The organism is Ruegeria sp. BF8 (genome assembly GCF_056538625.1).
Window position 1 is genome coordinate 278,739 of the sequence record NZ_JBQFTL010000002.1, and the last position, 111,140, is coordinate 389,878.

Sequence of the window (111,140 nt, forward strand, 5' to 3'; positions counted from 1 at the left end):
CGGATGTTTTCGCGCGCCGAGGCCGCAAAGATCACCGGATCCTGCGGAACCAGCGCCATGTGCTGCCGGAAATCCGAGCGGCGCATGTCGCCCAGATCGATCCCGTCTAGGCTGACCTGACCGGCCTCGGGGTCGTAGAACCGCTGGATCAACTGGATCACGGTCGTCTTGCCCGCGCCCGAGGGTCCGACGAAGGCCACCGTCTCGCCCGGGTTCACTGTCAGCGACAGGTCGTCCAGTGCCAGAACGTCTGGCCGGGCCGGGTAGCGGAAGGTGACGTTGTCAAAGGTGATCTGTCCCTTGACCGGCTGCGGCAGCGCCTTGGGTTGTGTCGGGTCGTTGACCGTATCTTCGGCGTTCAGCAACTCGACCAGCCGCTCGGTGGCGCCTGCGGCACGCTGCAGCTCGCTCCAGATTTCGGAAAGCGCGGCCACGGACCCGGCCATGATGATCGAATAGATCACGAACTGGATCAGCACGCCCTCGGTCATCACGCCATTGCGCACATCGTTCGCCCCCATCCACAAAACGCCGACGATCCCCGAAAACACCAGAAAGATCACGATCACGGTCAGAACCGCCCGGGTCTGAATACGGCGCAGGGACACATGGTACGAGGTCTCGGTCATGTCACCGAACTGGCGGCGGCTGGCGTCCTCATGGGTGAACGCTTGTACGGTCTGAACGGCGCCCAGCGCTTCGCCTGCATTGCCCGACGAGGCGGCGATCCAATCCTGGTTTTCGCGGCTGATGACCCTCAGCCGACGCCCGAGAACCAGGATCGGCACCACCACCACCGGGATCAGCAGCAAAACCAGCCCGGTCAGCTTGGCCGAGGTCAGCAACATCAGCACAAGCCCGCCGATGAACATCAGGAAATTCCGCAATGCGATCGACACCGACGACCCCAGAACGGATTGGATCAGCGTGGTGTCGGTGGTGATACGGCTCAGGACCTCACCGGTCATGATGCGTTCGTAGAAGGCGGGGCTCATGCCGATGACGCGGTCAAAGACTGCCTTGCGGATGTCAGCCACGACCCGCTCGCCCAACCTGGTCACCAGCATGTACCGGATACCCGTTCCCACCGCCAGAACCGCCGCGATGCCCAGAGCCGCCAGGAAATACCAATCGAGCAGTTCACCGTCTTCGATGCGGAAGTTGTCGACCACGCGCCGCACCGCCAAAGGCAAGGTCAGGGTCATGCTGGCCGTCAGAACCAGCGCCAGCGTCGCCCCAAGCATCAGCAGCCGATAAGGTTTCATGAACGGCCACAAAGAGGCCAGCACGCCCAGCTTCCGGGATCCGGGTCGATCTTCATGAGCACCGGGCGCCTGCACGTTTGCTTGGTTGGCGGAGCGTGTTCTTGCCATGCCTGACCCTTTTTACCTTCTGGGACTCGCGATATGGCTTCTTGGCGGCGCAGGCGCGCCGGGTCAAGGAGACTGCGCGCAATAGCACCCCGACAAGGGCTTTTTGACGCAACTTATTCCGGAGAGGTTGGAGCGGGTAGACGGAATCGAACCGACATAGCCTGCTTGGAAGGCAGGGGCTTTACCATTAAGCTATACCCGCTTGGTGAAGGGCTGAGTAGTCCATGCCCGGGCCGTCGTCAAGAACCGAAATCCACCTACGCATCGCTTTTGCGACTGCCTGCTTGCGGTCAACCATTGCGGACTGCGCGGCCAACCGCCCATCGCTCTGAATTGCACTTGTTTTGGGGTCGCGCACTGGCGCAGCATACGATTTCAGTGCTTGCCGTTCGCGAAAACCTGCCTAGCGTTTGTACCGCCCCAAACTGTTAATGGGGTTGTTAAGTACCTGTAACAATCAGTTCCTAAATCCGTTTCACAAATTCATTCCGACAGCGAGGAAACATCCAATGAAAGACGTTGATCCAGCCACCCTTTCCGCCGACGATTGGGACGAACTGCATTTTCCCCGACCCGACGAAAACGACTTTGACCGCGTCGTCGAAAGCGCCCTGTCGCGACGCGGCTTTCTGGGCGGAGTGTTGGCCTTCGGGTCGGGCGCTGCGGCCATGGGCAGCGGTCTGCTGGGGTCGACCTCAGCCTACGCACAGACCGCTTCTCGTTTTGCGTTCACTCCGATCGCGGCCCAGACCGATGGCACCGTGCATGTACCCGAGGGGTATGAATGGAAAGTCCTCATGCGCTGGGGCGATCCGCTGTTCTCCGAGGCTGACGGGTATGACATCACCGATGGTGGACCGGTCGAAAACTCGGACAAGGTTTTTGGCGAAAACACTGATGGTATGGAAACCTTCTCGTTCCAAGGGCACCAGTTGATCGCCATCAATCACGAGTATCCCAATCGCAAAATCAACCTGCCCGCAGCGCAGGAAGGTGTGCCCGCAAACGCGGATGACGTTCGAAAGTTGCAGAACCTGCAGGGTGTGACGGTGATGGAAATTGCCGAAACCCCGGATGGCTGGACCGTGGTCAAGGACAGCCCTTTCAATCGCCGAATTCACCACAACACCCCCATGAAGATCGTGGGGCCGGCAGCTGGCCACGACCTGCTGAAGACCGAGGCCGATCCGACCGGCACAACGTCGCTGGGCACGATGAACAATTGCGGCTCGGGCAAGACACCTTGGGGCACCTACCTGACCTGCGAAGAGAACTTCAACGGCTACTTCGGCTCCAGCAACGAAAGCGCGACATATACTCCAAAGGTCGCGGATGGCTTCAAGCGATACGGCATCAAGGCCGAAAGCTGGAACGGGTACGAATTGTTCGATCCGCGGTTTGACACCTCGAAGAACCCCAACGAACCACATCGCGTCGGCTGGGTGGTCGAAATCGACCCGACCGATCCCAACAGCACCCCGGTCAAGCATACCGGACTTGGGCGGTTCAAACATGAAAACGCCGCGGTCGAGTTGGCCAAGGATGGTCGCATTGTCGTCTATATGGGCGATGATGAGCGGGGCGAATACCTGTACAAATTCGTCTCGAACGGCGTCTACACCCCCGGCGGGGATACCGAAGGTCTGCTGGATGACGGCACGCTGTATGTTGCCAGATTCAACGACGACATGTCCGGTGAATGGGTGCCGCTGACACCGGAAACCACCGGCATGGACGAAGCCGAGATTCTGATCTTTGCCCGCATCGCGGCGTCTGAGGCCGGTGGAACCACGATGGACCGACCGGAATGGGTTGCAACCAGCCCGGTTCTTGCCGAGGCCTATTGCTGCCTGACCAACAACAAGAACCGTGGCGTCAAACCCAACGCGGGTGGCGATGATACTTCGGTCAATGGCCCCAACCCTCGGGAAACCAACAAATTCGGGCAGATTGTTCGCTGGCGGCCAGCCAACCAGGATCATGCAGAAACGGCGTTTCAGTGGGATCTGTACGTCATGGCCGGCAATCCGACAGTGCATTCCGATGCGTATGCCGGGTCCGAGAACGTAAACGAAGGCAACCTGTTCAACTCGCCCGACGGGATGATGATCGACAGCACCGGCGTGGTCTGGATCCAGACCGACGGGAACGACGACAACGAAGGCGATTTTGCAGGCCATGGCAACAACCAAATGCTGGCTGGCGACTCGATCACGGGTGAAATCGTTCGATTCATGACCGGCCCGAACGGCTGCGAGGTGACCGGTCTGACATGGTCGGCCGACCGCCGGACCATGTTTGTAGGCATCCAGCACCCCGGTGGATCCTGGCCAGATGGGGGCACGCCGCGTTCCTCGATCATCGCGATCAAACGCAAGGACAACGGACAGGTCGGCTGAACCGTCTTACCTCAGCGATCACCCCCGGCGAAGCGTCGGGGGTGACAGTGCTGTTCAGAGATCTTGGCCCGGCATCGCCAAAGGCCCACCATCGGCTGCAAGGTGACGCTCGGGCAGCCACGGGTTCAGTTCCAGCGCCTCTGCCAGAGCAACGCGGGCTTCTTCCATTCTCTGCAGACCCATGAGGGTCAGCGCACGACCACTCATCGCTGCGATATGGTTCGGCGACAGTTCCAGTGCGCGGTCCAGATCGGTCAGGGCCGATTCAAAATCCTGACGCAGGAAATTCACGAATGCGCGCTGGTTGTAGCCCTCGGCATACTCGGGGCAATACGCAATCAAACGATCGAAATCCTGAAGCGCGCCCAACAGATCCCAGGCATTCCGTCTGGACATGCCCTGATCCAATACGGTCTGCGCGGCCTCGTCAGGTGCGTCGGCCCACAGCTCCCACATCTGGTTCGAGATCTCGCGCGCGGCCATCTCGGTCTCGGCCTGCTGGATCTGACCGATAAGTTCACCCAGCCGGGCGGCGTGATCGGGCGCAGGCGGGCAGGTCTCAGCAATTGCCGGGATCCCAACGCCCGCGCTCAGAACTGCGGAAAGAATAAGGTGTCTCATAGTTCAATGGTGACGCGGATCGCCCTTTCGTCAACCCGCGCCATCGATGGCATCGGCCAGCCCGGTCTCTTTCACCGCCTCCATCGCCACGAAGGTTGACGTGCTGGCCACATGCGGCAGCGACGAGATCTTTTCGGCCAGAACCGCGCGATATTCCGTCATCGACCCTGTCCGCACCTTCAGCAGATAGTCGAAATTCGACGCGATCATATGCGCCTGTTCGATCTCGGGCACTTTGCGGACGGCCGCGTTGAACTCGGCCAGCGCCTTTTCCCGTGTGTCGGTCAGGCGCACCTCGACAAAGGCCACATGGTCCAGGCCCAGGCGGATCGGGTCCAGCATGGCCCGGTAGCCGGTGATGATCCCCTCGGACTCGAGCCGTTTCAGCCGCGCCTGTGTCGGCGATTTCGACAGCCCGATCCGCCGGGCCAGATCAGCCACCGAGATCCGGCCGTCCTCGGCCACGATGGACAGAATCGCGCGGTCAAACCGGTCCAAACCCGGAAAGTCGTTTCGCATCGCATTTGATCCAAAATTCAGGACATCCGGTGCCAGATATTTTATTTTCGGTCCGTTGTCCCGCAAAATCGCAAGTATACTGCGTGAAAGACCGGAGGACACATGACTCACAGCCTGCGCCACACCATCGACTCCATGACCTACGCGGACCAGACCGCGTTGCTGAAATCCCTGACCGATCAGGCCGCCCTGACCCAAGCGGACCGCACCGCCATCTGCGCGGCGGCCGCGCAATTGGTGCGCGACATCCGCTCCAGCACCGCGCCGGGGCTGATGGAGGTGTTTCTTGCGGAATACGGCCTGTCCACCGATGAAGGCATCGCCCTGATGTGCCTAGCCGAGGCGCTGTTGCGCGTGCCCGACGCCGACACGATCGACGCGCTGATCGAAGACAAGATCGCGCCGTCGGACTGGGGCAAGCACCTGGGCCACTCGTCGTCGTCGCTGGTAAACGCCTCGACCTGGGCACTTATGCTGACGGGCAAGGTTCTGGACGAGGGCAAGGCCTCGCCGGTCAGTGCCCTGCGCGGCGCCATCAAGCGGCTGGGCGAGCCGGTGATCCGCACCGCGGTGGGCCGCGCGATGAAGGAAATGGGCCGGCAGTTCGTTCTGGGCGAAACCATCAAGTCCGCCATGAAGCGGGCGCAGGGGATGGAGGCCAAGGGCTATACCTATTCCTACGACATGCTGGGCGAGGCCGCGCGCACCGAGGCAGACGCCGCGCGCTATCACCTTTCATATTCCCGTGCCATCGCGGCGATTGCCGATGCCTGCACGCAGGACGACATCCGCGCCAACCCCGGCATCTCGGTTAAACTTTCGGCGCTGCATCCGCGCTACGAAGTAGCCCAGGAACAGCGCGTGATGCACGAACTGGTGCCGCGCCTGCAGGCGCTGGCGCTGCTGGCCAAGGCCGCCGGAATGGGCCTGAACGTCGACGCCGAAGAGGCTGACCGCCTGTCGCTGTCGCTGCAGGTGATCGAGGCGGTTCTGTCCGAGCCAGCGCTGGCCGGATGGGATGGGTTCGGCGTGGTGGTACAGGCCTATGGACCGCGTGCCGGGCTGGTGCTCGACACGCTTTATGAGATGGCCGAGCGGTATGACCGCAAGCTGATGGTGCGTCTGGTCAAAGGCGCCTACTGGGACACCGAGATCAAGCGCGCGCAGGTCGAGGGCGTCGACGGCTTCCCGGTCTTCACCAACAAGGCGGCAACCGACATCTCTTACATCGCCAATGCCTGCAAGCTCTTGGGCATGACCGACCGGATCTATCCTCAGTTCGCGACCCACAACGCCCACACGGTCAGTGCGATCCTGCACATGGCCGAGGGTCAACCCTTCGAGTTCCAGCGCCTGCACGGCATGGGCGAGACCCTGCACCAGATCGTCAAGGACCAACGCGATACCCGCTGCCGCATCTACGCGCCAGTTGGCGCGCATCGCGACCTGCTGGCCTATCTGGTGCGGCGGCTGCTGGAAAACGGCGCCAACAGCTCGTTCGTCAACCAGATCGTGGACGAAAACGTGGCCCCCGAAGTGGTGGCAGCCGATCCGTTCGAGGTCGTGCGGAAACCTGCACGCCACATCCCAACCGGCCCCGAACTGTTTCAACCTGAAAGACCAAACTCGCAGGGTTTCGACCTGCATCACACGCTGACTTTGGACCGGATTGATGCCGGCCGCGACGCCTTTCGCGCACATCACTGGTTCGCGCAGCCCCTGCTGGCCGGTGACGCAGCGCCCGAGGCCGAGAAACCTGTCATCAACCCCGCCCTGCCCGAGGACCGGCCCGGCGCGGTCGCCCCGGCCAGCGCCGCGGATGTGGAGCTGGCGCTGGCCGCAGCTGCTCCGTGGCAGGTCCCGGAGGCCGAGCGCAGCCGCATCCTGAATGCCGCCGCCGACCTCTACGAGGAGCAGTATGGCGAGCTCTTCGCCCTTCTGGCGCGTGAGGCCGGCAAATCGCTGCCCGATGCGGTAGCCGAACTGCGCGAGGCGGTGGACTTCCTGCGCTACTACGCCGCCAACATCCCCGAGGGCGAGCCTGTGGGCACCTTCACCTGCATCAGCCCGTGGAACTTCCCTCTGGCGATTTTCACCGGGCAGATCTCGGCTGCGCTCGCCGTAGGCAATGCGGTTCTGGCCAAGCCCGCGCCGCAGACTCCGTTGATCGCCCACCGCGCCGTGCAGCTGCTGCACCAGGCCGGAGTACCGCGCGACGCGCTGCAATTGCTGCCGGGCGGGCCATCGGTGGGCGCCGCGCTGACCTCGGACCCGCGGGTTTCCGGCGTGGCCTTCACCGGCTCGACCGCGACGGCGTTGAAAATCCGCGCCGCGATGGCCCAGAACCTCAAACCCGGAACGCCGCTGATCGCCGAAACCGGCGGGCTGAACGCGATGATCGTGGACAGCACCGCCCTGCCCGAACAGGCCGTGCAGTCGATCATCGAAAGCGCCTTCCAGTCGGCGGGGCAGCGGTGCTCGGCCCTGCGTTGTCTGTATCTGCAGGACGACATCGCCGATGACGTGCTGACCATGCTCAAGGGCGCGATGGACGCCCTGTCGGTGGGCGACCCGTGGCTGCTCTCGACCGATTGCGGCCCGGTGATCGACGAACAGGCCCGACAGGGCATCGCCGACCACGTCGCCAAGGCCCGCACTGAGGGTCGTGTTCTGAAGGAACTGGCGCTGCCGCCCGAGGGGATCTTCGTGGCGCCCACGCTGATCGAGGTCCCCGGCATCAATGCGCTGGAACGCGAGATCTTCGGCCCCGTCCTGCATGTCGCCCGGTTCAAGTCACACGAGATCGACCAGGTGATTGCCGACATCAACGCCACCGGCTACGGCCTGACCTTCGGCCTGCACACCCGCATCGACGACCGGGTGCAGCACGTCACCGAGGCGATCCACGCCGGAAATATTTACGTGAACCGTAACCAGATCGGCGCGATCGTCGGCTCGCAGCCTTTCGGCGGCGAAGGCCTGTCCGGCACCGGCCCCAAGGCGGGTGGCCCGAACTATCTGGCTCGTTTTTGCGCCCCGGACCGACAGGTCGTGGCCGCGGAATGGTCCGCCCCAGCCGACCTGCCGGCGCCGACCGGGCAGCCTGCCGCGCCGACGACCCGTTCGATGCCCGGACCGACCGGCGAATCGAACCGGCTGACCGAGTTTCCCCGCGCGCCGTTCCTGTGCCTGGGCCCCGGCCCCGAGGCGTCCAAGGCACAGGCAGACGCCATTCTCGCGCTTGGCGGCACCGCGATTCAGACCGAGGGCGCGCTTGACCTGCACCGGCTTGAGAACCTGCCGGGAATATCGGGGGTTCTGTGGTGGGGCGATGCGGACACCGCGCGTCAGATCGAGCGTCATCTGGCTCGGCGAGGCGGCCCCATCCTGCCGCTGATCCCCGGCTTGCCCGACCGGTCGCGGGTGATGGCCGAGCGCCATGTCTGCGTCGACACCACGGCCGCCGGAGGGAACGCCGCACTTCTGGGCGGTTCGGCATAAGCTGACTTGACGCTGGGCCGTGAAAAGCCCAGCGTCCCCCCATGTTTCCAATTCGAGACCACAACCCCTCGGGCCGCACACCCTATGTCGTCTATGCGCTGATCGCGGCGAATGTCCTGGTTTTCCTCAGCTATGTCGGAATCATGGACGATGCCCGGCTGATCAACCGGTTCTATTTCGACTATGCGATCATCCCCGCCCGCATCAGCGACGGCGTGGCGCTCGAGACGTTGGTGACGTCGATGTTCCTGCATGGCGGCTGGATGCATCTGATCGGCAACATGCTGTTCCTGTGGATCTTCGGCGACAACATGGAAGACGAGATGGGCCACCTGCCCTTCCTGCTGTTCTACATGGTCGCGGGTATCGGCGCCGGGCTGGTCCATATCGTTACGGCTCCCGGGTCGCTGGTACCCACCATCGGCGCGTCCGGCGCAATTGCCGCAGTGATGGGTGGGTACCTGCTGATGTTCCCAAAGGCGCGCGTCGATATCCTGCTGATTCTGATCATCTACTTCCGGGTCTTCACCATCCCGGCCTTCGTGATGCTGGGCGTTTGGCTGGGCATGCAGTTCCTTGGCAGCGTGTCCAGCAACCCTGACGCCGGCGGTGTGGCCTATTGGGCGCATACGGGCGGCTTCGTGATCGGTTTGATTTTGTGCATCCCGCTGTGGCTGAAACGCGGCGGGCCGGCCTATTGGAACCGTACGCATGGGCATCCGCCACATCCCGAACACCGCTACAAGTTCAGCCAGTCCCGTATACCAAGAGTGCCACGCCGATGAGCCAAATGACCGCCACCTGCCATTGCGGCGCCGTGAAGATCGAGGCCGAGCTCCCCGGTGGCCTGTCCACGGCTGCCCGATGCGATTGTTCCTTCTGCATCCGCCGTGGGGCCGCCGCCGTGACCGCCGTCACCGAAAGCCTGCGCATTCTTGAAGGCGCCGAAAACCTAAGCCTCTACACGTGGGGCACGCACACGGCGAAACACTATTTCTGCAAGACTTGCGGGATTTACGTTTATCACCAGAGACGCTCGGATCCGGGGGAGTGCGGCGTCAACCTTGGCTGCATCGAGGGCGCAAACCCCAGAACCCACGGGTCGATTCCCTGGAACGACGGGGTCAATCACCCCTCTGATCGGCCTGACTGATCCGGACTTTGACCACCGCTCAACCGCGTGATCTCTTGCGCAGCCTGAACGACGTGGGCGGCAAGCTCGGGTGCCCGGTCCGGATTGAATCGCGCGGTCGGCCCCGAGACAGAGATTCCGGCACAAGGCTCCTGCTTGTCGTTGAAGATTGCGGCTCCGATGCAGGACATGCCCGAGTGGCGCTCCTCTCGATCATAAGACCATCCGCGCAGCCGCGTTTCGGTCAGATCCGCGCGCAAGGTATCCAATGTGGCGCAAGTATTGGGCGTATATGGCACAAGCTGGGTGTCGGCCAACACCTTGGCCCGGGATGCCTCGGTCATGGCCGCCAGGATCGCTTTGCCCGTACCCGAGGCATACATCGGCGTACGAGCGCCCGGCGGAAAGAACGCCCGGATCGGGTTCGATGTCTCGACTTGCCCGACAAACACCACTTCCGACCCGTCGGGAACTGCAAGGTTCGCCGTTTCTCCGCTGTCCTGCATAAGGCGCCGAAGAACTGACCGGCCGATCTCGACAACGCTGTTGTGCCGCAGAAACGAAGCGCCTGTGCGATAGGCTTCGACTCCGATCATCCATTCCTGACGTTCTTCGCTGAAGCTGACGAACCCATGCTTTTGCAAGGTCGTCAGGATGCGATGCGTGGTTGCAGTAGGCACGTCGATCTCACGCGCGAGGTCGCTGAGCGCGGTGCGTTCAAGCCGTGCGACTGTGGTCAGAACCCCCAGCGCACGGTCCAACGCCTGCATGGTTCCGGCCGAGCTTTCCTTGAACAACGACTTGGGCCGTCCGCGCGGCCGCTTCTGGGCTGACATTGTGATTCTCCCTCATTTTGGCCGAACGGCCGTCTGGCTTTCTCAGCTGATCACAAACACTCAGCGAAATGATAAAGTGAATATCCTGCATTTATGGCAGGTTACGCATTTTAACAAAATAATGAAAATATTTTTCAAGAAAATTGCATTACCGCCGACGCGGAGACAGACTTGGGGCAAAGCGGAGGACATGATGATGTCAAAACAGAACCCGGTCTTCATTCCCGGCCCGACGAATATCCCGGATCGCCTCCTGCGCGCGATGCAGGTCCAGACCATTGACCACCGCGCGCCGGATTTCGTTCAGGCCTTTGCGCCGGTACTCGAGGGCCTCAAGCAGGTCTTCCGGTCGACCACGGGTCAGATTGTGACCTTTCCATCCAGCGGCACAGGTGGGTGGGAAGCTGCGATCAGCAACACACTGAGCCCGGGCGACAAGGTTCTTGTGGCCCGCCATGGCGTATTCAGCCATCGCTGGATCGACCTTTGCCAACGGCATGAGCTGGATGTGCAAGTCATCGATTGCCATTGGGGCAGCGGAGCACCTGCCGAACGGTTTCAGTCGATCCTCGCCGACGACCGGAACCACGACATTCGGGCGGTTCTGGTGACGCACAATGAAACGGCCACCGGCGTGCGATCCGATATCCAGTCGATCCGATCGGCGATGGATGCCTCGGCGCACCCTGCCCTGCTGATGGTCGATTGCGTCAGTTCGCTGGCCTCGATGCCGTTCGAATTCGATGGCTGGGGCGTCGATATTGCGGTTTCGGGGTCGCAAAAGGGGTTCATGCTGGCCGCTGGAATGGCAATCCTGTGCGTCAGCCCCAAAGCGCTGGCAGCGATGGATGGTGCGCGGCTGCCCCGCACCTATTTCGACTTTCGGGACATGTTGGACGCCAATGCCTCGGGCGGGTTTCCTTACACGCCGCCGCTGCAACTGATCTGCGGGCTGCAGGAAAGCCTGTCCATTCTGTTCGATGAAGGCCTGGACAACGTCTATGCCCGTCACTTCCGTCTGGCTGAAGGCGTGCGTCGGGCCGTCGACGCGTGGGGATTGAACCTGGTCGCTCAATCACCGGACCTCTACTCGGACACTGTCAGCGCAGTCTATGTGCCCGATGGGTTCGACAGCAATGTCCTGACTAACCATACCTATGACACCTATGGAGTGTCCTTCGGGATCGGCCTGGGCCAATTGAACGGCAAGGCGTTTCGCATCGGTCACCTGGGCAGCCTGACGGACGTCATGGTTCTGTCCGGCCTCGCCACGATCGAGATGGCGATGGCCGATCTGAACTACCCGATACAACTGGGCAGCGGCGTGGCGGCAGCGCAGGAATACTTCCGTGCAAACGGCACCAACCGCTCGCGCGCTGCGGCATGAGGAGATCGGTATGTTGGACACGCTTTCGGCTGCAGATCTGACGATCGACGACATGCGCGCAGCGCATGAACGGATCAAACCACATATCCGGCGTACACCCGTCCTGTCGTCGGAGTATCTGAACGCACAAACCGGCGCACGGCTCTTTTTTAAGTGCGAGAACCTGCAAGAGGCCGGAGCCTTCAAGGTCCGCGGCGCCTGCAATGCGGTATTTGGATTGCCCGACGAGATCGCCGGCAAGGGCGTCTGCACCCACTCCAGTGGGAATCACGCACTGTCCCTGTCATATGCGGCCGGTCGGCGCGGCATTCCCTGCAACGTCGTCATGCCGCGCACCGCGCCTCAGGCCAAAAAGGACGCGGTCCGCAGGTTTGGCGGCACGATCACCGAATGTGAGCCTTCGACATCATCGCGCGAAGCGACCTTTGCCCAGGTGCAGGCCAAAACGGGTGGCGAATTCGTGCACCCCTACAACGATCCGCGTGTCATTGCAGGACAGGCCACATGCTCGGCCGAGATGCTGGAACAAACAGGCGGGCTTGATGCTGTTATCGCTCCGATCGGCGGCGGCGGTATGGTGTCGGGCACGTGCCTGACAGTATCAAATCTGGCCCCTGACACCGCGATCTATGCCGCGGAACCTCAGCAGGCTGATGACGCATACCGATCTTTCAAAGCCGGTCGGATCATCGCCGACGACGCACCCAAGACGGTGGCCGATGGCCTTCTGGTTCCGCTCAAGGAAAACACCTGGCACTTCGTGTCGCGGAACGTTGCCGACATCTTCACGGCCTCCGAAGACGAAATCGTGGCGGCCATGAAACTGGCCTGGAAACACCTGCGACTGGTGATTGAGCCATCTTCGGCCGTTCCGTTGGCAACCATTCTCAACAACCCCGAGGTTTTTCGAGGCAGACGCGTCGGCGTGATCCTGACCGGCGGCAATGTGGATTTGGACAAGCTGCCCTGGCTGGCCGGGCAAGGAGGAGAAGGATGAACAGACCCGTGAACATCGATCAATTGGACGTCGGCTTCGACATCCCCGCAGCAATCGGCATGGATGAAAGCGAAATCCAGACTCCTTGCCTGATACTGGACCTCGACGCGCTTGAGCGGAACATCCGCAAGATGGGCGACTACTCCAAAGCGCATGGTATGCGCCATCGGGTGCATGGCAAGATGCACAAGTCTGTGGACGTCGCGCGCCTGCAGGAAAAACTGGGCGGCGCAGTTGGCGTGTGCTGTCAAAAGGTCTCGGAGGCCGAGGTTTTTGCGCGTGGCGGGATCAAGGACATCCTTGTGTCAAACCAGGTGCGCGATCCGGCCAAAATTGACCGCTTGGCTCGGCTGCCGAAGCTGGGCGCGCGAACGCTGGTCTGCGTTGACGACATCGAGAATGTGCCCGAGCTGTCCTCTGCGGCGCAGACCCACGGAACGCAGCTGGAGATCCTGGTCGAGATCGATTGCGGCGCGGGGCGCTGTGGGGTGACCAGTACGGCTGACGTCATTGCCATCGCCCACGCGGTCGAGGCGGCACCAAACCTGAAGTTCACCGGCCTCCAAGCCTATCAGGGCGCGATGCAACATCTCGACAGCTATGACGCGCGAAAGGAAAAACTGGATGCAGCAATCGCCATGGTGCGGGACGCTGTCGACGGGTTGAAGGCGGACGGGATTGAGTGCGAACTGGTCTCGGGCGGCGGGACGGGATCCTATTATTTCGAAAGCAATTCGGGCGTCTACAACGAGTTGCAGTGCGGATCCTACGCGTTCATGGATGCCGATTATGGGCGGATTCTGGACCGGAATGGCCAAAGGATCGACCGGGGCGAATGGGAAAACGCTTTGTTCATTCTGACCAGCGTCATGAGCCACGCCAAACGGGACAAGGCGATCTGTGACGCTGGGCTCAAGGCACAGTCGATCGACAGCGGTTTGCCGGTGATTTTTGGCCGCGATGATGTCGAATACCTGAAATGTTCGGACGAACACGGTGTGATCGGCGACCCCAATGGCGTGTTGCGGGTGAACGACAAGTTGCGTTTGGTCCCCGGGCACTGCGATCCGACCTGCAACGTGCACGACTGGTATGTCGGCGTGCGCAACGGAAGGGTCGAGACCCTGTGGCCGGTCTCTGCTCGCGGCAAGGCGTTTTGATCATGAGGGACGAGATGAACGCTGAAACCAATCTGATACAGATCGTTGGCGAAGACCTATGCAAGCAGCTGGTCAACCGCAAGCTGGCGTTTGACGCAATCCAAGACGTGTTCTCAGCGATGGCACGCGGCGGAGCGCGCAACTTCCCCGTCATCCGCGAAGGGCTGGGTCATGCCGGCGCCGTATATGGGTTCAAATCCGGCTTTGACGCCGAAGGCTTGGTTCTGGGTGTCAAATCTGGTGGCTATTGGCCGGGAAACACCAATCGCGGACTGACCAACCACCAATCCACCGTCATCCTGTTCGATCCCGATACCGGACAGCCTTCCGCGTTGGTCGGTGGAAACTATCTTACGGCTATCCGCACGGCTGCGTCCTCGGCAGTGTCGATCGCGCACCTGGCCCGTACGGACGCCAAGGTGCTTGGCATGGTCGGCGCGGGCCATCAATCGGTCTTTCAGTTGCGCGCGGCCGCCGAGCAACGCGAATTCGAAAAGGTGGTGGCATGGAATCCCCATCCCGAAATGCTTCCGAAACTGGCCGCCGTCGCGCAGGACATCGGACTGGATTTCGAATCCGTCTCGCAGCGGGAACTGGGGGCACAGGCCGACGTTATCATCACGATCACATCGGCGTTCGAACCGTTGTTGATGCGCGATTGGATCAAGCCCGGAACGCATCTGGCCTGCATGGGCACCGACACGAAGGGCAAGATGGAAGTCGACCCCGAACTGGTTGCTTCCGCTCAGGTCTTCACCGACGAGGTTGCCCAGTCCGTCACCATAGGTGAGGCGCAACACGCCGTGGCTTCGGGCGCGCTGGATCCTGACGCCATCACGCCGATTGGAGCAGTCATTAATGGCGATCATCCCGGCCGAACAAAGGCTGACCAGATCACCTTGTTCGATGGGACCGGTGTTGGGTTACAGGACCTGGCCGTGGCATCCGTGGCCGCGCGGCTGGCCTCCGAGGCAGGTCTGGCAAGTACTGTACGGCTTTGAAACAAAACGCGCGGCCCATTCGGCCGCGCGAACTTAGAAATTGGTTCTGGTCGTTTCCAGCCGCCGTAAAGGCGGATCAGCCGCGGATCACCTTGGCGAACTGGTCGAAAATCGGTTCGTTGGCGCAGATCACTTCCCCGTCAGACAGAATGCTGCCTTCGGGGTTCAACGGTTGAACGAACCCACCCGCTTCTTTCACGATGATGATGCCGGCGGCCAGATCCCAGGCGTTCAGGCGACGCTCCCAGAAGCCTTCGTAGCGGCCAGCGGCAACATAGGCCATATCCAGCGCAGCTGCACCCCAGCGGCGCACACCCGCGCAGGCGGGCATCAGACGGGCCAGGTCCTGCAACGTGGCCGGCAGGTCCGAGCGGCCACCAAACGGCAAACCGGTCGAGAAGATCGATTCGATCATCCGGCTGCGGCTCGACACGCGGATACGCATGTCGTTCATCCAGGCACCCTCGCCCTTTTCGGCAAAGAACATCTCGTCCTTCGCGGGATCGTAGATGACGCCCGCGACGATCTTGCCCTTGTGTTCAAGTGCGATCGAAACCGCCCAATGTGGCAGGCCGTGCAGGAAATTGGTCGTCCCGTCCAAAGGATCAACGATCCAACGCCGGGTCGGGTCTTCGCCCTCGATCACACCACCTTCTTCAGCCAGCCAACCGTAGGTGGGTCGCGCGCCCAGCAGTTCTTCTTTCAGAATGTTCTCGGCTGCAATGTCGGCCTTCGAGACGAAATCGCCCGCGCCCTTCATCGACACCTGCAGGTTCTCGACTTCGCGAAAGTCTTTTACCAGCGATCGGCCCGCTTTGCGCGCGGCCTTGATCATGATGTTGAGATTTGCACTGCCAACCATAGTTCCGAGGCTCCTGTCCGGTCAAACCGCGCGTATACTGGCGCAACGCCCCCTTGCCAAGAGGAATGATGCGCATAGCAGCATGCCGTTTCCCGCGTGGCCAAAACCTTATTGCTGCTGCAGCTTGCGCGCCTCTAGGCTGGCCAGCTTGACCAATTCCTGCACAAAGGGTTTTTCCATGTCCTCAGTACGCACCGCGGCATACAGCCGACGCGTGATGCCATCCTTGGTCAGCGGGCGGGTCACATAGTCCGAGTTGTACTTGACCTCGCGCACCACCCAGTCGGGCAGAACGGATATTCCACGGTTTGACGCCACAAGCAGCAGGATCACGGCGGTCAACTCAACTTGCCGGATCGCAGCAGGCTCAACGCGGGCCGGGATGAGAAGCTGGCTGAAGATATCAAGCCTCGTGCGTTCGACCGGATAGGTGATGAGCGTTTGACCGCGAAAATCCTCGGCCTCGATATACGCTTTCCCGGCCAGAGGATGGGTCGAGGCGGCGACAAAGACAGGATTGTAGTCGAACAGTTCGATGAACTCGACGCCCGGCAGGTCTTCGGGGTCCGAGGAGACGACCAGATCGACCTCTTCCTTCTGCAGCGCGGGCAGCGCGTCAAAGGCCAGACCCGGCCGGATATCGACATCCACATCCGGCCAAGACTTGCGGAAGGCCTCGAGCACCGGGAACAGCCATTCAAAACAGGCGTGGCATTCGATCGCGATGTGCATCCGCCCCGTGCGCCCGTCGCGCAGCGAGGAAAACTCCTCCTGCATCGCTTCAACCTGCGGCAGAATCTGCTCGGCCAGACGCAGAAGGCGCAGCCCAGCGGCCGACAACTTCATCGGTTTCGACCGGCGCAGGAACAGCTCGACGCCGGCCTGATCCTCCAGCCCTTTGATCTGATGGCTGAGCGCAGACTGCGTGATGTTCAGTTGATCCGCCGCACGGGCCAACCCACCACATTCATGGATGGCTTTGATCGTGCGCAGGTGTCGAAATTCGATATGCATCTTTCGCGTCGTTCATGTTGTTGTTGAATAATATGAGTTTGTCTCACAAAGAACTCCATGGCACAAGAGCCGCAACACAACCTGCGAGACTGCCATGACCCAGCCCGAGATTTCCTTCGAATTCTTTCCGCCTCAGACGCTCGAAGCGTCGTTTCGCCTGTGGGATACGGTCCAGACACTGGCGCCACTGGCACCCCGTTTTGTCTCGGTCACATATGGTGCGGGGGGCACCACCCGCGAATTGACCCGCGATGCGGTGGCGACGTTGCACAAATCCTCGGGATTGAAAGTCGCGGCCCATCTGACATGTGTCGACGCTTCACGCAGCGAGACCTTGGCCATTGCCGACAGCTTTGCCGCGGCCGGCGTCACTGACATCGTTGCGTTGCGCGGCGACCCACCCAAGGGGCAGGAACGGTTCGTCCCGCATCCCGATGGGTTCGCCCACTCGGTCGAATTGATCGCAGCACTGGCGGAAACCGGCAGTTTCACCATCCGCGTCGGTGCCTATCCCGACATTCACCCGGAAGCGCCACACGCACAGGCTGACATCGACTGGTTGAAAGCCAAGTTGGACGCCGGCGCAGACGAGGCTTTGACGCAATTCTTCTTCGAGGCCGAAACCTTTTTGCGCTTTCGCGATGCCTGCGCCAAGGCCGGGATCGACAAGCCGATCGTGCCGGGCATCCTGCCAATCGAGAACTGGGCCGGTGCGAAGAAATTTGCCAAACGCTGTGGCGCCCAGGTGCCGGACTGGGTCGATCAGGCCTTTGACAAAGCGATCCGTGACAACCGGCACGACCTGTTGGCCACCGCGCTGTGCACCGAACTGTGTTCGGACCTGATCGATGAAGGCGTGGACAAGCTGCATTTTTATACGCTGAACCGCCCCGAACTGACCCGCGATGTGTGTTTTGCCCTTGGGATCACGCCCAAAGCCGATCTGCAAAACGTCGCCTGACTGTTCCTTGCATTTGCACAGGCCAAAGGGGGATTGCCCCCTGCGGCCCGCTGCAAGGTGCGAACAATTCCCCCTGCAACGGCGCACTGTCCTCGCCAAGCCCACCAATTCACAGGATAATTTGACAGAAACTCAAGGCTCCGGACAATAGGTGCCAGTTGTTTTATCGAGTGATTTTGGTATGGAGCCAGTCGAGAAAATTCAGGCTCGCGTAGAAGCACTGCACGTCTTGGGCCTTGATCAGACCGCCACCGCATCGGACATCCGGAATGCGTGGCGTGACATCGCCTTTCATGCACATCCCGACCATACAGGCGGCGACTGCAATCAGTTTGCGCAGGCGAAGTCGGCCTATGACTATCTGCGCAAAAACGGGTTGGCAGGAAAAGGCGCCGGGCCGGCCCAACCGCGACGCCCGAAACTCAGAAAGCGTATCATCGAGCTGGACGAGAAGGATATTTCCGCCTGCCTGAAGCTGCTCGATCCAAGTCGCGCCCTATCCTTTGGCGAGACCAGCGCGGAAGATTGCCCGCTATCGACGCGCAATTCGGACCATGTACCAGAGGCGATCGGATGCTATGGCCGCGACCTGACCTATTTCGTTGCGACGCCGGTTTGCGAAGGTGAAAACCGCGTTGCCCTACCGACATCCGTTCTGGCCGGCTTTCGGACGGTCGAAACCGAAATACTGTCCTTCCAGGCCAAGAATGGCGGAGCGGGCGAGGTCGTTGTTCCCGACACCATTCGAGAACGCAAGTTTCCCGGCGCGCGCAGCGTCAAGATCCGGTTCGAGGCGGATCAGGCCACTCGGGAACAGTTCTGGCAGGCTTGTTGAAGACCCAAAATTGAAAAAGGCCCGGCGGGTCTGCCGGGCCTGCAACGCGCGTCACGTCAGTTCGCGATCGGGCCTTCGGACGTGAATTTCGGGATCACGTTGGTCGAGGCGTCATTGCCTTCGAGCCCCGGCCAGTTCCCCTCAGCCAGGTTGATGTTGCCCGGGACGTCTTCTTCCCAAAAACCGACCACGACATCGGTGATGTTCAGATACAGCTTGTCGTCAACGATCCGCCACAGGTTGGGGTTGCCGGGAACCTTGCCACCCTTGGACACGCCATAGGCGCAATGGCCATCATATTGCGGCGCATAGAACGCGGGGTTTTCAAGGAACTTCGCGCGGTTTTCTTCGGTCGCAAAAGCCCAGGTCGCCCCATTGTAATCCGCAGTGATATCCGACCGTCCGCGCACGCCTTCTGGCTGGGATTGTCCAATCGGCGACTGTGCAAGCCCACGGTAGGCCACCACATCATATCCGGACACGGCGAAGCCGGTCCCATCGACATATTGCGGGCCGGCAAAGGCGGGCACGGCCAACGCCATTGCAGCAGCAAAGGTCAGAGCAAATCTGTTCATGTTTCATGTCCTCGTGTCTTGACGGGTTGCAGGGCCAGAGTGGCTGTCTGCAGAGACAATAAGCAATTCCCTTCGTCGGCGAAGACCCGTTAACGCCGCTGTGACCATTGACGAGCAAACGTGAGCAGTCTTGCCGCAATTGTTACAGAACAGCCGCCACGTCGGGGGTTGGCGTTCTTGTTCTGCAACACTAACTCTTGTCGGGCCGGGCGCGGCTCGGCTCTGGGACGAAAGGCAGAAGATGAGCGACACCACCACATACACCCCACCAAAAGTCTGGACATGGGATAGTGAAAGCGGAGGGCGTTTCGCGAATATCAACCGCCCCATCGCAGGGGCGACCCATGACAAGGAATTGCCCGTCGGCAAACATCCCTTGCAGTTGTATTCGCTTGCAACGCCCAACGGGGTGAAAGTGACGGTCATGCTGGAAGAGCTTTTGGCCCTGGGTCACGCGGGCGCGGAATATGATGCATGGCTGATCAATATCGGTGACGGCGATCAGTTCGGCTCGGATTTTGTCGCGATCAACCCGAACTCGAAAATCCCCGCTCTGATGGACCGATCGGGCGAAACGCCGATGCGGGTGTTCGAAAGCGGCTCCATCCTTGTACATCTGGCCGAAAAATTCGGTGCATTCCTGCCCGAAGCCGGTCCCGAGCGCACCGAAGTGATGAACTGGCTTTTCTGGCAGATGGGCAGCGCGCCTTATCTGGGTGGTGGGTTCGGGCATTTCTACGCTTATGCGCCAGAGAAATGGGAATACCCGATCAACCGCTTTGCGATGGAAACCAAACGCCAGCTGGATGTTCTGGACCGCGAGCTTGCCGACAAAACCTTTATCGCCGGCGAAGACTACTCGATCGCTGATATGGCAATCTGGCCGTGGTATGGGCAACTGGTTCTGGGTCGTTTGTACGACGCGGCCGAGTTCCTTGATGTGACGTCCTACAAGAACGTCATGCGATGGGCTCAAGAGATTGACGCGCGGCCAGCCGTGAAGCGGGGCCGCATGGTCAACCGCGCATTCGGAGAGTTGCACACCCAACTGCGCGAACGGCATGACGCAAGCGACTTCGAAACCCGTACGCAGGACAAGCTGGAAACAGCGGCCGAATAACTCTGTTCATTTGGCGCAGGGAGCAAATCATCCCTGCGCCGAAGCCTCGATTTCACTTCAAGATCGGGGGACTGTCCGGGTCGCTTCCGGGCGCTGGTCGGAACCCAGAGGCGCGCACAGGCTCGGGGATATCAAATCGCAGGCCCACTTTCGCCAATGCTGCGGCGGCCGGATCGCTGGCCGCGAAAAAACCGACATCCAAGGCGCCAGCCTCAATCCCCGAAAATGTCAGAGCTTCGGACACCGCCTTGGCCAAGGCCGTCTGGGCACCGGGTACCGCGTCGACGAAACCAAGAAGATGACCCTGCCCGCCGCCCTCGGCGCGGGTTCCGGCGAGATATGCGGCGGAGGCCAGACCTGAAGCTGTGGCCAGTTTGGTGTCCAGCGCCGTCAGCAAAATGTCGGGCAACCCCGCGGGCGGAAGGAACTCCGTCAGACGGGATTGCACTTCTTGCGGGGCATGGCTGAGGGTTTCCGCAAGCCAGGCCAACGCTTCGGCAGGGATGAGCATCGACGACGGCGCCACCTCGAGGTTCAGCCCCAACCCGATGCCCTGCCCTGCAAGCATTCCCGCCAGAACACGTCCGGACAGAGCGGCATATGGGGCAGGACGGCCCGCAAACTGCGCCAGTCTGTCTTCGCGGTCAAAGGCCAGCACAAACCGACCATCAGCCACGTCAAACAACTCGGGCGAGATGTTTTCGTCTCGCGCCTCTTCGGTCAGCAACAGAAACAGCTCGTTGTCCGCGAGCCGTTCGAAAAACCTCAGCCGCGCGGCATCGTTCTGAGGGTCGGCCTCCATCTGGGCATGCGCAGTGTCCAACGCAGTCGTGTCAGTCATCCATCACCTCTTTGACCCGGGCACGCAGCACCGGCAACAGGTCCGTTTCGAACCAGGGATTTTTCTTCAGCCATGCCGTATTGCGCCATGACGGATGAGGCAAGGCAAATACCCGCGGCGCATGCTGTTGCCAATTGCGCACCGTATCGGTCACCGAAGCTTGTGCGCCCAGATGGAATTTATGCGCGTGGCCACCGACAAGGATGGTCAACGGAACATCGCCAAGTTCACGCATCACCCTGTGATGCCAGGTCTTCTTGCAGATCGCCGGCGGCGGCAAGTCCGCCTTTCGCGCATCGTACCCCGGAAAACAAAACGCCATCGGAACGATCGAAACCCGCGCCTGATCGTAGAATTGTTCTTCCTCCAACCCCAGCCAATCCCGCAGCCGGTCGCCTGAGGGGTCGGTGAACGGTCGGCCGCTCTCATGGACCCGTGCCCCGGGTGCCTGCCCTGCAATCAGGATGCGCGCACCGGGGCGGAACCACACCACCGGGCGCGGCTGATGCGCGGTTGCAGTCGCAGCAAAGCGGTCGGCGCACAACCGGCACGATCTGATTTCCTCAGCAAGTTGCTTCACCTGATCTCCAGCCCTTTGGCGCTTTCTGCAATCCTAGGATGGATCATAGTCGTTCCCGCAAACCGATCCAGTTGTCGGCTCTGTGCGCCACAATTGTGGTCAGGCGTATCGAACGCGCATTGAACATTTGTTTCATATTTCGACATAATGTGGCCAACATGGAGCGGTAGAACACCCGGCCGTCAGACAGCCACCGGTGGCCGCACCCAAAGCAAAAACATGAGCAGGCAGTGAATGCTTGAGTTCGAGAATGTCAGCAAGTCCTTTTGGACCGGGACTCGCCGCAAGGTGATCCTGGACAGGGTCTCGTTCCGGGTCGAGCTGGGAAAATCACTTGGCGTTCTGGCCCCGAACGGCACCGGAAAAACCACGCTTATCAACATGATGGCCGGCCTCGAAAAGCCCGACGAAGGCGTGATCCGCCGAGAGTGCCGGGTGTCTTTCCCCATGGGCTTTGCCGGCGGCGTTTCCAAGAAGATGTCCGCGCTCGAGAATGCCCGTTACATCGCCAAGATTTATGGAATGGACCCCGACTATGTCGAGGCTTACTGCAGTTGGATGTGCGACTTGGGCGAGTATTTCAACCAACCCTTGGCGACATACTCAGCCGGCATGCGCGCCCGTTTCACCTTTTCGTTGATGCTGGCCCTGGATTTCGACATGTACCTGATCGACGAAGGTATGCCTGCCACCACCGATGTCGAATTCAACAAAAAAGCAGGTTCAATCCTGCAGGAACGCTTGCGAACCACGACTTTGGTGATTGTGTCACACAATCCCAAAACCCTCGAAAAATTCGCCCGCCAGGCCGCCGTGCTTGTGGATGGGCAGCTTCATATGTTTGACTCCTTGGAAGAGGCGACGCAGCTATATGACTACCAAACCCAAGGTTAAAAAATACGACCCGAACCATGCCTCGCAGGCCGAAGGCACGGTCGAGGCGCGTGCCGAGGCGATTTCGCGCATCCGAAAAGCAACTCAACCGGCCGAGGAAGCCCCGGCCGGAACTGAACTGGATGCCATCAAGAAAGAAGGGTTGACCGGTCGTCAACTGCGCATAGCCCGACGCATGGCGCAGAAACACGGTCTGGCTGCGACGTCGGACTACGATGCCGTGCGTCTGCTACGAAAAAAGGGGATCGATCCGTTTCCGCGCTCCAACCTTCTGGATTTTGCGGCGGGTTCTTCCGATACCGCGGATGCGGAAGACCAGCCAAAAGACAAGGTCACGATCCAACTGCCGCAAACGGTGAAAGAAAAGCAACAGACCCTTCCCGGCCCCGAATGGAGCCCGGCACAGCGGCGCGAATTCGAAATCGGCCAGATTCAGAAGGATATCGCCCGTCGGCGCAGACGAAAGCTGTTTGGTCTGTTTGCCCGTCTATTCGCCTTTGTTCTGCTGCCCACGATTATTGTCGGCTATTACTTCTATCGCATAGCCACTCCGATGTACGCCAGCGAGTCCGCGTTTTCCATTCTACAGGCAGATGGTGGCGCTGGTGAGATCGGCGGGCTTTTGGCCGGGACGCAATACGCCACCACGCAGGACTCGGTCGCGACCCAGGAGTTCCTTGAATCCAAGGATGCGCTCAACCGTCTGGAACGGGACACTGGTTTTGCCGAGATTTTCAAGCAGGACTGGATAGATCCGATTCAAAGACTGCCTCAGGACGCCACGCTGGAAGAGGCGTTCAAACTGTACAAGCGAATGGTCACAATCGGCTATGATCCCAGCGACGGTATCATCCGGATGGAGGTTGTGGCACCCGACCCGGACACTGCCGTCGACCTGTCAAATCTGCTGATCTCCTACGCCGAAGAAAAGATCAACGGCCTCACCGAACTGAAGCGCGAAGATCAGATGCGGGACGCTCTGCAGTCCTTCGAGGACGCTCAGGAAGAACGGCGCAAAGCCCAGGAAGCGCTGATCGAACTGCAGTTGCAGGGTGCCGTTCTGGACCCCGAAAACGTGATTGCCGGGCTGCGCGCCCGCATCAACGAGATCGAGATACAGCTTCAAGACAAGGAATTGGAACTGGCAGCGTTGCTGGACAACCTTCGGCCGAACAAAGCCAAGGTCGACGGCGTCCAAGCCGACATCAACCGGCTTGAGGCCGTGCTCGAAGAGCTCAATGCCGAGATGCTGGACGCCTCCGCCGGCGAAAACTCGCTGGCGCGGTTGAGCGTTCGGATCCAGATGGCACAGGCCGATCTGGCCGCACGGGACATGATGCTGCAATCGGCCATGCAGCAAATGGAAACCGCCCGGACCGAGGCCAACCGCAAGGTTCGATACCTCACCGTTTCCGTGAACCCGGTCGCCAGTCAGGAGCCCACCTATCCGCGAAAGTTCGAAAATACGATTTTGGCTTTCCTGTTGTTTGCTGGTATCTACCTGATGATTTCGCTGACTACGTCAGTCCTTCGTGAACAGGTATCCTCGTAGAGCTCATGAAACATGTAAAAATAGCCAACGTCACCGTTGGCAACGACCTTCCGCTGACCATCATCGCGGGCCCTTGCCAGCTTGAAACGGCGGATCACGCACAGATGATCGCGGGAAGGATGAAAGAAGCCTGTGAAGCCGCGGGGGCACAGTATGTGTTCAAGGCCTCATATGACAAAGCCAACCGTACGTCCCTGTCCGGGAAACGCGGCATGGGGATCGAGGCCGGGCTGAAGGTGCTGGATGACATTCGCAAAACGATGGGTATTCCGGTCCTGACGGATGTCCACACTGAAGCGCAATGTGCCATCGCGGCCGAAGCAGTGGATATCCTGCAAATCCCGGCCTTCCTGTGCCGCCAGACAGACATGCTGCTGGCAGCCGGAGAAACAGGCAAGGCCGTCAACGTCAAGAAGGGTCAGTTCCTGGCCCCCTGGGAAATGCCAAACATCGTCGAAAAGATCGAAAGCACGGGCAACCACAACATCCTGCTGACCGAGCGCGGAACCTCGTTTGGCTACAATACGCTTGTCGCCGACATGCGATCCCTGCCGCAAATGGCGCAAACCGGGTATCCGGTTGTCATGGATGCAACCCATTCCGTTCAACAGCCCGGTGGCCGAGGCGGCTCGTCCGGCGGGCAGCGGGAATTTGCACCGGTAATGGCCCGCGCGGCCGTGGCCCTGGGCGTCGGTGCCGTATTCATTGAAACGCATCAGGATCCGGACACGGCGCCGTCTGATGGGCCGAATATGATCCCGTTGGACCAAATGGGCCAACTGATTGACACATTGATGCGTTTCGATGCCCTGGCCAAGGCCAACCCAGTTCAGATTTAACGATCGAGATTTTCCATGACCAAACCAATCCCCGAGGTGACCCCGAACACCTGGAGCTTTCTGCGCGATGCGATGATCAAACCCACCGGGTTTCGTGAATACGATGCCCGCTGGAAATACCCGGACGAGATCAACCTGCCGGGGATGACGGCTCTTGGTCTTGGTTTGGGAACTCAGATGCACAAGCGTGGGATCGAGCCGGTGATCGCGGTCGGCAACGACTACCGCGACTATTCTCTGGCGATCAAGAATGCGTTGATTCTGGGCCTCATGCAGGCCGGCATCCAGGTCAAGGATATTGGCCCGGCGCTCAGCCCGATGGCGTATTTCGCCCAATTCCACCTGGATGTTCCTGCAGTCGCCATGGTGACGGCCAGCCACAACCCCAACGGCTGGACCGGGGTGAAGATGGGCTTTGACCGCCCTCTGACCCACGGCCCTGACGAAATGGCCGAGCTGCGCGACATCGTGCTGAACGGCGAAGGCGTGGCACGCCCCGGCGGGTCCTATGAATTCGTGGACGGCGTGAAAGAGGCCTATATCGACGATCTGGTCGGTGATTTCAAAATGTCGCGCCCCCTCAAAGTGGTGTGCGCGACAGGGAACGGCACCGCATCTGCCTTTGCCCCCGAGATCTTTGAGCGGATCGGCGTCGAGGTCGTACCCAGCCACAACCGGTTGGATTACACCTTCCCCAACTACAACCCGAACCCCGAAGCGATGGAGATGTTGCACGACATGGCAGACGCCGTCAAAGCCAGCGGGGCGGACCTCGCGCTTGGGTTTGACGGAGACGGCGATCGCTGCGGTGTGGTCGATGACGAGGGCGAGGAGATCTTTGCCGACAAGGTCGGTGTCATCATGGCCCGCGATTTGGCCAAGCTGCATCCCGGCGCGACCTTCGTGGCCGACGTTAAATCGACCGGCCTGTTTGCAAGCGATCCCGAACTGCAGGCCCATGGCGTCAAGGCGGATTACTGGAAAACCGGCCACAGCCACATGAAACGGCGCGTGAAGGAAATCGGCGCGTTGGCCGGGTTCGAAAAGTCGGGCCATTACTTTCTGGCCGAGCCAATCGGGCGTGGATACGACTGCGGAATGCGGGTCGCGGTGGAAATCTGCAAACTGATGGACCGCAATCCGGGACAGAGCATGTCCGATCTGCGTCGCGCCCTGCCCAAGACATGGTCGACCCCGACCATGTCGCCCTATGCTGCCGATACCGAAAAATATGACATTCTCGCCCGCTTGGTGGACAAGCTCGTTGCCAAGGCAGAGGCGGGTGAAACATTGGCCGGTCGGCCGATCAAGGAAGTCGTGACCGTCAATGGTGCCCGCGTCATCCTCGACAATGGCAGTTGGGGCCTGGTCCGGGCGTCTTCGAACACGCCCAACCTGGTGGTGGTCTGCGAAAGCAGCGAGAGCGAAGATGAGATGCGGGCAATTTTCGCCGATATCGATGCCGTGATCCGCACCGAGCCGGGTGTGGGCGACTACGACCAGACGATCTGAGCAAATAAGGGGCGCTGCAGCGCCCCTTTCTCAATCCCGTCCGAGCAGTTTCAGCAAACTCTTCTTGGCCTCATCTTCAAGCTTCTGCTTCAGCGCGTCTTCGACCTGTTCCCTGTCGGAAATGGTTGTATTCAACTCCTCTCCCACCTTCTTCAGCGCCTTGTCCTTCGCGTCCTGCTCCAGTTCTTTGAGCTTCTCTTCCGTCGCAGCTTCGATCACCTTGCTCAGGTCGGGCTTGATCGACGGATCACTCCACGGCCCCTTGATCCGCACGGGCACGGCAATGCCATTACCCCCGTTCGCCCGCAGCGCAACCGGCGTGAACACATAGTCGATATCGCGCGCGCCCAGCCCGACGCGGCCCGCACCGTCGGCCCGGAAATTGTCAAGCTGCATCAGAAGATCGTTGTTCGTCAGGTTGCCGTCCTGAATCGTGTAGGTGGCAGTCAGGCTGTTAAAGACGGTGGTTCCTCCACTGCCTTCGCCGCGCCCCATCAAACGATCCAGATCAAACCCGGCGATCACCCCCTTGCCGACGTCCAGGCTGCCCTTGCCGCTGAGTGAGCGCATGATTTGGGCTTCGGTTTGCCCCACCCCCAGAAATTGCAACGTTCCGGACGCAGTACCGGACAGACGTTCGATACCGCCCAAGGTGGTCAAAGCCTGCTTGAGGTCGATACCGGTGGCGGTCAGGTTGCCCCCGACCGACAGTCCGTTTCTGTTGTTGGCCACGACTTCTCCGGTCAGCTTTCCGGAAAACAGCGTGGCCGGTTCCATTTTCAGAACCGCACGCGACCGATCCAGACTAAGGCTCAGATCGCTGGGGCCAAAGGTCATATCCGGAATAGCGATCGAATTGGCTTTCAACCGGATCGTTCCATTTGCCAACGAAAGGGGTGACGCGTCGATCGGCGCCTGGGACCAGCCTTCGGCCGCTTGTTTGCCTCCTCCGCCCGTGCCGCCGCTGTTGGGCGCGCTGCCGGCCGTTGCCTGCGTCAGGTCAAGGTCACCAGTACTCAGCCGCGCAGTAATCTTCGGTGGGCTCGCGATAACGATATCTGCGGCACCGTCAAAACTGTTCTGATCCAGAACTGCCCGCATATCCCGCAAGGAAATGCGCCCATCCTTGGTGTAGGTCATCTGGCCGGACACATCCGCGACCCGTCCAAGTCCCATGGGGACTGACACCCCACCCTGACCAAAAGCGGCTAGCATCGCGTCGGTGTTTGTAGTCCGGACATGAGTTTTGCCGTCCATTTCACCGGCCAGGTTGACGCGTCCGTCAAAGCTGATCTCTCCGCCCGGCGCTGTCAGGCCAAGAACCAATGGCGTCACCGCGCCACTGGAGAAGGCAGGTAAATCAGGAATTTCCAGATCAACCTCAACCGCGCCACCGGGCACCGGCATTGAAGCGCTCATCTTCATCGGCGCAGTGACATCGGGCCAACTGGCCTTCAGATCGACCCCGGAAAAGTCCATCTGAGGGACACCGTTTTCCACATAAACAAGACGCGCGTTGCTGAGCTCCAATCGGTCCAGGGTCACGGTTCCGGTCTCGGCTGGTGCCGCAGAATTGGGTGCGGGCGCATCTGCATTGCCAGAGCCCGTGTTTGACGCTCCGGTTTGCGGCGCCGACATTTCCCAGTTGCCCCGCCCTTGTGACAGCTCCAGCCGCAAGACCGGATCTTCGGCCACGACGCGCCGGATACGCACATCCCCCGCCAGCAGCGCTGAGGCATCCACGCCAACTGCCAGGCTTTGCGCGCTCAGCATCGGTTCTGAGCTGGCCCAAGGCGCGTTCCCAAACGTAACCGGCCCGGTTTCCATTCCCAGAACCGGCCAAAAGGACAGGCGGACATCACCGGACAATGTCAGTTCACGTCCGGTCTGCGCCTTGACCTGTTCGGCGAGGATTTTGCCCAGCTTGTCGCCGGGCATCAAAAGCAACGCCCCGATCACCAGCCCCGCGACCGCAACCAGAATGAATAGAATGCGTATCAGCCACTTCATGATTTGCTCTCTGCCTTGCCGGCTTTTTGCCTCAGCTTCGATGTTCCTCGCGTGCGAAGGATTTGCAAGGGGAAGATTTCCCCACTATATGCCGCGCAATGAGCACCAACCCGCCAAACCTACGCCCCGATCTGGCACCCGCAGCCCGGATCACCGACGCACCGCGCAGCGGCCAACCCACCATCGGAATGGTGTCCTTGGGATGTCCCAAGGCACTGGTCGACAGCGAGCGCATCCTGACGCGCCTGCGCGCCGAAGGATACGGGATCTCGCCCAACTATTCAGGTGCGGATGCCGTGATCGTGAACACCTGCGGGTTTCTGGACAGCGCCAAGGCCGAAAGCCTCGAAGCAATCGGCGAGGCGCTGGTGGAAAATGGCAAGGTCATCGTGACCGGGTGCTTGGGCGCGGAACCTGACTACATCCGCGAACATCACCCCCGGATCCTGGCCGTGACCGGGCCGCACCAGTATGAACAGGTGCTGGATGCCGTTCACGCCGCCGTTCCGCCTGATCCCAATCCGTATGTGGATCTGTTGCCGGCTTCGGGCGTGAAGCTGACCCCGCGCCACTACAGCTATCTCAAGATTTCCGAGGGCTGTAATCACAAGTGCAAATTCTGCATCATCCCGGATATGCGCGGAAAACTGGCCAGCCGACCGGCCCACGCGGTTTTGCGCGAGGCTGAAAAACTGGTCGACAGCGGTGTGCGCGAATTGCTGGTGATCAGCCAGGACACCTCGGCCTTTGGCCTGGATCGAAAATACGACGTGAACCCCTGGAAAGACCGGGAGGTGCGCAGCCACATTACCGATCTGGCCCGTGAACTGGGCCAACTGGATGCGTGGATACGACTGCACTACGTCTACCCCTATCCACATGTGCGCGAGTTGATCCCGCTGATGGCGGATGCAGGCAGCAACCTTTTGCCCTACTTGGACATCCCGTTCCAACACGCGCATCCGGACGTTCTGAAACGAATGGCGCGCCCCGCTGCCGGCGCCAAGACACTGGACGAGATCGCCGCCTGGCGCGCGATTTGCCCCGACATCACGCTGCGATCGACCTTCATTGTCGGCTACCCGGGGGAGACCGAGGCCGAGTTCCAGACCCTGCTGGATTGGATGGACGAGGCGCAGTTGGATCGCGTCGGGTGCTTCCAATACGAAAACGTTGAAGGGGCCCGCTCGAACGACTTGCCGGATCACGTCCCGGATGAGATCAAGCAAGAGCGCTGGGAGCGCTTCATGCAAAAGGCCCAGGCGATTTCCGAAGCGAAACTGGCGTCGAAAGTGGGCCAGAGGATCCAAGTGATCGTGGATGAGGTGGATGCCGAAGCCGCCACCTGCCGCACCAAGTCAGACGCGCCCGAGATCGACGGCAACCTATTCATCGACGACGGTCACGAAAACCTGAAACCCGGTGACATCGTCCTTGTTCAGGTCGACGAGGCTGGTGAATACGATCTGTGGGGGAAGCTGGTGCGCTGAACCGCCATCCGGCGGACGAAGGCAGACGGCCCCCAAATCGGGACCGTCTGCAAAAAGCTTATTGAGTGACCGGGTTACACACGGTCTGGCCGGCCTCGGTGGTGGCCAGTTCATAGCCTGCCGAACAGCTGGGCGAGCCATATTTGTCATAGCTTGGCTGAACGTAAACCGGGGTGGGCTCTTCCTGCTGCGAGCAAGCAGTCAGGATCAAAACAAAGGCGCCGGCGGCAGCGAATTTCAGTTTCATGTCCATCAATCCTTTAATACTTTTCTGATATTGCCCAACTTTTCGGGGCCAGGCTAAGGATACGGGCAGTTCGGCTTTCTGGCAACAGATACGGTCACATCCGTGTGATCAGAGGCGAATCCACGCTTGCACCGCGACGTGCCACCGCCGGACCGGGACGCGCGAACTACACATTTCTCTGCGTTGGGCTAAGCTCTCGGATGTCCCTTTCAACAGCCGGAGCGCCAGAATGCCAAAAGGATCTCAAATCGCCCAGAAATCGCCCTACCCCATCGAGGTGACTGAAGGCAAAAGCTACTTCTGGTGCGCTTGCGGACGCTCCAAACGTCAGCCATTCTGCGACGGTTCGCACAAGGAAACCGGGATCGAGCCGGTAAAATATGTAGCAGAATCAAGCAAGAAGGTCTTCTTCTGCGGATGCAAGCAAACCGCTAATCCGCCGCTGTGCGACGGAAGCCATTCCAAGCTTTAGGCCAATCAGGTCAGCGCATTCAAAGCCTTGGCATTCGCGCAAAATTCCGGGGCGGCGGTCGCCCGGCTCTGTTGGCACGCAAGCCAGACGGCACATCTTTCGCTGCAGTCAGCGGCTCGACAACGGGTCACCATTTCGCTGTATCCCTGCGCGGTCAGCCGCCCTTCGGCGATGGCTTCGGACAGCGAGATTTCCATGCAGCGCGCAACCGACCGCGTCAGCCAGAAGTGTTTTTCTATGTCTCCGAGTCGCACAAGTTTCATTGTTTTTCCTGATTCTGCAGCGTCTTAAGTTTGGCGAATCGGTTCCTGTTCGGACATGTCTCCGGGGCCTCAACCCTGTCACCTCGGTGCGTCTGCCAGTCGCTACAGTCGCAAGCCCACTCGCAGCCCCGGCACCGTCCCACCATGCGCGCCCATTCGTCGGGACTGAGCCGACCCGTGAGATGGGCATCTACAAGGTCAACGCCGGTCGCCTGCCCCATCCGCAGAACAAGGCGTACATGCTTCATGGTCTGGCCAAGGACGTTCATGGTTCTGCCCGTCCGCGCTAGGGTGCAAGCCTGGCCAGCAAATCCTGGTTTCGGCAATACTCCGGTGGCCGTCCGTCGCTGTTTTGAAGCGCCAACGCGCGGTCGCAGTGATAGGGGTTTGTACAGCCTGTACAGCGCAGCACCGCGTCGGTGATTTCGTCGATGGAAACCGAACCGCCGATTGCGGCCTCCTGCAGGTCAACGCCCAGTTTCAGGGCCATTCGATCCACCAAAGCGGCGTGGCGGCGCAATTCTTCGCGTCTGGACATCCGAGTTCCTTTCGCTGTCTCGCTGAAAAGAACCCTAGCGCCATAACCCCACGGTGCCCTTGATTCAGGTCAAGAGACAACCCCCAGGTGGTCAAGGTAGGCCCGTGTGGCGTCCTGGACCCGCCTGAAACGATCTCCGCCCAGCTTTTTGCCGCCATACCATCGGGTCACAATGACCACGTGATCCTGCACACCGGCGCGTTCCAACATGCGCAATATGACCATCCCCGCACCGGTTTCGCCATCATCTGCCTTGAGAGCGCCGGTCGGCAAAATCGCGGCCCACGTGTTATGGGTCGCCTTGGCATATGCCTTGTCCGATTTAATGTCGCGCAATACCGCATCGACCTCATCCCGCGACCTGACGGGAGCACCGCTCACCGCGTATTTCGAGCCTCGATCCGTCAGAACAACCCCCATCCGCTGGATCTGGGTCATTGGGTCAGGCCGAGCTGGGCGGCTGTTTCCAGAACAACTTCGATGCGCTTGGCATTGGGCGGATGAGACGCCAGAAAGCGGTCACCCGGATCTGGAATCCGACCGAAATAGGCCATGCCGACCAGCGGATTGTACCCAGCCGAATAGGTGATCAAAGTTCCCATCCGGTCCGCTTCCAGCTCGAATTCTTTCGTGTAGCTCTGAACTCCGACTTCAGCACCCAGCTTCTGAGCACGTTCAATTCCTGCCGCGTCCTCGCCTTGCGCCTCAGCCAGTTCTCCGAAAATTCGAGCCCCTTCCTTGGCGTTTCTTACCTGCCGGGCTATATGGCCCAGGATGTGATGCGCCGCCTCGTGCCCCATCACGAACGCCATCTCGTCAGCGTTCTGCGTCGACTTGACCATTTCCTGCGTGAAAATGATGAACGGGCGCCCATCCTTGTCCAACGTCTGGAACGCATTTGGCTCGGCAAACGGATCCGTGTCGATCAGAATGCCGAAATCGCAGTTTTGCCCCCGTGTCTCGCGCTGACAGACTTTTTGCGCGGCTGCCCCGACCGACCTGCTGACCTGCTGAAACGTCAGTGCCGAGTCGCGTAGTTCGGGCGAGGATGGTGACCAATCATCAACAGCAATGAACCCGCCCGCAGTGCATGCGGACACAACCAAGACCAGCAAAAACCTGAGGCGGTGCATTCCGGATCCTTTCTGTTCGTGCCGGCAGGAAAGCTTAGCGCGATGTGGCCCCCCTGACCACAGCCCGAAACCCAATCAGCGGGTTGCATTGCGATCGCAGGCTGGGCAGTCTGGGAACATGTTTTCGATTGAGCATGAATTCGACTCGACAGTCATTACCCTGGTGGACGAAGGCCCGGAGCCTTTGCAAGAAGACGTGGTGATCAACAGTTTCGCCGAGTGCGTAACGATCGAGCAGTTGGACCCCCGAACGGACCAGATGCAGAAAATCACCCTTTCGCCCGAACAGGTGCGCGATCTTGCCGCCGCTCTGGATCTGCCCGAAGGGGTGTATCAAATCAGGGAGACACCAGCCTAGGGATCGTAGACAAACACCTTGTCGCGCCCTGTATGGCCTTTTTTCAGCGTCAAAGCTGACGGTGAAGCACCCATGGCCCGGGCCAGCAGCTTGACCACGGCCTGGTTCGCCTTTCCATCCTCGGGCACAGCGGTGACAGCGATGTGTACTGTCGTCCCGCCGAAAGAAATCCGGTCCTGCGCAGCTTTGGGAGTCACCCGCACGGGAATCGATTGCCCGGGTCGCGCCAGATGCGCAAGGTCCGGCAGGTTTCGCAGTTTCGGTTTTGCCATCACGTTCTCTTCCGCATTTGGACGGTGCCGGGTGGCACAATATGCAACAGTTTTACATCTTGCCCTTGAAACCGGCGCGTGTCTGCCCGAGATACGACAGAACCATGTAAAGGAATTTAACATATGACGCTGAAAAACCCGGCTGCGTTCGAGTTCCTGCAGTCGCGCAGGTCGCGGCCCGCCAAGACGTTGATGGCCCCGGCGCCGACCCGCGACGAATTGATCCCGTTGCTGACCGCAGCCGCTCGCAGCCCCGATCATGGCAAGTTGGAACCTTGGCGGTTCATCGTCATCGAGAAGGGCGCAATGCCGCGATTGGCCGATCTGACCGAGGAACGAGGCGTTACGCTGGGGAAAAGCCCCGAAGACATTGCCAAGGCCCGCAGTCAGTTCGATATGGGTCATCTCGCTGTTGCCGTCATCGAAGTGCAGAAACCATCGCCGAAAATCCCTGGAATCGAACAAACCTACTCGGCCGGGGCGGTCTGCCTTGCACTGCTCAACGCAGCCCTTGCTGCGGGTTGGGGTGCCAACTGGCTTTCAGGTTGGCAGTCGCACGACCGCGAATTCTGCGAACGCGGTTTGGGCCTGGCCGACAATGAACGCATTGCCGGACTGATTCACATCGCAACCGAAGGGGCCACTCCGCCCGAAAGGCCCCGCCCGGACGTGGCCGCGATCACCGAGTGGGTGACGGAATGATTATCCTCAACGCGTTCTTCGCGGCCTTGGGGCAGCTCGGCGATTCTCGTTTCAGATCGGTGCTACTGCGCGGTGTCGGCCTGACGATAGTGCTGCTTGTTGTTGCCTGTGCGGCGGCGATTTGGGGCATCAACGCCCTTGCTGGTCAGGAGATCGCGCTGCCATTTGTCGGCGACGTCCCGTGGTTGAACGACGTTCTGAACTATTCAGGGATCTTTCTGGTTCTGATCCTGCCGGTCTTTCTGATGGTGCCGGTGGCCTCAGCCATCACATCGATGTTTCTGGATGAGGTCGCACAGGCCGTTGAAGACCGGCATTACCCGAACCTACCCCCTGTTCCGTCCGTCCCGATCTGGGATGCGGTGCTGGACTCGCTGGGATTCTTGGGCGTGTTGATTGTGGCCAACGTATTGGCGTTGGTCCTTTACGCGCTGTTCACACCCCTCGCTCCGTTCATCTTTTGGGGAATGAACGGGTTTTTGCTGGGTCGGGAGTATTTCACGCTGGCGGCCATGCGCCGGATCGGGCGCGACGGTGCGCGGGCGTTGCGGGCACGCCATGCCGGGACGATCTGGGTCGCTGGAACCTTGATGGCCATCCCCCTGTCGGTCCCGCTGGTGAACCTTTTCATTCCGATCATCGGAGCCGCAACGTTCACGCATATCTTTCATGGGCTGTCGCGACAGGCCGAGCGCTGATTACTCGCGCGGTTCCATCTGGTTCAACCAGTCGAAATCACGAACTGAAATCACGCCAGATACAATGATCCCTGCGATCACCGCCCACAACACGATAGAAATACCGGTGGTGATCCAGATCTTTTTCTTCATGTGGTGAACTTCCGGAGCGCCCGCATGGGTCCCCGGCACGATGTCGCCCAGGTCGCCTTGCGTCTTGATGCGGACCGGCAGCACGACCAACAAGGTCATGAACCAGATCACGGCGAACAAAACCAACGCAGCAGTGATTGTCATTTCGACGCCTCCTCAGCCCGGCTCAGACTTGCTCCAGCTCCACAAGGCACCCGTTGAAGTCCTTGGGGTGCAGAAACAGCACGGGCTTGCCGTGCGCGCCGATTTTGGGTTCTCCGGTTCCGAGAACGCGGGCACCGGTCGCCTTCAGGTGATCCCGTGCGGCGATGATGTCTTCGACCTCATAACAGACATGGTGGATGCCACCCGCCGGGTTCTTTTCCAGGAAGCCGTTGATCGGGCTGTCGTCGCCCAGCGGGTACAGTAGCTCGATCTTGGTATTGGGCAGTTCGATGAAGACCACCGTAACGCCATGGTCCGGTTCATCCTGAGGTTCACCAACCTTGGCGCCCAGCGCGTTGCGGTATTGGGCGGATGCGGCCTCGAGGTCGGGCACGGCGATGGCGACATGGTTTAGGCGGCCAATCATGGCGGTCTCCTCTGTTCTGCGTTGCAGCGTTTATGGGGGCTGCCCTGTCAAAGGGCAAGTGCGCCAAAACGCGCGTTAACCCTGTGTTAGCCAGGAGTTCCTAGCGTGAGGCATCTGCTGAAAGGAGTTCTGCCATGGACGATTCGGTGCCGTTCGCCCCATCCACCGTCGCCCCCAGCGCCACCCGGCCTTTGCTGGGTCAGACCATTCTGGTTGTCGAGGACAGTCGTTATGCCTGTGATGCAATGCGACTGATGTGCCTGCACAGCGGCGCCCGCATCCGCCGGGCCGATTGCCTGAGGTCGGCGCGCAGGCACCTTCAGATCTATCGCCCGTCGGTGATCGTGGTTGATATGGGTCTGCCGGACGGCTCTGGCGCAGACCTGATCGCGGAACTGAACGCGGTTTCCCCACGTATCAGCGTCATCCTTGGTATGTCCGGCGACAACTGCGCCGAAACGCTTGCCTTGCAAGCCGGAGCCGATGGTTTTCTAGCGAAACCGTTGAATTCGCTGATCAGCTTCCAAAGGGCCATCTTGGAGAACCTCCCCGAAGACCGCCGTCCGGGTTCGCTCCAATCCGTCAAAGACGAACAGATCTGCCCCGATCCGCTGGCTTATCAGGATGACATGGCGCATATCGCAGATGTTCTGACCGGGCCTGCGGATTCACGCACGCTGGACTATGCCGCGCAATTCCTGCGCGGTGTTGCCCGAGATGCCGAGGACACGGTTCTGGAACAAGCAGCCCATGACCTCGCATCCTCGCGCGCCAAGGGCGCTCCGGTAACAGCTTTGGCTGCGCGCGTTGCCGGTCTTGTCCAAAGCCGTCTTGAAAGACGAAAGGCGATCTGAATGACACTGGCCTATTTCGTGACAACAGCCATGCTCTGCGCTTGGTGGTATTGGCACACCCGCAGATCCGCACGGACCATTCGCGCCAACCGCGAAAAACAGCCGAACTGGCTGGACTGATTTCAAGTTCAAGGGATTTTAGCCACTTGGAAAACGCGGGCACCGATAAGCACTGAAGTGCTTGGCGGAAAATTCGCTTCGCGCCACCGCAGTAGTTTTGACCGCACCCAAAGGTTTTTCACACTCTGTGTACGGTCCTTGGCTCATTCCTGAGGGATGACCCGCAGGCCCAGTTCCATCAGCTGATCCGAAGTCGGGTCCGACGGCGCTTGCATCATCAGATCTTCGGCGCGCTGGTTCATCGGGAACATCATGACCTCGCGGATGTTGGCCTCGTCCGCAAGCAGCATCACGATCCGGTCGATACCGGCGGCGCAACCCCCGTGCGGCGGAGCGCCATAGTGGAACGCGTTGAACAGCGCGCCAAAGCGACTTTTGACCTCGTCCTCGCCATAACCGGCCAGCTCGAAGGCCTTGAGCATGATCTCGGGCTTGTGGTTCCGGATCGCACCCGACACCAGCTCGTAACCGTTGCAGGCCAGGTCGTACTGATAGCCCTTGACCTCAAGCGGGTCGCCCTGCAGCGCCTCCATGCCACCCTGCGGCATCGAGAACGGGTTGTGTTCGAAATCGATCTCGCCGGTTTCCTCGTCCTTCTCGTAGATCGGGAAATCCACGATCCAGGCAAAGGCGAACCGGTCTTTGTCGGTCAGGCCCAGTTCCTCGCCGATAACATCGCGCGCCTTGCCGGCGACTTTTTCAAAGGCTTTGGGCTTACCACCCAAGAAGAACGCCGCGTCACCAACCCCAAGGCCCAGCTGCTGGCGAATTGCCTCTGTGCGTTCGGGGCCGATGTTCTTGGCCAGCGGGCCGGCCGCTTCCATCCCCTCACCCTGATCACGCCAGAAGATATAGCCCATGCCGGGCAGACCTTCTTTCTGTGCAAAGGCGTTCATTCGGTCGCAGAACTTGCGGCTGCCGCCACCCGGCGCGGGGATCGCGCGGATCTCGGTGCCTTCCTGTTCCAGCAGCTTGGCGAAGATCGCGAAACCGGACCCGCGGAAGTGTTCCGACACCACCTGCATCTTGATCGGGTTGCGCAGATCGGGCTTGTCGGTGCCATACCACAGCGCCGCGTCTTTGTAGGAAATCTGCGGCCATTCCTGATCAACCTTCCGGCCACCGCCGAATTCTTCGAAGATTCCCGTCAGAACTGGCTGGATCGTGTCGAACACGTCCTGCTGGGTTACGAAGGACATCTCGAGGTCGAGCTGGTAGAAATCCGTGGGCGACCGGTCGGCGCGCGGGTCCTCGTCACGGAAGCAGGGCGCGATCTGGAAATACTTGTCGAAGCCCGACACCATGATCAGCTGCTTGAACTGCTGCGGCGCCTGCGGCAACGCATAGAACTTGCCCGGATGCAGGCGCGAGGGCACCAGGAAGTCGCGCGCGCCCTCGGGGCTGGACGCGGTGATGATCGGCGTCTGATATTCGCGGAAGCCCTGATCCCACATGCGGCGGCGCATGCTGGCCACCACGTCCGAGCGCAGTGCCATGTTGCGCTGCATCGCCTCGCGACGCAGGTCCAGGTAGCGATAGCGCAGGCGGGTTTCCTCGGGGTATTCCTGATCGCCGAACACCATCAGCGGCAGCTCCTCGGCCGCGCCCAGCACTTCCAGTTCGCGGACATAGACCTCGATCTCGCCGGTGGGCAGCTTGGGGTTCACCAACTCGGCATCGCGCGCCTTGACCGTGCCGTCGATGCGGATGCACCATTCCGAGCGCACTTTCTCCAACGCGCTGAACGCAGCACTGTCGCCGTCGCACAGAACCTGGGTCACGCCATAGTGGTCGCGCAGGTCGATGAACAGCACGCCGCCGTGATCTCGCACCCGATGAACCCAACCCGACAGGCGGACGGTTTCACCGACATTTGCGGCGGTCAGATCGGCGCAGGTGTGGCTGCGATAGGCGTGCATGGATGATATCCCTTCGGGCGCTGAATTCGTCGCGCCGATACACCGCGATCGGGTCGGGAAGTCAAGGGTTGGAGCACGATGCGCCTCCATCGGAGCCCGGAATGCAGACAAATTCGAAAAAATCGCTATCTTTTGGACAGGTGAACTCGAATAGTTTTCCCGGCACGCGGGAGCCAGGCCCCTTGAGCAAGGAGATGTTCGGCCGATGTGGCAAGCTGTTTTGGATCGCGTATTGCGGGGTTTCATCACCCGCGGAACTCTGCGGATCACCTATCCTGACGGGACGGCGCGCACCTATGGCGACGCCACGCAGCCCGAGGCGCATATCACCCTGCATGACCCCGCATTGATGGCGCGCTTGGTGCGCAATCCCGAGATGGCATTTGGCGAGGGCTACATGGACGGTACCCTGACCGTCGACGAAGGCGGCCTGGAAAGCGCCATGCGGATCGCGATTCGATGCGCGGCCAGCGGGTCGTTGCCCCTGCTGCAGCAGATCCAGGACTGGGCCGGGTATCTGCTGCGACCAATCCTGCAGCGCAACTCGGTCCGCTCGGCGCGGCGCAACGTGGCGCATCACTATGACCTGTCAGACGACTTCTACCGGCTGATGCTGGATCCTGACATGCAGTACAGCTGCGCTTATTTCCAGCAGCCCTGGATGACTTTGGAACAGGCGCAAGCCGCCAAAAAGGCGCATATCGCGCGCAAGCTGTGCCTGGAGCCCGGCATGCGGGTGCTGGACATCGGCTGTGGCTGGGGCGGGCTGGCCCTGACGCTGGCGCGTGACCACGGCGTGCAGGTGACCGGGCTGACCCTGTCGCAGAACCAGCACCGCACCGCGACCGCGCGGGTGCAGCAGGCCGGGCTGACCGACCGCATCGAAATTCGGCTGATGGACTACCGGCAGATGCAGGATCAGTTCGACCGGATCGTCTCGGTCGGGATGCTGGAGCATGTGGGCGCGCCACAGCTGCGCACCTATTTCGACCGGGTCGCAGCCCTGTTGAAGCCCGACGGCGTGGCGTTGATCCATTCCATCGGCCGCAACGGGCCGCCCACCGGCCAGTCGCCCTGGCTGAACAAGTACATCTTCCCGGGCGGCTATGTCCCGTCGCTCGAAGAAATCGTCAAGCCCGTGGCGCGCACCGGCTTGTGGTTTCTGGATGTCGAAAGCCTGCGGCTGCATTATGCCCTGACCCTGCGCGCCTGGCGCGACCGGTTCGAAAGCAATCTGGACCAGGTGCGCGCGATGTATGATGACCGGTTCATCCGCATGTGGAGGTTCTATCTGACCGCCTGCATCCTGGTGTTCGAAGAGCGCGACCAAACCGTGTTCCAACTGCAGCTGGGCCATCGCCGCGACGCGGTGCCGTTGACGCGCGACTATCTGTATCAGCCCGATCAGGACATGCGCGACGCCGCCGAGTAGCGCCGTTAGAACGGGCGCTGCACGTTGCCGGAATAGAAGAACACGCCCAGCCCGGCAGCAAAGATGATGTTCCCTGCGATCGCGTGCAGCAGCACCGCATAGAAGAACGACCCGCGCTTGCGGTAGGCCCATGAAAATAGCAGCCCGCCCGCGAATGTCATCACGGTGACGATCCAGCTCCAGTACATCAGGTGGGCAAAGGCGAACAGCCCGGAGTTCAGCAACGGCAAGGCCGCGCCGTTAGGCAGGATCGCGTGATAGCGGCGATAGAACAGCGTGCGGAACAGCAGTTCTTGCGGCAGCGCCGACAGCAACGGGTAGCCCAGCCAGATCACGGCCAGAAATTCGGGCCGGTTCAGCAGCAGAAAAAAGGCCGCATCGGGGCGCGTGGCCATCACCAGGGCCGAACAGATCGCCGCCATTGCCAATGAAAACCCGATCACCTCGGCCCAGCGCCAGTTGCGCCACCCATAGCGCAGCTCGGCCCAGGAAAAGCCCGGGGTGCGGTGCAGCAGGGCGATCCCGACAGCGGTGAAGAAGAATAGGGCCGGGAACATCCAGTCGGGTGGAAACAGAACCGCGATCAGCAAGGGGACGGCGACATAGAACGCCACGAATTCAGCCTTCAGGCGCAGGTTCGATACCGGCAATCCACGCGCGGAACTGCGGTCGCTCATGGCAATATCACCCGGGCCGGGATCAAACCGCGCAGGGAATTGCCCATCCAGATCCGGTGCGCGGCGGCCAGGTCATGCAGGGTCAAAACCGCCTCGGCCGCGCGTCCGGTTTCGAGCAACTCCTCGCGCAGGATCCCCGGAAGCAGGCCCGCCGCAACCGGCGGTGTCAGCAGACGCCCGTCTTCCGTTTCGACGAACAGGTTGGTGATGGTGCCCTCGCACAGTTCATCCCGTTCGTTCAGGAACAACATCTCATCCACGCCGTCGGGCAATTCCGCCCGCGCCTGATTATAGATCGCGCGGCGGGTGGTCTTGTGGCGCAGCCAGAAATCCGAGGACGTCAACCGCGGCGTGGCGATGCCCACCGACCAGCCCGGCGGGTTGTCTGCCAGAGGCCCCGTGGTGACCTCGGGCTTGCCGGTCACGTCCAGAGTCAACCGGCACCGCAGCGGGTCCGCGCCGGACAGGCCGGCCACCACCTCGCCCACGCGCCGCAGGTCGAACTGAACACCCAGCCAGTCCGCTGTCCGCGCCATGCGCCGCAGGTGGCGCTCCAGCCGCACGACCCCCTGCCCGGGCCGAAACGCAAAGGTTTCGATCAGGCGGAAATCAGGCTCAGTTGGTGCGCGAACCGGGCTTTCCATAGCGCTTCCTCATATTCCGACGCGGCGGTGCTGTCCCAGACGACGCCTCCGCCGACGTTCAACGTGGCCCGATTGCCCTCGACCATCAAGGTCCGGATCGCGACGTTGAACTCCGACCGCCCGTCCGGGGCGGCCCAGCCGATGGTGCCGCAGTAGATGTCGCGCGGCCATGGCTCCAGATCCGACAGGATCTCCATCGCACGGATCTTGGGGGCGCCGGTAATCGATCCACAGGGAAACAGCGCCGACAGGATGTCGGACAGTCCGGCCCCCACCTGCAGCCGCGCCTGCACCAGCGACACCATCTGATGCACGGTGGCGTAGGTCTCGACCTTGAACAGCTCGGGCACCTGAACGGTTCCCGGCAGCGCCACGCGACTGATGTCATTGCGCAGCAGGTCCACGATCATCAGGTTCTCGGCCCGGTTCTTTTCGTCCGAGGACAGGAAATCGCGCCGCCGCGCGTCCTCGGCCAGATCGGCGCTGCGCGGCTGGGTACCCTTCATCGGCCGGGTCTCGATCATCCCGGCGGCATCGGTGCGGAAGAACAGCTCGGGCGAGCGGCTGAGCAGATCGGGCAGCCCGTCCTGCTGGACCAATGCGCCATGGCCGACCGGCTGTCCGGCGGTCAGCGCGGCATAGAGCGCGGCGCTTTCGCCCTCGGTTTCCAGGTCGATGGGAAAGGTCAGGTTGGCCTGATAGATGTCGCCGGCCCCGATCGCATCATGCACGGTGCGGAAGGCTTCGGCATAGCGCGCCTCGCTCCAACGCGGCTGGAACGCAGTCAGCCCGGCCGCACCGGACGGCAGATCCTGCACGCTCGGGCCATCGAAAACCCCGAAACACAACAGCGGCAATCGACGGGTCGCGGGCAGCCTTGCGGCCAGTTTGGGCTCAAGCGCATAGCCCAGCTCGTAGCTGGCATATCCGGCCAGCCAGCCGCCCTGCGCGCGCGCGTCATCCAGCGCCGCCAATGCCTGGGGCACCTGCTCCGCCCGGTCGGCGCGGATCACCTGGGCAGGCCGGTCGAAACCGGTGCCCGGACCGGCGGGTCCATGATCGAAACGAATGCGCAATTGCTTCCTCATCTGTCGTGCAGCGGCATATAGAGAATACGGTGCCAAGGGAAAGGGGGGAAAGCGGCAATTTCGCTTCCGTTTCCGATCCCCCTTGCACCTTTTGCCCGGGTCCCTATAACGCACGACAATTTGGGCGCATGGGCGGCGCCCGCGACTCGTGCAAAATCGAAGGGGCCAGGCCATGCCGAAGAGAACCGACATCCAGTCGATCATGATCATCGGGGCGGGGCCCATTGTCATTGGGCAAGCTTGCGAATTCGACTATTCCGGCGCCCAGGCCTGCAAGGCGCTGCGCGAGGAAGGGTATCGGGTCATCCTGGTGAACTCGAACCCTGCCACGATCATGACCGACCCGGAACTGGCCGACGCCACCTATATCGAACCGATCACGCCCGAGGTCGTCGCCAAGATCATCGAAAAGGAACGCCCCGACGCCCTGCTGCCTACGATGGGCGGGCAGACCGGCCTGAACACCTCCTTGGCGCTGGAGGAGATGGGCGTGCTGGAAAAATTCGGCGTCGAGATGATCGGGGCCAAGCGCGAGGCCATCGAGATGGCCGAGGACCGCAAGCTGTTCCGCGAAGCGATGGACCGCCTGGGCCTTGAAAACCCAAAGGCCACCATCATCACCGCTCCCAAAAAGGCCGACGGCTCTGCCGATCTGGATGCCGGCGTGCAGATGGCCCTGGACGAGTTGGAAAACATCGGCTTGCCCGCGATCATCCGCCCGGCCTTCACTCTGGGCGGCACCGGCGGCGGTGTGGCTTACAACCGTGAGGATTACATCCACTTTTGCCGCTCGGGCATGGATGCCTCGCCGGTGAACCAGATCCTCGTCGACGAAAGCCTTCTGGGCTGGAAAGAATATGAAATGGAGGTGGTGCGCGACACCGCCGACAACGCGATCATCGTCTGCTCGATCGAGAACGTCGATCCGATGGGCGTGCATACCGGTGACTCGATCACCGTGGCCCCTGCGCTGACGCTGACCGACAAGGAATACCAGATCATGCGCAACGGCTCGATCGCCGTTCTGCGCGAGATCGGGGTCGAAACGGGCGGGTCGAACGTGCAATGGGCGATCAACCCGGCAGACGGCCGCATGGTCGTGATCGAGATGAACCCGCGTGTGTCGCGCTCGTCGGCGCTGGCATCGAAGGCGACAGGCTTCCCGATCGCCAAGATCGCCGCCAAGCTGGCGGTGGGCTACACGCTGGACGAGTTGGACAATGACATCACCAAGGTCACGCCTGCGTCTTTCGAACCGACCATCGACTATGTCGTCACCAAGATCCCGAAATTCGCCTTCGAGAAATTCCCCGGATCCGAGCCTTACCTGACCACCGCAATGAAATCGGTGGGTGAAGCCATGTCCATCGGTCGTACCATCCACGAATCGATGCAAAAGGCGCTGGCTTCGATGGAGTCGGGCCTGACCGGGTTTGACGAAGTTGAAATTCCGGGCCTCAGCATCGGCCCATGGGATGCGGTCGAAAGCAGCGACGACAAGGCACATGTCATCAAGGCCATCAGCCAGCAGACACCCGACCGTCTGCGCACCATCGCGCAGGCGATGCGCCACGGTCTGACCGACGACGAAATCTTTGCCGTCACCAAGTTCGACCCGTGGTTCCTGGCCCGTATCCGCGAGATCATCGACGCGGAGCGCACCGTTCGCAAGGACGGCCTGCCGATGACCGAGGACGGCCTGCGCCGGCTCAAGATGCTGGGCTTTACCGACGCGCGTCTGGGCAATCTGGCCGGCCGCGACGAGGCCAACGTGCGCCGCGCCCGCCACAATCTGGGCGTCACCGCCGTGTTCAAGCGGATCGACACATGCGCCGCCGAGTTCGAGGCGCAGACGCCCTACATGTATTCGACCTACGAGGCCCCCACGATGGGCGAAGTCGAATGCGAGGCGCGCCCCAGCGACCGCAAGAAGGTCGTCATTCTGGGCGGCGGCCCCAACCGGATCGGCCAGGGGATCGAGTTCGACTATTGCTGCTGCCACGCCTGTTTCGCGCTGACGGATGCCGGGTATGAGACCATCATGGTCAACTGCAACCCCGAGACGGTGTCGACCGACTACGACACTTCGGACCGCCTGTATTTCGAGCCGCTGACCTTCGAGCATGTGATGGAGATCCTGCGGACCGAGCAGCAGAACGGCACCCTGCACGGCGTGATCGTTCAGTTCGGTGGTCAGACCCCGCTGAAGCTGGCCAATGCGCTCGAGGCCGAAGGTATTCCGATCCTGGGCACCACGCCCGACGCGATCGACCTGGCCGAAGACCGCGAACGGTTCCAGGCACTGGTCAACGATCTGGGCCTGAAACAACCCAAGAACGGCATCGCTTCGACCGACGCGCAAGCGCTTGAGATTGCAGAAGAGATCGGGTTCCCACTGGTGATCCGCCCGTCCTACGTGCTGGGCGGCCGCGCGATGGAGATCGTGCGCGACATGGATCAGCTGAAGCGCTACATCAATGAGGCCGTGGTGGTCTCGGGAGACAGCCCAGTGCTGCTGGACAGCTATTTGGCCGGCGCGGTCGAACTGGACGTGGACGCGCTGTGCGACGGCAAGGATGTCCATGTGGCCGGCATCATGCAGCATATCGAAGAGGCCGGTGTGCACTCGGGCGACTCGGCCTGTTCTCTGCCGCCATATTCGCTGTCGAAAGAGATCATCGCCGAGATCAAGGACCAGACCTACAAGCTGGCCAAGGCGCTGAACGTCGTGGGCCTGATGAACGTGCAGTTCGCGATCAAGGATGACGAGGTCTACCTGATCGAGGTCAACCCGCGCGCCAGCCGCACCGTGCCCTTCGTGGCCAAGGCGACCGACAGCGCCATTGCCTCGATCGCCGCGCGGGTGATGGCGGGCGAGCCGCTGTCGAACTTCCCGCAACGCCCGCCCTACAAGGAAGGCCAGGACACCAAGATCGCCGACCAGATGACCCTGGCCGACCCGGACATGCCCTGGTTCTCGGTGAAAGAGGCGGTGCTGCCCTTTGCCCGCTTCCCCGGTGTCGATACCATCCTGGGTCCTGAGATGCGCTCGACCGGCGAGGTCATGGGCTGGGACCGCGATTTCCCGCGGGCCTTCCTCAAGGCGCAGATGGGTGCGGGCATGGTGCTGCCGTCCAAGGGACGGGCTTTCATCTCGATCAAGGATGCCGACAAGGGTCCGGCGATGATCGAGGCTGCGCAGGTTCTGGTCGAGCAGGGATTCTCGCTGGTGGCCACCCGCGGAACACAGACATGGCTGGAGTCCAAGGGCGTGCCCTGTGACGTGGTCAACAAGGTGTACGAGGGCCGCCCCGATGTGGTGGACATGCTGAAGGACGGTCAGGTCCAGTTGGTCATGAACACCACCGAAGGCGCGCAGGCAGTTGAGGACAGCAAGGCCATCCGCTCGATCGCGCTTTATGACAAGATCCCCTACTACACCACGGCCGCGGCCAGCCATGCCGCCGCGCTGGCCATCAAGGCGCAGGCTGAAGGGGATGTGGAGGTCAAATCGCTACAGGGTTGAAGCCCGCAGCGGACAAGCAAAAAGCCCCTGCCGTTCGCCGGGGCTTTTTTGTGGGATCATACAGTCTGCGCTGCCAGCCTGCGCTGTTCTTCCCGAGAGAAGAACAGCATGTAGAACACCGGCGCAGCAACCATGGTCAGGATCGTCGCGAAAGCCAGACCACCCATGATCGTCACTGCCATCGACACGAAGAACGCGTCGGTCAGCAGCGGCGCCATCCCCAGGATCGTGGTGATCGCCGCCAGCATGACCGGGCGCAGACGCGAGACCGAGGCTTCGATGATCGCTTCGCGCAGAGGCTTGCCCGTGGCGCGGACAAGGTCGATCTCTTCGACCAGAACAATACCGTTCTTGATCAGCATCCCCGACAGGCTGAGAAGCCCGAGAAGCGCGGTGAAGGTAAATGGCAGGCCCGTGCCCAGCAGCCCGATCACCACGCCGTTCACCGACATCGGCACCAGCAGCCAGATGATGACCGGTTGCCGGATCGCGTTGAACAGCAGCACCGAGATCAGAACCATGATCAAAAGGCTCAGCGGCAACTGCTTGCCCAGGCTGGCTTGCGCTTTGCCGGAATCCTCGAACTCGCCGCCCCATTCCAGTTTGTAGCCCAGCGGCAGCTCCATGTCCTCGATCGCATCGCGAACCTCGGAATGAACCTGTGCAGCGGTCAGGCCGGCCGGGATGTCTGCGCCCACCGTGACGGTCAGAACGCGATCGCGCCGATGCACCAGTGTATTGAGCGCTTTGTACTGGAACCCGTCCACCATCTGCTCGATCGGCACGAATTTCTGTGACTGGTCTGAATACACCACTTGATCCACGATCGAGTATTCTCCGTCCGCCGGTCGACGCAGGATGATCGGGATCAGACGGTCGCGTTCCCGGAACACGCCGCCGGTGATGCCGTCTGTCGAGAATTGCAGGGTGGCGGCGATGTCTTCGCGGGTGACACCGGCCGTCTGCGCACGCTCGGTGGCATAGATCGGCTGGACCGCCAATTCCATTTCGCGCCAGTCGTGATGCACGTCCAGCGCATTTGGCGATGCCGCCGACATGCGCCGCACCGCCTCGTCGGCCAGTTGCCGCAGAACGACCGGATCGCTGCCCGAGAACCGCGCCTCGATCGGGGTACCGCCGCCGGGGCCGAAGACCAGACGCTTGGTCCGGAATTCACCTTCTGGGAATTGGGTTTCACCAAAGGCCTCCAGATCAGCACGCAGGACGGGAATGTCCTCGAGTGTTTCGGTCCGGATGATCATATGCCCATAGCTTGGGTTGGGCTTCTCGGCCGAATAGGTCAACATGAACCGCGTCGCACCCTGCCCCACGAAGGTGGTGACCGAGGCGACATCATCCCGCTGGGCCAGCCAGTCCTCGAAGACTTGCATATCGGCACTCGTCCGCGCGATCGGAGTCCCCTGCGGCAGCTTGTAATGGACGAAGAACAGCGGCGTGTTGGAGTCCGGAAAAAACTGCTGTTTCACCATCGCGAAGCCGGCATAACAGACTACGGTGACCCCGACCAAACCGGCCACCACCAGCCAACGGAACCGCAATGCCCAGCGCAGGATCGCCCCGTAGGTACGGAACAGGATGCCGCTATAGGCGTCGACATCCACGTCCTTGCCCTGTTTGAAGAAATAATGCCCCAATAACGGTGTCGCCGTGATGGCCAGCACCCAGCTCAGCAGCAAAGAGATCGCGATCACCGCAAACAACGAGAACAGGAATTCGCCCGTCGCATCCGGGCTGAGCCCAATCCCGGCAAAGGCCATGATTCCGATGACCGTGGCCCCCAGAAGGGGGATCTGGGTCTTGGACGCGGCCTCGTCGGCAGCATCGCGCGAATTTTTTCCCTTGAGCATGGAGATCTGCATCCCCTCGGCCACCACGATGGCATTGTCGACCAGCATCCCCATCGCAATGATCAGCGCGCCCAGCGAAATGCGCTCCATCTCGATGGAAAACAGCGCCATGAACAGCAGGGTCCCGACAACGGTCAACAAAAGGGTCGAGCCCACAACGACCGCCGCGCGCCAACCCATGAATATTCCAAGCACCGCCACCACGATGGCAACCGACATGGCCAGGTTCACCAGAAAATCGTTCGAAGCCTGCTCGACCACGACGTGCTGCTGGTAGATCGGCAATACATCGACGCCCGCGGGAATTTCCACATCCAGTTCGGCCAGCTTGGCGTCGACGCGCTTTCCGACCTCCACGATGTTTTCCGTCGACAGGCCGGCAATACCCAGGGTGAAGGCTTCGACGCCGTTGAACCGGATCATGATGTCAGGATCGGTCTGGCGGGCCCGGTAGACATCGGCCATGTCAAAGAGGTTGATTACTTGCCCCTGAGAGCCAACCGACAGCCCGGCGATCTCGGACACGCTGTCCGACCCGTCCGCCGTCAGGATCGTGGTGCGATCGTCGTCTGACCGAAGCGTCCCTGACGACTGGACCGAATTGGCGTTGGCGATCGCTTCATTGATCGACTGCAACGGCACATTCTGGTTGACCGAAATGGCCAGGTCCGGCTCGATGAAAATGGCTTCGTCTGGCAAGCCCTGCACTTCAACGTCCGCAACGCCCTCAACGGTCAGCAACTCGCGCCGCAAGAAGGTCGACAATTCGTGCTTTTCGGCGTCGCTGAACCCTTCCGCGGTGACCGCATAGAAAAGACCGAACACGTCACCGAACCCGTCATTCACATAGGGCTGGCTGACACCGGACGGCAATCCACGGGCCGCATCCCGGACCTTGGCGCGGAGTCGGGTCCAGATATCCGGCAATTCGCTGCCATCGTAGGTGGACTTGATCTCGACTTCGATCAGCGATTGACCGGGACGGTTGACCGAGGTGATGACATCGACCTCGCCCATCTGCTGGATGGCAGATTCCAAAGGCTCCGAGACCTCCTCGGCCACCTGTTCAGCCGTCGCACCGGGATACGTGGTCAACACTACGGCGTTCTTGATGGTAAAGGCCGGATCTTCGAGCCGCCCGAGCGACGAAAATCCCCAGATCCCACCCAGCAAGGCGATCAGGATCACCAGCCACGTATAGATCGGCCTGTCGATCGAAGCGCGTGCGATATTCATCATCGCCCCCTTCAGTTCGCAAAGCCGGCAAAGCGGCGCACGGTCTGCCCATCGGTCAGAACGGACCCGCCGGCCACCACGATTTCGTCGCCGTCCGACAATCCGGTCAGAACCCGGACGTCACCTGTCTGGGTAGGTTCGATGGTCACGGGAACACGCCGCACGGCGCCAACATCTGCACCGACCGGCGAAAAGACCATAACACCCAGATTGCCCTCGGCGTCGGCGACAATCGCGGTCGGGGGAACGATGATGCCAATGCGTTTGTCATCGACCTGAACATTGACGGTTACCGACGAGCCGGGCAGCACCCGCAAGTCTTCCGGCGGCGTGAGGCCGAACTGAATCCGGAACGTCTGGCCGACGCTCGAAGTTTCAGCGTCGAATTCGCGGATTTCCAACGGGAAGACCTCGTCACTTGCGGGGAATTTTGCCGTGATCGAAATGCCATCTTCCTGGCTGGTCCTTTGGAACAGGATTTCGGGCACATCGACCTCGATCCTCAATTCGGACAGATCGTGGATCCGGACGATCGGCGTTCCGGCGGCCACGGTGGTGAAGTTCTCGACCTCACGCCGCGATACCAGCGCATCGAACGGCGCGGTCAGAGTCGTGTGCTCGAGGTTGTACTCGGCGTCACGCACCGCGATTGCAGCCAGTTGGGCGGCGGTTTCAGCGTCATCGACAGCGACCTGGCTTGCAGTCGTCCCCCGCAGGCGCGACAGGCGGGCCACGGTGCGGTCAGCTTGATCCTTCTGAAGACGCGCACGTTCCAGTGCCAGTTCGAACGGCTCTTGGTCCAGCTTTGCAATCAGGCTGCCCTTGGGCACCTGGAACCCTTCGTTGACGGGCAGTTCCACGATCTGTCCGGCGACCTGAAACGCCAGATCGACAGTCTGCCGCGCGGCCACGCGCCCGAAGAACTGGCGTGAAAATCCGGGAGCGGTCTCATGCACCACCATAAGTTTCACAGGCTTGGTGTCGTCTTGCGCCGCAAGCGGTGCGGCCAGTACGGCAAGGGCAAGGCCCAGCGAAGTCAGCAGCTTCATTTCGTCAATCCCTCGGGTATTCCCGTTTTCAGAATGTTGTCCCGGATCTTGCGGGCAAGCCGGGCAAATTGAGCGGTTTCCTCGTCATCCAACCCGGAGGCACGGTGAAATAGCTCTCCGGCGGTGGTAACCAGCATGTTGCGGGCTTCGGCACCTTTGTCGGTCAGCACCAGCAACCACGCACGGCGATCATCGGGATCCTGCTGACGGGTCAGATAACCGGCCGCCTCAAGCGCATCGGCGGTGGCCGTAATGGTCGACGGCACGGTCAGCATGTCGGCCGCCAACACTCCCATCCGCTTGGGCTGATCTAACTTGATCAACATGTGGCATTCCTGATGGCTGAGATCGGTATCAATGCAGCCGAAACTCTCTTCCAGTTTCCAGTACAGCGCATAGACGCCCATCATCGCCTGGATCTCAGGGGTCAGTCGGGCCAGCCGTTCACTGATGTCTTTGGTCATGGATGCTCTCCGCGCGAGTCGAGCGGTGATATACTTCGGATTTCGAACTATTCAAGATGTGAAGTTGAATTTGCGCAAACCTATGCCGTTCCCTTGGGTCAACATCTCTTGATCTGGGGGCGCTGTGACTGCATTTTGGGCGAATCCGAAACATTCAGGACCCGACATGTACACGCCCGCAATCACCGGTACCGGGGTTTTCACGCCCGAAAACGTCATCACCAATGCCGAGCTGGTCAAAGCCTTCAACGCCTATGCCGACAAGATGAATGCTGCCAACGCCGATGCCATCGCCGCGGGCGAGATGGAGCCGATGCAGCACTCCTCGGAAGAGTTCATCGTCAAGGCCTCGGGCATCGAGAACCGCTACGTCATGGACAAGACCGGCGTGCTGGACCCGGACGTGATGCATCCCCTGCTGCGCCAGCGCAGCGATGACGAGCCGGGCATCATGACCGAAATGGCGCTGGACGCCTGCAACAAGGCGCTAGCGCAGGCCGGGCGGACGGCGGCGGATGTCGATCTGGTGATCTGTGCCGCGTCGAACCATGAACGCGCCTATCCCGCCATTGCGGTCGAAATCCAGAACGCGTTGGGCATCGCTGGTTTTGGGTTCGATATGAACGTGGCCTGTTCTTCGGCGACGTTCGGCATTCAGGCCGCGGCCGACATGATCCGGTCGGGGTCCGTACGGGCGGCGCTGGTGGTCAACCCCGAGATCTGCTCGGGACACTTGGAATGGCGCGACCGGGATTGCCACTTTATCTTCGGTGACGTGGCCACCGCCACGCTGATCGAGCGGATCGAGGATGCAAAGGGCCCGCATTTCGAAATCCTGTCGACCCGCTGCGCAACCGAGTTTTCGAACAACATCCGCAACAATAACGGTTTTCTGCGGCGCACCCGGCCCGACGGATTGAAGGACCGCCGCGACATGCAGTTCATGCAGAACGGCCGCAAGGTGTTCAAGGAAGTGCTGCCGATGGTCAGCAAACACATCAGCGACCACATGGATTCCGAAGGGATCGAAAGCGGCGATCTCAAGCGGCTGTGGCTGCACCAGGCCAACAAGACGATGAATGATTTCATCGGCAAAAAGGTCTTGGGCCGAGAGCCGGAGCCGGGCGAACAGCCCAACATCCTGCAGGACTATGCCAATACATCGTCCGCCGGGTCGATCATCGCCTTTTCCAAATATTCAGACGATCTTCAGGATGGCGATGTCGGCCTGATCTGCTCGTTCGGTGCAGGATATTCGGTGGGGTCCGTCATCGTCAAACGCCACGCCTGACACGCCGGCGCCGCCGGTCCACGTCCGGCGCAACAAGCGATAACCTCGAAAATTTCGCCCGCGCAGGCGGACTGTTTTTGTATTCCTGAAAACTTCTTCAGAATTGATACAGCGCAACTTAACCCGCGGCCTCCATCTGGAAGGCCATGCAATTCCGCATGTCAGGTGACGCTAGGTTAAGAAAGGTGCGCCATGTTCAAGAGTTCTAAGTCAGGAATGGCGGCCTGGGTTGTCGCCCCGTTTTTGGGGGTTGCTGCAGCCAGCGCGGCCATAGCCGAGCCCCAGGTCTGCAACGCCAACACAGCACGGATCGCAGCCAACAATGGTGACTATGCGGCCCTTTGCGGCTGTTCGCAGGTTACGCCCAGTTTCCTCTCGCATCTGCAACAACGGGCAGATTTCGGGTCGGTTCTTGCCAATACCTCGCAGCAATGTCCGGGGCTGGCCAATCTGCTGAGCGATTTGCCGACCGGATCGATTTCCAACGCCAACAGCTTTGACGGCCGCGAAAACGACCCCAGCGGATTTCAACCCGCATCGAGCACCGGCCCATCCGCCGGCGGCGGATCCGGGTCGGGCGGCGGAAACAGCGGCCCCGGCAATGGCGGGGGGAACGATGACCCCGGTGATGGCGGATCCGACGATCCGGGCAACGGCGGCGGGAATGATGCTCCCGGCAACGGCGGCGGCAAGCCCGGCAAGGGCGGCGGCAAGCCCGGCCATGGTGACGGCAAGCCCGGCAAGGGTGGCGGTCACGGCGGCGGTAAAGGAAACAACGGCGACGGGAAAGGCGGCGGCAAGGGCAACAATGGCGACGGGAAAGGCGGCGGCAAGGGCAACAATGGCGGCGGCAAAGGCAACAACGGGGGCGGAAATGGGCCCGAGGGCTCAAGCCCCGGACGCGGGAACAATGCCAACAACGACGAAAACTGACTAAGGCTAAGAGCTACTTCAGCTCAGCTTGAGGAAGGCGATGCGCACATCGCCTTTTTCACCGCCCCATGGCGGCTTTTCGGAAACTAGGTCAGCTGACGCTTTCCTCTTCGAGGTGCAATTTCATCTCGATCAGAACCTGTTGCAGCAACGAAGTTTCTTTCAGCAGACGCTTGGCTTCGTTGACGGTAATGATGCCATCCTCGATCGCGGCCTGGTATTCGGTCATCAGCATCGCAAACCGCTGGCTCAGTGCGATCACGTCCGAATTGACGCCCCCGGTGCGCGTACGGGTCGAATTGCGCTCATCATAGGACAAGGTGATGTTCTTCAGGTCCGCCAGGGCCGAGGTCACATGCGGGTAGCTGGCCGCGTTTTCCAGACGTGCGACCGCATCCACCGGCATGAACCGGTCGCTGTGCTCGGGATTGTCGGAGTAATACCGGCCCAATGTGGCCTTGGATTTCCCTGTGATCTCGCATGCTGCCTCGATCCCCACGTCCTTGACCAAAGCTTCGGTGTGCTTTTTCAGATAGGCCCCGATATCTGCCATTTTTGTACCTTTGTTCGCTGCGCCCTCTTGCCCGGCTGTCCGCACCGGGGAAAGGGAGGGGAAATTTCCCATACTCGAGTCATAATTGAAATGTCATATGTTGGCTATCCCTCAGATATGCGGGGGTTTTGTGAGTGAGTGGCGGCAGTTAATGCCGGTAAAGAGTGTTTGCGGGGCAGTATTTCAGGCCCTGCGCTGTTTCGGCCATTTCGTGGCCGGCGGTGTCGCTGTTGCGGAAGCGGGGTTATCCATCCCCAAGAGCATCTGCTCGGCCTCTGCGACTGCAATGGCGGCGTCGATTTCTTTCAGGACATTGACGACTTGCTCGCGCTGCGTGAGCCGATTAGACCCAGCCCATGGCCAAGCTGTACTTTAACTACTCAACCATGAACGCAGGCAAGTCCACGGTGCTGCTTCAGGCGTCGCACAACTATCGCGAGCGCGGCATGGACACCTATCTGATGACCGCAGCCATTGACGGGCGCGCGGGCCAGGGGCGCATCGCATCGCGGATCGGAATCTCGGAACAGGCCGATACGTTCAATCCCCACGACAATGTGTTCGCGATGATCCAAGATCGTCTTGATCAGGGGAAAGTGGCCTGTGTTTTTGTGGACGAGGCGCAGTTCCTGACCGAAGAACAGGTCTGGCAATTGGCTCGTGCGGTGGATGACCTGAAAGTACCGGTTCTGGCCTACGGGTTGCGGGTGGATTTTCAGGGCAAGCTGTTCCCAGGATCAGCGGCTCTGCTGGCCCTGGCCGATGAAATGCGCGAGGTCCGCACCATCTGCAGATGCGGGCGAAAGGCCACGATGGTGATCCGTCAGGACGAAAACGGCAAAACTATCACTCAAGGTGCGCAGGTGCAGATCGGCGGAAATGAGACCTATGTTTCGCTCTGCCGTAAACACTGGCGCGAGGCCGTGGGCAGTTAGACCAGATTTGGCAGCGGTCGCCCGGCGACAAAAGCCGCCACATTGTCCAATGCCATGTGCCCCATATCCGTGCGCACTTGCTCGGTCGCAGTGCCCAGATGCGGCAGCAGGGTTACATTCTCCATCTCGCGCAGCGCCTGCGGCACGGCGGGTTCAAACTCGTAGACATCCAGCCCGGCCCCGGCGATCTGGCCGTTATTCAGTGCATGGATCAGTGCAGCTTCGTCCACGACTTCTCCGCGAGCGATGTTGACCAGAATGGCCGACGGCCGCATAGCTGAAAGAACCGAAGCCTCTATGAGGTGGAAGGTGTCAACGCCACCGGGGACGGCGACGACCAGAAAATCGACCACAGCAGCCAGGGTCGCCAAGTCGGGAACGAACTCGGCAGGGAAATCCAGATCCTTGGGCGTGCGGGACTGATAGCTGACCTGCATCCCGAATCCGAAATGACATCGCCGGGCAATGGCTTGCCCGATCCGTCCCATTCCGATGATTCCGACCCGTTTTCCGGTGACGTGCTGTCCCAGCATCTGGGTCGGGTGCCAGCCCTGCCAATTGCCGGACCGGACCAGCCGTTCACCCTCGCCCGCGCGGCGGGCCGTTGCCAGCAGCAGAGTCATGGCAATGTCCGCCGTTGCATCCGTGACCGCCCCCGGTGTGTTGGTCACGCGAACACCAGCAGCCTGCGCGGCCGCCACATCAATGTGATTGAAACCCACTCCAAAATTGGCCAACAGTCGGCACCGCGGAGCCGTGACCACTTCAAAGACACTGGCCGAAAAGACATCACCCAAAGTCGGAACGACCACGTCATAGTCCCGCAACGCGCGCTCCATCTCGTCAATGCTGAGCGGTGCGTTGCTATCTCGGATATCGACGTCGAACTCATCCCGCGCGCGGGCCGTGACCGCGGGGGTCATCGGTCGGGTGATCAACAGCTTCATCAGTGCATCCGCCCGCCCACGGGAACTTTGCCATCAGGACCGATCAAAACAATCTCGCCCGATTCGTCCGGCAGACCCAGAACAAGAACCTCGGACATGAACCGCCCGATCTGACGCGGCGGGAAATTGACCACGGCCAGCACATGTTTGCCGACAAGGGATTCGGGCGTGTAATGCGCGGTAACCTGCGCCGAGGTCTTGCGCTCGCCGATCTCGTCGCCGAAGTCGATCCACATTTTGATCGCGGGCTTGCGGGCCTCGGGATAGGGTTCGGCCCGGATGACCTCTCCTACGCGAATGTCGACCTTGAGGAAGTCGTCGAAGGAAATTTCACTCACCGGACAGCTCCTTGGATCGATCGGTTGCCGCCTTTACGGCACGGTGCAACAGGTTTGGAAACCCATCCTGTTCATGCATCAGGACTTCCAGTGCTGCCTGCGTCGTGCCGTTGGGTGACGTGACATTGATGCGCAATTGCGAAGGATCTTCCTCGGACGCCATGGCCAGAGCCCCTGCCCCGGCGACGGTCGCCTTGGCCAAGCGCATGGCCAAATCATGCGGAAGGCCTTGCGCCTCACCGGCGGCGGCCAGCGTCTCAATCAAATGAAAGACATAGGCCGGGCCCGAGCCGCTGAGACCGGTGACCGCGTCCATCTGCGCCTCATCCTGCAGGCGCACGGTATCACCGATGGCCGAAAGCAGATCTTCGGCCAGGGTCATGTCAGAGCCCGACGTGCTGGCATTTCCAATCAGCGCGGTGATGCCCTGCCGGATCGCCGCAGGCGTGTTCGGCATGGCCCGAATGATCGGAGTACCAGCACCCAGAACACGCTCGAACGTGGCGATGGAAGTTCCGGCGGCGACCGAGATGAACAGGGTTCCGCCGCCCCCCAACGCCTGAATTGCCGGCAATGCCTCGCCCATCATCTGAGGTTTGACGGCAACCAACACGACGGCAGGTCTTTCAGGAAGTGGGGTGTTGATATTGACCCCTTGCGCCCTGAGCCAGTCGGAAGGGTTGGGGTCGATCACCCATACTGATGCGGTTGGCAGGCCATGTTCCAGCCAGCCGGCCAACATGGCCGACCCCATCTTTCCGCATCCCAGAAGAACCAGCCCCTGATCCGCGACGCGTGACATGTCCATGATTGCCCCTCCCCTGCTTTTGCGGTTTGGGGCAAAGCTTTACGCGCGGCCGTAAGCCTCTGCAATGGCGACTTGCATCGCATCCTCGGGCGTACGGTTGCCCCAGGTTACCAACTGGATCGCAGGATAGTAACGCTCGGCGCTCAGGACCGCGGCGGTGATCATCGTGTCGATCTGTTCGGGGCTGGCCGATTGCCCGCCGCTGAGCACCAGGCCGTAGCGGTAGACCATCAGCTTCTGATTGCCCCAGTAGGTGAAGGCGCCGGCCCAGCATTGGTCGTTCATGCGGTTCAGCAGTTCATAGAGATCAGAAACCCGGTCCTCGGGCGGCTCCATCTCGAACGAGCAGACCATCCGCAGAGTCTCGTCATAGTTGGACCAGGCCAGCGTGATCGAGTAGGTGCGCCACTGTCCTTCGACCGCCATGGCGATCTGGTCGTCTCCGATCCGGTCGAAATCCCAATCGTGGTGTTCAGCCAGATGTTCGACAATATCAATCGGATGAATGTCTTCTTCGAAATACTGCTCGGAAAGTGCCATGGTGCCACCTCACTTAATACCTAGCATTTCGGGGCTGGCAGCGCCCCAGCGCTAGTTGCCTGCTCTACAAGCCGGGCTTCCCCCATAGGCCTGTACTAAATATGGTGCGCTGTGGCTGGGACTCTGGCAACCCCCATTCTTGGGGATAACAGCAATAAGTTGTGGACAGCTGGCAACGGCCACCAAAATATTGGCGCACCCTGCAGCTTTGCCTTGATTTATTTTTACAATGCGGCGAGACTCCCCACACTGCGAAACCCAGCGCGGGTTGAGCGGTGTAGGGTCTTGCCAAAAATTCTGAAATGCCGATCTGCGGCTGGGCTTATTTGTCCAGCTTGGTTTCAAGCGCGGCGATCCGCGCTTCCAGCGCCGCGTTTTCTTCGCGCGCTTTCTGGGCCATCGCGCGGACGGCATCGAACTCTTCTCGCGTTACAAAGTCGCGATCCGCCAGCCAGCGGTCGACCAAGGACTTCATCGCCGTTTCAGCCTCTTCCCGCGCACCCTGCGCCACGCCCATTGCGTTGGTCATCAACTGGGACATATCGTCCAGAAACTTGTTGCGGGTTTGCATGTGTCTACTCCGGAATCGCGAATGCCTTCTATATGGGGGATAGAGAGCCCAGTCTCAAGGTTGACTTGGTCAGCCAACCCCGGGCAATGAGACGCACATGCTAGCTGTTTTGAATTTCCCCGATCTGTCACCCGAGCTGTTCTCGATTTCCGCCTTCGGGATCGAGTTCGCGCTGCGGTGGTATGCGCTGGCCTATATCGCGGGCATCCTGATCGCGTGGCGCATGGCGGTGATGGCGGTGCGCCGTCCCGCTTTGTGGCCGGATCAATCCCCGCCCCTGAGACCGGACCAGTTAGAGGACCTGATCACCTGGATCATCCTTGGGGTCATCATCGGCGGGCGATTGGGCTTTGTTCTGTTCTATCAACCCGAATACTACCTGTCCCACCCGCTTGAGATCCTTAAGGTCTGGCAGGGTGGCATGTCCTTTCACGGCGGCCTTCTGGGTGTGGTGATCGCATCGCTGGTCTTCGCGCGACGCCATTCGGCCCCCTTGCTTTCGCTGGCCGACCTGATCGCCCATACGGTCCCCCCCGGCCTGTTGCTTGGCCGTTTGGCCAATTTCGTCAATGCCGAGCTGTGGGGCCGACCCAGCGAACTGCCCTGGGCGGTGATCTTTCCCGGCGCGGCAGCTCAGGATTGCGCAAATGTCGCTGCCGGACTTTGCGCCCGCCACCCGTCGCAGTTGTACGAGGCTGCACTGGAAGGCGTGCTGTTGGGCCTGCTTTTGTTGTGGCTGGTGTATAGGCGCGGCGCATTTCATTGGCCCGGCCGCATCATGGGCGTATTTCTGGCGGGCTATGGCGCTTCGCGCTTCATCGTCGAGTTCTTTCGTCAACCCGATGCGCAATTCGTTTCGGCCGGAAACCCGCTTGGACTTGCGTGGCAAGTGGGCGGGTACGGCCTGACGATGGGCCAGATCCTATCTGTACCGATGATCGCCGTCGGCTTGTGGTTCGCCCTACGGGCACGGCGGGCGGCATGAGCCTGCTTGGCCACCTGACCGACCGCATCCGGCAAGACGGGCCGATGAGCGTGGCGGACTACATGGCCGAATGTCTTCTGCATCCAACGCACGGCTACTACACCACTCGCGACCCATTGGGCACACATGGAGACTTTGTCACCGCTCCGGAAATCAGCCAGATGTTCGGCGAAGTGATTGGTCTTTGTCTCGCGCAGGGCTGGATTGATCAAGGCAGACCCGGCCGGTTTGCGCTCGCCGAGCTAGGCCCAGGGCGCGGAACACTCATGGCCGATATTCTGCGGGCTACCCGGGGCGTGCCCGGGTTTCACGACGCCGCGCAGGTGGTATTGCTCGAAGCCTCGCCCGTTCTGCGCGGACTTCAGGCCGAGGCCCTGGATGCGCACGCACCGAACTGGATCGTTTCGGTGGGCGATCTCCCAGAGCTTCCGCTATTTCTTGTGGCCAATGAATTTTTCGACGCTTTGCCCATCCGCCAGTTTCTGCGCGACGGCGACGGCTGGTGCGAACGTCTTGTGGGCCTGCAGGGCGATCAGCTGGCATTCGGCCTTGGCCCGAGGGCGACGCAAGCGGCCTTGGCGACGCGCCTCGAGGATACACGGGACGGTGATCTGGTCGAGCTGTGCGCGGCGGCGGTTCCCATCGTGACCGAAACGGCCCGCATCATCCGTAGCCACGGTGGTATGGCTCTCGTCATCGACTATGGCGACTGGCGTTCGCTGGGCGACACGTTGCAGGCCGTCAAGGGGCACGAATACGTCGACCCGCTCGCCACACCGGGTCAGGCCGACCTGACTGCACATGTGGATTTCGAAACGCTGGCATTGGCGGCGGGCGCGACGGGCTGCGCCCATACGCGGCTGACGCCTCAGGGTGTGTTTCTTGAGCGTCTGGGCATCACCCAACGCGCACAATCTCTGGCCGGCGCGTTGACCGGATCAAAACTGGAAACGCTGGTTCGGGCACATCGGCGGTTGACGCACCCAGAGGAAATGGGAAACCTGTTCAAGGTGCTGGGCCTCTACCCGAAAACTGCGATGCCACCATCGGGACTTGGGACATGACTCTGGAAATTCTGACCTCGGATTTGCTGTCACCGATTCGACACGGGTTCTTCAGTCGCAAGGGCGGCGCCTCGTCCGGTATCTTCAGCGGGCTGAATTGTGGCACGGGCTCGTCCGACCTGAGCGAGGCGGTCGCGCTGAACCGAAGCAGAGTGGCCGAGGCCATGGGCGTCAAACTGGATGCATTGGTCGGCGTGCATCAGGTACATTCCCCACACGTGATCACCGTCGACAAGCCGATTGCAGGCGAGAAGCCAAGGGCCGATGCAATCGTTACCGCAACGCCGGGCCTCGCGCTGACGATCCTGACGGCAGACTGCCAGCCGGTACTGTTTGCGGATCCTCAAGCTAAAGTGATCGGGGCGGCACATGCGGGATGGCGCGGTGCTCTGGACGGTGTCCTTGAGGCGACGCTGGACGCCATGGAGGCGCTGGGTGCGCACCGCAAAAACATCATCGCCGTCATCGGCCCGACGATCTCGCAGCGCGCCTACGAGGTTGGCCCGGAGTTTCTGGAAGACTTCCTTTTGGAAAGCCAGGACAACGCGCGTTTCTTTGCAAATGGGCAAGGCGACCGGATGCATTTCGACCTGCCGGCCTTTGGCCTTCACAAGCTGCGTCAGGCCGGCGTCGGGCAGGCAGAATGGACGCGGCATTGCACCTATTCGGATCCCGACAAGTTCTATTCCTACCGGCGCGCGACCCACGCCGGCGAGGCGGACTACGGCCGCCTGATTTCCGCCATACGATTGTAAAGATCGACCGAATTAAGGCGAAAGCGCCACTTTTCCGCCACATTTATTGTGTCTATCTGTCATCAGAATCGTTGTTAATTTTTGCCAGTGCTCAGATGGTTATCCGTTCTCCGAACGTCTGATTTCTGGCATCCGAACTCAGGGGGTGCCGCAAGACTTCATCATTGTCCTCAATTGATCCCGGAACAGCCACATCGCTGCCGCAAAGACGCGTCACATTGGCTTTACAAAGGGAAAAGGGCTTAGGCCCGAACTTCGAGCAGGACATGAATATGAAGTTGAAATCTCGCTTTCTTCGCGCCGTTGTCGCGGCCACCAGGGACCAACAACCGGAAATGCCCTGGAAGCGGGTTTCCAGTCACTCTGCAAGGGTCGTGCGCCGGTTGGCCGCGCGACGCTGATACGAAATCCCTCTGGGGCCAGCTGCCGGCCTCAACAGGGCAAGACGCGCACCGGAAGCTGCTCTGGGCCGGTGCGTGAACCGAGGCTGGTATTCGCAGCCGACGTTTTTCAGGGCGTTTGTGTGCGGACAATTACGTTCGCAGTGTACGAGTTTGTCTGGGGGGTCATTGTGTTGACCAAACGAATGCGAAATCCATTCGCCATGCGCGGCCATGTCGGTACCCGCATGGAGGTGGCGCACTTTTTTCAAGACAAAGAATCAAGCTGTCAGGCGGGCCTCCACGGGGATGTTTCCCGCCTGTTCGGCGTATTGGAAGGAACGGAATAATATGACTATTCCAAATTCACTGGCACGTGCCGCGCAGAATGCCCTCGACACTTCGGCATTGCTGCGCGAAGCACCGCGTCCAGGCACCAAACAGAAGGCGCAACTGCGTCGATACGAGGTGAGTGCGCTGCTGAAAAACGGGGAAGTTTCGCAGACACGCCACATCGCACCGGCGCTGCCCGTTTTCGAAGACGCGTTCTGCGCCTTTACACGTGGGTCTCTGGTCGAGACGGAACACGGCCCGGTCGCCATCGAGGACTTGATGCCGGGCGACACGGTCCTGACCCAGACCGGCGCATCCGAAAAGGTGCTGTGGAAAGGCTCGGTCACTTTGGTACCTGGCCGCGAAGACTCGCGCGGGCGGACACGCCCTTTGACCCGCATCATGGCAGACACGTTCGGCATGCAAAAACCATTGTCCGGCGTCATTGCCGGCCCCGCGGCCCGCTTGCTGGCGACGCCGGCGCATCTGCGGCATCTTGGAGGTGGCCAGCCGATGCTGACACCCGTCGCCGAATTTCAGGACGGCATGTCCGTGATCGAAACGCAGCCGCCCACTCCGGTCGAGCTGTTCCACATCTGCCTGGAGCGCCACGCGGTCATCAATGTCGATGGGCTGCAGTTCGAAACCTATCATCCCGGCGTGAACGCGGTCCGGATGATGAGCCACTCGCTGCGCTCGATCTACCTGAACCTGTTCGCGCATATCCATTCGCTGCACGATTTCGGTCCGCTGCTCATGGCGCGCGCCGGGGAGGGCGAGATCGACGCCATCACGGCGTGACAGCTTTAACCATCACCACTGCATTTTGGGGTGCAACATGCAGATTTTACTGAGTTGGGCCATTTCTCTGGCCATCGTGGCGGTGCTCCCGCCATGCGCATCGCAAACCAGACGCGCCGGCATTACGCCGTCCGGTTCATCCGTTCTTCCAATACGTCGAACGGCACGCCGGGTTCGTCTTTTGCACCGCGGATGACAAGCGAAGTCTTGACGCTGGCCACGTTCGGCGTGGTCAGCAACTCACCCGTCAGGAACTGTTGAAAACTGCTGAGGTCGGGGGCCACGCATTTCAGGATGAAGTCGACCTCGCCGTTCAGCATGTGGCATTCCCGGACCAGCGGCCAGTCTCGGCAGCGGTCTTCGAACGCCCGCAGTTCCGCCTCGGCCTGGCTTTCAAGGCCAACCATCGCAAAGACCTGAACTTCGAACCCCAGTTCACGGGCGTTGACCTCGGCGTGGTATCCTCGGATAAAACCAGCCTCCTCCAACGTGCGCACGCGCCGCAGGCAGGGTGGGGCCGAGATTCCGACACGTTTTGCGAGCTCGACATTGGTCATTCGTCCGTCTGCCTGCAGTTCTGCAAGGATCTTTCGGTCGATCTCGTCCAGCCGTGTCGTGACCATGCGGTGCTCCTGAAATTTTCGGTTCTTATATCAGCGCAGGTGCCATGCGCAATATTCTTTCGCACCAGCGCAATAATCTTTGTCTGTCGATCAGGCAAGCCGGCACCTTGGAACCACATGACGGACGCGTGAGACGAAGGGGCTTTAAGCCGATCGATGCTGTCGCTATATCGAAGCCCGGCGCCCACGACGGCGCTCAGGCAATAATCGAGTGGGGGTTCCATGGCCGAGACACGACACACCAAGGTTCTGATCATCGGATCGGGGCCTGCCGGATACACTGCGGGCGTCTATGCCAGCCGCGCGATGTTGAACCCGATTCTGGTGCAGGGCATCGAACCGGGCGGCCAGCTGACCACCACCACCGAGGTCGAAAACTGGCCTGGCGACACCGAAGTTCAAGGCCCCGACCTGATGGTGCGCATGCAGGATCACGCCAAGGCCATGGGTTGCGAGGTGATCGGCGACATCATCAACGACCTGGACCTGTCCAAACGTCCCTTCACCGCCAAGGGCGACAGCGGCACCGTCTACACTGCGGACGCGGTCATCCTCGCGACCGGCGCACGCGCCAAATGGCTGGGGTTGCCGTCGGAAGAAAAATTCAAGGGCTTCGGTGTTTCGGCCTGCGCCACCTGTGACGGGTTCTTCTATCGCGGACAGGAGATCGTGGTGATCGGCGGCGGCAACACCGCCGTGGAAGAAGCGCTGTTCCTGACCAATTTCGCCAGCAAGGTCACGCTGATCCACCGCCGGGACGAACTGCGGGCCGAGAAGATCCTTCAGGACCGCCTGTTCAAGAACGACAAGATCGAGCCGTTGTGGTTCCACCAGCTGGAGGAAGTGATTGGCACCGATAACCCGCTGGGCGTCGAAGGCGTGCGGGTGAAGAACGTCAAGACGGGCGAAATCACCGAGATCCCCTGCAAGGGCGTGTTCGTCGCCATCGGCCACGCCCCGGCCAACGAACTGGTCAAGGACGTGCTGGAAACCCATATGGGCGGCTATGTCAAAACCAAGCCGGGCACCACGCAGACCTCGATCCCCGGCGTGTTCGCGGCGGGCGACTTGACCGACCATGTGTACCGGCAGGCCGTGACCTCGGCCGGAATGGGCTGCATGGCGGCGTTGGATGCCGAACGGTTCCTTGCCGAACAGGAATGACCGCGACGCGCAGCGCCTTCGGCGCTGCGTCCCGCCCTCCTCTGGCACCTTGACCCGCACTGCGCGGCAACGCAGACTTGCCCCGAGCGCGGCAGATTTCAGGTGATCTTTTGAACACCCCCCTTTGGCAGGGCAGTTGGGCGACCCGTCTCAGGATCATCAGTGGTCTTGTGCTGTTTGCCTTTGCTTTCTTCCACTTCATCAATATCGGGCTGGGGCTGTTTCACACCGACTACCTGCATGACATGCAGGACTCTCGGAAAACGGTCACGCGCCATTCGATTGGCAGCGCTGTCCTGTATCTTGCCCTGATCGTACATGCAGGTCTGGCATTGGTGTCGATCGCCCAGCGCCGAACCCTGCGAATGCCTTTTCATACGGGCCTGCAGATCGTTCTTGGCCTTCTCATTCCGCTGCAACTGATCTCGCACATCGTCCAAACACGCTATGCGCATCAGGTTTTCGACGTGAACGACGAGATGGGGTACATCATCATTCTGATGTGGCCAAACTCGGCCATCTGGATGCAAAGCCTGCTGATGCTGATCGTCTGGATACACGGGTGCATCGGACTGCATATCTGGCTGCGACTGACCTCGTGGTGGCGCCAAACCGTACCCTATCTGATCGGAGTTGCCGTCTTCATCCCAAGCTTTGCCCTGGCCGGTTTGCTGACCGAAGGGCGGCGCATCTGGATGGATTTTGCGGATCCGGATCTACGCGAACAGTATATCGAGCATTACAACTGGCCCGGCCCCGAAGAGTTCCAGGTTTTGTTCAGCGTCAAGGACAACGCCTTGATGGCCTTCTGGATCGCGCTTGGTGCAGCTCTTGCGTTCCATTTCGGAGGCAAGCTTTGGCGCAGACGGCACTCGGTGCGCGTCAGATATGTCGATGGGCCAGAAGTGACCTCAGAGAAAGGCATGACGCTGCTTGAGATGTCACAAGCCAACGGTATTCCGCATACTGCACTGTGCGGCGGCCGGGGGCGCTGCACCACCTGCCGTGTCATCGTCGAGGATGGCGCCGAGTCACTGCCACCGCCCAGCGAGGTCGAAGCCCGCAGCCTGAAAGCCGTGGGGGCCACACAGCGCACGCGCCTTGCCTGCCAGGTCCGCCCCTCTAGCCCCTTGACGGTTTTCCGTGTTTTCCGGCCGGATGGTGGACGCCAGCGGGCGCATGCCAGCCAGGGGCAAGAGCGAAAACTGGCCGTGCTTTTTCTGGACATGCGCGGGTTTACCGCGCGCACAACGGGGCAACTGCCCTATGACATCGTGTTCCTGCTGAACCGGTTCTTTGACGCCATTGTTCCAGCCATTACCGCAGACGGCGGGGTCGTCGACAAATACATGGGCGATGGCCTTTTGGCCGTGTTCGAAACACCCGACACGTCCAGCTCGGCCCGTTCTGCCCTGAAAGCTGCGATCGAAATCAGTCATGCGCTTGCGCAGTTCAACCAGCAGCTGTCCCAGGAAAACAGCCCCGAGATCCGCATCGGCATGGGCCTGCACCTGGGCGACCTTGTGTTGGGAGAGATCGGCGCTGCCGGCCACGCCGCGCGGACCATCATCGGTGACGCCGTGAACGTCGCCAGTCGGCTGGAAGGAGAAACCAAGGCGCTCGGGGCCGAGCTTTTGGTCTCGGAAGCCGTGCTGCGCGCGGCCGGGTTTGAGACCGATGGCTTTGACCTGCGTCTGTTCCAGCTGCGGGGCGTAACCGAGCCCGTCCCTGCCCTGCCCGTCGAGCGCGCTCTGGATCTGGACCAACTTCTGACCTCACCAGAACAGATCGCCGCCGGTTGACGATATTGTCCCCATCCGGTGGGATTTTCGTCGCTTTTTCGGTTCCGGCCCGGAAAAACCTTCCATTCCGGGGAAAAACCGCGCATATCCTCCTTTGTTTCATGAATGTATATGGACTTCGACTGACGACCGGGGCACATGGCCCGGAAATGCACCTGAATCACTGACTGACTACACTGCCTCAAGAGTATTGCGATGACGATGTTGAGTAACCTGGCTCCGATCCCAGAACTGTATGTTTCCTATGAGTCCGCCCAAAAGCTGAAAGTCGAAGCCGCCGACCTGACCAGCTGGGACCTGACCCCGCGCCAGATCTGTGATCTGGAATTGCTGATGAATGGCGGGTTCAACCCGCTAAAGGGCTTTCTGAGTCAGGAAGACTATGACAGCGTCGTCGAAAACATGCGCTTGGCCGACGGAAGCCTTTGGCCGATGCCGATCACACTGGATGTGAACGAAGATTTCGCCGATCAGATCGAACTGGGTCAGGACATTGCGCTGCGCGACCAGGAAGGCGTGATCCTGGCGACCATGACCGTTACCGACCGCTGGACCCCGGACAAATCGCGTGAGGCCGAGCAGGTGTTCGGTGCCGATGATGATGCGCATCCGGCCGTGAACTACCTGCACAACGTGGCAGGCAAGGTTTATCTGGGCGGCCCCGTGACCGGCATCCAGCCGCCGGTGCATTATGATTTCAAGGCGCGCCGCGACACCCCGAACGAGTTGCGCGCTTATTTCCGCAAGGTCGGTTGGCGCCGCATCGTGGCTTTCCAGACCCGCAACCCGCTGCACCGCGCGCACCAGGAACTGACTTTCCGCGCCGCGCGTGAGGCGCAGGCCAACCTGCTGATCCACCCGGTTGTGGGCATGACCAAGCCCGGTGATGTCGATCACTTCACCCGCGTGCGCTGCTATGAGGCGGTGCTGGACAAATACCCGGCCTCGACCACCACCATGAGCCTGCTGAACCTGGCGATGCGCATGGCCGGCCCGCGCGAAGCGGTCTGGCACGGCCTGATCCGCAAAAACCACGGCTGCACCCACTTCATCGTCGGCCGCGACCATGCCGGCCCCGGCAAGAACAGCCAGGGCGAAGATTTCTACGGCCCCTATGACGCCCAGGACCTGTTCCGCAAATTCCAGGACGAGATCGGCATCGAGATGGTCGATTTCAAACACATGGTCTATGTGCAGGAACGCGCCCAGTACGAACCCGCGGACGAGATCGAGGACCGCGACAACGTCACGATCCTGAACATCTCGGGCACCGAACTGCGCCGGCGTCTGCGCGAGGGGCTCGAGATCCCCGAGTGGTTCTCGTTCCCCGAGGTGGTCGAGCAGCTCCGCCGCCGCTATCCGCCGCGCAGCCAGCAGGGCTTTACCGTCTTCTTCACCGGTTTCTCGGGCTCGGGCAAATCGACCATCGCCAACGCTCTGATGGTCAAGTTGATGGAGATGGGCGGCCGTCCCGTCACGTTGCTGGACGGTGACATCGTCCGCAAGAACCTCAGCTCGGAACTAGGCTTCTCGAAGGAACACCGGGACCTGAACATCCGCCGCATCGGCTATGTGGCCTCCGAGATCACCAAGAACGGCGGCATCGCCATCTGTGCCCCGATCGCGCCCTACGCCACCACCCGCCGCGCCGTGCGCGAGGAGATCGAGCAGTTCGGCGCGTTCTGCGAAGTTCACGTGGCCACCAGCATCGAGGAATGCGAGCGACGCGACCGCAAGGGCCTGTACAAGCTGGCGCGTGAAGGCAAGATCAAAGAGTTCACTGGTATTTCGGACCCTTACGATGTGCCGGAAAACCCGGAACTGCGCGTCGAGACCGAGAATGTGGACGTGGACAACTGCGCCCACCAGGTTCTGCTGAAGCTGGAAAGCATGGGATTGATTGCCGGATCCTGAGCCACAGCCAGTTGCTGTCAACACTGACCCCCGGAGACATCTCCGGGGGTCTTTCATTTCCGGAACACTGTTTTGAACACCCCCCTTCCATCCGCGCAGATTGGCGGTCGTTCGACGTTTCATCCAAAAAATGCTACTATTTCGCATATTTTGCGCAGACATAATTTGTCTGCATCCTTTGGGAGGGTGAACATATGGCAACTCAGAAAAATACCGACGATGGCGGAGCCATGTTTGCGGGAGACAACCGCGCAGCGGTAATTGCCGACTACAAGATCGCCCAGTTTTCCCGGTTGCAACTTCCGGCGTTGATGGCTGCACCGGCTATGGCAGGGGGCCTGACACCATTTATCCCCATAGACTGGCTGCTGGACCTTCTAAAATCGATCCGCACCTACGCGGATTGGGTGAAGGAATGCGACAAGATCAAAGCCAAGATTCAAAAGGCGCTGGATACACTGCAGCCGCCGCCCCAGGATCACCCTTTGGGGCTTGTCGTGCCACCGGTTCCGCCGACGCCCGGCACGACCCGTCTTCGTCAGATCCTTGAGGTCATCGATGCGGCCAAGACCGCTGCCGGCAACATGGAGCCAGACTCGGCGCGCGACAGTCTCAAAGAGGCCAAGGATATGATGCACCACGACTCGGTCAAAGCCGAGTTCCGCCGGCTGAACGACGTGGATGGCTGGTATGACATTCTAGAGGAATTGCAGGACGCGATCGATTACCTGGAACGAGTCTCGCGGCACTGATCCACTCCGGCACAGCCAAAGCGCGCGTGCGGCACAGTCAGCCTGCTGAAAGCTGATCGCGCAGGGCCTCGGCAGCCCTCAGTTCGAACTCTCCATAGATGGCGGCCTGCGGCTGCATCGCCCGCAGATACGGCAGGCGTTTTTCATAGTCTTCCACCGACAGCATCCGCACGGCCTGCTGGATGTCCGCCTCGGTTTCGCACAGGATCATCCCCTCGGTATCGAGGAAGTCGCCGATATTAGGGCACCCCCAATAGATCGGGACTGTCGAACACAGAACGGCGTCGATCAGCTTCTCCGAGAAGTAGTTCCTCTCGCGCACGTTTTCGATGACGACCGAATAACGATAAGGTGCCAACCCGTCTGACTTGTTCTCGAACGGCTGATAGCCGCGGCCCATGATGTCGATGTCAGCGCCTGTGTCGCGGGCCCAATCGATCAGCCTGTGCCTCAGCTGGTGCCCCTCCAGATCGCGCTTTGCCGACGCGATCAGCGAACATGACCGCGTCTTGACGACGCTCAGATCCTGCCACTCGGGAACTTGGGTCACGCCGTAGGGCAGGAAAACCGCGTTGGGCAGGCTGTTCAGCAATACGTCGTGAAAGGTGAACACCCGGAAAAAACGCCGCCAGGTCCAGCGCAGCATCCGATCGTGCTTGCCATGTATGGCCGATGGCTCGCCCATCATCAGCGATATCCGAGCCCGCGTGCCGCGTCGCAGGCGCAGGTGTACAGTGGAATTGGGATACATGATCAGGTGGTCGGAGGGCGCGAGGTCACCAACGGTCTTTCCTGACAGGCGCTCGGGGCAACCCAGCGGCCAATTCAGATCTGCTAGCGGAACCGAGGCCAGTTTCGGCCCCAAGCGGTGCCCATAGGGCAGGATCGCGATGGCGGGTTCTGTCATGGCAGCACATCCGGCAGATCAGCCTGTCCGCGCATCAGGACGAACCCGCGCCCGGCAACCTTGATGCCCGTCATCGCATCCGCTGGCCCGACCCGCGTTACGGTCGCCTGGCCGGGACGGCCCATGTCGTGGCCCTGTTCGGCGATAAAGCTGTCTTTCGGCATCAGCCCGTATTTCCACAGGTAAGCCGCCATTGCGCCGGTGGCGGAGCCGGTGAACGGATCTTCGGGCGGGCTGGGCGGCGCCAGCAACAGACGCGAGAACGTATCCCCTTGAGCCGTGGCCCCCTGCAGGGTCACCAGAAAGGGTTCGGCCATGTCGGACCCGGCATATCCGGCAGTTTCCGCCACCCGTTGCAGCGCATCCACATTCAGTTGTGCCGCGCGCAAGGCTGCGTGATCCCGCAGAACTGTAATGCAGAACGGCAGCCCGGTCGAAACCATCTGCGGCGGCGAAATGATCGCACTTGCAGGTAGGCCGATCGCAGCTGCAACAAGGTCTTCCGGCACCCGCGTGCCGAATTCGGGCGCGATCTGGGTCATCTCGATCTGGTCGCCATGCAGCTCGATCGACACGATCCCTGCTCCGGTTTCCAGCGTCAGTGCGTCAGCAGATATCATTCCTCGGGAGCGCATGGCAGCCACGGTCGCAATGGTCGGGTGTCCGGCAAAGGGAATTTCGCGGCTGGCCAGGAAATACCGCACTCGAAAATCCGCCACATCCGATGGGCCGGTAAACGTGCATTCTACCAAAGACGTCTCGCGGACAAACGCCGTGCAGACCGTTTCCGGCAAATGCGCGCCACCATGCACGACTGCACAGCCATTTCCGCCGAATGCCGTGTCGCTGAAAGCATCCACCCAATCGAAATCGAACCAGCTCATGCGCCCTCTCGTGCCTGCAGTCAGAAAGTGCCGGGAATGCAAACCCGCGGGTGGCATGTTTGACGCCTCACGCGCCGCTTGTCACGTTGAATCGGTCTGTGGCCGTGTCAGTGCACGGCCACCGGAGACAGGTCATGCTGCCGCGCCAGTACGAAGGCCAGCTTTCGATCGGCGACAAGCGCCAGTTGCTGCCCATCTGAATCGTGAACGGCATAAAGATGATCCAGATCACCCACCTGCGTGCGCACCTCGTGCGGCAGGTTGGCCACGTTCACAGCCTTCACATAGACGATCCGATTGCCTTCGGTGTTGATTTCATACGGTGTATTCATGGCTTACCCCTTCCTTATGTTGATCGTCTGCACAACGGTTTCGGGCACGGCGCGGGTCAGGTCGATATGCAGAAGGCCATTTTCCATAATGGCCTCGCCGACCTCGACACCGTCGGCCAGCACGAACATGCGCTGGAACTGACGGGCCGCGATGCCGCGGTGCAGGAACACGCGCCCCTCGCTGTCGTCGCGCTGACGACCCCGGATCACCAGTTGCCGATCTTCGATGGTGATCGACAGGTCGTCCTCGGCAAACCCGGCTACGGCCAAGGTAATGCGGTAGGAATGATCCGACGTCTGTTCGATGTTGTAGGGCGGATACCCTTCGTTTCCGGCCTTTGCAGACCGTTCCAGAAGGCGTTCCAGCTGCTCGAACCCCAGAAGATGCGGGTATGAGCCAAGAGTAAGTTTTGACACGTTTTCTCGTCCTTCTTTGTCAAAGCGACGTGATGCGCGGCCCCGTAACGGCAGCTGCGCACAAGACAATATGGGATGAAACGTGTGTCTCCACAAGGTCTAGGCGGATTCACTTGAACGCACTATCTTGTGTAACACGCACCACCAGCCACACATGAGTCGCCCATGAACGCGCCCACCGACATTTCGATGAAAACCGACGAGGTTCTGCGCGTCGAACTGGAGGTGTTCCGCCAACAACACCGCGACCTGGACGAGGCGATCAAGGCGCTCGAGGCGACCGGCACTGCCGATCAGCTGACGGTGAAGCGGCTCAAGAAACAGAAGCTGCGCCTGAAGGATATCATCCGGCTGATCGAGGATCGCCTGACCCCTGACATCATCGCTTGATCCGGCGAGGTCAACCGCATTGCCACGCAAGCGGATTTCACTATAGTGCGCGCTTCCTAAAGCAGGCGGGGAACAGGGCGGATGAGCGAGATCAAGGTCGGAATCATCATGGGCAGCCAGTCGGACTGGCCCACCATGAAAGGCGCTGCAGAGATACTGGACGAACTGGGCGTGGCCTACGAGACCAAGATCGTCTCGGCCCACCGCACGCCGGATCGTTTGTGGGAGTACGGCAAGACCGCCGTGCAGCGCGGGCTGCAGGTGATCATCGCCGGCGCTGGCGGTGCCGCACATCTGCCGGGGATGATGGCGTCCAAGACGCGGGTACCGGTGATTGGCGTTCCGGTGCAGACGCGCGCGCTGTCCGGTGTCGACTCGCTCTATTCCATCGTGCAAATGCCCAAGGGTTTCCCGGTTGCGACCATGGCCATCGGTTCGGCCGGCGGCGCCAATGCCGGCCTGATGGCCGCCGGTATTCTGGCCCTGCAGGACGCAGACCTGGCCGGTCGGCTGGACGCCTGGCGCGCCGCGCTGTCCGACTCGATCCCCGAGGAGCCGCGCGATGAATGACCCTTTGCAGCCCGGCGCGGTGATCGGAATTCTGGGTGGCGGCCAGCTGGGGCGGATGCTGTCGATGGCCGCGGCGCGGCTGGGCTTCGTGACCCATATCTTCGAGCCGGGCGCCAACCCGCCGGCGGGCCAGGTGGCGCATCGCGTGACCACCGCACCTTATGAGGATGCCGAGGCGCTTGCCGCGTTTGCGCAATCGGTCGATGTCATCACCTACGAGTTCGAGAACATCCCGACCGAGGCGCTGGACATTCTGGAATCGCACCGTCCCATCCGCCCCGGACGCGAGGCGCTGCGGGTCAGTCAGGACCGGCTGACCGAAAAGACATTCCTGCAAGGCCTGGGCCTGAACACCGCACCCTTTGCCGATGTGACCGACCTGGACAGCCTGCAGGCCGCCATCGAACGGATCGGCACGCCGGCCATCCTCAAGACCCGCCGCTTCGGCTATGACGGCAAGGGGCAGGCGCGGCTGAAGTCGCCCGAGGACGCCCGGTCCGCACTGGCCGACATGCAGGGCGCGCCCGCGATCCTGGAAGGCTTCGTCAATTTCAGCCACGAGGTGTCGATCATTGCCGCCCGCGGGCTGGACGGCCAGGTGGCCTGCTTCGACCCCGGCGAAAACGTGCACCGCGACGGCATCCTGCACACGACCACGGTGCCCGCGCGCCTGTCCCCTGCCCTGCGGACCGACGCGGTGCTGCTGGCCGCGAATATCCTGAACGCGCTGGACTATGTCGGCGTCATGGGGGTCGAACTGTTCGTAACGCCGCAGGGCCTGATCGTGAACGAGATCGCGCCGCGCGTTCACAACTCGGGCCACTGGACGCAAAACGGCTGTGCGGTCGATCAGTTCGAACAGCATATCCGCGCCGTGGCCGGCTGGCCTCTGGGCGACGGGCAGCGTCACGCGGATGTTGTGATGGAGAACCTGATCGGCGACGACATGGACCGCGTGCCCGAGCTTGCGCAACAGCGCGACGTGGCCCTGCACCTGTATGGCAAGGCCGAGGTCAAGCCGGGCCGCAAAATGGGCCATTTCAACCGGATCAAACGCTAGCGCGCCGCGGCGACGAACCGCCCGGCGACATCCCCCGACAGGAAACTGACCCGGCCGCCGGCGATGGTGGCCGCCACGCGCTGCGTTTCCGCATCCAGAACGACCAGATCGGCGCGTTTGCCGGGTTGCAGCGACCCGCGGTCCCCGAGGCCAAGCACCCGCGCGGGCCCCGACGACACCAGCGCCCACGCGCCCGCCAGATCCATCAGCCCCGATTTCATCAACATCAGCGCCGCCCTGCGCGGGCTGGGATAGTGGTAATCCGACGCCAGCGCATCGCACAGCCCCATGGCGATCAGGTCCAGCGCGCTGACGTTGCCCTTGTGCGATCCGCCCCGCACCACGTTGGGCGAGCCCAGAATGACGTGATCGCCAGCGGCCTTGGCCGCCTCGGCCGCTTCGAGCGTTTCGGGAAATTCGGCGATATGCACGCCGCGCGCGCGGCAGTGGGAACGGGCCTCTGCCGTGGCGTCATCATGGCTGCCCAGACGCACGCCTTGTTGGGCCAGCGCCGCGCACAGCGCATCAAGCGCAGCGGGAACCTCGGAGGTGCGGGCGTGCATCTCCTGCAGCATCTTCAGATGCGCCTCGGGGCTGCGACCGGCCTTGAGCGCCTGCCCGGTCAAACGCGGCGGGGTGCGCCCCTGCGCCAGACGGTCATGCGGCAGGTGATCGTTGAACACGACATAGGGCACCTGCCAGTCGGCGATGCGCCCCGGCAGGTCGGCATAATCGTCCAGCAGGTGGGTTTCGAACCGCAACTGCGGGATCAGGTCGGTGACCACGCTGCCCTTCACCGCCGCGATCGCACGGAACACGTCGGCGGCGAACTTGGGGCCGCGTACGCCGCCCTCCCAGCTGTAGAACTGCGCCAGCACAGCGGTGGTGATGCCATTGGCCGCCAGTTCGGCCTCGGCGGCGCGGATGCCCTCGTCCATCTGCTTCATGGCCCCGCGGCGCGGGGCGATGTGACGTTCGAACCCGTCCCCGTGCAGGTCGATGATGCCCGGCAGGATCAGATAGCCGCTCAGATCAACGACCGGCGCACCGCTGCCCTCCTGGATCAAGCCGTCCGCGATTGAGAGATCGTTACCGACAAGTCCGCGATCAGGGTGCAGAACCTGCGCCCCGGAAAAGGTCAGTTCCAATGCGGTCATCGCGTGGGTTCCGAGGCGGGTTCGGCGCAGTCCTCTCCGATGCAGATCTCATCAATGATGTCCATCACACCGTCCAGCCAGGTTATGTTGGGATCGAACTCACCGAACTCGATGAAGTGCAAAGCCTGCGCCATGACCTGCGGGTTGTTCATCATGAACGTATGCGTCACCGGCAGCACGATGTGGTCGGTCATGCCCTGGACTTTGGTTTCTTCGACAGCGACCTTGCCGTCATCCGGTCCATCAACCAGCGACGAAAAGACCGGATTCAAGGAGTTCTCGCCTGCAATCACCCCCAGCTCGAAGTCGACCGGTGGCAGGCGACGCGGAATACCTTCGGGACCCGTACCCAGCTGCAGGCCGGCGGGGCCGTTCAACAGACCGAACACTTCCCAATCGCCCAGTTCATCGACCAATTGGCTGCCTTGGTTGGGCGGGCCAAGCATGACGACGCGGCCCAGATTCTGCGGATGGTGATCCTGCAGCCAGTAGCGCAACAGGATACCCCCCATCGAATGCGCGACAACGTTGACGGTGTCATCTCCGCACGCCGCAAACGCCTCGGGTATGGTCCGGTCGGCCAGTTCCGGAATCGGAAGATCCGTCGAGCGATAACCCGGCCGCACAACGGTGTACCCGTGCACCTTGAACAACTGCTCCATGACCGAAAACGATGCTTCGGTCCGGGCAAGCCCATGCAGCAGGACAACGCATTTTGCCTGCGCGGCGATCGGCATCAGGAAAAGCAATATGAAAAACAGGATCCGCATGGCTGCCAGATAATCGCTATTCTTCAGAGAGGAAAGACCTAGCGCCGCCTCACGCGCATAACTGCCAATGCAATACCGCCCACAACCAACCCTGCCCCTGCCATCAGCCGCAGGCTCAGTTGCTCGCCGAGCAGCGCCACACCGGCAATGATCGCAATCACCGGGACGCTCAGCTGCACTACGGCTGCAACCGCAGGCGCCAACTGGGGCAGCAGGCGATACCACAGGGCGTACCCCAACCCCGAGGTTACGCCGCCAGATACGGCCGCCAGCCCCAAACCCGCCCAGGTCAAGTTCCACGCCGGAGCGCCGGCGATCAAAATGCCAGCGGTCACCGGCAGGGCCACCACAAAGTTCGAGGCCGTTCCCGCCAGCGCATCGGGCTCGGACCGACCAGCAATCGAATACGCAGCCCACCCGACCCCTGCGGCGGCCATCAAGGCTGCCCCTGTCGGGTCAACACGTGCCTCAGCGCCTGGCCACAGAACCCAGGCCAATCCGGCCATTGCAATTGCTGCCCCCGCCACCTGTCGAAAAGTCGGGATCGCCCCCGTCAGGGTGCCGGCCAGAAACATCGAGATCTGGACCACCGCAAACAGGATCAAGGCGCCCAATCCCGCATCAAGTGACAGATAGGCCACCGAGAACCCGACCATGTAAAGCGACAAGGAGCCTGCTCCGATCACTCGGCGCCTGTCGAACACCCGCAGGGTGCCACCCCGCGACACGACCAAAGCGCAAAGAACGAGCGCACCACAGAGCACACGAACAACGGCAAAACTTGCCGGGTCGCTGGCTCCGCTCTCCACGGCCAACCGGTTCAGGATGGAATTGGCCGCAAAGGCACACATTGTCAGGGCGGTCAGAAGAAACAGCTGCATGCCCAACCAATATCGTGTCTGCACACAATGGACACCCGCTTTCCTGCGCTTCCGCGTGACCGGTTGCGGCGATCCCCAGAATTGCAAGCAGCGCCGGCCGAAACCCCGCGGATTACTGAAATAAACCAAAACGGGGCCGCCCGAAGGCGACCCCGCTGAAATTTTCGGTAAGACTTTCCCTTGCGGGTTGTCTGAATTCGCTGACGCGAACCCGGCCGTCTTACATCATGCCGCCCATGCCGCCCATGTCGGGCATGCCAGCACCGGCGCCTGCACCTTCTTTGGCGGGCTTGTCGGCAACCATGGCTTCGGTGGTGATCAGCAGACCTGCAACCGAGGCTGCGTCTTCCAGAGCGGTACGCACCACTTTGGCCGGGTCGATCACGCCGAACTTGAACATGTCGCCATATTCTTCGGTCTGAGCGTTGAAGCCGAAGGCGGTGTCCGAGGACTCGCGCACCTTGCCGGCAACGACGGCACCGTCGACACCTGCGTTTTCAGCAATCTGACGCAGCGGCGCTTCGATGGCCTTGCGAACGATGTTGATACCGGCGTCCTGATCGGCGTTGACACCTTTCAGATCGGCCAGAGCCTTGCCGGCCTGAACCAGGGCAACACCGCCACCCACGACGACACCTTCCTGAACGGCGGCGCGCGTTGCGTTCAGAGCGTCGTCCACACGGTCCTTGCGCTCTTTCACTTCAACTTCGGTCATGCCACCGACGCGGATAACGGCAACACCGCCTGCCAGTTTGGCAACGCGCTCTTGCAGCTTCTCACGGTCGTAGTCGCTGGTGGTTTCTTCGATCTGGGTACGGATCTGGGCAACGCGTGCTTCGATCTCGGCCTTCTCGCCAGCACCGTCGACGATGGTGGTTTCGTCCTTGGTGATCGACACTTTCTTGGCGGTGCCAAGCATGTCCATGGTGACGTTTTCCAGCTTCATGCCCAGGTCTTCGCTGATGACCTGACCGCCGGTCAGGATTGCGATGTCCTGCAGCATTGCCTTGCGGCGATCGCCGAAGCCCGGAGCCTTGACGGCAGCGATCTTCAGACCACCGCGCAGCTTGTTGACAACCAGAGTTGCCAGCGCTTCGCCTTCAACGTCCTCGGCGATGATCAGCAGCGGCTTCTGCGACTGGATCACCTGCTCGAGCAGCGGAACCATCGGCTGCAGCGACGAGAGTTTCTTCTCGTGCAGCAGGATCATGCAGTCTTCCAGCTCGGCAACCATCTTGTCTGCGTTGGTGACGAAGTAGGGCGACAGGTAGCCACGGTCGAACTGCATACCTTCGACGACGTCGGTCTCGGTCTCCAGACCTTTGTTCTCTTCGACGGTGATGACGCCTTCGTTGCCAACCTTCTGCATCGCGTCTGCGATCTGGCGGCCGATTTCAGCTTCGCCGTTAGCCGAGATGGTACCAACCTGCGCGACTTCGTCGCTGTCTTTGACTTCGCGGGCAGCGTTCTTGATTTCTTCGACGACTTTGGCGGTTGCCATGTCGATGCCGCGCTTCAGGTCCATCGGGTTCAGGCCGGCAGCAACCTGCTTGAGGCCTTCCTTGACGATGGCCTGAGCCAGAACGGTCGCGGTGGTGGTGCCGTCACCGGCTTCGTCATTGGTGCGGCTGGCGACTTCTTTCACCATTTGCGCGCCCATGTTCTCGAACTTGTCTTCCAGTTCGATTTCCTTGGCGACCGAAACACCGTCTTTGGTGATGCGCGGCGCGCCGAAGGATTTGTCCAGAACCACGTTGCGGCCTTTGGGGCCGAGGGTCACCTTCACAGCATCCGCCAGGATGTTCACACCCTTCAGCATGCGGTTGCGGGCATCGGTGTCGAACTTGACGTCCTTTGCAGACATGTCTTTTTCTCCTCGAGAAATGTGTTTGAAATGAAGATCAGAGCAAGCGCGTGCGCGTTACTCGATGATCCCCATGATGTCGCTTTCTTTCATCATCAGCAGCTCTTCGCCGTCGACGTGGACCTCGGTGCCGGACCATTTGCCGAACAGGATCTTGTCGCCGGGCTTCACAGCCATCGCGATCAGTTCGCCGCTGTCTTTCCGCGCGCCTTCGCCGGTTGCAACGACTTCGCCTTCGCTGGGCTTTTCTTTTGCGCTGTCGGGAATGATCAGGCCGCCTGCGGTTTTCTCTTCGCTTTCGGTACGGCGAACCAGCACCCGGTCATGAAGCGGTTTCAATGCCATCTTTGCAGCTCCTTGGGCTCAAAGGTTGTTTTCCTCCCCCCGCGGTCTTGCGGGGCGTTAGCACTCAGCTTGGTCGAGTGCTAACGACGCATAGCTAGGGGGTGATTTCCGGCGAGTCAACAATCGGTGATGAATTTTTTCGCGCGCAGCCTGAGGCCGGCCTGGTCAGGTCGGGTCTTCCCAGCTGTAAGCCCAATGCTTCAGACCTTCGGACCCGGAAGGCGACAGTTCATAGACGCCCTTTGCCACCTTTTCGAACCAGCCATAATGGTTTTCGCGCATGAGGCGCGTCGCGGCCGCAACGCCGGTGGCACTGGCGACCTCAGCACCTTTGGTCGCCCCGTGTTCGGCCAGATGCGCGGCACATTTCAGGGCATCCTGCCGATAGGCAGTTACGATTCCGTGCCGGGTTGCCCCACCTGAGTTCGGGTCCCCTTCCAGCCGCTCGAACTCGCGCAACAGTCGCGCAGCTTTGGCCTTGTTCTTTCGCGGCGCATAGTGTCCAGGGTCACAATGGACTTCGACCCGCCCATCCGCACGAACGGTGATCAAACCCAGCCCCAACCGACGACACAGGGACAGGTTGTCCCGCAGCGCCCGGCGCGCCGACCGGCCGGTGGGCTTGCAGACGGCCACATAGACCTGATCCGATACCTTCAACCGGGTCACGGCCTGATGGAACAAGGCCAGCGAAAATCTCAGCTTCAATTCAACGATCACTGGATCACAACCGGGCTTGACGGCCACGATGTCGGCGGCGCCCACCTCTCCTTTCACGGAGTACCCTTGCCGCTGCAATAGCGCCTTGATCGGAGGATAGAGATCCTGTTCGCGGTTCATGACGCCATGCTATGGTTTTTTCCGAGAAACGCCATACGGATACACGGCTTGCGCGCGGTAGGCGGGCGTGGCTATCTGTTCCCAAGTTCTTTCAGCCACAATCGGAATGGTCTTTATGCGCGTGTTTCTTTTTGCCCTGCTTGCTGCTCTGCATCCAATTGTGGCCAATGCCGCCTGTGACGGGCGCGATTTGCGGCAAGACATGACGCCTGAGGCCCGGGCCGAGTTGAACGCGGCCACCAGTCAGATGGCATATCCTGAAGGCAATCACTGGATTGCACAGAAGGACAACACTGTTTTGCATCTGATTGGCACATTGCACGTCAACGATCCGCGAATGGGCCCGGTGGTCGAGCGGTTGGCGCCGACATTGAGCGAAGCCGACGCGTTTTACTTCGAGATCACCCAATCCGACATGTCCGCTTTCGAACAAGACCTGGCCAAGGATTTCAGCCCGGTTCTGATCAACTCGGGACCAACTCTGATCGATCTGATGAGCGAAGAGGACTGGGCCGTGATTTCCAAGGCGCTTTCGGCACGCGGCATTCCCGGTTGGATGGCCGCGAAACTGCGCCCTTGGTTCCTGTCGATGATGCTGGGTATGCCACCCTGCATGCTCCAGGTGCCAGATGCAGACCGGGGAATGGATGCGCGCCTGACCGAACTGGCCGAAGCTGAAGGCAAACCGCAATACTCTCTGGAACAGATCGACGACCTGATCGCGATCTTCGACAGCCACACGCTTGAAGAGCAGGTGCAGTCTTTGGTGCGCATGGTCGATGCCTTTGACGCCGGCGATGACCACATGGTGACGATGGCCACCGCATATTTCGAGGAGAAGCACGCAGAAATCCTGCAATTCGCAAAGATATATGGGCGCGAGGCTTCGGGCCTGGCGCCTGACGTGTTTGCACAGGAATGGGCCGCATTCGAGGACCAGCTTCTGGTTCAACGCAACGACAACTGGATGGAAACGATCCTGGCCATCGAAAACCAGGCGGCGGTGATCGCGGTTGGTGCCGGTCATCTGGGTGGAGACCATGGACTTCTGCAACAGCTGGAACGCGCCGGATATCAACTGAGCCGCGCACAGTTCTGAGCGGTCAGCGCTTCTGTTAGACCAACCGTCGCAGCCTTGTTTCTGCCGGGTGACAACGCCAATGGACCACCCTATAAGGCGCGCAAACTCCTTATGTGCAGGAAACAGACATGACCACCCAAGTATTTGGCCACAAATCTCCCGACACCGACTCGACCGGATCGCCGATCCTGTGGGCCTGGTATCTGAACGAAGTCAAAGGCGAAAAGGCCGAGGCCGTCCTGCTGGGCGAACCCAACACCGAAGCCGCCTTCATGCTGCAGCGCTGGGACCTGCCCAAGCCGCGCATCATCGAGGATGTCGAGACCGATGCGCCCGTCGTCATCGTTGACACCAACAACCCGGCCGAGCTGCCTGCCAATGTCAACAATGCCGATATCCGCGCCATCATTGACCACCACAAGCTGGTCGGCGGGCTGGAAACCAAAGGCCCGATCGACATCACCGTGCGCCCGCTGGCCTGCACGGCGACCATCATGATCGACCTGATGGGCGACGACGCCGCCAAGATGCCCGAGGCTGTCAAGGGCGCGGCCCTGACCTGCATCCTGTCGGACACGCTGGAGTTCCGCTCGCCCACGACCACCGCGCATGACCGCGAAGTAGCCGAGAAGCTGGCCGCCGAGCTGGGGCTGGATGTTTCGGCCTATGCTGCCGACATGTTCGCCGCGAAATCGGACGTATCGTCTTTCTCGGACGCCGAACTGATCCGCATGGACAGCAAGGAATACGAGGTCGACGGTACCAAGTTCCGCGTGTCCGTTCTGGAAACCACCGCGCCGGGCGTGGTGCTTGACCGCAAGGATAGCTTGGCCCAGTCGATGGTCGAGGTGGCCAAGGAAGACAGAGTGGACCAGGTGCTGCTGTTCGTCGTCGACATCCTAAACGAAGAGGCCACCCTGTTGGTGCCGAACGACCTGGTCAAATCGGTTGCCGAGAAAAGCTTTGGCGCTTCGGTGTCCGGCGACACGGTTGTTCTGCCGGGCATCATGAGCCGCAAGAAGCAGATCATTCCGAACCTCAAGGTCTGATCCCGCTCACAGTTCAGCGAAAGGCGCCCTCACCGGGCGCCTTTTTTGTTTGCGCGTCGAAAGGTTTGCCGGATGGCAAATCGTTGCTAGGCTAGACGCAGGGACAGGGTGGATCAGGACACGGTGGTCACACGGAAATACAGCACGACACGCAGCATTCTGCTGTTCGAAGGCGGCGACAGGCTTGCCTATTGGCGGCGCTTTGCCATGCTGCTGACCCTTTCGGTGATGATCGCAACCATGGGACTGCTGCGCAACTCTGGCGCCGTGGTCATTGCCGCGATGCTGGTCGCGCCGCTGATGACACCCATTCTGGGCATTGCGGCCGCGATGGTCATGGGCTGGCTGAAACGCGCTTTCGTTCTGACCCTGACGGTCTGCATTGCGGCGCTTCTGTGCGTTATGATGGCCTGGATCCTGGTTTATCTTGCCGATGTCCCGCGCGGCATCCTGATCCCCGATCAGGTCTTGGCCCGCACCGACCCGGGCACCGAAGATCTGATCGTGGCGCTCGCGGCCGGCGTGGCCGGCGCATACGTTCAGATCAACAAGGCCGAACTGAGCCTGCTGCCCGGCGCCGCCATCGGCGTGTCTCTGGTTCCGCCATTATCCGCGTCCGGGATCCTGCTGTATTTCGGGGAACCCGCCGACGCCTACGAGGCGGGTCTTTTGTTCGCGACCAACCTTGGCGCGATCGTTCTGTCGGCCTGCGCGGTCTATATCGTCTATGCCGCAAGGTCGGTTGCATTCGGCAAGGGCCGGCGCAAGCTCAACTTTACTGCCGGTGTGGTCATAACCATGGCGTTCCTGGCCCTCGTCGTGGTCCAGTTGGGAAAATCGACCTACAACCGTTACCTGGAAACCCGTACCGAGGCCGAGGTTGCGCAAGCGATCCGCGACTGGGCGGACCCGGTATCGGTCGAGATCATCCGCATCGACGTGAATGCCAAGCGCAAACGGGCCGAGGTCTGGGTGATCGTAGATCTGCCGCCCGAGGCGCAATTCAAGGTCTCGTCCGTTGCCGGGCTGTTGCCCGAGAGCTTACGGGAAACGTCACTGGTGGACGTTCTGCAGGATGAACTTGGCCCCGGCTATCTCGCCGTCATCCGGTACCAGACCCGCATCGGCGCGCAGGTCATTCTTGGCACCGAAACCGTGCAACAGGCCCCGGATGTCGAAAAGTTGAGCGACGAGGAATGACGGCCAGCACCCGGCTACCTCTGGTCAAGCGGGGCCAGCTTTGCCATAGGTGGCGCAACGCCGTTTCAACAGCCCGAGGCCCGCATGACCCAGATCATCTCCGCGCTTGATCAGATTTCCGACCGTTACAAGGCGCTGTTCGTGGATCTTTGGGGCTGCGTCCACAACGGCATCACCGCCTACCCCGAAGCTGTTGCCGCGTTGAAGGCCTATCGCGACCGGGGCGGCAAAGTGGTGTTGGTGACGAACTCTCCGAAGCCGCGTGCCGGGGTTGCAGAGCAGTTAAAACAGTTCAACGTCCCCGCGGACTGCTACGACACCATCGCGACCAGTGGTGACTCGGCCCGGTCCGCCATGTTCCGCGGGGCCGTGGGCGAGAAAGTCTATTTCATGGGTGAGTGGGAGCGCGACGCCGGCTTCTTCGAGCCGCTGAAAATCCTGGAACATCCGATCCACATCGAACGCGTGCCGCTGGACCAGGCCGAGGGGATCGTCTGCTGTGGCCCGTTCGACCCGATGGCCGACCCGGCCGTGAACCGCCCGGACTTCCTGTATGCCAAGCAGAAAGGCCTGAAGTTGTTGTGCGCCAATCCCGATATCGTGGTCGATCGGGGCGAAGTTCGGGAATGGTGCGCCGGTGCGCTGGCCAAGCTTTATTCCGAAATGGGCGGCGAGAGCCTGTATTTCGGCAAACCACACCCGCCCATTTATGATCTGGCCCGGCGTCGCCTGCATGCGCTGGGAACGGACGTGCCGGATGACGAGATTCTGGCCATCGGCGACGGTCCGCATACCGACATAGCCGGCGGCATGGGAGAGGGAATTGATTCCCTGTTCATCAGCGGCGGTCTGGCCGCATCGGAAACAAAAACGTCGCACCAGCCGGATCCGAATGCTTTAAGCGATTATATTTCCAAGGAAAATATCAACCCAACCTACACGATCGGTCGTCTGCGCTAGGCAGAAAACGCTTGATTTTCTGCAGTTGCGAAGTAATAAAGTTGCCAATCTTGGGTCTTTGGTGATTTTTTGTTGCCGGGCCGATGCATAGTGAGGGCAACATGTTGGACAATCTTCCACGCGGAACGATCTGTATCGAAGACATCGAAATGGGCATGACCCGCTACCTGCGCAAAGTGGTGACGGACGAAGACATCGAGATGTTCGCCCAGGTCTCGACCGACCGGAACCCGGTGCATCTGGATGACGACTATGCCCGCGATACGATTTTCGAGGGGCGCATCGCCCACGGGATGCTGACAGCTGGTCTGATCTCGGCCGTGATCGGTGAACAGCTTCCGGGCCATGGTACCGTCTACATGGGCCAGTCGCTCAAATTCCTTGCACCGGTCCGCCCCGGCGACATGGTCTATGCCGAAGTCAAGGTGATCGACATCGACTTCGCCAAGCGCCGGGTCAAGCTGGATTGCCATTGCGCAGTAGACGGCAAGAAGGTTCTGGTTGGCGAGGCGATGGTTTTGGCTCCATCACGGAAATTCGACTGACGGCAGGTTTTGACGCCCTGCTGGGCGCTGGTCTGGAACTGCCGCTTGAACCCGGCGGACAGTCCCGCTAGGCAAGCCCCATGCAGATCATCCGGGATTTCCAGTTTGTAGACCCAGAAGACCGCGGCGCCAGCGTTGCGATCGGGAATTTCGACGGCGTTCATATTGGCCACCAGTCGGTGATAGATCTGGCCCGGAAGGCATGCCCCGATGCGCCCTTGGGCGTTCTGACCTTCGAGCCGCACCCGCGCGAATATTTCGCCCCGGACGCGCCGCCCTTTCGTCTGATGCGGGGCAATGCGCGCGCGCACCGGCTGGAGAAGTTGGGCGTACAGAAACTCTACGAACTGCCGTTCAACGCCGCGCTCGCCGGGCTGACGCCCGAGGAATTCGCCCGCAACGTGATCTGCCAAGGCTTGGGTCTGGCCCATGTGGTGATCGGGGCCGATTTCTGTTTCGGCAAAGGCCGCAGCGGCACGGCGCAGGACATGGCACAGTTTGGCCAGCAGATGGGGTTCGGCGTCACCATCGCCCCGTTGATGGAGCAATCCGATCACGTGGTCTCGTCCACCGCGATCCGGCAAGCCCTGAGCGACGGCCGCCCGCGGGACGCGGCGGCCATGCTGGGCCACTGGCACCGGATCGAAGGCGAGGTTATCGGCGGCGAACAGCGCGGCCGCGAATTGGGCTTTCCCACGGCCAATATGTCGATCGAAGGAATCCACCCCCCAAAATTCGGCGTCTACGCGGTTCTGGTCGACGTGCTGGATGGCCCACATGCCGGCAGCTATCACGGTGCGGCCTCGGTCGGGGTGCGGCCGATGTTCCATGGCGAGGTGCCGAATATCGAAACCTTCCTGTTCGACTTCTCCGGCGATCTCTATGGGGCGACCCTCTCGGTGGGTCTGGTCGAATTCCTGCGCCCCGAGATGACCTTTGACGGCCTCGATGCTCTGATCGCCCAGATGACCGAAGACTGCGATCGCGCGCGCAAGATCCTGGCCGCGACATGAGCAAGGATCCGATCGACCGCGCCGGGCTGGCCCCGCGTTTCTGGGAGCGCAAACCCCTGCAGAAGATGAACCCGCGCGAATGGGAAGCCCTGTGCGACGGCTGCGGCAAATGCTGTCTGAACAAGCTTGAAGACGAGGACAGTGGCGAGGTTGCCCTGACCCGTGTCGCCTGCCGGCTGCTGGATGACGCGACGTGCCGATGCACCCAGTATGACATCCGCCACCAGTTCGTACCGGAATGCATCGTCATGCGCCCGGACAACATTCACGAACACGCCTACTGGTTGCCTCAGACCTGCGCCTACCGCCTGTTGTGGGAGGGCAAGCCCCTTTACGATTGGCACCCGTTGCTGTCAGGGTCGCCCGACAGCGTCCACGCCGCCGGCGTTTCGGTTCAAGGGCTTACCGTGTCCGAATTCGAGACGCCCGAGGAAGAGTGGGAAGACTACATTATCGAGGAGCCAACCTGATGCATTTCGCCTCTGACAATTCCGGGCCCGTCCACCCCGAGGTTCTGACCGCGCTGGCCGAGGCCAATCAGGGCTATCAGATGGCCTATGGCGCCGATGACCTGATGAACGAAGTGCGCGACCGGATCCGGGGCATCTTCGAGGCGCCCGGGGCGGCGGTCTATCTGGTGGCGACCGGAACGGCGGCAAACTCGCTGGCTCTGGCGACCCTGTCGCAGCCGTGGGAGACCGTATTCTGCTCGCCCGTCGCGCATATTCATGAGGACGAGTGCAACGCGCCCGAATTCTACACCGGCGCCAAGCTGACGCTGGTTCCGGGCGGCGACAAGATGCAGCCGGATGCACTGCGCCGCACCATCGCCGCCGAAGAGACACGCGGCGTGCATGGGCCCCAACGCGGTCCGGTGTCGATCACGCAGGTGACCGAGCGGGGCTCGGTCTATTCGCTGACCGAACTGCGGGCCCTGTGCGGGGTCGCCAAGGAGTTCGGCCTGCCCGTCCACATGGATGGCGCGCGGTTCACCAATGCGCTGGTGGCGCTGAATTGTTCCCCGGCCGAGATGACGTGGAAGGCGGGCGTGGATGCGGTAAGCTTTGGCGGCACCAAGAACGGGCTGATGGGGGTCGAAGCGGTGATCTTCTTCGACGAAAGCAAGGCCTGGGAGTTCGAGTTGCGCCGCAAGCGCGGGGCGCATCTGTTTTCCAAGCACCGGTATCTGTCGGCCCAGATGGCGGCCTATCTGCGCGATGATCTGTGGCTGCGCTCGGCCCGTAAGGCCAACGCCAATTGCGCGCGTCTGGCCGATGGGCTGCGGGCTGCGGGTGCGCAGTTCCTGCATGAACCCCAAGCCAACATCATCTTTGCCAGCTTTCCCCGCAGCCTGCATAGGCGCCTACACGCGGCCGGTGCCGTCTATCACCTGTGGGGCGACCCGCTGGACGGCCCGGACGAGGACGAGATGCTGGCCTGCCGGTTCGTCTGCGACTGGTCGACACCGACCGAGGAAATCGACCGGTTTCTGGCGCTGCTCTAGGCGCGCCAGAACGCGTCGATCTGCGTGGCGGTTTCGCCGGGGTGCGAGACGGGCAGCATGTGCCCTGCCCCCTCGACAACGCCCTGCCGCGCGTCGGCCAAGCGGGCGCGCAGCCCGGCATTGACCACGGCCATGATCGGGTGCGAGGCCGATCCATGCAGCAGCAGGATCGGCATTTCGGCCCGCGCCATGGCCTGCGGGGCCAGCAGGCCGGTGGTGTCGCGGAACAGCGGCCCCTCGACCGCGCCGACCACTCCGACGCCCCGGATCATCGCATTTCGGGCTCGCTCGGGCAGGTCCGGCCAGCGCGGGCTGCGGTCGGTCGTGCCCCACATGCGGTTAAACAGACGGGCGGCCCGGGGCGCGTCGCCTTCGGCAAGGGCAGTCTTGTATGGCTGGGATTCGGCCGCGTGCTGCGCCGCAAGCGCTGGCGCGTCCTGGTGAGCGACCGCAAAGAACACCGGCTCGATCAGAACGGCGCTGCGCACAAGGTCCGGGTATTCGATGGCCAGCCGCAGGGCAACCATTGCGCCGAAACTATGCCCGATCACGTCCATCGGTTCGCTCAGCTGCGCCCGCGACAGGGCTGTGGTGAGGTCGAAGAAATCCCCCTGCCCGCCCCAATCCGGACTGCGTCCGTGCGACAGCATGTCGGGTGCGATCAGCGTTGCCTGATCGCCCAAGGCAACGGCCAGACCGGACCACGCACCGGAATGCGCGATCGTGCAATGCAGCGCTAGCACCTTTCGGGCACCCGCCCCAAGAGTGCGAACGTGGACGGGCGGCAGCACGGCCTTGGCCACGGTCATGCTTTGAGCGTGGCCAGATGCTCGTCCAGATCCTCAAGCCGGTCCTGCCCCCAGAACCTTTGGTCGTCTTGCGTGATGTAGAAAGGCGCGCCGAACACGCCGCGGTCCACCGCCTCTTCGAGGTTGGCCGCATAGGTCTCGGCCCCGACCAGCAGTCCGCTGTCGGCCAGCGCCGGATCAAAGCCCGCCCCGGCCAGACAGTCGCGGGTCACGTCGTCCTGCGCGATGTCCTTGTCCTCGGCCCAGCAGGCGCGCAGAAAAGAATGGCACAGTTTGCCCACGTCGCCCGACCCATCCTGAATGGCCGCGATGATGGCGTATGAGGACGGCGCTGCGTTGGTCGGCCAATGTGCAGGTTGCAGGTTGAACGGCAGGCCCGTCTTCTTGGCCTGACGCACCAGTTCCTGCGCCCGGTATTCGATGCGCGACGGATGGCGGTCCTTGGGGGGCACGCCGCCGGTGCGCCCGAACAGCGCAATGATGTCGACCGGCTTGTAGGCGATGGTGGCGCCGTGCTTGGCCGCGATCTCCTCCAGCCGTAGCCCGGCGAGGTAGGAATAGGGCGACAGTGTCGCAAAAAAGTAGTCAATGTCGGCCATGTGCACTTTCTCCACCCAGTTACCTTTGCGGAACCGTAAGGCCATGCTAAGCGGTGTCAACATCACGAATCTGTCACATTGCCACTGCTGCCCGGGGACCTCAGCCGATGCCGACACATCACGAACCCAAGCTTATTGCTGGGAACGCAAACCTTCCGCTTGCCGAAACCATCGCGCGCCGCATGAGCCTGCACCGCGGCGTCAACCAGCGTCTGGTAGATGCGCGGGTCGAACGGTTCAACGATGGCGAGATCTTTGTCGAGGTTTTCGAGAACGTCCGGGGCGAGGACATGTTCATCATCCAGCCGACCTCGAACCCGGCCAATGACAACCTGATGGAGCTGCTGATCATCGCCGACGCGCTGCGCCGATCGTCGGCGGCGCGGATCACCGCGGTTATCCCCTATTTCGGATATGCCCGCCAGGATCGCCGCACCAAGGCGCGCACCCCGATCAGCGCCAAGCTGGTGGCCAACATGCTGACCGGCGCCGGGATCGAACGCATCCTGACGATGGATCTGCATGCGGCACAGATCCAAGGGTTCTTCGACATGCCGGTCGACAACCTGTATGCCTCTCCGATCTTTGCGCTGGACGTGAAGGACCAGTTCCGCGACCAGATGGACGACCTGATGGTGGTTTCGCCGGACGTCGGCGGTGTGGCTCGTGCCCGCGAGCTGGCCAAGCGGATCAGCGCTCCTCTGTCGATCGTCGACAAACGACGGGAAAAAGCCGGGGAAGTGGCCGAGATGACCGTGATCGGCGACGTGAAGGACAAGATCTGCCTGATCGTCGACGACATTTGCGACACGGCCGGTACGCTGTGCAAGGCGGCGCAGGTGCTGATAGACAACGGCGCACGCGAGGTTCACTCGTACATCACCCATGGCGTCATGAGCGGCCCGGCTGTTGAACGCGTCTCGAACTCGGTGATGAAATCGCTTGTTTTGACCGACACGATCATGCCGACCGAAGACATCAAGAAGGCCAAGAATATCCGCACGGTGCCGACGGCCCCGATCTTCACACAGGCCATTCTGAACATCTGGCAGGGCACATCAGTGTCGTCGCTGTTCGAAGACAAGACCCTGATCCCGATCTACGAATCCCTTTACCACACCGACTGAAGAAACCGGAAAGCCGTTCCCATGACCGCCAACAAACGTCTGGTTCTTTCCAGCGATCACGCCGCCATCGACCTGCGCAAGGAAGTTTCCGCTTTTGCAGCGGCACAAGGCTGGGACGTTCTGGATCTCGGCCCTGACAGCCCCGAAAGCACCGATTACCCCAAGCACGGCAAAGCCGCCGCCGAGGCCGTCGTCTCGGGCGAGTGCCAATTGGGCATTATCCTGTGCGGCACGGGGCAAGGTATCATGATGGCTGCAAACAAGGTTCCCGGTATCCGCTGCGGCGTCTGTTCGGATACGTTCTCTGCTCGCATGATCCGCCAGCACAATGACGCCAACATGCTGTCGATCGGCGCGCGTGTTGTTGGCACTGGATTGGCGCTGGATATTGTCGATGCCTTTCTGAGCACCGAATTCGAAGGCGGCCGGCACGCGAAACGCGTGGCAATGATCGAATCCTAAGTCATTACGGATGGCCCGCTGGGAACGGCAGGTCAGGAGATGTCCCAGTCGTCCTCGTGGGCAACTTCCCCGATCGCGGTCCATGCCACGCGGATCCGGGCGATTCGGGTGTCCGACCACGTCCGGAACACCGCATCAAAGCCCGTGGTTGTAACATTTTCGGACAGCAGCTCGGCGCGCAAAGCCGATGAGGTATCGACATCCCACAAGGACACTCCAATCTGCACGACGGGCGGGGTGCGGAAGGGTTGGCTGAAGGTGACGGGCCGGCGTCGTTCCCGCGGCCCCTCGCCCGTCCACATGTCTCCACCATCTGCGAATTCCGAGAACAGAACCTCTTCACCTCGGTCAATTCCGATGGGGTGGGTCAAGAATTTCTTCATTGCGCATCAATTCCTATGAATTTCCGCAACTTATCCTGACCTTTCGGCGAAATCACGACAAAAAAACGGCCCCGCAACAGCAGGGCCGTTTCCAATTCTGACAGCACATCAGCCATTACAGGCTCATATGCGTTCCCAGCGCTTCCATGTCGGCCAGCAGCTTGGCTGCCTCGTCGACAATGGTCTGTTCGCCGTTTTCCTTAGCCGCCTCGTGCGAGGCGCGAGCCTCGGCAATCAGCTCGTCCAGATGGGTGCGGGTCACTTCGTCAACCGGGATGGCCTTTTCGGCCAGCACCGACAGAGCATCGCCGTTGATCTGGGCAAACCCGCCGGTGACCAGGTATTCGCTGGTCCCTTCGGGCGCTTCGACCTTCAGGATGCCCGGACGCAGCGTGGTAATGGTGGGGGCATGATCGGGCATCGCCGTCATGTCCCCGTCCGCACCGGGAATCTGGACCGCGCTGGCCTGAAGCGAAGCAAGGCTCCGCTCCGGGCTGACGAGGTCGAATTGCATCGTGTTTGCCATCGGGGATACTCCTTAGGCAGCTGCTGCGGCCATCTTCTCGGCTTTGGCGATCACTTCGTCGATGCCACCAACCATCAGGAAGGCCGCTTCGGGCAGGTGGTCGAATTCGCCGGCCACGACACGCTCGAACGAGTCGATGGTGACTTCCAGCGGAACCTGCACACCCGGCGAACCGGTGAAGACTTCGGCCACGTCGAACGGCTGCGACAGGAAGCGCTCGATCTTGCGGGCGCGGGCCACGGTCAACTTGTCCTCTTCCGACAGTTCGTCCATGCCGAGGATGGCGATGATGTCCTGCAGCGACTTGTAGCGCTGGAGAATCTGCTGAACGTCGGTCGCAACCTTGTAGTGACGCTCGCCGACGATGGCCGGGTCAAGCAGGCGCGAGGTCGAGTCGAGCGGGTCCACGGCCGGGTAGATACCCTTTTCCGAGATCGCACGGTTCAGAACGGTGGTCGCGTCGAGGTGCGCGAACGAGGTTGCCGGCGCGGGGTCGGTCAGGTCGTCCGCAGGCACGTAGATCGCCTGCACCGAGGTGATCGAGCCCTTCTTGGTCGAAGTGATGCGTTCCTGCAGGGCGCCCATGTCGGTGGCCAGCGTCGGCTGGTAGCCCACCGCCGAAGGAATACGACCCAGCAGAGCCGACACCTCGGAGCCCGCCTGCGTGAAGCGGAAGATGTTGTCGACGAAGAACAGAACGTCGGTACCGGACTGGTCGCGGAACTGCTCGGCCAGGGTCAGGCCGGTCAGAGCAACACGGGCACGCGCCCCCGGAGGTTCGTTCATCTGACCGTAGACCAGGGCCACCTGGCTTTCCGACAGGTTGTCGGGCTTGATGACGTTCGATTCGATCATCTCGTGGTACAGGTCGTTCCCTTCACGGGTCCGTTCACCAACACCCGCGAACACCGAGAAACCCGAGTGCACTTTTGCGATGTTGTTGATCAGTTCCATGATCAGAACGGTTTTACCAACGCCGGCGCCGCCGAACAGGCCGATCTTACCGCCTTTGGCGTAGGGGGCCAGCAGGTCGACAACCTTGATGCCGGTGACCAGAACTTCCGACTCGGTCGATTGTTCGTCGAAGGTCGGCGCGGGCTGGTGGATCGCGCGGGCCTCAGACGCTTCAACCGGACCTTTTTCGTCGATCGGTTCACCGACCACGTTCAGGATGCGGCCCAGGGTGGCGTTGCCAACCGGAACCGAGATCGGTGCGCCGGTGTCAGTCACGGCTTCGCCGCGGACCAGACCTTCGGTCGCGTCCATCGCGATGGTACGGACGGTGTTTTCACCCAGGTGCTGAGCAACTTCCAACACCAGGCGCTTGCCATTGTTGGTAGTTTCCAGCGCGTTCAGAATTTCAGGCAGCTGATCTTCGAAGTGCACGTCGACGACGGCCCCGATGATCTGTGTGACTTTGCCTTTTGCATTCGCCATGTTTCGTCTCCGGTTTTCTTACAGCGCTTCGGCGCCGGAAATAATTTCAATCAGCTCGTTGGTGATCACGGCCTGACGCGAGCGGTTGAACTGGATCGTCAGCTTGTCGATCATCTCGCCCGCATTGCGTGTCGCGTTGTCCATCGCGGACATCCGTGCACCCTGTTCAGACGCACCGTTTTCGAGCAGAGCCGAGAAGATCGCTGTCGCGACCCCCTTGGGCAGCAGGTCGGCCAGGATGGCCTCTTCGCTGGGTTCGTAGTCGAAGATGGCACCGCTGTCGTCACCCGTCGCTTCGTCTTCGAACGAGGCGGGGATGACCTGCTGTGCCGTCGGAATCTGGGTCACAACGTTGACGAACTTCGAGTAGAAGATCGTGGCAACATCGAACTCACCCCCGTCAAAGCGGGACAGGATGTCCTTCGCGATGTCCTGCGCGTTGGTGTAACCAATGCGTTTTACTTCGCTCAGGTCGACATGACCGACGAACAGATCGCCCAGATCACGCTTGAGCGCGTCGCGGCCTTTCTTGCCGACGGTCAGAACCTTGACCGTCTTGCCTTTGAGGCGCAGCTCTTCCGCCTTTTGGCGGGCCAGCTTGGCGATGTTCGAGTTGAAGCCGCCACACAGGCCGCGTTCAGCTGTCATCACAACCAGCAGATGGACATCATCACTGCCCGAACCACGGAGCAGCTTGGGGGCGCTGTCGCTGCCCCCGACCGACGCCGCCAGCCCCGCCATCACGGCATTGAACCGTTCGGCATAGGGGCGCGAGGCTTCGGCAGATTCCTGGGCGCGGCGCAGTTTTGCTGCCGCAACCATCTGCATGGCCTTGGTGATCTTGCGGGTCGATTTGACCGACTCGATCCTGTTTTTAAGGTCCTTTAGACTTGGCATCGCCGCGTCTCCTTAAGCGAAGGTTGCGGCGTATTCGTCCAGTGCAGCCTTGATCTTGTCGGCAGCCTCGCCCTTGATCTTCGGATCTTCGTCGGTGATCCACTGCAGCAGATCGGCATGCTTGCCGCGCAGATGCGCCAGCAGACCCGCTTCGTAGCGGCCAACGTCCGAAACGTCGATCTTGTCGAGATAACCGTTGGTACCGGCGAAGATCACGCAGACGATTTCCGCATTGGTCAGCGGCGAGTACTGCGGCTGCTTCATCAGCTCGGTCAGACGCGCACCGCGGTTCAGCAACTGCTGGGTTGCGGCGTCGAGGTCCGAACCGAACTGCGCAAATGCAGCCATTTCGCGGTACTGGGCCAGTTCCAGTTTCACCGGACCAGCAACCGACTTCATCGCGTTGGTCTGAGCCGACGAACCCACGCGCGAAACCGACAGACCGGTGTTCACGGCGGGGCGGATGCCCTGATAGAACAGCTCGGTTTCCAGGAAGATCTGGCCGTCGGTGATCGAGATCACGTTGGTCGGAATAAAGGCCGACACGTCGCCGCCCTGGGTTTCAATGACCGGCAGAGCGGTCAGCGAACCGGCGCCGAAGTCTTCGTTCAGCTTGGCCGAACGCTCCAGCAGGCGCGAGTGCAGGTAGAAAACGTCACCCGGATAGGCTTCGCGGCCCGGCGGACGGCGCAGCAGCAGCGACATCTGACGATAGGCGACGGCCTGCTTGGAAAGGTCATCATAGATGATCAGAGCGTGGCGGCCGTTGTCACGGAAGTATTCAGCCATCGCGGTTGCGGCATAAGGTGCCAGGAACTGCATCGGCGCCGGGTCGGACGCGGTTGCGGCCACGACGATCGAGTATTCGATGGCGCCGGATTCTTCCAGTTTCTTCACCAGCTGAGCAACGGTCGAACGCTTCTGGCCGATGGCCACGTAGACGCAGTACAGCTTCTTCGATTCATCGTCGCCAGCGGCTTCGTTGTAGACCTTCTGGTTCAGGATGGTGTCCAGAGCCACAGCGGTCTTGCCGGTCTGACGGTCGCCGATGATCAGCTCACGCTGGCCACGGCCGATCGGGATCATCGCGTCAACCGACTTCAGGCCGGTCGCCATCGGCTCATGCACCGACTTACGCGGGATGATGCCCGGCGCCTTGACGTCTGCGACGCCGCGCTGCTTGGCATTGATCGGGCCTTTGCCGTCCAGCGGGTTGCCCAGACCGTCAACAACGCGGCCCAACAGTTCGTCACCAACCGGAACGTCCACGATCGAGTTGGTGCGCTTGACAGTGTCACCTTCCTTGATGTCACGGTCCGAGCCGAAGATCACGACACCGACGTTGTCGGCTTCGAGGTTCAGCGCCATGCCCATGATGCCGCCGGGGAACTCGACCATCTCACCCGCCTGCACATTGTCCAGGCCGTAAACACGGGCAATACCGTCACCGACGCTCAGCACGCGGCCGATTTCGGCCACCTCTGCTTCTTGACCAAAATTCTTGATCTGGTCTTTCAGGATTGCAGAAATCTCTGCGGCTTGGATACCCATTTATCCGACCTCTTTCATTGCATTCTGTAGGGAGTTGAGCTTGGAGCGGATCGAACTGTCGATCATCTGCGAGCCCACTTTGACGACAAGACCACCGATGAGGCTTTCATCGACGGTCGCATTGATGGTCACGTCCTTGCCTACGCGCTCGGACAGTGTCTTGGACAGTTTTTCCAGCTGGGTCTTGGTCAGCGCCTTGGCCGAGGCAACTTCGGCAGTCACTTCGCCGCGCTCGTCGGCCAGCATTTCGCGCAGAACCTTGATCAGCTGTGGCAGCACGAACAGACGGCGCTTCTGCGCCATCAGAGCCAGCGTGTTGCGCATGATCGGGTGCAGGCCCATCTTGTCGGCCACGGCGGTGATGGCCGCCTGCTGGTCGGCCCGGGAGATCAGCGGCGAAGAGATCACCTCGCGCAGGTCCGCGCTTTCACTCAATGCAGCCGAAAGGTCATTGATGCCGGTTTCCAGACCTGCAAGGTCCTTGTTCTCTTTTGCGATCTCGAAGATCGCCGTTGCATAGCGTTTGGCTATGCCCGTCGAAATCGAAGCTGGTTCGGACACGTCCACCCTTCCGATATTTTAGGCCCCGATTTCGCGTGTGGCAGCTGAACCGGGGGCGTGAGGAAACCCCGTCCTGAAAGGGCGGGGATCAAAATCACCGGGGATGTAGCAGAGCCTAAGCCACCTAGCAATATGTTATGCCGGGCTCAGCTTTATCCACAAAATCTTTCTTTTCAATTGGTTACGGAAACTGCGACGGTTTGAACCCATTCGCCGGCGTGAAAAATGTTACCAAGTTGCCTGTTTTAGCGATTCCTGTGGCCTTTTTCCCTCATGTTTCCGGGAATCCCGCGCTTGTGGATACGCGCCAGTTCACGCCGGCTTCAGCAATCCGTCCAACGCTTTGATGGGGCGTTTTTCAGCATCCTTGGTCACGCTGCCGCTTGGTGGCCGCACGAGCTTGCTGGCTTCGACCATCAGAACACCACCGGCCATGATGGTCGGGATCCGTTGCCCTGTCTTTTCGATCAACCCACCCGAGCGCAGCCAGAACCGCCGGAACGAGGGCGGCAGGTAAAGCGCGGAACAGTGCATCTCGGGCACGAAATGATGTGCGCGCAACTGGTTCTCCAACTGGGTTGCCGAATACGGATGTCCGTAACCAAAGGGCGTTCGGTCGGTTCGGGACCAAAGCCCGGCCCGATTGGGAACGACGAACACCGCCCGACCTCCCGGCCCCAGAACACGCCAGCATTCTTCAAGCAGTTGACTAGGCCGTTCCGAGGTCTCGAGCCCGTGCATGACCACCAGCTTGTCCACATGACCGGTTTCGATCGGCCATCGGGTTTCCTCGGTCAGCACCGACACGTTCTGCATACCGGCGGGCCAAGGCATCACCCCTTGCGGTCCGGGCATCAGGCCGATGACACGCCGCGCGTCCGCAAGATAAGGGCGCAACAGAGGCACCGCAAAGCCGAATCCGGCCACCGTCTGGCCCTTGGCCTCGGGCCACAGTTCGATCAGCCGGCCACGAATGGCAGCCTGCGCCGCACGCCCCAGCGTGCTGCGGTAGTAGAAGTTCCTAAGATCCTGCACATCAAGATGCATTGCAGATACCCGATCGATCGGCTTAGCTGAGCGCAGTCTAGCAACGAAAGGGCAAAAGGCCATGCCTCTTGAGATCGTCACCATCCCCTGTCTCAGCGACAACTATGCTTTTCTGGCACATGACCATGCAAGCGGACAGACAGCCCTGGTCGACGCTCCGGAGGCCGGACCCATTCTGGCCGAATTGACCGCACGCGGCTGGCGCCTGAGCCATGTCCTTCTGACCCATCACCACTGGGATCACGTCGACGGCTTGCCGGGCATCCTCGAGCAGCACCCAGCACAGGTGATTGGTGCGGCGGCCGACGTTCACCGGCTTCCTCCCCTCGACAAACAGGTGGCTGACGGTGACCGGTTCGAGATTGGGGGCGAACCCGTCGAGGTTCTGGATGTCTCGGGGCACACGGTGGGACATGTGGCGTATTACTTGCCCAAAAGCGCGGTGGTGTTCACGGCCGACAGCCTGATGGCGCTGGGATGCGGCCGCTTGTTCGAAGGAGACGCAGCGCAAATGTGGACCTCGCTTTCGAAAATCGCTGCTTTGCCCGACGAGACGTCGGTCTGCTCGGGTCACGAATACACCCAGTCAAACGCACGATTTGCGGTAACCATCGATCCTTACAACACAGCGCTGCAGCAACGGGTGCATGAGATCGATCAGGCACGGGCAAAGGGTCGCGCGACCGTGCCGTCAAATCTGGGCGTGGAAAAGGCGACCAATCCGTTCCTGCGCGCGACTGATCCCAAGATTCAGGCACAGCTTGGAATGGTGGGGGCTGACCCGGTCGCCGTTTTTGCCGAGATCCGGGGTAGAAAAGACCGCTTCTGATGCCTAATTGGACTTCTTCACGGCCACGGTCACGTTAAATGTGACTGTCAAGTGAAAGAAAACCCTTGAAGCCGCGCCATGATCAACCAAACTCTAATAGTATGAGGTCATGGTTGGGATGGGGATCCGGCCAATACTCGAACCCCTTCCGGCCCAATACAGAGGAGCACCCGCGTGCCTTCATTCTCGAGCACACTGGAACAAGCCATTCACGCGGCCCTGGCGGCTGCAAACGAACGGCGTCATGAATTCGCAACGCTGGAGCATCTGCTGCTGGCGCTGCTGGAAGAACCCGATGCGGTGCGCGTCATGAAGGCGTGCAGCGTGGATCTGGACGAATTGCGCAGCTCTTTGGTCGAGTTCATCGACGAGGATCTGTCCAATCTGGTGACAGACATCGACGGGTCCGAAGCCGTACCGACAGCTGCGTTCCAGCGTGTTATCCAGCGCGCTGCGATCCATGTGCAAAGCTCGGGCCGGACCGAGGTGACCGGGGCAAATGTTCTGGTGGCCATCTTTGCCGAACGGGAAAGCAACGCTGCATATTTCCTGCAAGAGCAGGACATGACGCGGTATGACGCGGTGAATTTCATCGCCCACGGCGTCGCCAAAGACCCGGCGTTTGGTGAAAATCGTCCGGTGACCGGCGCCGATCAGGGTGAAGAGGAAGCGCAGAACGCCTCCGGTGACGCCGACCAGAAGGAAAGCGCGTTGGGCAAGTATTGCGTGGACCTGAACGCCAAATCCCGCGCCGGCGACGTCGATCCGCTGATCGGTCGCGCCGACGAGGTCGAGCGCTGCATCCAGGTTCTGTGCCGCCGCCGTAAGAACAACCCGCTGCTGGTGGGTGATCCGGGCGTGGGCAAGACGGCGATTGCCGAAGGCTTGGCCTATAAGATCGTCCAAGGCGACGCGCCAGACGTTCTGGCCAACACCACCATCTATTCGCTGGACATGGGCGCATTGCTGGCCGGCACGCGCTATCGCGGCGACTTCGAAGAGCGGCTCAAGGCCGTGGTGACCGAGCTTGAGGATCACCCAGACGCCGTGCTGTTCATTGATGAGATTCACACCGTGATCGGTGCGGGTGCAACTTCGGGCGGCGCCATGGATGCCTCGAACCTGCTGAAACCTGCGTTGCAGGGCGGCAAGCTGCGCACCATGGGTTCGACCACCTACAAGGAGTTCCGCCAGCACTTCGAGAAGGACCGCGCGCTGTCGCGTCGGTTCCAGAAGATCGACGTGAACGAGCCTTCGGTCGAGGACAGCGTGAAGATCCTGCGCGGTCTTAAGCCCTATTTCGAAGAGCATCACGACATCAAATACACCGCCGACGCGATCAAGACTGCGGTCGAGCTGTCTGCGCGTTACATCAACGACCGCAAACTGCCTGATAAGGCGATCGACGTGATCGACGAGGCCGGTGCGGCCCAGCATCTTGTGGCCGAAAGCAAGCGGCGCAAGACCATCGGCGTCAAGGAGATCGAGGCCGTGGTTGCCAAGATCGCGCGCATTCCGCCGAAGAATGTCACCAAGGACGATGCCGAGGTTCTGAAGGACCTTGAGAACTCGTTGAAACGGGTGGTGTTCGGGCAGGACCAGGCAATCGAGGCTCTGTCCAGCGCAATCAAGCTGGCACGGGCCGGTCTGCGCGAGCCGGAAAAACCGATCGGAAACTACCTGTTCGCCGGCCCGACCGGTGTGGGCAAAACCGAGGTCGCCAAGCAACTGGCCGATACACTCGGCGTGGAACTGCTGCGCTTCGACATGTCGGAATACATGGAGAAACACGCGGTCAGCCGTCTGATCGGTGCGCCTCCGGGCTATGTCGGCTTCGATCAGGGCGGACTGCTGACTGACGGCGTTGACCAGCACCCGCATTGCGTGCTGCTGCTGGACGAGATCGAGAAGGCGCACCCGGATGTGTTCAACATCCTGCTGCAGGTGATGGACCACGGCGAGCTGACCGATCACAACGGCCGGACGGTGAACTTCCGCAACGTGGTGTTGATCATGACCTCGAACGCGGGCGCGCAGGAACAGGCCAAGGCCGCTATCGGCTTTGCCCGCGACCGGCGTGAGGGTGAAGATACCGCCGCAATCGAACGGATGTTCACCCCTGAATTCCGCAACCGTCTGGACGCGGTGATCTCGTTCGCCCCGCTGCCGAAAGAGGTCATCCTGCAGGTGGTCGAGAAGTTCGTCCTGCAGCTTGAGGCGCAGTTGCTGGATCGTGGCGTTACCATCGACCTGACCCCGAAAGCTGCCGAGTGGCTGGCCGACAAGGGTTATGACGACAAGATGGGCGCACGGCCTCTGGGCCGGGTCATCCAGGAGCACATCAAGAAACCGTTGGCCGAAGAACTGCTGTTCGGAAAGCTGGCCAAGGGCGGTGTTGTGCGGGTCTCGGTCAAGAGAGGCGATCTGGATCTCGAGATTATCGGCCCCGACAATCCGCGGATCTCGGGCGACAAGCCGCCGCTGCTGACCGCGGACTAGACCTCGGTTCAATCAAAAAAGTCTCGTCGCCCGGCAGTCAGTTCTGCCGGGCGATTTCTTGAGAGGCCACCCCCCTCTCCCGCCAGTGTTCGCCAAAAAAACAGTTCCTAGCGACGGAAACCGCTGCGCGCCACGTTTCAGACCATAGCCTTTGAAGTGGAGCAGCGCAGTGTCCAGAAAAATCGCCGTCATATGGAGCATCGCCTTCGCGGCCTCGGTCGTCGGCGTTATCGCCTCTGCCCAGCATCGGTTTCGCTTTCATGACGAAACCCGTGCGGAACCGTTGAACCTGGAACCGGCGACCGTCAACCCAGGCGTCAACAGATCAGAGATCACCGAACAAGGCCGTGCCTTGTCGATTACCGGCAATGGCATCCCCAATCATCTGGTCGGTCGCTTTCCGAACAAAGGCAACCCGCATCAAATCGCCGAGCAGTCGGTCAAGTTGAACCTGCCGGCCGTTCCGAGGGCGAATGCAACCCCGACGCCTCTGCGCATGGGGTGGAATTTTGGCGTGTCCCTGACTGGGGTCGTCTTTGACCCACTGGCCGCTGAATTCTGGCACGGCGATCCCCGTTCGGGCTGGTCCTACAATGCCATGGGCGGCGCGATCGCCCTTGGACTCGATGCCAATTTCGCGCATGTCCAACCAAACGGAAAATATCACTATCACGGGGTTCCGACCGGCCTGATCGAAATGCAGGGCTGGTCACCGAAAGAACACTCTCCGTTGATCGGATATGCAGCTGACGGGTTTCCGATTTACGCCCGAACCGGTTTGGAGGGCGGCAAGGTCACGCAAATGACCACTTCCTACCGGCTGAAGGCCGGCCAGCGCCCTGGCGGCGCCGCTCCTGACGGACGACATGATGGAACGTTCAACGAAGACTACGAGTTCGTGGCGGGGCTTGGAACGCTCGATGAATGCAATGGCGCCATGACCGTCTCGACCGAGTTTCCTTCGGGCACCTACGCGTATTTTCTGACCGATGACTACCCGGTTGTTCCACGCTGTTTTGCGGGCACACCCGATCCCAGCTTCCGCTTCGGGCCGCGCTGACACTGGCTTAGCGTTCGGTCAGCTTCAATTCGATGCGACGGTTCTTTGCCCGCGCTTCCGGAGTGTCCGCCGTATCGACAGGTTGAAACTCTCCAAATCCGTTTGCTGACAGACGTTCCGGCGGAATGCCCAACTGTTCGACCATGTAGCGCACGACCGACAGCGCCCGCCCTTGGCTGAGCTCCCAATTGTCTCGATACCGTCCTGTTCCGTTCAGCGGGATATTATCCGTGTGACCGTCGACCCGGATGACCCAATTCAATTCGGGCGGAATGTCCGCCGCAATCCCGCGCAGAATGCCAGCCACTTTCGCGACTTCGCGCCGGCCATCCTCGGACAGAACCGCCGAACCGGGTGGGAACAGCACCTCGGACGAGAATACGAAGCGGTCGCCCTCGATCCGAACGCCTTCCTGGTTGCCCAGTACGTCGCGCAGGCGACCAAAGAACTCGGAGCGGTACCGCTGCAGGTCTTCGGCCTGTGCCGTAAGTTCCTGATTCTGGCCGGCCAGTTTCTCGGCCTCGGCCTCCAGGCGGACGCGTTCGGCCTCTTCCAACAAGCGGCGGCGCCGTTCTTCGGAAGCGGCCCGGGCAAGGGCCGCGTTCAGGTCCTGACCAAGGGTCTGAATTTGCACCTCGGCCTCGGCATTCCTGTCCTTGTAGTCATCCAGCAGCGCCTGCAACGACCCCAATTGGTCGCGCAATGCGGCGATCTGCTGGTTCAACAAGGCCGTCTGGCGTTGCGCCTTGGCGGAAAGAGCCTTTTCGGTGGCGATCGTTTCCCGGGCAACGGCAAGCAAGGCGTCACGCTGCTCGGCCAGCGTCCGCTGACTTTCGGCCTCGGCCTCAGCTTCGGTTCGCGCCGCAAGGGCTGCTTCAAGCTGAGCCTTGAGCTCTTCGTCATTCAACTCACCGAATTGCCGCTCAAGCTCGGCTTTGGCCGTCTGAGCGGCGGCCAACAGTGTCAGTGTTTCCTCGGCCTGTTTACGCTGCTCTTCCAGTGCCAGGGTCATGGCCGTCAATTCGGCATCCGCATTCTGCAATCTGTTGCGCAGTGCCTCAGCGGCAGCAGCCTCGGCGACGCGGGCGGCTTCCTCTTCAGTCAGTTGGCTTTGCAATTCCGCGATCTGGGCCGCGCGCTCACTGTCCGCTTGCTCAAGGTCGGCTACCAAGGCCTCCAGCGCTTCGCGGCGTGCAGCCGCCAGCCGTGCGGCCTCGGCCTGGGCATCCACCTCCGCACGGCTTTGTGCCAAGGCAAGGTTCAATGCCTCCTGCTCGGAAAGCAGTTGCTCGCGCTGGGATTCCAATTCGGCAATATCGCCCTGCGCGCGCGCCTGATCAGCCAAAAGCGCGGCAACTTGCGCTTCGAACCCCGTGATACGAGTCTGCGCCTCTTCCAACTCGGCCGCGCGCTGGTCTCGCTCCGAGGTGAGTGACGAGATCAAGGCCTGCGCCTGGCTCAGATCCTCTTCGGCCTGCGACAGCGTCGTGTTCAGCGCCCCCAACCGGGCCTGCAGACGGCTGTTCTCGCGCTCTTCCAGGCCCAAGGCATCCGCAAGGGCGGCCACTTCGTCCGACAGGGCCGTCAGCTCGTCTTCCTGTCCGGAGATGGTTTCGCGCAGCACGAACTGCACGACCATGAAAATGGTCAGCACAAAGGTCATGACCATCAGCAGCCCCGTGATTGCATCAACGAAGCCGGGCCAAACCGAGCCTTGAAAACGCTGACCGGTTCGACGAGACAGGGCCATGTGTTATTCTCCGCCCGGTGTGTGGCGCGCCGCCCCGCGCGGAAGCGTCAGCGCCTTGACCAGCAGCTCGAAATCCTTGCGCAGTTCGTTCATGCTGTCCTGGCGACCGGCCGAGATTTCTTCGAGAATGCGCAGAAGCTGCACGTCCATCGACCGCAGCCGCATTCGGCTTTCGGCGTCGATCCCCTCGCCCGCACCATGTTCACGCATGTGATCCAGCAGCGCGTCCTGCCCCAACGCGATCCGCTCGAGCGCGGCGGTGACACCTTCGGTTTCCGCCTGTCGTTGGTTCATGTCCGCGATGACATCGACCAATGCACCCAGCTTGGCCGATACCTCGGCGCGATCCGCCTCCTGGGCCGCGAACAGGTCCTGCAGCGCGTCCATCTGCTCGGACATGGAATCAAGGACCGGGGTCAGCACCGCAAGTTCCGCACCGCCTTCATCTCCGGCGGCAAATCCGACGCGCGTGATCGACGACAGCCATTCCTCAAGCTCACGGTAGAACCGGTTCTGCCCGTGGCCGGCGAATAGTTCGAGCAAACCCACGATCAGCGATCCGGCAAGCCCCAACAGGGAGGACCCGAACGCCACGCCCATGCCTTGCAGCTGGGATTCGAGGCCACTCATCAGACGATTGAATACGGCCAGGCCTTCTTCGCCCTCTTGCGGGTTCAGGCTGCGAATGGTGTCGACAATTGCAGGAACCGTTGTTGCCAAGCCGAAGAACGTACCCAGAAGACCCAGATAGATCAGTACGTTGGTGATGTAGCGGGTGAATTCCCGCTCTTCCTCGACCCGTTCCGCGACCGAATCCAGGATCGACCGGGTCGATGTCGAGCTGATCTGCGATTTCGCCCCGCGTGCGCGAAGCAGCGACGCCAGAGGGGCCAACAGCTGCGGTGTACGAGCGTCTTCGCGCACGACGCCGCCCACGAACGCTTCGATCCAGCGAACCGAACCGATCAACTGGGTCACCTGATAGAAACAGGCCACGACGCCGATGACAAAGACCAGCAGGATGAATCCGTTCAGATAGGGGTTGGCATAAAAAACCGGCAGCACGTAGGGCAGAGCCATGAACACGCCCAGGCCCGACAGCCCGATGGCGATCAGCATCATCACGATTTGACGGATCGGTTGCGAGAAATGCGGTCTCGCGCCCTGCTGTACATGCGCCATGCGCGTCTTTCCCGGTTTTGCCTGCTCTGAGGCGAATCTATCGAAAATCTGGTGGCAAGGCCAAGGGTTTATGCGGTCAGGCTGCGCACACGTTGCGCCAACCACTCAAGATCCGGGTCGTGCAACCCGATCTCGGACAGGTGTTCAGCGGTATTGTAAAGATACTCGGGGTTGGGGCCGCGGCCGCCCACGGCCTGCGCGATGATTTGCGCCTGCTCCTCCAGCGGCAGACCCCCGCAATACTGCACGTGGTCGGGATCGATCACATAGGTCACTGCCGTCACCGTCTGGCCGCTGTCCAGATGCACATCCAGCATCTTCTCCACGTAGGCGGACGAGATCAGTTCACGCTCGCGCAGTTCCTCGAGGGTGCGGTCCTCATGGCCTGGTTCGACCGCCAGCGCCAAGCCCTTGCAACGGGCATCCGGGTGTTCGTCCAAAGCCAGGACAAGTCCGGGGTTCTCCTCGGTTCCGCGGTGATGGATCGACCGCATGCAGAATGACCGCGCATAGCCGTGAAGTGTAGCCTGCTCGCGCCGGGCCACCGGAAAGCCCGGATTCCACAACAGCGACCCGTATCCGAATACCCACATCGTCATAGTTCTGGTCCTTGCCCGTTTAGGCCTATAAACATCAATTCCAAGGCAGGAAAAAGGGCCATTTGCGATGCGCCGACTGGTACGAGTGTTCATATTTCTGGCCATCCTCTGGGGCGGGTATTGGGCCATAGCCGGGTATGGGCTGCGCAGCGCCATCACCGGTTGGTTCGCGCATCAGCAGGATCTTGGATGGCAGGCCGACTATTCCGACGTGGAAATCGCCGGATTTCCGCTGCACCACGTGACCCGCTTGAACAGTGTCGCGCTGGCCGATCCGGTGAACGGCACAGCCTGGAGCGCGGATTGGATCGAATTCGAAAGCCCCGCCATCTGGCCCGGACGACAGATCTTGCGCTTTGCGGATACGCCGCAGCGGCTATCCTATTTCGACCAGACCGCAATCATCCTGGCCGACAGCCTTCAGGCAGAACTGAATCTGCGTCCGGGCGTCGCGCTGGAGCTGGAGAAGATGGCCCTGACATCGGGCAACTGGTCGGTGACCCAGGACGGAACCGACATGGCTGCCGGCCAGTCACTTGCCCTGGTCATGGAACAAGGCACCCAGCCCGAGAGCTATGCGATCGGGGTCAGTTCGGATGCCTTCACGCCCGGTGAAGACCTGCGCGCGCTGATGCGAACGGCTGCTTCGCTGCCCCAAGCCTTCGATACACTCGAACTGGATATGAATGTCACCTTCGACAAAACCTGGGACCGTTCCGCGCTGGAAGAACGTCGCCCTCAACCTCGTTTGATCGACCTGCATCTTGCCGAGGTGCAATGGGGCGAATTGCGTCTGTTTGCAACCGGCGAACTGGAGGTCGATGAACAGGGCATTCCGGTCGGAGAGATTGCGGTTAAAGCCGAGAACTGGCGTGACATGATTGCCATGGCCAATGCTGCAGGTGCCCTGCCCGATCAGGCCGTTGATCCGGTCACGCGGGCGTTGAACCTGCTGGCAGGTCTGGGGGGCAACCCCAACGCGCTGGACCTGCAGCTGAATTTCCGCGACGGGTTCGTGGCTTTGGGACCGTTGCCGTTGGGCCCGGCCCCGCGTCTGATCCTGCGTTAGCGGCAGTAGGGTCCGCTGCGGTAACGGGCGGTATCAAGGTGGAAATGGTTCTGGTGATAGCGGTCTGAATTCGGGCCAAGAACCGTGCCGAAGGGCCCGCACGCTCCGCGCCAGATCTTGGTCAGTTGTTTCTTCGAGGGGTTCTTGCGCCAACCGTCCAGAACCGTCACCACCTCGCCATCGGCCATTTTGAACCCCGAGATATCAATGGCCCGACCCTTGCCATGCTCCGAGATCCTGGCACCTTTCCGGTTGTTCCGGGTACGGCAAGCGTAGTGCGCAGCAACCTGCAATTCGACAACTGGACCGCGCCGTTTGAACGTCGGTTTGACGGTCTTGTCGACCCATTTGTTCAATGCGATCGCCGTGCCGCAATCCATCGTCGATGGGCGGCTGAGAACCACGCCTGACACCGATGTGATCTGGACGGCATCCTTGATCCCGCAGGCTTTGATCTTGCCGGGAACCGAGCCCACGGCCTTGCCCTGAATGGCGATGTCACCGCACACCGATCCTTTGCGCAGTTTTCGCTTTTTGAACAGGACTTGCTGTTCCAACGCCTCGGGCCGCAGATAGGGTTTGAGCGAGGTATCCGGTCCAAGCAGCGGAAGGTCGGCCGGGCGCGCTGCCACGGCCAGCACCTGAGGGGATACGGGCCGCACCACGGGTCGCATCTTCGCTGGTACAGCGATCGGCGTCGCCGGACTTGCCGGGACATAAGCGGCCTGCACCAGCTCTGACACCGGGGATGGCCGCGCAACCGGAACCGGTGATGTGTCGGGGGCCGATGCAGTGGCTGCGCCGGCCCATACCATCGCTATAACCGTCAGAGCTTTGCCTTTGATCAGTTTCATGACTTGGCCTTCACGCGCCCGAAATCAGGAGCGTCGGTGTCCTGACCCGCGTCGATGATGCCGCGCCGGATTGCGCGGGTGTGGGTAAAATAGTCGAACAGGTGCTGACCGTCGCCCGTGCGGATCGCGCGCTGCAGGGCAAACAGCTCTTCGGTGAAACGGCCGAGGATTTCCAGCGTCGCGTCCTTGTTGGTCAGGAACACGTCGCGCCACATGGTCGGGTCCGAGGCCGCGATCCGGGTGAAATCACGGAAACCGGCGGCCGAGTACTTGATGACCTCGGAGTCGGTGACCCGCCGCAGGTCGTCGGCGACGCCCACCATCGTATAGGCGATCAGGTGCGGCGCGTGGCTGGTGACGGCCAGAACCAGATCATGGTGATCGGCATCCATCTCGTCGACATTGGATCCCATCCCTTCCCACAAGGCGCGCAAGCGGGCGATGGCCTCGGGATCAGACCCTTCAACCGGAACCAGCAGGCACCAGCGGTTGTCGAACAGCTCGGCAAAACCGGATTCGGGGCCGGAATGCTCGGTCCCGGCCAGCGGGTGGGCGGGCACGAAATGCACGCCTTTAGGAATATGCGGGCCAACGTCTTCAATGACGTGCCGCTTGACCGAACCGACATCCGACACGGTTGCGCCGGGCTTGAGCACCGGCGCGATGTCCTTGGCGACGGCGCCCATTGCGCCCACCGGCACGCAGAGCACGACCAGATCGGCACCCTCGACCGCCTCTTGCGCGGTGTCGCAGACCCGGTCGCACAGACCGATGCGCCGCGCGGTGTCCCGGGTGGCCTCGGACCGGGCATAGCCGGTCACCTCGCCCGCCAAGCCGGCGCGCTTGATCGCCCAGTACATCGACGAGGCGATCAGACCCAACCCGATCAGCGCCACGCGGTCATAGATCTGGCTCATGCGGCGCCCCCTTTGAACGCGGTGATGGCCGCAACCACGCGGCGACAGGCCTTCTCGTCGCCCACGGTGATCCGCAGCGCGTTGGGCAGCTTGTAGCCCGCAACCCGGCGCACGATCAAACCTTTCGATTGCAGATAGGCGTCGCAGGCCTCGGCCTCGGCCTGATCCGAGAACCGCGCGAGGATGAAATTGGTGCAGGACGGATCGGACGGAACGCCGATCTTGGCCAGCTCGGCCGACAGCCATTCGCGCAAACGGGCGTTTTCGGCCCGGCAGAATTCGACATATTCCACATCGGCCACGGCGGCCTCGGCCGCGGCGATGGCCGTCAGCGACAGGTTGAAGGGCTGGCGCACGCGGTTCAGCACGTCGATGATTTCGCGATGCGCATAGCCCCAGCCGACCCGCATCCCGCCCAGCCCGTAAATCTTCGAGAAGGTCCGGGTCATGATCACGTTGTCGAACCGGTCCACCAGACCGGCGCCGCCGTCAAAGCCCGCCACGAATTCCGCATAGGCGCCGTCCAGAACCATCAGGCAGGTCTGCGGCAGGCCCTCGGCTAGGCGCGTCAGCTCGGCGTCCGAGATCATGGTCGAGGTCGGATTGCCCGGGTTGGTCACGAACACGATCCGGGTGCGGTCGGTCACCGCGGCCAGGATCGCATCGACATCGATCTTGCGCTCGCGCTCGGGCACCTCGACCGGAGTCGCGCCGGCCATGCGGGCGATGATCGGATACATCGAGAATCCATGCTCGGTATGGATCACCTCGTCGCCCGGCCCGGCATAGGCCTGGGCCACGAATTGCAGCACCTCGTCACTCCCCACGCCACAAATGATCCGGTCGGGGTCCAGCCCGTGCCGCTCGCCGATCGCCGCGCGCAGGTTGTAGTGATCGGTCACCGGATAGCGATGCAGCATCGTGGCGCTGTCGCGCACGGCTTCGATCGCCTTGGGGCTGGGGCCAAAAGGGTTTTCGTTGGAACTCAGCTTGATGACGTTTTCCACGCCCTCGACATGCGACTGACCGCCCTGATACAGCGCGATATCCATGATGCCGGGTTGCGGGGTGATCTTGTTCATGAGGGGCTCCGTTGGTTGCGCCCCTCATACAGGTCTCAAGGCCTTGGGAAAAGCGGCAATTCCGTCACGCCGCCTTGAAGCGGGCGGTTGCCGGATCGGCGGCGTAGAACGGGGCGTATTCCTGCGTACGGCGCGACAGGTCGTTGACGCTGTCGATGATGAACTGAACCGTGTCCTCGGTCATCATGTACGAGAAGTTCAGCCGCACCCAACCCGGTTTCTTCATCTCTTCTCCGGCCGACAACGCCGCGTGCAGCGCCTCTGAGGCCGCCTTGTCGATGCCCAGCAGCCGATGCGCATAGGGGCCCGCGCAGGCACACCCGCCGCGCGCCTGAATGCCGTAGATGTCGCTGAGCATCCGTGTGAACAGCTGTTGGTGTACCGGCTGCCCGGTGTTGTCGCGCACCAGGAAGGAAAAGATCGGCAGGCGGTGAGGATGGTCCACCCCCAGCAGGGTCAGGTTCGGGTTGTCACGCCACCCATCCAGCGCCATGCGGTTGTACAGCGCCTCGCGCCGGGCGATCTCGTCGGTACCCACGGCATCCTTGACGATAAAGGCCAGCGCCGCGCGGATATCTCCGATCACGTTCGGGGTTCCGGCCTCTTCGCGGGTGGCCAGATCGGTGCTGTAGTCGTGGCGCCAGGGCGAAACGAAGCTGACCGTGCCCCCGCCCGGCCAACTAGGACAGGTGCGGCGCACGGCGCCCCGGTTCACGATCAGAACGCCCGAAGCCCCCGGCCCGCCCGGAAACTTGTGCGGAGACACGACGATGGCATCCTTGCGCGCATCGTCCGGCCCCATATCCATCGGCAGGTAGGGCCCGCCCCCGGCATAATCCCAGACCGCGCGCGCCCCGTGCCGTTTCAGCAGCCGCGTCACCGGATCAGGGTCGGTGATCACGCCCGTGACATTCGACGCCGCCGAGAATGACCCGATCACCAGATCCGAATCCGAATGCTCGATCAGCGTCTGTTCCAGCACCGCCATGTCCGGCCCGCCCTCGGGGCCTTCGGGGATCTCGATGACCTGCGCCTTGCTCTCGCGCCAGGGCAGGATGTTCGAATGGTGCTCGTACGGACCGATCAAGACAACCGGCCGGTCAGCCTCTTGCACTCCCATCAAACTGACCAGCCGGTTGAGCCCCGCAGTGGCACCGGACCCGGTGAAGATCACCGCGTCATCTCCCCTCGCGCCAACGATGCGGGCTATTTCCGCGCGCGCCTCGCGGCGCAGTCGCGTCATGTAGGAACCGCAATAGGAGGCCTCGGTGTGGCTGTTCGCATAGAAAGGCAACACATGCTGGGCCACAAAATCCTCGACCTGCCGCAAAGCGCGGCCCGAGGCAACGTAGTCCGCGTACACAAGCGGCACGTCCCCATGCAGACCCGGGATCAGAACGTTCTCTCCGATCAGCCCGTCGCGCAGGGTCGAATTGTGAGTGGCGGCTTGGATTTCTGCACGAAAATGGGACAGGGTCATGTCATTGGCTCCATATTGCACTTTCCAATATGATCTACTTGAGCTGAGTATACTTCACCTATCTTTGCTTGAATTATTAAATTTTTGGGTCATATGATCTGCAATGAATGAAAAAATAGATCAAATTGACAAGCGTCTTCTGCGCGAACTGCAAAAAGACGCAACCCTTTCCCAGCGCGAACTGGCCGAGCGAGTCGGCCTGTCGCAAAACGCCTGCTGGCGGCGGTTGAAGGCGCTGAACGATGCAGGCGTCCTGACAGGGTCGACAGCTCGGATCATGCGCGAAAAACTGGGGCTGAACCTGGTGGTCTTCGTGATGCTGCGCACGCGTCACCACTCGGCCGAGTGGCTGCAGGCCTTTCGCAGCCATGTCCTGACCATTCCGGAAGTCGTGGATTTCCACCGTATCGGCGGCGACTACGACTATCAGCTACGGGTCGTGACACAGGATATGGCGACCTATGACAAAGTCTATCAGCGCCTGATCGAGAAGGTCGAACTGGACAGCGTGACCTCGTATTTCGCGATGGAGGCGATCGCAGAAGACCGCCCTTTGCCGATCTGAGTGCTTGCCATGAAAAAGGGCCGCACCTTCGCAGGTACGGCCCGTTTTCTAAAACTGTCTGCGAAGATCAGTTCTTCGCGTAGAATTCCACGACCAGGTTCGGTTCCATCATGACCGGGTACGGCACGTCGCCCAGCGACGGGGTGCGCACGAAGGTCGCGGTCATCTTCGAGTGGTCGACTTCCAGGTAATCCGGAACATCACGCTCGGCCAGGCCAACGGCTTCCAGAACGACGGCCAGTTGCTTGGACTTGTCGCGGACCTCGATCACGTCGCCTTCCTTGACGCGGTAGCTGGGGATGTTGACCCGCTTGCCGTTCACTTTGACGTGGCCGTGGTTCACGAACTGACGTGCGGCGAACACGGTCGGCACGAACTTGGCGCGGTAGACGACAGCGTCCAGACGACGCTCCAGCAGGCCGATCAGATTTTCACCGGTGTCGCCCTTCACACGCTCGGCTTCGGCGTAGATGCGGCGGAACTGCTTCTCGGTCAGGTCGCCGTAGTAGCCTTTCAGCTTCTGCTTGGCGCGCAGCTGAAGGCCAAAGTCCGACAGCTTGCCCTTGCGGCGCTGGCCGTGCTGGCCGGGGCCGTATTCACGACGGTTGACCGGGGATTTCGGACGACCCCAGATGTTTTCGCCCATCCGGCGGTCGATTTTGTACTTGGCAGACGTGCGTTTGGTCACGGCTGATCTCCTTCGTTAGGTCGAGGCCCCGCGGGGCCACTATGAAGGGCGTTGTCCTCTTGAGGTTTCCCCCATGACAGGCATCCCCTTGCGGGGGCCACCAACACCAATGAAGCCGCGCTTATATCTGCGAACAGTCCAGAGTCAACACGCGGCGATGCGCGGACGAAAAAATAGTTCCTAAGGAATGGGCCGTCTATTCAGCGGCGGTCGCAGCCAAATGCGGCGCAAGAACCAACGTTTGCTCCGTCGACCTGCGATGCGTTGGGAAGGAAACGACATTGCCTGCATCCGATTGGCTTGCTTCGGCATATTCTTCGACGGCGCACACCCAGAAGTCCTGACCCCGCGCGGGGCAGCCATTTTGGAACAGAAAAACCGCGTCTTTCTGACCCTCGACCAACGTCAACTCGGCCTCGTAGGTCTGCGCCCCATTCGTCAATGAGATAACTGCAAGCGTGGCGATCGGCTTCAGCGTTGCAGCTTCAGGGCCATGCCCGGCCAGCGCCATCAACGCCTGATCATGTCCAGTCTGAACGGAATATTCCGCGTTACAGTCCGGCAAGCGTGTCATGCACCCATGCCACGACCAAGACGCTCCAATGGCCAAATCTGCCACAGGCGCTGCTTCAAGCCCGTCAATTTCCGTCTGGGACCAAAATACTGCTACGCGACCGTTATACCCGGCTGTCATCTGCCCGCCCGACCTTTCAAACTCATCACCCCGTACACTAGCGGTGTATCAACGATGAATCCGGCGGAAAAGAGACGGAATTGCAGCTTTCACGAGAATGTTGCCGGAGAGTCAAATCAAATTGAGACTCCAGCGAAACACAATACAACTTTAACGACAGTTATGTGGCACTCGTCAACCGCATTTCGAGTGTCCGCAGCTGCGGCAGGTCATGCAGCCCTCGATCATCACCATGTCATACTGGCCGCAGGACGGGCAGGCCTTGCCGCGTGGGGCATCCATGTTGACCACCTGCGCCTGCGGGTCGGACTTCAGCCCCATCCCTTCCCCCTCAAGGAACCCGATCGCGATCATGTGCTGCTCGATCACGCCGCCGATGGCCGCCAGGATCGAGGGGATGTACTTGCCCTGCACCCAGGCCCCGCCGCGCGGGTCGAACACGGCCTTCAGTTCCTCAACCACGAAAGACACGTCGCCCCCGCGCCGGAACACGGCCGAGATCATCCGGGTCAGAGCCAGCGTCCAAGCGTAATGCTCCATGTTCTTCGAGTTGATGAACACCTCGAACGGACGCCGCCGGCCACCGATGACGATGTCGTTGATCGTCAAATAGATCGCGTGTTCGCTGTCGGGCCATTTCAGCTTGTAGGTCGAACCCTCAAGCGATTGCGGCCGGTCCAGCGGTTCGGACATGTAGATCACGTCGCCGCCGTCCACCTCGTGCGGGGCATCGGCGCTTTCGCCCGGCACCTTGTCGTCGCTTTCCGAGACGGTCAGAACCGAGCCGGTCACGTCGTTCGGGCGATAGGTGGTGCAGCCCTTGCAGCCCTGATCCCAGGCCTGCATGTACACGTCCTTGAAGGCATCGAACGAGATGTCCTCGGGGCAGTTGATCGTCTTCGAGATCGAACTGTCGATCCATTTCTGGGCGGCCGCCTGCA

The 111,140-nt window shown here is 61.2% G+C and carries 114 protein-coding genes and 1 tRNA gene (2 of these 115 cut by a window edge); 52 read left to right on the forward strand and 63 right to left on the reverse strand.

Translation table 11 applies throughout. The features are described 5' to 3' along the window. Positions 1–1,373, reverse strand: partial view of an ABC transporter transmembrane domain-containing protein gene (locus ACR0LD_RS08910; RefSeq protein ID WP_170340700.1) — the 5' portion only. Its footprint begins 448 nt before the window's first position; the window shows 1,373 of its 1,821 coding nt (coding positions 1–1,373); the start codon lies at positions 1,371–1,373; the stop codon falls past the left edge of the window. A gap of 128 nt (positions 1,374–1,501) precedes the next feature. Further along, a tRNA-Gly gene (locus ACR0LD_RS08915) sits at positions 1,502–1,575 on the reverse strand. Between the two features lie 307 nt (positions 1,576–1,882). Between ACR0LD_RS08915 and ACR0LD_RS08920 the strand changes: the two genes are divergently transcribed. Next, positions 1,883–3,772, forward strand: coding sequence for a PhoX family protein (locus ACR0LD_RS08920; protein WP_480636529.1), 1,890 nt, complete (start codon positions 1,883–1,885; stop codon positions 3,770–3,772). A gap of 54 nt (positions 3,773–3,826) precedes the next feature. Here ACR0LD_RS08920 and ACR0LD_RS08925 read toward each other — a convergent pair whose 3' ends face one another. Further along, on the reverse strand, positions 3,827–4,393 hold the full coding sequence (locus ACR0LD_RS08925) for a tetratricopeptide repeat protein (RefSeq protein ID WP_170357187.1): 567 nt from the start codon (positions 4,391–4,393) through the stop codon (positions 3,827–3,829). Between the two features lie 30 nt (positions 4,394–4,423). Beyond that, positions 4,424–4,912: an Lrp/AsnC family transcriptional regulator gene (locus ACR0LD_RS08930; RefSeq protein ID WP_170368032.1), complete on the reverse strand. Its 489-nt coding sequence runs from the start codon at positions 4,910–4,912 to the stop codon at positions 4,424–4,426. Between the two features lie 102 nt (positions 4,913–5,014). Here ACR0LD_RS08930 and putA point away from each other — a divergent pair, with 102 nt between their 5' ends. From putA to ACR0LD_RS08945, 3 genes are read left to right on the forward strand one after another with little or no spacing between them, the layout of a single operon-like run. Further along, positions 5,015–8,413: a bifunctional proline dehydrogenase/L-glutamate gamma-semialdehyde dehydrogenase PutA gene (gene putA, locus ACR0LD_RS08935; protein ID WP_480636532.1), complete on the forward strand. Its 3,399-nt coding sequence runs from the start codon at positions 5,015–5,017 to the stop codon at positions 8,411–8,413. Between the two features lie 41 nt (positions 8,414–8,454). Further along, the gene (locus tag ACR0LD_RS08940) at positions 8,455–9,198 is read left to right on the forward strand and encodes a rhomboid family intramembrane serine protease (RefSeq protein WP_170436551.1); all 744 of its coding nucleotides are present in this window, start codon (positions 8,455–8,457) and stop codon (positions 9,196–9,198) included. Further along, positions 9,195–9,566: a GFA family protein gene (locus tag ACR0LD_RS08945; protein WP_170598680.1), complete on the forward strand. Its 372-nt coding sequence runs from the start codon at positions 9,195–9,197 to the stop codon at positions 9,564–9,566. Before ACR0LD_RS08940 ends, ACR0LD_RS08945 begins: the two co-directional genes overlap by 4 nt. Here the strand turns inward: ACR0LD_RS08945 and ACR0LD_RS08950 are convergent. Beyond that, a complete protein-coding gene (locus ACR0LD_RS08950) occupies positions 9,542–10,381 on the reverse strand; it encodes an IclR family transcriptional regulator (RefSeq protein WP_480636534.1) in 840 nt (279 codons plus the stop codon). The genes ACR0LD_RS08945 and ACR0LD_RS08950 overlap by 25 nt on opposite strands. Positions 10,382–10,577: 196 nt before the next feature. On the opposite strand from ACR0LD_RS08950, the gene bhcA reads away from it, so the two are divergent. From bhcA to bhcD, 4 genes are read left to right on the forward strand one after another with little or no spacing between them, the layout of a single operon-like run. Next, positions 10,578–11,768 (forward strand): L-aspartate--glyoxylate aminotransferase BhcA, encoded by a 1,191-nt coding sequence (gene bhcA / locus ACR0LD_RS08955; protein ID WP_480636535.1) that lies wholly within the window; start codon positions 10,578–10,580, stop codon positions 11,766–11,768. A 10-nt stretch (positions 11,769–11,778) separates the two neighbouring features. After that, positions 11,779–12,765, forward strand: coding sequence for a beta-hydroxyaspartate dehydratase BhcB (gene bhcB, locus ACR0LD_RS08960; protein WP_480636537.1), 987 nt, complete (start codon positions 11,779–11,781; stop codon positions 12,763–12,765). Continuing rightward, a complete protein-coding gene (bhcC, locus tag ACR0LD_RS08965; RefSeq protein ID WP_480636539.1) occupies positions 12,762–13,925 on the forward strand; it encodes a 3-hydroxy-D-aspartate aldolase BhcC in 1,164 nt (387 codons plus the stop codon). The genes bhcB and bhcC overlap by 4 nt, the downstream gene beginning before the upstream one ends. A gap of 14 nt (positions 13,926–13,939) precedes the next feature. Beyond that, positions 13,940–14,926, forward strand: a complete 987-nt coding sequence (gene bhcD / locus ACR0LD_RS08970) for an iminosuccinate reductase BhcD (protein WP_217360155.1) — start codon at positions 13,940–13,942, stop codon at positions 14,924–14,926. 76 nt (positions 14,927–15,002) lie between these two features. On the opposite strand, the gene ACR0LD_RS08975 is transcribed toward bhcD, so the two are convergent. Then, positions 15,003–15,788: an inositol monophosphatase family protein gene (locus ACR0LD_RS08975; RefSeq protein WP_170340678.1), complete on the reverse strand. Its 786-nt coding sequence runs from the start codon at positions 15,786–15,788 to the stop codon at positions 15,003–15,005. 108 nt (positions 15,789–15,896) lie between these two features. Further along, positions 15,897–16,802, reverse strand: coding sequence for a LysR family transcriptional regulator (locus ACR0LD_RS08980; protein WP_170434488.1), 906 nt, complete (start codon positions 16,800–16,802; stop codon positions 15,897–15,899). Positions 16,803–16,896: 94 nt separating this feature from the next. Here ACR0LD_RS08980 and metF point away from each other — a divergent pair, with 94 nt between their 5' ends. Both metF and ACR0LD_RS08990 read left to right on the forward strand, forming a co-directional pair. Then, entirely contained in the window at positions 16,897–17,763 is an 867-nt protein-coding gene (gene metF, locus ACR0LD_RS08985; protein ID WP_170420303.1) for a methylenetetrahydrofolate reductase [NAD(P)H], read from the forward strand. Between the two features lie 181 nt (positions 17,764–17,944). Next, positions 17,945–18,598, forward strand: coding sequence for a J domain-containing protein (locus tag ACR0LD_RS08990; RefSeq protein WP_170365522.1), 654 nt, complete (start codon positions 17,945–17,947; stop codon positions 18,596–18,598). A gap of 56 nt (positions 18,599–18,654) precedes the next feature. On the opposite strand, the gene ACR0LD_RS08995 is transcribed toward ACR0LD_RS08990, so the two are convergent. Next, complete coding sequence (locus ACR0LD_RS08995) at positions 18,655–19,173, reverse strand: YHS domain-containing (seleno)protein (protein ID WP_170364746.1); 519 nt, start codon at positions 19,171–19,173, stop codon at positions 18,655–18,657. Positions 19,174–19,414: 241 nt separating this feature from the next. Here ACR0LD_RS08995 and yghU point away from each other — a divergent pair, with 241 nt between their 5' ends. Beyond that, the gene (gene yghU, locus ACR0LD_RS09000; protein WP_480636542.1) at positions 19,415–20,293 is read left to right on the forward strand and encodes a glutathione-dependent disulfide-bond oxidoreductase; all 879 of its coding nucleotides are present in this window, start codon (positions 19,415–19,417) and stop codon (positions 20,291–20,293) included. A 52-nt stretch (positions 20,294–20,345) separates the two neighbouring features. Here yghU and ACR0LD_RS09005 read toward each other — a convergent pair whose 3' ends face one another. Both ACR0LD_RS09005 and ACR0LD_RS09010 read right to left on the reverse strand, forming a co-directional pair. After that, complete coding sequence (locus ACR0LD_RS09005; RefSeq protein WP_480636544.1) at positions 20,346–21,134, reverse strand: SseB family protein; 789 nt, start codon at positions 21,132–21,134, stop codon at positions 20,346–20,348. After that, the gene (locus ACR0LD_RS09010) at positions 21,127–21,714 is read right to left on the reverse strand and encodes a uracil-DNA glycosylase family protein (RefSeq protein WP_480636546.1); all 588 of its coding nucleotides are present in this window, start codon (positions 21,712–21,714) and stop codon (positions 21,127–21,129) included. The genes ACR0LD_RS09005 and ACR0LD_RS09010 overlap by 8 nt, the downstream gene beginning before the upstream one ends. Before the next feature lie 234 nt (positions 21,715–21,948). Here ACR0LD_RS09010 and ACR0LD_RS09015 point away from each other — a divergent pair, with 234 nt between their 5' ends. The 4 genes from ACR0LD_RS09015 to ACR0LD_RS09030 are packed head-to-tail and all read left to right on the forward strand — an operon-like array spanning position 21,949 to position 26,511. Continuing rightward, a complete protein-coding gene (locus ACR0LD_RS09015) occupies positions 21,949–22,608 on the forward strand; it encodes an ABC transporter ATP-binding protein (protein ID WP_093964707.1) in 660 nt (219 codons plus the stop codon). Next, the gene (locus ACR0LD_RS09020) at positions 22,586–24,160 is read left to right on the forward strand and encodes a KpsE/RkpR family capsule polysaccharide export protein (RefSeq protein ID WP_480636548.1); all 1,575 of its coding nucleotides are present in this window, start codon (positions 22,586–22,588) and stop codon (positions 24,158–24,160) included. Before ACR0LD_RS09015 ends, ACR0LD_RS09020 begins: the two co-directional genes overlap by 23 nt. Positions 24,161–24,165: 5 nt before the next feature. After that, the gene (gene kdsA, locus ACR0LD_RS09025) at positions 24,166–24,999 is read left to right on the forward strand and encodes a 3-deoxy-8-phosphooctulonate synthase (protein WP_170340066.1); all 834 of its coding nucleotides are present in this window, start codon (positions 24,166–24,168) and stop codon (positions 24,997–24,999) included. A 15-nt stretch (positions 25,000–25,014) separates the two neighbouring features. Continuing rightward, positions 25,015–26,511 carry a phosphomannomutase/phosphoglucomutase gene (locus tag ACR0LD_RS09030; protein WP_170357172.1) on the forward strand — a complete coding sequence of 499 codons (1,497 nt, stop codon included), beginning with the start codon at positions 25,015–25,017 and terminating at the stop codon, positions 26,509–26,511. Between the two features lie 30 nt (positions 26,512–26,541). Here the strand turns inward: ACR0LD_RS09030 and ACR0LD_RS09035 are convergent, their stop codons facing one another. Further along, positions 26,542–28,521 (reverse strand): AsmA family protein, encoded by a 1,980-nt coding sequence (locus ACR0LD_RS09035; protein WP_480636550.1) that lies wholly within the window; start codon positions 28,519–28,521, stop codon positions 26,542–26,544. A gap of 98 nt (positions 28,522–28,619) precedes the next feature. On the opposite strand from ACR0LD_RS09035, the gene rimO reads away from it, so the two are divergent. Beyond that, positions 28,620–30,011, forward strand: a complete 1,392-nt coding sequence (gene rimO, locus ACR0LD_RS09040; protein WP_480636551.1) for a 30S ribosomal protein S12 methylthiotransferase RimO — start codon at positions 28,620–28,622, stop codon at positions 30,009–30,011. A gap of 58 nt (positions 30,012–30,069) precedes the next feature. Here the strand turns inward: rimO and ACR0LD_RS09045 are convergent, their stop codons facing one another. Continuing rightward, positions 30,070–30,258 carry a hypothetical protein gene (locus ACR0LD_RS09045; protein ID WP_244952318.1) on the reverse strand — a complete coding sequence of 63 codons (189 nt, stop codon included), beginning with the start codon at positions 30,256–30,258 and terminating at the stop codon, positions 30,070–30,072. A 229-nt stretch (positions 30,259–30,487) separates the two neighbouring features. Here ACR0LD_RS09045 and ACR0LD_RS09050 point away from each other — a divergent pair, with 229 nt between their 5' ends. Further along, on the forward strand, positions 30,488–30,730 hold the full coding sequence (locus ACR0LD_RS09050) for a CDGSH iron-sulfur domain-containing protein (RefSeq protein WP_170340652.1): 243 nt from the start codon (positions 30,488–30,490) through the stop codon (positions 30,728–30,730). Positions 30,731–30,735: 5 nt separating this feature from the next. Here ACR0LD_RS09050 and ACR0LD_RS09055 read toward each other — a convergent pair whose 3' ends face one another. The 5 genes from ACR0LD_RS09055 to ACR0LD_RS09075 all read right to left on the reverse strand — a co-directional run bounded on the left by ACR0LD_RS09055 (position 30,736) and on the right by ACR0LD_RS09075 (position 32,664). Further along, positions 30,736–30,993 (reverse strand): DUF6455 family protein, encoded by a 258-nt coding sequence (locus tag ACR0LD_RS09055; protein WP_170357169.1) that lies wholly within the window; start codon positions 30,991–30,993, stop codon positions 30,736–30,738. Continuing rightward, complete coding sequence (locus tag ACR0LD_RS09060; protein ID WP_280525634.1) at positions 30,990–31,262, reverse strand: DUF6455 family protein; 273 nt, start codon at positions 31,260–31,262, stop codon at positions 30,990–30,992. Before ACR0LD_RS09060 ends, ACR0LD_RS09055 begins: the two co-directional genes overlap by 4 nt. Before the next feature lie 17 nt (positions 31,263–31,279). Continuing rightward, entirely contained in the window at positions 31,280–31,531 is a 252-nt protein-coding gene (locus tag ACR0LD_RS09065; RefSeq protein WP_170357168.1) for a DUF6455 family protein, read from the reverse strand. Positions 31,532–31,600: 69 nt separating this feature from the next. Next, on the reverse strand, positions 31,601–31,969 hold the full coding sequence (locus tag ACR0LD_RS09070; RefSeq protein ID WP_480636553.1) for a YigZ family protein: 369 nt from the start codon (positions 31,967–31,969) through the stop codon (positions 31,601–31,603). Beyond that, a complete protein-coding gene (locus ACR0LD_RS09075; RefSeq protein ID WP_480636555.1) occupies positions 31,966–32,664 on the reverse strand; it encodes a M48 family metalloprotease in 699 nt (232 codons plus the stop codon). The genes ACR0LD_RS09070 and ACR0LD_RS09075 overlap by 4 nt, the downstream gene beginning before the upstream one ends. A 118-nt stretch (positions 32,665–32,782) precedes the next feature. Between ACR0LD_RS09075 and ACR0LD_RS09080 the strand changes: the two genes are divergently transcribed. Further along, the gene (locus ACR0LD_RS09080) at positions 32,783–33,022 is read left to right on the forward strand and encodes a hypothetical protein (protein ID WP_093964694.1); all 240 of its coding nucleotides are present in this window, start codon (positions 32,783–32,785) and stop codon (positions 33,020–33,022) included. Here ACR0LD_RS09080 and ACR0LD_RS09085 read toward each other — a convergent pair. Next, the gene (locus tag ACR0LD_RS09085; RefSeq protein WP_480636557.1) at positions 33,019–33,294 is read right to left on the reverse strand and encodes a DUF167 domain-containing protein; all 276 of its coding nucleotides are present in this window, start codon (positions 33,292–33,294) and stop codon (positions 33,019–33,021) included. The genes ACR0LD_RS09080 and ACR0LD_RS09085 overlap by 4 nt on opposite strands. A gap of 123 nt (positions 33,295–33,417) precedes the next feature. Here ACR0LD_RS09085 and ACR0LD_RS09090 point away from each other — a divergent pair, with 123 nt between their 5' ends. Together ACR0LD_RS09090 and ACR0LD_RS09095 are read left to right on the forward strand one after the other, a co-directional pair. Beyond that, a complete protein-coding gene (locus ACR0LD_RS09090; protein ID WP_170390917.1) occupies positions 33,418–33,996 on the forward strand; it encodes a nitroreductase family protein in 579 nt (192 codons plus the stop codon). Beyond that, positions 33,993–34,694, forward strand: a complete 702-nt coding sequence (locus ACR0LD_RS09095; RefSeq protein WP_480636558.1) for an EI24 domain-containing protein — start codon at positions 33,993–33,995, stop codon at positions 34,692–34,694. Before ACR0LD_RS09090 ends, ACR0LD_RS09095 begins: the two co-directional genes overlap by 4 nt. On the opposite strand, the gene ACR0LD_RS09100 is transcribed toward ACR0LD_RS09095, so the two are convergent. Together ACR0LD_RS09100 and mce are read right to left on the reverse strand one after the other, a co-directional pair. After that, complete coding sequence (locus tag ACR0LD_RS09100; protein ID WP_093964691.1) at positions 34,695–34,970, reverse strand: DUF1467 family protein; 276 nt, start codon at positions 34,968–34,970, stop codon at positions 34,695–34,697. It lies immediately after the preceding gene. 22 nt (positions 34,971–34,992) lie between these two features. Beyond that, positions 34,993–35,397: a methylmalonyl-CoA epimerase gene (mce, locus tag ACR0LD_RS09105; protein WP_093964690.1), complete on the reverse strand. Its 405-nt coding sequence runs from the start codon at positions 35,395–35,397 to the stop codon at positions 34,993–34,995. Positions 35,398–35,531: 134 nt separating this feature from the next. On the opposite strand from mce, the gene ACR0LD_RS09110 reads away from it, so the two are divergent. After that, complete coding sequence (locus ACR0LD_RS09110; RefSeq protein WP_480636560.1) at positions 35,532–36,251, forward strand: response regulator; 720 nt, start codon at positions 35,532–35,534, stop codon at positions 36,249–36,251. Between the two features lie 263 nt (positions 36,252–36,514). Here the strand turns inward: ACR0LD_RS09110 and aspS are convergent, their stop codons facing one another. Beyond that, the gene (gene aspS, locus ACR0LD_RS09115) at positions 36,515–38,290 is read right to left on the reverse strand and encodes an aspartate--tRNA ligase (protein ID WP_170441700.1); all 1,776 of its coding nucleotides are present in this window, start codon (positions 38,288–38,290) and stop codon (positions 36,515–36,517) included. Positions 38,291–38,495: 205 nt separating this feature from the next. Between aspS and ACR0LD_RS09120 the strand changes: the two genes are divergently transcribed. Beyond that, positions 38,496–39,722: a class I SAM-dependent methyltransferase gene (locus ACR0LD_RS09120; RefSeq protein ID WP_480636562.1), complete on the forward strand. Its 1,227-nt coding sequence runs from the start codon at positions 38,496–38,498 to the stop codon at positions 39,720–39,722. A 5-nt stretch (positions 39,723–39,727) separates the two neighbouring features. Here ACR0LD_RS09120 and ACR0LD_RS09125 read toward each other — a convergent pair whose 3' ends face one another. From ACR0LD_RS09125 to ACR0LD_RS09135, 3 genes are read right to left on the reverse strand one after another with little or no spacing between them, the layout of a single operon-like run. Continuing rightward, a complete protein-coding gene (locus ACR0LD_RS09125) occupies positions 39,728–40,399 on the reverse strand; it encodes a CPBP family intramembrane glutamic endopeptidase (protein WP_170441693.1) in 672 nt (223 codons plus the stop codon). Further along, positions 40,396–41,043, reverse strand: coding sequence for an aminotransferase class IV family protein (locus tag ACR0LD_RS09130; protein WP_480636564.1), 648 nt, complete (start codon positions 41,041–41,043; stop codon positions 40,396–40,398). Before ACR0LD_RS09130 ends, ACR0LD_RS09125 begins: the two co-directional genes overlap by 4 nt. Further along, the gene (locus ACR0LD_RS09135) at positions 40,998–42,119 is read right to left on the reverse strand and encodes an aminodeoxychorismate synthase component I (protein WP_480636566.1); all 1,122 of its coding nucleotides are present in this window, start codon (positions 42,117–42,119) and stop codon (positions 40,998–41,000) included. The genes ACR0LD_RS09130 and ACR0LD_RS09135 overlap by 46 nt, the downstream gene beginning before the upstream one ends. A gap of 184 nt (positions 42,120–42,303) precedes the next feature. Between ACR0LD_RS09135 and carB the strand changes: the two genes are divergently transcribed. Then, positions 42,304–45,657 carry a carbamoyl-phosphate synthase large subunit gene (carB, locus tag ACR0LD_RS09140; RefSeq protein ID WP_480636568.1) on the forward strand — a complete coding sequence of 1,118 codons (3,354 nt, stop codon included), beginning with the start codon at positions 42,304–42,306 and terminating at the stop codon, positions 45,655–45,657. Positions 45,658–45,713: 56 nt separating this feature from the next. Here carB and ACR0LD_RS09145 read toward each other — a convergent pair whose 3' ends face one another. From ACR0LD_RS09145 to ACR0LD_RS09155, 3 genes are read right to left on the reverse strand one after another with little or no spacing between them, the layout of a single operon-like run. Next, positions 45,714–48,761, reverse strand: coding sequence for an efflux RND transporter permease subunit (locus ACR0LD_RS09145; RefSeq protein ID WP_480636569.1), 3,048 nt, complete (start codon positions 48,759–48,761; stop codon positions 45,714–45,716). Between the two features lie 11 nt (positions 48,762–48,772). After that, on the reverse strand, positions 48,773–49,810 hold the full coding sequence (locus tag ACR0LD_RS09150; RefSeq protein ID WP_170441679.1) for an efflux RND transporter periplasmic adaptor subunit: 1,038 nt from the start codon (positions 49,808–49,810) through the stop codon (positions 48,773–48,775). Next, positions 49,807–50,274, reverse strand: coding sequence for a MarR family winged helix-turn-helix transcriptional regulator (locus ACR0LD_RS09155; protein WP_093964681.1), 468 nt, complete (start codon positions 50,272–50,274; stop codon positions 49,807–49,809). The genes ACR0LD_RS09150 and ACR0LD_RS09155 overlap by 4 nt, the downstream gene beginning before the upstream one ends. Before the next feature lie 166 nt (positions 50,275–50,440). Between ACR0LD_RS09155 and ACR0LD_RS09160 the strand changes: the two genes are divergently transcribed. After that, the gene (locus ACR0LD_RS09160) at positions 50,441–51,565 is read left to right on the forward strand and encodes a beta-ketoacyl-ACP synthase III (protein ID WP_170340609.1); all 1,125 of its coding nucleotides are present in this window, start codon (positions 50,441–50,443) and stop codon (positions 51,563–51,565) included. 192 nt (positions 51,566–51,757) lie between these two features. Further along, positions 51,758–52,498, forward strand: a complete 741-nt coding sequence (locus ACR0LD_RS09165) for a hypothetical protein (protein ID WP_480636572.1) — start codon at positions 51,758–51,760, stop codon at positions 52,496–52,498. Between the two features lie 91 nt (positions 52,499–52,589). On the opposite strand, the gene ACR0LD_RS09170 is transcribed toward ACR0LD_RS09165, so the two are convergent. Next, a complete protein-coding gene (locus ACR0LD_RS09170) occupies positions 52,590–53,051 on the reverse strand; it encodes a hypothetical protein (RefSeq protein ID WP_170340605.1) in 462 nt (153 codons plus the stop codon). Between the two features lie 356 nt (positions 53,052–53,407). On the opposite strand from ACR0LD_RS09170, the gene ACR0LD_RS09175 reads away from it, so the two are divergent. Continuing rightward, positions 53,408–53,986, forward strand: a complete 579-nt coding sequence (locus tag ACR0LD_RS09175) for a thymidine kinase (RefSeq protein ID WP_170357151.1) — start codon at positions 53,408–53,410, stop codon at positions 53,984–53,986. Here ACR0LD_RS09175 and ACR0LD_RS09180 read toward each other — a convergent pair. The 5 genes from ACR0LD_RS09180 to ACR0LD_RS09200 all read right to left on the reverse strand — a co-directional run bounded on the left by ACR0LD_RS09180 (position 53,983) and on the right by ACR0LD_RS09200 (position 57,190). After that, positions 53,983–54,933: a 2-hydroxyacid dehydrogenase gene (locus ACR0LD_RS09180; protein WP_480636574.1), complete on the reverse strand. Its 951-nt coding sequence runs from the start codon at positions 54,931–54,933 to the stop codon at positions 53,983–53,985. The genes ACR0LD_RS09175 and ACR0LD_RS09180 overlap by 4 nt on opposite strands. After that, positions 54,933–55,271, reverse strand: coding sequence for a tRNA-binding protein (locus ACR0LD_RS09185; RefSeq protein WP_170357149.1), 339 nt, complete (start codon positions 55,269–55,271; stop codon positions 54,933–54,935). Before ACR0LD_RS09185 ends, ACR0LD_RS09180 begins: the two co-directional genes overlap by 1 nt. Next, a complete protein-coding gene (gene proC / locus ACR0LD_RS09190) occupies positions 55,264–56,079 on the reverse strand; it encodes a pyrroline-5-carboxylate reductase (protein ID WP_170508928.1) in 816 nt (271 codons plus the stop codon). The genes ACR0LD_RS09185 and proC overlap by 8 nt, the downstream gene beginning before the upstream one ends. A 39-nt stretch (positions 56,080–56,118) precedes the next feature. Continuing rightward, entirely contained in the window at positions 56,119–56,619 is a 501-nt protein-coding gene (locus ACR0LD_RS09195) for a type III secretion system chaperone family protein (RefSeq protein ID WP_093964674.1), read from the reverse strand. Between the two features lie 322 nt (positions 56,620–56,941). Further along, a complete protein-coding gene (locus ACR0LD_RS09200; protein ID WP_170357147.1) occupies positions 56,942–57,190 on the reverse strand; it encodes an accessory factor UbiK family protein in 249 nt (82 codons plus the stop codon). A gap of 97 nt (positions 57,191–57,287) precedes the next feature. On the opposite strand from ACR0LD_RS09200, the gene lgt reads away from it, so the two are divergent. The 4 genes from lgt to ACR0LD_RS09220 all read left to right on the forward strand — a co-directional run bounded on the left by lgt (position 57,288) and on the right by ACR0LD_RS09220 (position 61,508). After that, entirely contained in the window at positions 57,288–58,175 is an 888-nt protein-coding gene (lgt, locus tag ACR0LD_RS09205; RefSeq protein ID WP_480636577.1) for a prolipoprotein diacylglyceryl transferase, read from the forward strand. Continuing rightward, positions 58,172–59,239 (forward strand): class I SAM-dependent methyltransferase, encoded by a 1,068-nt coding sequence (locus ACR0LD_RS09210; protein WP_170367977.1) that lies wholly within the window; start codon positions 58,172–58,174, stop codon positions 59,237–59,239. Before lgt ends, ACR0LD_RS09210 begins: the two co-directional genes overlap by 4 nt. Further along, positions 59,236–59,994, forward strand: a complete 759-nt coding sequence (gene pgeF, locus ACR0LD_RS09215) for a peptidoglycan editing factor PgeF (RefSeq protein WP_170357144.1) — start codon at positions 59,236–59,238, stop codon at positions 59,992–59,994. The genes ACR0LD_RS09210 and pgeF overlap by 4 nt, the downstream gene beginning before the upstream one ends. Positions 59,995–60,725: 731 nt before the next feature. After that, positions 60,726–61,508, forward strand: a complete 783-nt coding sequence (locus ACR0LD_RS09220) for a Hint domain-containing protein (RefSeq protein ID WP_170357143.1) — start codon at positions 60,726–60,728, stop codon at positions 61,506–61,508. 122 nt (positions 61,509–61,630) lie between these two features. On the opposite strand, the gene ACR0LD_RS09225 is transcribed toward ACR0LD_RS09220, so the two are convergent. Then, positions 61,631–62,131, reverse strand: coding sequence for an Lrp/AsnC family transcriptional regulator (locus ACR0LD_RS09225; RefSeq protein ID WP_093964666.1), 501 nt, complete (start codon positions 62,129–62,131; stop codon positions 61,631–61,633). Positions 62,132–62,353: 222 nt separating this feature from the next. Between ACR0LD_RS09225 and trxB the strand changes: the two genes are divergently transcribed. From trxB to ACR0LD_RS09245, 4 genes are all read left to right on the forward strand, one after another. Then, positions 62,354–63,295: a thioredoxin-disulfide reductase gene (gene trxB / locus ACR0LD_RS09230; RefSeq protein WP_093964665.1), complete on the forward strand. Its 942-nt coding sequence runs from the start codon at positions 62,354–62,356 to the stop codon at positions 63,293–63,295. A 110-nt stretch (positions 63,296–63,405) separates the two neighbouring features. Next, on the forward strand, positions 63,406–65,097 hold the full coding sequence (locus tag ACR0LD_RS09235; protein ID WP_480636580.1) for an adenylate/guanylate cyclase domain-containing protein: 1,692 nt from the start codon (positions 63,406–63,408) through the stop codon (positions 65,095–65,097). 195 nt (positions 65,098–65,292) lie between these two features. Then, positions 65,293–67,011, forward strand: coding sequence for a bifunctional sulfate adenylyltransferase/adenylylsulfate kinase (locus ACR0LD_RS09240; protein ID WP_480636582.1), 1,719 nt, complete (start codon positions 65,293–65,295; stop codon positions 67,009–67,011). A gap of 194 nt (positions 67,012–67,205) precedes the next feature. Further along, the gene (locus tag ACR0LD_RS09245; RefSeq protein WP_170538060.1) at positions 67,206–67,763 is read left to right on the forward strand and encodes a hypothetical protein; all 558 of its coding nucleotides are present in this window, start codon (positions 67,206–67,208) and stop codon (positions 67,761–67,763) included. A gap of 37 nt (positions 67,764–67,800) precedes the next feature. Here the strand turns inward: ACR0LD_RS09245 and ACR0LD_RS09250 are convergent, their stop codons facing one another. The 4 genes from ACR0LD_RS09250 to ACR0LD_RS09265 form a co-directional block, all read right to left on the reverse strand. Then, on the reverse strand, positions 67,801–68,670 hold the full coding sequence (locus tag ACR0LD_RS09250; RefSeq protein ID WP_480636584.1) for a hypothetical protein: 870 nt from the start codon (positions 68,668–68,670) through the stop codon (positions 67,801–67,803). Continuing rightward, positions 68,667–69,554, reverse strand: a complete 888-nt coding sequence (locus tag ACR0LD_RS09255; protein WP_480636586.1) for a PhzF family phenazine biosynthesis protein — start codon at positions 69,552–69,554, stop codon at positions 68,667–68,669. Before ACR0LD_RS09255 ends, ACR0LD_RS09250 begins: the two co-directional genes overlap by 4 nt. A 107-nt stretch (positions 69,555–69,661) precedes the next feature. Then, positions 69,662–69,886 (reverse strand): DUF1150 family protein, encoded by a 225-nt coding sequence (locus ACR0LD_RS09260; protein ID WP_093964659.1) that lies wholly within the window; start codon positions 69,884–69,886, stop codon positions 69,662–69,664. 3 nt (positions 69,887–69,889) lie between these two features. Next, positions 69,890–70,303, reverse strand: coding sequence for an Hsp20 family protein (locus tag ACR0LD_RS09265; protein ID WP_093964658.1), 414 nt, complete (start codon positions 70,301–70,303; stop codon positions 69,890–69,892). 165 nt (positions 70,304–70,468) lie between these two features. On the opposite strand from ACR0LD_RS09265, the gene ACR0LD_RS09270 reads away from it, so the two are divergent. From ACR0LD_RS09270 to ACR0LD_RS09280, 3 genes are all read left to right on the forward strand, one after another. Further along, positions 70,469–70,693: a YdcH family protein gene (locus tag ACR0LD_RS09270; RefSeq protein WP_005981552.1), complete on the forward strand. Its 225-nt coding sequence runs from the start codon at positions 70,469–70,471 to the stop codon at positions 70,691–70,693. 81 nt (positions 70,694–70,774) lie between these two features. After that, positions 70,775–71,263 (forward strand): 5-(carboxyamino)imidazole ribonucleotide mutase, encoded by a 489-nt coding sequence (gene purE / locus ACR0LD_RS09275; protein WP_170357137.1) that lies wholly within the window; start codon positions 70,775–70,777, stop codon positions 71,261–71,263. Then, positions 71,256–72,323 (forward strand): 5-(carboxyamino)imidazole ribonucleotide synthase, encoded by a 1,068-nt coding sequence (locus tag ACR0LD_RS09280; RefSeq protein ID WP_170357136.1) that lies wholly within the window; start codon positions 71,256–71,258, stop codon positions 72,321–72,323. Before purE ends, ACR0LD_RS09280 begins: the two co-directional genes overlap by 8 nt. Here ACR0LD_RS09280 and ACR0LD_RS09285 read toward each other — a convergent pair. From ACR0LD_RS09285 to ACR0LD_RS09310, 6 genes are all read right to left on the reverse strand, one after another. Then, on the reverse strand, positions 72,320–73,480 hold the full coding sequence (locus ACR0LD_RS09285) for an alpha-D-ribose 1-methylphosphonate 5-triphosphate diphosphatase (RefSeq protein ID WP_480636589.1): 1,161 nt from the start codon (positions 73,478–73,480) through the stop codon (positions 72,320–72,322). The genes ACR0LD_RS09280 and ACR0LD_RS09285 overlap by 4 nt on opposite strands. Then, positions 73,477–74,250: an alpha/beta fold hydrolase gene (locus tag ACR0LD_RS09290; RefSeq protein ID WP_170340560.1), complete on the reverse strand. Its 774-nt coding sequence runs from the start codon at positions 74,248–74,250 to the stop codon at positions 73,477–73,479. The genes ACR0LD_RS09285 and ACR0LD_RS09290 overlap by 4 nt, the downstream gene beginning before the upstream one ends. Positions 74,251–74,288: 38 nt before the next feature. Next, positions 74,289–75,131: a DMT family transporter gene (locus tag ACR0LD_RS09295; RefSeq protein ID WP_170365444.1), complete on the reverse strand. Its 843-nt coding sequence runs from the start codon at positions 75,129–75,131 to the stop codon at positions 74,289–74,291. 220 nt (positions 75,132–75,351) lie between these two features. Further along, on the reverse strand, positions 75,352–76,995 hold the full coding sequence (gene groL / locus ACR0LD_RS09300) for a chaperonin GroEL (protein WP_170339978.1): 1,644 nt from the start codon (positions 76,993–76,995) through the stop codon (positions 75,352–75,354). A gap of 57 nt (positions 76,996–77,052) precedes the next feature. Beyond that, the gene (gene groES, locus ACR0LD_RS09305; RefSeq protein ID WP_093964650.1) at positions 77,053–77,340 is read right to left on the reverse strand and encodes a co-chaperone GroES; all 288 of its coding nucleotides are present in this window, start codon (positions 77,338–77,340) and stop codon (positions 77,053–77,055) included. A 165-nt stretch (positions 77,341–77,505) separates the two neighbouring features. Further along, positions 77,506–78,180 (reverse strand): DUF2161 domain-containing phosphodiesterase, encoded by a 675-nt coding sequence (locus ACR0LD_RS09310; RefSeq protein WP_170441639.1) that lies wholly within the window; start codon positions 78,178–78,180, stop codon positions 77,506–77,508. Between the two features lie 115 nt (positions 78,181–78,295). Between ACR0LD_RS09310 and ACR0LD_RS09315 the strand changes: the two genes are divergently transcribed. The 8 genes from ACR0LD_RS09315 (at position 78,296) to ACR0LD_RS09350 (ending at position 85,532) form a co-directional block, all read left to right on the forward strand. Beyond that, a complete protein-coding gene (locus ACR0LD_RS09315; protein ID WP_480636592.1) occupies positions 78,296–79,279 on the forward strand; it encodes a TraB/GumN family protein in 984 nt (327 codons plus the stop codon). A 110-nt stretch (positions 79,280–79,389) separates the two neighbouring features. Further along, the gene (locus ACR0LD_RS09320) at positions 79,390–80,310 is read left to right on the forward strand and encodes a manganese-dependent inorganic pyrophosphatase (RefSeq protein WP_480636594.1); all 921 of its coding nucleotides are present in this window, start codon (positions 79,390–79,392) and stop codon (positions 80,308–80,310) included. Positions 80,311–80,418: 108 nt separating this feature from the next. After that, entirely contained in the window at positions 80,419–81,510 is a 1,092-nt protein-coding gene (locus tag ACR0LD_RS09325; RefSeq protein ID WP_480636596.1) for a DUF389 domain-containing protein, read from the forward strand. 84 nt (positions 81,511–81,594) lie between these two features. Next, the gene (locus ACR0LD_RS09330) at positions 81,595–82,470 is read left to right on the forward strand and encodes a TIGR01459 family HAD-type hydrolase (protein WP_170357129.1); all 876 of its coding nucleotides are present in this window, start codon (positions 81,595–81,597) and stop codon (positions 82,468–82,470) included. A gap of 101 nt (positions 82,471–82,571) precedes the next feature. Beyond that, a complete protein-coding gene (locus ACR0LD_RS09335; protein WP_093964645.1) occupies positions 82,572–83,015 on the forward strand; it encodes a MaoC family dehydratase in 444 nt (147 codons plus the stop codon). 80 nt (positions 83,016–83,095) lie between these two features. Then, positions 83,096–84,028: a bifunctional riboflavin kinase/FAD synthetase gene (locus ACR0LD_RS09340; RefSeq protein ID WP_480636598.1), complete on the forward strand. Its 933-nt coding sequence runs from the start codon at positions 83,096–83,098 to the stop codon at positions 84,026–84,028. Beyond that, positions 84,025–84,498 carry a YcgN family cysteine cluster protein gene (locus ACR0LD_RS09345; protein WP_170340543.1) on the forward strand — a complete coding sequence of 158 codons (474 nt, stop codon included), beginning with the start codon at positions 84,025–84,027 and terminating at the stop codon, positions 84,496–84,498. The genes ACR0LD_RS09340 and ACR0LD_RS09345 overlap by 4 nt, the downstream gene beginning before the upstream one ends. Further along, positions 84,498–85,532 carry a threonine aldolase family protein gene (locus ACR0LD_RS09350; RefSeq protein ID WP_170390889.1) on the forward strand — a complete coding sequence of 345 codons (1,035 nt, stop codon included), beginning with the start codon at positions 84,498–84,500 and terminating at the stop codon, positions 85,530–85,532. Before ACR0LD_RS09345 ends, ACR0LD_RS09350 begins: the two co-directional genes overlap by 1 nt. Here the strand turns inward: ACR0LD_RS09350 and ACR0LD_RS09355 are convergent. Together ACR0LD_RS09355 and ACR0LD_RS09360 are read right to left on the reverse strand one after the other, a co-directional pair. Continuing rightward, the gene (locus ACR0LD_RS09355) at positions 85,529–86,341 is read right to left on the reverse strand and encodes an alpha/beta fold hydrolase (protein WP_170365427.1); all 813 of its coding nucleotides are present in this window, start codon (positions 86,339–86,341) and stop codon (positions 85,529–85,531) included. The two genes, ACR0LD_RS09350 and ACR0LD_RS09355, sit on opposite strands and share 4 nt — an antisense overlap. Further along, the gene (locus ACR0LD_RS09360; RefSeq protein WP_480636600.1) at positions 86,338–86,940 is read right to left on the reverse strand and encodes a DsbA family protein; all 603 of its coding nucleotides are present in this window, start codon (positions 86,938–86,940) and stop codon (positions 86,338–86,340) included. The genes ACR0LD_RS09355 and ACR0LD_RS09360 overlap by 4 nt, the downstream gene beginning before the upstream one ends. Positions 86,941–87,047: 107 nt before the next feature. Here ACR0LD_RS09360 and ACR0LD_RS09365 point away from each other — a divergent pair, with 107 nt between their 5' ends. Together ACR0LD_RS09365 and rpiB are read left to right on the forward strand one after the other, a co-directional pair. After that, entirely contained in the window at positions 87,048–88,067 is a 1,020-nt protein-coding gene (locus ACR0LD_RS09365; RefSeq protein WP_093964640.1) for a ribose-phosphate pyrophosphokinase, read from the forward strand. A 21-nt stretch (positions 88,068–88,088) separates the two neighbouring features. Beyond that, positions 88,089–88,529, forward strand: coding sequence for a ribose 5-phosphate isomerase B (gene rpiB, locus ACR0LD_RS09370; RefSeq protein WP_170365423.1), 441 nt, complete (start codon positions 88,089–88,091; stop codon positions 88,527–88,529). 32 nt (positions 88,530–88,561) lie between these two features. Here the strand turns inward: rpiB and ACR0LD_RS09375 are convergent, their stop codons facing one another. The 7 genes from ACR0LD_RS09375 to ACR0LD_RS09405 all read right to left on the reverse strand — a co-directional run bounded on the left by ACR0LD_RS09375 (position 88,562) and on the right by ACR0LD_RS09405 (position 94,931). Further along, positions 88,562–88,912 (reverse strand): H-type lectin domain-containing protein, encoded by a 351-nt coding sequence (locus ACR0LD_RS09375; RefSeq protein WP_093964638.1) that lies wholly within the window; start codon positions 88,910–88,912, stop codon positions 88,562–88,564. A 115-nt stretch (positions 88,913–89,027) separates the two neighbouring features. Further along, entirely contained in the window at positions 89,028–89,438 is a 411-nt protein-coding gene (locus tag ACR0LD_RS09380; protein ID WP_170365421.1) for a F0F1 ATP synthase subunit epsilon, read from the reverse strand. 12 nt (positions 89,439–89,450) lie between these two features. Then, the gene (gene atpD, locus ACR0LD_RS09385; protein WP_170357123.1) at positions 89,451–90,875 is read right to left on the reverse strand and encodes a F0F1 ATP synthase subunit beta; all 1,425 of its coding nucleotides are present in this window, start codon (positions 90,873–90,875) and stop codon (positions 89,451–89,453) included. 18 nt (positions 90,876–90,893) lie between these two features. Beyond that, on the reverse strand, positions 90,894–91,772 hold the full coding sequence (locus ACR0LD_RS09390; RefSeq protein ID WP_170369672.1) for a F0F1 ATP synthase subunit gamma: 879 nt from the start codon (positions 91,770–91,772) through the stop codon (positions 90,894–90,896). Between the two features lie 12 nt (positions 91,773–91,784). Continuing rightward, complete coding sequence (atpA, locus tag ACR0LD_RS09395; protein ID WP_170339951.1) at positions 91,785–93,323, reverse strand: F0F1 ATP synthase subunit alpha; 1,539 nt, start codon at positions 93,321–93,323, stop codon at positions 91,785–91,787. Beyond that, positions 93,324–93,884 carry a F0F1 ATP synthase subunit delta gene (locus ACR0LD_RS09400; RefSeq protein ID WP_093965027.1) on the reverse strand — a complete coding sequence of 187 codons (561 nt, stop codon included), beginning with the start codon at positions 93,882–93,884 and terminating at the stop codon, positions 93,324–93,326. It lies immediately after the preceding gene. Between the two features lie 312 nt (positions 93,885–94,196). Then, positions 94,197–94,931: a class I SAM-dependent methyltransferase gene (locus ACR0LD_RS09405; RefSeq protein WP_170339950.1), complete on the reverse strand. Its 735-nt coding sequence runs from the start codon at positions 94,929–94,931 to the stop codon at positions 94,197–94,199. A 61-nt stretch (positions 94,932–94,992) separates the two neighbouring features. Here ACR0LD_RS09405 and gloB point away from each other — a divergent pair, with 61 nt between their 5' ends. From gloB to ACR0LD_RS09420, 3 genes are all read left to right on the forward strand, one after another. Continuing rightward, a complete protein-coding gene (gene gloB / locus ACR0LD_RS09410) occupies positions 94,993–95,760 on the forward strand; it encodes a hydroxyacylglutathione hydrolase (RefSeq protein WP_170357120.1) in 768 nt (255 codons plus the stop codon). Positions 95,761–95,934: 174 nt separating this feature from the next. Then, on the forward strand, positions 95,935–98,259 hold the full coding sequence (gene clpA, locus ACR0LD_RS09415) for an ATP-dependent Clp protease ATP-binding subunit ClpA (RefSeq protein WP_170357119.1): 2,325 nt from the start codon (positions 95,935–95,937) through the stop codon (positions 98,257–98,259). A gap of 169 nt (positions 98,260–98,428) precedes the next feature. Continuing rightward, a complete protein-coding gene (locus tag ACR0LD_RS09420) occupies positions 98,429–99,319 on the forward strand; it encodes a YHYH protein (RefSeq protein ID WP_480636604.1) in 891 nt (296 codons plus the stop codon). A 7-nt stretch (positions 99,320–99,326) separates the two neighbouring features. Here the strand turns inward: ACR0LD_RS09420 and ACR0LD_RS09425 are convergent, their stop codons facing one another. The 3 genes from ACR0LD_RS09425 to ACR0LD_RS09435 form a co-directional block, all read right to left on the reverse strand. Continuing rightward, a complete protein-coding gene (locus ACR0LD_RS09425; RefSeq protein WP_480636606.1) occupies positions 99,327–101,069 on the reverse strand; it encodes a peptidoglycan -binding protein in 1,743 nt (580 codons plus the stop codon). Between the two features lie 3 nt (positions 101,070–101,072). Next, on the reverse strand, positions 101,073–102,251 hold the full coding sequence (locus tag ACR0LD_RS09430; protein ID WP_170340518.1) for a biopolymer transporter ExbB: 1,179 nt from the start codon (positions 102,249–102,251) through the stop codon (positions 101,073–101,075). Between the two features lie 68 nt (positions 102,252–102,319). Next, on the reverse strand, positions 102,320–102,850 hold the full coding sequence (locus ACR0LD_RS09435; protein ID WP_170390882.1) for a gamma-glutamylcyclotransferase: 531 nt from the start codon (positions 102,848–102,850) through the stop codon (positions 102,320–102,322). A gap of 67 nt (positions 102,851–102,917) precedes the next feature. Here ACR0LD_RS09435 and ACR0LD_RS09440 point away from each other — a divergent pair, with 67 nt between their 5' ends. Next, positions 102,918–103,919, forward strand: coding sequence for a DUF2125 domain-containing protein (locus tag ACR0LD_RS09440; RefSeq protein WP_170357114.1), 1,002 nt, complete (start codon positions 102,918–102,920; stop codon positions 103,917–103,919). On the opposite strand, the gene ACR0LD_RS09445 is transcribed toward ACR0LD_RS09440, so the two are convergent. The 4 genes from ACR0LD_RS09445 to ACR0LD_RS09460 all read right to left on the reverse strand — a co-directional run bounded on the left by ACR0LD_RS09445 (position 103,916) and on the right by ACR0LD_RS09460 (position 108,252). Beyond that, a complete protein-coding gene (locus ACR0LD_RS09445) occupies positions 103,916–104,773 on the reverse strand; it encodes an extensin-like domain-containing protein (protein WP_170371726.1) in 858 nt (285 codons plus the stop codon). The genes ACR0LD_RS09440 and ACR0LD_RS09445 overlap by 4 nt on opposite strands. Next, on the reverse strand, positions 104,770–105,690 hold the full coding sequence (locus ACR0LD_RS09450; RefSeq protein WP_170369690.1) for a prephenate/arogenate dehydrogenase family protein: 921 nt from the start codon (positions 105,688–105,690) through the stop codon (positions 104,770–104,772). Before ACR0LD_RS09450 ends, ACR0LD_RS09445 begins: the two co-directional genes overlap by 4 nt. Further along, entirely contained in the window at positions 105,687–106,772 is a 1,086-nt protein-coding gene (gene hisC, locus ACR0LD_RS09455; RefSeq protein ID WP_480636609.1) for a histidinol-phosphate transaminase, read from the reverse strand. The genes ACR0LD_RS09450 and hisC overlap by 4 nt, the downstream gene beginning before the upstream one ends. 64 nt (positions 106,773–106,836) lie before the next feature. After that, a complete protein-coding gene (locus ACR0LD_RS09460; RefSeq protein WP_170404904.1) occupies positions 106,837–108,252 on the reverse strand; it encodes an aminotransferase class V-fold PLP-dependent enzyme in 1,416 nt (471 codons plus the stop codon). Positions 108,253–108,355: 103 nt separating this feature from the next. Here ACR0LD_RS09460 and ACR0LD_RS09465 point away from each other — a divergent pair, with 103 nt between their 5' ends. After that, the gene (locus ACR0LD_RS09465) at positions 108,356–108,817 is read left to right on the forward strand and encodes an Lrp/AsnC family transcriptional regulator (RefSeq protein WP_170357109.1); all 462 of its coding nucleotides are present in this window, start codon (positions 108,356–108,358) and stop codon (positions 108,815–108,817) included. 67 nt (positions 108,818–108,884) lie between these two features. Here the strand turns inward: ACR0LD_RS09465 and rpsD are convergent, their stop codons facing one another. The 3 genes from rpsD to ACR0LD_RS09480 all read right to left on the reverse strand — a co-directional run. After that, positions 108,885–109,505, reverse strand: a complete 621-nt coding sequence (rpsD, locus tag ACR0LD_RS09470; RefSeq protein ID WP_170357108.1) for a 30S ribosomal protein S4 — start codon at positions 109,503–109,505, stop codon at positions 108,885–108,887. Positions 109,506–109,701: 196 nt separating this feature from the next. Further along, on the reverse strand, positions 109,702–110,079 hold the full coding sequence (locus tag ACR0LD_RS09475) for a hypothetical protein (RefSeq protein ID WP_170369696.1): 378 nt from the start codon (positions 110,077–110,079) through the stop codon (positions 109,702–109,704). Between the two features lie 294 nt (positions 110,080–110,373). Then, positions 110,374–111,140 carry the end of an adenosylcobalamin-dependent ribonucleoside-diphosphate reductase gene (locus ACR0LD_RS09480; protein ID WP_480636612.1) on the reverse strand. It continues 1,516 nt past the right edge of the window, so the window shows 767 of its 2,283 coding nt (coding positions 1,517–2,283); its start codon lies off the right edge, out of view — the gene reads right to left on this strand; the stop codon is at positions 110,374–110,376.

Coding starts and splice junctions, on each gene's coding strand:
- bhcA (WP_480636535.1), top strand. CDS start 10,578: ATGTCAAAACAGAACCCGGTCTTCATTCCCGGCCCGACGAATATCCCG.
- ACR0LD_RS09220 (WP_170357143.1), top strand. CDS start 60,726: ATGACTATTCCAAATTCACTGGCACGTGCCGCGCAGAATGCCCTCGAC.
- groES (WP_093964650.1), bottom strand. CDS start 77,340: ATGGCATTGAAACCGCTTCATGACCGGGTGCTGGTTCGCCGTACCGAA.
- ACR0LD_RS09255 (WP_480636586.1), bottom strand. CDS start 69,554: ATGAGCTGGTTCGATTTCGATTGGGTGGATGCTTTCAGCGACACGGCA.
- ACR0LD_RS09360 (WP_480636600.1), bottom strand. CDS start 86,940: ATGGCCGACATTGACTACTTTTTTGCGACACTGTCGCCCTATTCCTAC.
- ACR0LD_RS09225 (WP_093964666.1), bottom strand. CDS start 62,131: ATGGTCACGACACGGCTGGACGAGATCGACCGAAAGATCCTTGCAGAA.
- atpD (WP_170357123.1), bottom strand. CDS start 90,875: ATGGCGAATGCAAAAGGCAAAGTCACACAGATCATCGGGGCCGTCGTC.
- ACR0LD_RS09100 (WP_093964691.1), bottom strand. CDS start 34,970: ATGACAATCACTGCTGCGTTGGTTTTGTTCGCCGTGATCTGGTTCATG.
- purE (WP_170357137.1), top strand. CDS start 70,775: ATGAGCGAGATCAAGGTCGGAATCATCATGGGCAGCCAGTCGGACTGG.
- ACR0LD_RS09435 (WP_170390882.1), bottom strand. CDS start 102,850: ATGACGATGTGGGTATTCGGATACGGGTCGCTGTTGTGGAATCCGGGC.
- ACR0LD_RS09440 (WP_170357114.1), top strand. CDS start 102,918: ATGCGCCGACTGGTACGAGTGTTCATATTTCTGGCCATCCTCTGGGGC.
- ACR0LD_RS09445 (WP_170371726.1), bottom strand. CDS start 104,773: ATGAAACTGATCAAAGGCAAAGCTCTGACGGTTATAGCGATGGTATGG.
- ACR0LD_RS09090 (WP_170390917.1), top strand. CDS start 33,418: ATGACGCTGAAAAACCCGGCTGCGTTCGAGTTCCTGCAGTCGCGCAGG.
- ACR0LD_RS09285 (WP_480636589.1), bottom strand. CDS start 73,480: ATGACCGCATTGGAACTGACCTTTTCCGGGGCGCAGGTTCTGCACCCT.
- ACR0LD_RS09085 (WP_480636557.1), bottom strand. CDS start 33,294: ATGGCAAAACCGAAACTGCGAAACCTGCCGGACCTTGCGCATCTGGCG.
- ACR0LD_RS09035 (WP_480636550.1), bottom strand. CDS start 28,521: ATGAAGTGGCTGATACGCATTCTATTCATTCTGGTTGCGGTCGCGGGG.
- yghU (WP_480636542.1), top strand. CDS start 19,415: ATGAGCGACACCACCACATACACCCCACCAAAAGTCTGGACATGGGAT.
- ACR0LD_RS09110 (WP_480636560.1), top strand. CDS start 35,532: ATGGACGATTCGGTGCCGTTCGCCCCATCCACCGTCGCCCCCAGCGCC.
- ACR0LD_RS09200 (WP_170357147.1), bottom strand. CDS start 57,190: ATGCAAACCCGCAACAAGTTTCTGGACGATATGTCCCAGTTGATGACC.
- ACR0LD_RS09475 (WP_170369696.1), bottom strand. CDS start 110,079: ATGACACGCTTGCCGGACTGTAACGCGGAATATTCCGTTCAGACTGGA.
- ACR0LD_RS09295 (WP_170365444.1), bottom strand. CDS start 75,131: ATGCAGCTGTTTCTTCTGACCGCCCTGACAATGTGTGCCTTTGCGGCC.
- ACR0LD_RS08925 (WP_170357187.1), bottom strand. CDS start 4,393: ATGAGACACCTTATTCTTTCCGCAGTTCTGAGCGCGGGCGTTGGGATC.
- ACR0LD_RS09430 (WP_170340518.1), bottom strand. CDS start 102,251: ATGGCGCATGTACAGCAGGGCGCGAGACCGCATTTCTCGCAACCGATC.
- putA (WP_480636532.1), top strand. CDS start 5,015: ATGACTCACAGCCTGCGCCACACCATCGACTCCATGACCTACGCGGAC.
- ACR0LD_RS09175 (WP_170357151.1), top strand. CDS start 53,408: ATGGCCAAGCTGTACTTTAACTACTCAACCATGAACGCAGGCAAGTCC.
- ACR0LD_RS09055 (WP_170357169.1), bottom strand. CDS start 30,993: ATGAAACTTGTGCGACTCGGAGACATAGAAAAACACTTCTGGCTGACG.
- ACR0LD_RS09425 (WP_480636606.1), bottom strand. CDS start 101,069: ATGGCCCTGTCTCGTCGAACCGGTCAGCGTTTTCAAGGCTCGGTTTGG.
- ACR0LD_RS09245 (WP_170538060.1), top strand. CDS start 67,206: ATGGCAACTCAGAAAAATACCGACGATGGCGGAGCCATGTTTGCGGGA.
- ACR0LD_RS09080 (WP_093964694.1), top strand. CDS start 32,783: ATGTTTTCGATTGAGCATGAATTCGACTCGACAGTCATTACCCTGGTG.
- trxB (WP_093964665.1), top strand. CDS start 62,354: ATGGCCGAGACACGACACACCAAGGTTCTGATCATCGGATCGGGGCCT.
- ACR0LD_RS09060 (WP_280525634.1), bottom strand. CDS start 31,262: ATGAACGTCCTTGGCCAGACCATGAAGCATGTACGCCTTGTTCTGCGG.
- proC (WP_170508928.1), bottom strand. CDS start 56,079: ATGGACATGTCACGCGTCGCGGATCAGGGGCTGGTTCTTCTGGGATGC.
- ACR0LD_RS09320 (WP_480636594.1), top strand. CDS start 79,390: ATGACCACCCAAGTATTTGGCCACAAATCTCCCGACACCGACTCGACC.
- ACR0LD_RS09280 (WP_170357136.1), top strand. CDS start 71,256: ATGAATGACCCTTTGCAGCCCGGCGCGGTGATCGGAATTCTGGGTGGC.
- rimO (WP_480636551.1), top strand. CDS start 28,620: ATGAGCACCAACCCGCCAAACCTACGCCCCGATCTGGCACCCGCAGCC.
- ACR0LD_RS08940 (WP_170436551.1), top strand. CDS start 8,455: ATGTTTCCAATTCGAGACCACAACCCCTCGGGCCGCACACCCTATGTC.
- ACR0LD_RS09160 (WP_170340609.1), top strand. CDS start 50,441: ATGTACACGCCCGCAATCACCGGTACCGGGGTTTTCACGCCCGAAAAC.
- ACR0LD_RS09465 (WP_170357109.1), top strand. CDS start 108,356: ATGAATGAAAAAATAGATCAAATTGACAAGCGTCTTCTGCGCGAACTG.
- ACR0LD_RS09350 (WP_170390889.1), top strand. CDS start 84,498: ATGCATTTCGCCTCTGACAATTCCGGGCCCGTCCACCCCGAGGTTCTG.
- ACR0LD_RS08920 (WP_480636529.1), top strand. CDS start 1,883: ATGAAAGACGTTGATCCAGCCACCCTTTCCGCCGACGATTGGGACGAA.
- ACR0LD_RS08990 (WP_170365522.1), top strand. CDS start 17,945: ATGGAGCCAGTCGAGAAAATTCAGGCTCGCGTAGAAGCACTGCACGTC.
- ACR0LD_RS09130 (WP_480636564.1), bottom strand. CDS start 41,043: ATGGAAAGCCCGGTTCGCGCACCAACTGAGCCTGATTTCCGCCTGATC.
- ACR0LD_RS09145 (WP_480636569.1), bottom strand. CDS start 48,761: ATGAATATCGCACGCGCTTCGATCGACAGGCCGATCTATACGTGGCTG.
- ACR0LD_RS09050 (WP_170340652.1), top strand. CDS start 30,488: ATGCCAAAAGGATCTCAAATCGCCCAGAAATCGCCCTACCCCATCGAG.
- ACR0LD_RS09405 (WP_170339950.1), bottom strand. CDS start 94,931: ATGCATCTTGATGTGCAGGATCTTAGGAACTTCTACTACCGCAGCACG.
- ACR0LD_RS09125 (WP_170441693.1), bottom strand. CDS start 40,399: ATGAGCGACCGCAGTTCCGCGCGTGGATTGCCGGTATCGAACCTGCGC.
- mce (WP_093964690.1), bottom strand. CDS start 35,397: ATGATTGGCCGCCTAAACCATGTCGCCATCGCCGTGCCCGACCTCGAG.
- lgt (WP_480636577.1), top strand. CDS start 57,288: ATGCTAGCTGTTTTGAATTTCCCCGATCTGTCACCCGAGCTGTTCTCG.
- ACR0LD_RS09355 (WP_170365427.1), bottom strand. CDS start 86,341: ATGACCGTGGCCAAGGCCGTGCTGCCGCCCGTCCACGTTCGCACTCTT.
- ACR0LD_RS09330 (WP_170357129.1), top strand. CDS start 81,595: ATGACCCAGATCATCTCCGCGCTTGATCAGATTTCCGACCGTTACAAG.
- carB (WP_480636568.1), top strand. CDS start 42,304: ATGCCGAAGAGAACCGACATCCAGTCGATCATGATCATCGGGGCGGGG.
- ACR0LD_RS09290 (WP_170340560.1), bottom strand. CDS start 74,250: ATGCGGATCCTGTTTTTCATATTGCTTTTCCTGATGCCGATCGCCGCG.
- ACR0LD_RS08995 (WP_170364746.1), bottom strand. CDS start 19,173: ATGAACAGATTTGCTCTGACCTTTGCTGCTGCAATGGCGTTGGCCGTG.
- ACR0LD_RS09365 (WP_093964640.1), top strand. CDS start 87,048: ATGCCGACACATCACGAACCCAAGCTTATTGCTGGGAACGCAAACCTT.
- bhcC (WP_480636539.1), top strand. CDS start 12,762: ATGAACAGACCCGTGAACATCGATCAATTGGACGTCGGCTTCGACATC.
- ACR0LD_RS09310 (WP_170441639.1), bottom strand. CDS start 78,180: ATGAACCGCGAACAGGATCTCTATCCTCCGATCAAGGCGCTATTGCAG.
- ACR0LD_RS09180 (WP_480636574.1), bottom strand. CDS start 54,933: ATGAAGCTGTTGATCACCCGACCGATGACCCCCGCGGTCACGGCCCGC.
- ACR0LD_RS09070 (WP_480636553.1), bottom strand. CDS start 31,969: ATGACCCAGATCCAGCGGATGGGGGTTGTTCTGACGGATCGAGGCTCG.
- ACR0LD_RS09240 (WP_480636582.1), top strand. CDS start 65,293: ATGACGATGTTGAGTAACCTGGCTCCGATCCCAGAACTGTATGTTTCC.
- ACR0LD_RS09045 (WP_244952318.1), bottom strand. CDS start 30,258: ATGAAACTGAAATTCGCTGCCGCCGGCGCCTTTGTTTTGATCCTGACT.
- atpA (WP_170339951.1), bottom strand. CDS start 93,323: ATGGGTATCCAAGCCGCAGAGATTTCTGCAATCCTGAAAGACCAGATC.
- groL (WP_170339978.1), bottom strand. CDS start 76,995: ATGTCTGCAAAGGACGTCAAGTTCGACACCGATGCCCGCAACCGCATG.
- ACR0LD_RS09170 (WP_170340605.1), bottom strand. CDS start 53,051: ATGGCAGATATCGGGGCCTATCTGAAAAAGCACACCGAAGCTTTGGTC.
- ACR0LD_RS09150 (WP_170441679.1), bottom strand. CDS start 49,810: ATGAAGCTGCTGACTTCGCTGGGCCTTGCCCTTGCCGTACTGGCCGCA.
- ACR0LD_RS09450 (WP_170369690.1), bottom strand. CDS start 105,690: ATGAGCCAGATCTATGACCGCGTGGCGCTGATCGGGTTGGGTCTGATC.
- ACR0LD_RS09030 (WP_170357172.1), top strand. CDS start 25,015: ATGACCAAACCAATCCCCGAGGTGACCCCGAACACCTGGAGCTTTCTG.
- ACR0LD_RS08980 (WP_170434488.1), bottom strand. CDS start 16,802: ATGCATATCGAATTTCGACACCTGCGCACGATCAAAGCCATCCATGAA.
- ACR0LD_RS09120 (WP_480636562.1), top strand. CDS start 38,496: ATGTGGCAAGCTGTTTTGGATCGCGTATTGCGGGGTTTCATCACCCGC.
- pgeF (WP_170357144.1), top strand. CDS start 59,236: ATGACTCTGGAAATTCTGACCTCGGATTTGCTGTCACCGATTCGACAC.
- ACR0LD_RS09460 (WP_170404904.1), bottom strand. CDS start 108,252: ATGACCCTGTCCCATTTTCGTGCAGAAATCCAAGCCGCCACTCACAAT.
- ACR0LD_RS09095 (WP_480636558.1), top strand. CDS start 33,993: ATGATTATCCTCAACGCGTTCTTCGCGGCCTTGGGGCAGCTCGGCGAT.
- ACR0LD_RS09155 (WP_093964681.1), bottom strand. CDS start 50,274: ATGACCAAAGACATCAGTGAACGGCTGGCCCGACTGACCCCTGAGATC.
- ACR0LD_RS09270 (WP_005981552.1), top strand. CDS start 70,469: ATGAACGCGCCCACCGACATTTCGATGAAAACCGACGAGGTTCTGCGC.
- ACR0LD_RS08950 (WP_480636534.1), bottom strand. CDS start 10,381: ATGTCAGCCCAGAAGCGGCCGCGCGGACGGCCCAAGTCGTTGTTCAAG.
- ACR0LD_RS09390 (WP_170369672.1), bottom strand. CDS start 91,772: ATGCCAAGTCTAAAGGACCTTAAAAACAGGATCGAGTCGGTCAAATCG.
- ACR0LD_RS09020 (WP_480636548.1), top strand. CDS start 22,586: ATGACTACCAAACCCAAGGTTAAAAAATACGACCCGAACCATGCCTCG.
- rpiB (WP_170365423.1), top strand. CDS start 88,089: ATGACCGCCAACAAACGTCTGGTTCTTTCCAGCGATCACGCCGCCATC.
- ACR0LD_RS09345 (WP_170340543.1), top strand. CDS start 84,025: ATGAGCAAGGATCCGATCGACCGCGCCGGGCTGGCCCCGCGTTTCTGG.
- ACR0LD_RS09195 (WP_093964674.1), bottom strand. CDS start 56,619: ATGGCACTTTCCGAGCAGTATTTCGAAGAAGACATTCATCCGATTGAT.
- ACR0LD_RS09315 (WP_480636592.1), top strand. CDS start 78,296: ATGCGCGTGTTTCTTTTTGCCCTGCTTGCTGCTCTGCATCCAATTGTG.
- kdsA (WP_170340066.1), top strand. CDS start 24,166: ATGAAACATGTAAAAATAGCCAACGTCACCGTTGGCAACGACCTTCCG.
- bhcB (WP_480636537.1), top strand. CDS start 11,779: ATGTTGGACACGCTTTCGGCTGCAGATCTGACGATCGACGACATGCGC.
- ACR0LD_RS09005 (WP_480636544.1), bottom strand. CDS start 21,134: ATGACTGACACGACTGCGTTGGACACTGCGCATGCCCAGATGGAGGCC.
- ACR0LD_RS08945 (WP_170598680.1), top strand. CDS start 9,195: ATGAGCCAAATGACCGCCACCTGCCATTGCGGCGCCGTGAAGATCGAG.
- ACR0LD_RS09375 (WP_093964638.1), bottom strand. CDS start 88,912: ATGAAGAAATTCTTGACCCACCCCATCGGAATTGACCGAGGTGAAGAG.
- ACR0LD_RS09250 (WP_480636584.1), bottom strand. CDS start 68,670: ATGACAGAACCCGCCATCGCGATCCTGCCCTATGGGCACCGCTTGGGG.
- ACR0LD_RS09335 (WP_093964645.1), top strand. CDS start 82,572: ATGTTGGACAATCTTCCACGCGGAACGATCTGTATCGAAGACATCGAA.
- ACR0LD_RS09260 (WP_093964659.1), bottom strand. CDS start 69,886: ATGAATACACCGTATGAAATCAACACCGAAGGCAATCGGATCGTCTAT.
- gloB (WP_170357120.1), top strand. CDS start 94,993: ATGCCTCTTGAGATCGTCACCATCCCCTGTCTCAGCGACAACTATGCT.
- ACR0LD_RS08975 (WP_170340678.1), bottom strand. CDS start 15,788: ATGGTTGGCAGTGCAAATCTCAACATCATGATCAAGGCCGCGCGCAAA.
- ACR0LD_RS09065 (WP_170357168.1), bottom strand. CDS start 31,531: ATGTCCAGACGCGAAGAATTGCGCCGCCACGCCGCTTTGGTGGATCGA.
- metF (WP_170420303.1), top strand. CDS start 16,897: ATGACCCAGCCCGAGATTTCCTTCGAATTCTTTCCGCCTCAGACGCTC.
- hisC (WP_480636609.1), bottom strand. CDS start 106,772: ATGAACAAGATCACCCCGCAACCCGGCATCATGGATATCGCGCTGTAT.
- ACR0LD_RS09380 (WP_170365421.1), bottom strand. CDS start 89,438: ATGGCAAACACGATGCAATTCGACCTCGTCAGCCCGGAGCGGAGCCTT.
- ACR0LD_RS09165 (WP_480636572.1), top strand. CDS start 51,758: ATGTTCAAGAGTTCTAAGTCAGGAATGGCGGCCTGGGTTGTCGCCCCG.
- ACR0LD_RS09210 (WP_170367977.1), top strand. CDS start 58,172: ATGAGCCTGCTTGGCCACCTGACCGACCGCATCCGGCAAGACGGGCCG.
- ACR0LD_RS08930 (WP_170368032.1), bottom strand. CDS start 4,912: ATGCGAAACGACTTTCCGGGTTTGGACCGGTTTGACCGCGCGATTCTG.
- ACR0LD_RS09015 (WP_093964707.1), top strand. CDS start 21,949: ATGCTTGAGTTCGAGAATGTCAGCAAGTCCTTTTGGACCGGGACTCGC.
- aspS (WP_170441700.1), bottom strand. CDS start 38,290: ATGCACGCCTATCGCAGCCACACCTGCGCCGATCTGACCGCCGCAAAT.
- ACR0LD_RS09075 (WP_480636555.1), bottom strand. CDS start 32,664: ATGCACCGCCTCAGGTTTTTGCTGGTCTTGGTTGTGTCCGCATGCACT.
- ACR0LD_RS09340 (WP_480636598.1), top strand. CDS start 83,096: ATGCAGATCATCCGGGATTTCCAGTTTGTAGACCCAGAAGACCGCGGC.
- bhcD (WP_217360155.1), top strand. CDS start 13,940: ATGAACGCTGAAACCAATCTGATACAGATCGTTGGCGAAGACCTATGC.